The organism is Litchfieldella anticariensis FP35 = DSM 16096, assembly GCF_000409775.1.
Taxonomy (GTDB): Bacteria; Pseudomonadota; Gammaproteobacteria; order Pseudomonadales; family Halomonadaceae; genus Litchfieldella; species Litchfieldella anticariensis.
The window spans coordinates 860,677-962,763 of sequence record NZ_KE332377.1; the positions used below are offsets into that span (position 1 = coordinate 860,677).

At 57.6% G+C, this 102,087-nt stretch carries 107 protein-coding genes and 2 tRNA genes (1 of these 109 only partly in view); 46 read left to right on the top strand and 63 right to left on the bottom strand.

Features of this window, described 5'->3' with window-relative positions; translation table 11 throughout:
- The 6 genes in view from fliM to fliR are tightly spaced (at most 29 nt apart) and all read left to right on the top strand, a layout consistent with a single transcriptional unit that may run on beyond the window.
- Nucleotides 1-170, top strand: partial view of a flagellar motor switch protein FliM gene (gene fliM, locus L861_RS04000; RefSeq protein WP_016415272.1) — the final stretch only. 883 nt of this gene lie to the left of the window's left edge; the window shows 170 of its 1,053 coding nt (coding positions 884-1,053); its start codon lies off the left edge, out of view; the stop codon is at nt 168-170.
- Nucleotides 163-678 (top strand): flagellar motor switch protein FliN, encoded by a 516-nt coding sequence (fliN, locus tag L861_RS04005; RefSeq protein WP_016415273.1) that lies wholly within the window; start codon nt 163-165, stop codon nt 676-678. Before fliM ends, fliN begins: the two co-directional genes overlap by 8 nt.
- Nucleotides 675-1,133: a flagellar biosynthetic protein FliO gene (fliO, locus tag L861_RS04010; RefSeq protein WP_016415274.1), complete on the top strand. Its 459-nt coding sequence runs from the start codon at nt 675-677 to the stop codon at nt 1,131-1,133. Before fliN ends, fliO begins: the two co-directional genes overlap by 4 nt.
- A 29-nt stretch (nt 1,134-1,162) precedes the next feature.
- Nucleotides 1,163-1,885, top strand: a complete 723-nt coding sequence (gene fliP, locus L861_RS04015; protein ID WP_236617087.1) for a flagellar type III secretion system pore protein FliP — start codon at nt 1,163-1,165, stop codon at nt 1,883-1,885.
- 28 nt (nt 1,886-1,913) lie between these two features.
- Nucleotides 1,914-2,183, top strand: coding sequence for a flagellar biosynthesis protein FliQ (gene fliQ, locus L861_RS04020; protein WP_016415276.1), 270 nt, complete (start codon nt 1,914-1,916; stop codon nt 2,181-2,183).
- 13 nt (nt 2,184-2,196) lie between these two features.
- Nucleotides 2,197-2,991 (top strand): flagellar biosynthetic protein FliR, encoded by a 795-nt coding sequence (fliR, locus tag L861_RS04025; protein ID WP_016415277.1) that lies wholly within the window; start codon nt 2,197-2,199, stop codon nt 2,989-2,991.
- A gap of 66 nt (nt 2,992-3,057) precedes the next feature.
- On the opposite strand, the gene flgL is transcribed toward fliR, so the two are convergent.
- The 11 genes from flgL to flgB all read right to left on the bottom strand — a co-directional run bounded on the left by flgL (nt 3,058) and on the right by flgB (nt 13,472).
- On the bottom strand, nt 3,058-4,290 hold the full coding sequence (gene flgL / locus L861_RS04030) for a flagellar hook-associated protein FlgL (RefSeq protein WP_016415278.1): 1,233 nt from the start codon (nt 4,288-4,290) through the stop codon (nt 3,058-3,060).
- Between the two features lie 22 nt (nt 4,291-4,312).
- Complete coding sequence (gene flgK, locus L861_RS04035) at nt 4,313-5,950, bottom strand: flagellar hook-associated protein FlgK (protein ID WP_016415279.1); 1,638 nt, start codon at nt 5,948-5,950, stop codon at nt 4,313-4,315.
- Nucleotides 5,951-6,035: 85 nt separating this feature from the next.
- The gene (flgJ, locus tag L861_RS04040) at nt 6,036-7,133 is read right to left on the bottom strand and encodes a flagellar assembly peptidoglycan hydrolase FlgJ (protein WP_016415280.1); all 1,098 of its coding nucleotides are present in this window, start codon (nt 7,131-7,133) and stop codon (nt 6,036-6,038) included.
- Complete coding sequence (locus tag L861_RS04045) at nt 7,133-8,221, bottom strand: flagellar basal body P-ring protein FlgI (protein WP_174329827.1); 1,089 nt, start codon at nt 8,219-8,221, stop codon at nt 7,133-7,135. Before L861_RS04045 ends, flgJ begins: the two co-directional genes overlap by 1 nt.
- 80 nt (nt 8,222-8,301) lie before the next feature.
- Complete coding sequence (locus L861_RS04050) at nt 8,302-8,991, bottom strand: flagellar basal body L-ring protein FlgH (protein WP_016415282.1); 690 nt, start codon at nt 8,989-8,991, stop codon at nt 8,302-8,304.
- A 20-nt stretch (nt 8,992-9,011) separates the two neighbouring features.
- Nucleotides 9,012-9,794 (bottom strand): flagellar basal-body rod protein FlgG, encoded by a 783-nt coding sequence (flgG, locus tag L861_RS04055; protein WP_016415283.1) that lies wholly within the window; start codon nt 9,792-9,794, stop codon nt 9,012-9,014.
- A 29-nt stretch (nt 9,795-9,823) separates the two neighbouring features.
- Nucleotides 9,824-10,582 (bottom strand): flagellar basal body rod protein FlgF, encoded by a 759-nt coding sequence (locus tag L861_RS04060; protein WP_016415284.1) that lies wholly within the window; start codon nt 10,580-10,582, stop codon nt 9,824-9,826.
- 26 nt (nt 10,583-10,608) lie between these two features.
- Entirely contained in the window at nt 10,609-11,844 is a 1,236-nt protein-coding gene (gene flgE / locus L861_RS04065; RefSeq protein WP_016415285.1) for a flagellar hook protein FlgE, read from the bottom strand.
- A gap of 100 nt (nt 11,845-11,944) precedes the next feature.
- Complete coding sequence (gene flgD, locus L861_RS04070; RefSeq protein ID WP_016415286.1) at nt 11,945-12,628, bottom strand: flagellar hook assembly protein FlgD; 684 nt, start codon at nt 12,626-12,628, stop codon at nt 11,945-11,947.
- 5 nt (nt 12,629-12,633) lie between these two features.
- On the bottom strand, nt 12,634-13,041 hold the full coding sequence (flgC, locus tag L861_RS04075) for a flagellar basal body rod protein FlgC (RefSeq protein WP_016415287.1): 408 nt from the start codon (nt 13,039-13,041) through the stop codon (nt 12,634-12,636).
- A 17-nt stretch (nt 13,042-13,058) separates the two neighbouring features.
- Nucleotides 13,059-13,472: a flagellar basal body rod protein FlgB gene (gene flgB, locus L861_RS04080; protein ID WP_016415288.1), complete on the bottom strand. Its 414-nt coding sequence runs from the start codon at nt 13,470-13,472 to the stop codon at nt 13,059-13,061.
- A gap of 208 nt (nt 13,473-13,680) precedes the next feature.
- Here flgB and flgA point away from each other — a divergent pair, with 208 nt between their 5' ends.
- The 4 genes from flgA to L861_RS04100 all read left to right on the top strand — a co-directional run bounded on the left by flgA (nt 13,681) and on the right by L861_RS04100 (nt 16,888).
- Nucleotides 13,681-14,385, top strand: a complete 705-nt coding sequence (gene flgA, locus L861_RS04085) for a flagellar basal body P-ring formation chaperone FlgA (protein WP_016415289.1) — start codon at nt 13,681-13,683, stop codon at nt 14,383-14,385.
- Nucleotides 14,386-14,455: 70 nt separating this feature from the next.
- Nucleotides 14,456-14,755: a flagellar biosynthesis anti-sigma factor FlgM gene (gene flgM / locus L861_RS04090; protein WP_016415290.1), complete on the top strand. Its 300-nt coding sequence runs from the start codon at nt 14,456-14,458 to the stop codon at nt 14,753-14,755.
- The gene (locus L861_RS04095) at nt 14,752-15,204 is read left to right on the top strand and encodes a flagella synthesis protein FlgN (protein WP_016415291.1); all 453 of its coding nucleotides are present in this window, start codon (nt 14,752-14,754) and stop codon (nt 15,202-15,204) included. Before flgM ends, L861_RS04095 begins: the two co-directional genes overlap by 4 nt.
- Before the next feature lie 136 nt (nt 15,205-15,340).
- Nucleotides 15,341-16,888 (top strand): sensor domain-containing diguanylate cyclase, encoded by a 1,548-nt coding sequence (locus tag L861_RS04100; protein ID WP_021029100.1) that lies wholly within the window; start codon nt 15,341-15,343, stop codon nt 16,886-16,888.
- Between the two features lie 52 nt (nt 16,889-16,940).
- On the opposite strand, the gene L861_RS04105 is transcribed toward L861_RS04100, so the two are convergent.
- Both L861_RS04105 and L861_RS04110 read right to left on the bottom strand, forming a co-directional pair.
- Nucleotides 16,941-17,120, bottom strand: a complete 180-nt coding sequence (locus L861_RS04105) for a hypothetical protein (protein WP_016415293.1) — start codon at nt 17,118-17,120, stop codon at nt 16,941-16,943.
- An 85-nt stretch (nt 17,121-17,205) separates the two neighbouring features.
- Complete coding sequence (locus L861_RS04110) at nt 17,206-17,616, bottom strand: SRPBCC family protein (RefSeq protein ID WP_016415294.1); 411 nt, start codon at nt 17,614-17,616, stop codon at nt 17,206-17,208.
- A gap of 214 nt (nt 17,617-17,830) precedes the next feature.
- Between L861_RS04110 and queC the strand changes: the two genes are divergently transcribed.
- Genes queC through L861_RS04130 form a run of 4 tightly spaced genes read left to right on the top strand, consistent with a single transcriptional unit; the run spans nt 17,831 to nt 20,306 of the window.
- On the top strand, nt 17,831-18,520 hold the full coding sequence (gene queC, locus L861_RS04115; RefSeq protein ID WP_016415296.1) for a 7-cyano-7-deazaguanine synthase QueC: 690 nt from the start codon (nt 17,831-17,833) through the stop codon (nt 18,518-18,520).
- A gap of 3 nt (nt 18,521-18,523) precedes the next feature.
- A complete protein-coding gene (gene queE, locus L861_RS04120; RefSeq protein ID WP_016415297.1) occupies nt 18,524-19,171 on the top strand; it encodes a 7-carboxy-7-deazaguanine synthase in 648 nt (215 codons plus the stop codon).
- The gene (locus tag L861_RS04125) at nt 19,171-20,016 is read left to right on the top strand and encodes a 6-carboxytetrahydropterin synthase (protein ID WP_016415298.1); all 846 of its coding nucleotides are present in this window, start codon (nt 19,171-19,173) and stop codon (nt 20,014-20,016) included. The genes queE and L861_RS04125 overlap by 1 nt, the downstream gene beginning before the upstream one ends.
- On the top strand, nt 20,013-20,306 hold the full coding sequence (locus tag L861_RS04130) for a YkgJ family cysteine cluster protein (RefSeq protein WP_016415299.1): 294 nt from the start codon (nt 20,013-20,015) through the stop codon (nt 20,304-20,306). The genes L861_RS04125 and L861_RS04130 overlap by 4 nt, the downstream gene beginning before the upstream one ends.
- A gap of 75 nt (nt 20,307-20,381) precedes the next feature.
- On the opposite strand, the gene L861_RS04135 is transcribed toward L861_RS04130, so the two are convergent.
- The 3 genes from L861_RS04135 to L861_RS04145 form a co-directional block, all read right to left on the bottom strand.
- Nucleotides 20,382-24,275 (bottom strand): ATP-binding protein, encoded by a 3,894-nt coding sequence (locus tag L861_RS04135; RefSeq protein WP_016415300.1) that lies wholly within the window; start codon nt 24,273-24,275, stop codon nt 20,382-20,384.
- A 101-nt stretch (nt 24,276-24,376) separates the two neighbouring features.
- Nucleotides 24,377-25,015: a MiaE family protein gene (locus L861_RS04140; RefSeq protein WP_016415301.1), complete on the bottom strand. Its 639-nt coding sequence runs from the start codon at nt 25,013-25,015 to the stop codon at nt 24,377-24,379.
- A gap of 80 nt (nt 25,016-25,095) precedes the next feature.
- On the bottom strand, nt 25,096-25,536 hold the full coding sequence (locus L861_RS04145) for a DUF1289 domain-containing protein (protein ID WP_021029101.1): 441 nt from the start codon (nt 25,534-25,536) through the stop codon (nt 25,096-25,098).
- 268 nt (nt 25,537-25,804) lie between these two features.
- Here L861_RS04145 and acnB point away from each other — a divergent pair, with 268 nt between their 5' ends.
- The 4 genes from acnB to L861_RS04165 all read left to right on the top strand — a co-directional run bounded on the left by acnB (nt 25,805) and on the right by L861_RS04165 (nt 32,063).
- The gene (gene acnB, locus L861_RS04150) at nt 25,805-28,408 is read left to right on the top strand and encodes a bifunctional aconitate hydratase 2/2-methylisocitrate dehydratase (protein ID WP_027947441.1); all 2,604 of its coding nucleotides are present in this window, start codon (nt 25,805-25,807) and stop codon (nt 28,406-28,408) included.
- A 364-nt stretch (nt 28,409-28,772) separates the two neighbouring features.
- Nucleotides 28,773-29,375 (top strand): porin family protein, encoded by a 603-nt coding sequence (locus tag L861_RS04155; protein WP_016415305.1) that lies wholly within the window; start codon nt 28,773-28,775, stop codon nt 29,373-29,375.
- A gap of 153 nt (nt 29,376-29,528) precedes the next feature.
- Nucleotides 29,529-30,017: a ribonuclease E activity regulator RraA gene (rraA, locus tag L861_RS04160; protein ID WP_016415306.1), complete on the top strand. Its 489-nt coding sequence runs from the start codon at nt 29,529-29,531 to the stop codon at nt 30,015-30,017.
- Nucleotides 30,018-30,188: 171 nt separating this feature from the next.
- Entirely contained in the window at nt 30,189-32,063 is a 1,875-nt protein-coding gene (locus tag L861_RS04165) for a glycerophosphodiester phosphodiesterase family protein (RefSeq protein ID WP_016415307.1), read from the top strand.
- Between the two features lie 85 nt (nt 32,064-32,148).
- On the opposite strand, the gene ppsA is transcribed toward L861_RS04165, so the two are convergent.
- Nucleotides 32,149-34,521: a phosphoenolpyruvate synthase gene (gene ppsA, locus L861_RS04170; RefSeq protein ID WP_016415308.1), complete on the bottom strand. Its 2,373-nt coding sequence runs from the start codon at nt 34,519-34,521 to the stop codon at nt 32,149-32,151.
- A 225-nt stretch (nt 34,522-34,746) separates the two neighbouring features.
- Between ppsA and ppsR the strand changes: the two genes are divergently transcribed.
- Nucleotides 34,747-35,571, top strand: a complete 825-nt coding sequence (ppsR, locus tag L861_RS04175; protein WP_016415310.1) for a posphoenolpyruvate synthetase regulatory kinase/phosphorylase PpsR — start codon at nt 34,747-34,749, stop codon at nt 35,569-35,571.
- Nucleotides 35,572-35,590: 19 nt separating this feature from the next.
- Here ppsR and L861_RS04180 read toward each other — a convergent pair whose 3' ends face one another.
- The 5 genes from L861_RS04180 to L861_RS04200 all read right to left on the bottom strand — a co-directional run bounded on the left by L861_RS04180 (nt 35,591) and on the right by L861_RS04200 (nt 41,419).
- Nucleotides 35,591-36,796 carry a CaiB/BaiF CoA transferase family protein gene (locus L861_RS04180; RefSeq protein ID WP_016415311.1) on the bottom strand — a complete coding sequence of 402 codons (1,206 nt, stop codon included), beginning with the start codon at nt 36,794-36,796 and terminating at the stop codon, nt 35,591-35,593.
- A gap of 16 nt (nt 36,797-36,812) precedes the next feature.
- Entirely contained in the window at nt 36,813-37,997 is a 1,185-nt protein-coding gene (locus L861_RS04185) for an acyl-CoA dehydrogenase (RefSeq protein WP_016415312.1), read from the bottom strand.
- Nucleotides 37,998-38,152: 155 nt separating this feature from the next.
- On the bottom strand, nt 38,153-39,055 hold the full coding sequence (gene mmsB / locus L861_RS04190; RefSeq protein WP_016415313.1) for a 3-hydroxyisobutyrate dehydrogenase: 903 nt from the start codon (nt 39,053-39,055) through the stop codon (nt 38,153-38,155).
- Nucleotides 39,056-39,098: 43 nt separating this feature from the next.
- Nucleotides 39,099-40,217, bottom strand: coding sequence for an enoyl-CoA hydratase/isomerase family protein (locus L861_RS04195; protein WP_027947440.1), 1,119 nt, complete (start codon nt 40,215-40,217; stop codon nt 39,099-39,101).
- 35 nt (nt 40,218-40,252) lie between these two features.
- A complete protein-coding gene (locus L861_RS04200; protein ID WP_016415315.1) occupies nt 40,253-41,419 on the bottom strand; it encodes an acyl-CoA dehydrogenase family protein in 1,167 nt (388 codons plus the stop codon).
- Between the two features lie 200 nt (nt 41,420-41,619).
- Here L861_RS04200 and L861_RS04205 point away from each other — a divergent pair, with 200 nt between their 5' ends.
- Both L861_RS04205 and L861_RS04210 read left to right on the top strand, forming a co-directional pair.
- On the top strand, nt 41,620-42,072 hold the full coding sequence (locus L861_RS04205; RefSeq protein WP_016415316.1) for a MerR family transcriptional regulator: 453 nt from the start codon (nt 41,620-41,622) through the stop codon (nt 42,070-42,072).
- Between the two features lie 32 nt (nt 42,073-42,104).
- Complete coding sequence (locus tag L861_RS04210) at nt 42,105-43,823, top strand: AMP-binding protein (RefSeq protein ID WP_016415317.1); 1,719 nt, start codon at nt 42,105-42,107, stop codon at nt 43,821-43,823.
- 178 nt (nt 43,824-44,001) lie between these two features.
- Here L861_RS04210 and L861_RS04215 read toward each other — a convergent pair whose 3' ends face one another.
- The 5 genes from L861_RS04215 to L861_RS04235 form a co-directional block, all read right to left on the bottom strand.
- Nucleotides 44,002-44,733 (bottom strand): S-methyl-5'-thioinosine phosphorylase, encoded by a 732-nt coding sequence (locus tag L861_RS04215; RefSeq protein WP_016415318.1) that lies wholly within the window; start codon nt 44,731-44,733, stop codon nt 44,002-44,004.
- A gap of 41 nt (nt 44,734-44,774) precedes the next feature.
- Nucleotides 44,775-45,353: a hypoxanthine-guanine phosphoribosyltransferase gene (locus L861_RS04220; RefSeq protein WP_016415319.1), complete on the bottom strand. Its 579-nt coding sequence runs from the start codon at nt 45,351-45,353 to the stop codon at nt 44,775-44,777.
- Nucleotides 45,354-45,374: 21 nt separating this feature from the next.
- Entirely contained in the window at nt 45,375-46,400 is a 1,026-nt protein-coding gene (gene nagZ / locus L861_RS04225) for a beta-N-acetylhexosaminidase (protein WP_016415320.1), read from the bottom strand.
- 105 nt (nt 46,401-46,505) lie between these two features.
- On the bottom strand, nt 46,506-47,024 hold the full coding sequence (locus L861_RS04230) for a L,D-transpeptidase (protein ID WP_027947436.1): 519 nt from the start codon (nt 47,022-47,024) through the stop codon (nt 46,506-46,508).
- Nucleotides 47,025-47,028: 4 nt separating this feature from the next.
- Nucleotides 47,029-47,697 (bottom strand): TetR/AcrR family transcriptional regulator, encoded by a 669-nt coding sequence (locus L861_RS04235; RefSeq protein ID WP_016415322.1) that lies wholly within the window; start codon nt 47,695-47,697, stop codon nt 47,029-47,031.
- A 185-nt stretch (nt 47,698-47,882) separates the two neighbouring features.
- Here L861_RS04235 and lexA point away from each other — a divergent pair, with 185 nt between their 5' ends.
- Together lexA and dinB are read left to right on the top strand one after the other, a co-directional pair.
- On the top strand, nt 47,883-48,539 hold the full coding sequence (gene lexA, locus L861_RS04240) for a transcriptional repressor LexA (RefSeq protein ID WP_016415323.1): 657 nt from the start codon (nt 47,883-47,885) through the stop codon (nt 48,537-48,539).
- A gap of 21 nt (nt 48,540-48,560) precedes the next feature.
- The gene (dinB, locus tag L861_RS04245; RefSeq protein ID WP_016415324.1) at nt 48,561-49,613 is read left to right on the top strand and encodes a DNA polymerase IV; all 1,053 of its coding nucleotides are present in this window, start codon (nt 48,561-48,563) and stop codon (nt 49,611-49,613) included.
- Nucleotides 49,614-49,627: 14 nt separating this feature from the next.
- On the opposite strand, the gene L861_RS04250 is transcribed toward dinB, so the two are convergent.
- Both L861_RS04250 and purU read right to left on the bottom strand, forming a co-directional pair.
- A complete protein-coding gene (locus L861_RS04250) occupies nt 49,628-50,299 on the bottom strand; it encodes an energy-coupling factor ABC transporter permease (RefSeq protein ID WP_016415325.1) in 672 nt (223 codons plus the stop codon).
- Between the two features lie 32 nt (nt 50,300-50,331).
- The gene (gene purU, locus L861_RS04255) at nt 50,332-51,186 is read right to left on the bottom strand and encodes a formyltetrahydrofolate deformylase (protein ID WP_016415326.1); all 855 of its coding nucleotides are present in this window, start codon (nt 51,184-51,186) and stop codon (nt 50,332-50,334) included.
- Nucleotides 51,187-51,401: 215 nt separating this feature from the next.
- Here purU and L861_RS04260 point away from each other — a divergent pair, with 215 nt between their 5' ends.
- A complete protein-coding gene (locus L861_RS04260) occupies nt 51,402-52,982 on the top strand; it encodes a ribonuclease J (RefSeq protein ID WP_016415327.1) in 1,581 nt (526 codons plus the stop codon).
- Nucleotides 52,983-53,077: 95 nt separating this feature from the next.
- On the opposite strand, the gene L861_RS04265 is transcribed toward L861_RS04260, so the two are convergent.
- The 7 genes from L861_RS04265 to mobA all read right to left on the bottom strand — a co-directional run bounded on the left by L861_RS04265 (nt 53,078) and on the right by mobA (nt 58,385).
- Nucleotides 53,078-53,368, bottom strand: coding sequence for an H-NS family histone-like protein (locus L861_RS04265; RefSeq protein ID WP_016415328.1), 291 nt, complete (start codon nt 53,366-53,368; stop codon nt 53,078-53,080).
- Nucleotides 53,369-53,707: 339 nt separating this feature from the next.
- Nucleotides 53,708-54,700, bottom strand: a complete 993-nt coding sequence (gene moaA / locus L861_RS04270; protein ID WP_016415329.1) for a GTP 3',8-cyclase MoaA — start codon at nt 54,698-54,700, stop codon at nt 53,708-53,710.
- Nucleotides 54,697-55,149: a molybdopterin synthase catalytic subunit MoaE gene (gene moaE, locus L861_RS04275; RefSeq protein ID WP_016415330.1), complete on the bottom strand. Its 453-nt coding sequence runs from the start codon at nt 55,147-55,149 to the stop codon at nt 54,697-54,699. The genes moaA and moaE overlap by 4 nt, the downstream gene beginning before the upstream one ends.
- 2 nt (nt 55,150-55,151) lie before the next feature.
- On the bottom strand, nt 55,152-55,955 hold the full coding sequence (gene moaC, locus L861_RS04280) for a cyclic pyranopterin monophosphate synthase MoaC (RefSeq protein ID WP_016415331.1): 804 nt from the start codon (nt 55,953-55,955) through the stop codon (nt 55,152-55,154).
- Nucleotides 55,952-57,223, bottom strand: coding sequence for a molybdopterin molybdotransferase MoeA (gene moeA, locus L861_RS04285; RefSeq protein ID WP_016415332.1), 1,272 nt, complete (start codon nt 57,221-57,223; stop codon nt 55,952-55,954). Before moeA ends, moaC begins: the two co-directional genes overlap by 4 nt.
- The gene (mobB, locus tag L861_RS04290) at nt 57,220-57,801 is read right to left on the bottom strand and encodes a molybdopterin-guanine dinucleotide biosynthesis protein B (protein ID WP_016415333.1); all 582 of its coding nucleotides are present in this window, start codon (nt 57,799-57,801) and stop codon (nt 57,220-57,222) included. Before mobB ends, moeA begins: the two co-directional genes overlap by 4 nt.
- Nucleotides 57,798-58,385 carry a molybdenum cofactor guanylyltransferase MobA gene (gene mobA, locus L861_RS04295; protein WP_016415334.1) on the bottom strand — a complete coding sequence of 196 codons (588 nt, stop codon included), beginning with the start codon at nt 58,383-58,385 and terminating at the stop codon, nt 57,798-57,800. Before mobA ends, mobB begins: the two co-directional genes overlap by 4 nt.
- Nucleotides 58,386-58,644: 259 nt before the next feature.
- Between mobA and L861_RS04300 the strand changes: the two genes are divergently transcribed.
- Nucleotides 58,645-59,226, top strand: a complete 582-nt coding sequence (locus L861_RS04300) for a cupin domain-containing protein (RefSeq protein ID WP_016415336.1) — start codon at nt 58,645-58,647, stop codon at nt 59,224-59,226.
- Between the two features lie 95 nt (nt 59,227-59,321).
- Here L861_RS04300 and L861_RS04305 read toward each other — a convergent pair whose 3' ends face one another.
- The 7 genes from L861_RS04305 to L861_RS04335 form a co-directional block, all read right to left on the bottom strand.
- Nucleotides 59,322-60,563, bottom strand: coding sequence for a uracil-xanthine permease family protein (locus tag L861_RS04305; protein ID WP_016415337.1), 1,242 nt, complete (start codon nt 60,561-60,563; stop codon nt 59,322-59,324).
- A gap of 92 nt (nt 60,564-60,655) precedes the next feature.
- Nucleotides 60,656-61,285, bottom strand: a complete 630-nt coding sequence (gene upp / locus L861_RS04310) for a uracil phosphoribosyltransferase (RefSeq protein WP_016415338.1) — start codon at nt 61,283-61,285, stop codon at nt 60,656-60,658.
- Between the two features lie 128 nt (nt 61,286-61,413).
- Nucleotides 61,414-62,103, bottom strand: a complete 690-nt coding sequence (gene ung, locus L861_RS04315; RefSeq protein WP_016415340.1) for a uracil-DNA glycosylase — start codon at nt 62,101-62,103, stop codon at nt 61,414-61,416.
- Nucleotides 62,104-62,134: 31 nt separating this feature from the next.
- Nucleotides 62,135-62,626, bottom strand: a complete 492-nt coding sequence (gene gpt / locus L861_RS04320; RefSeq protein ID WP_016415341.1) for a xanthine phosphoribosyltransferase — start codon at nt 62,624-62,626, stop codon at nt 62,135-62,137.
- A gap of 36 nt (nt 62,627-62,662) precedes the next feature.
- Nucleotides 62,663-63,208: an adenine phosphoribosyltransferase gene (locus tag L861_RS04325; protein ID WP_016415342.1), complete on the bottom strand. Its 546-nt coding sequence runs from the start codon at nt 63,206-63,208 to the stop codon at nt 62,663-62,665.
- Nucleotides 63,209-63,216: 8 nt separating this feature from the next.
- A complete protein-coding gene (locus L861_RS04330) occupies nt 63,217-64,521 on the bottom strand; it encodes an NCS2 family permease (protein WP_016415343.1) in 1,305 nt (434 codons plus the stop codon).
- Nucleotides 64,522-64,767: 246 nt separating this feature from the next.
- Nucleotides 64,768-65,391, bottom strand: a complete 624-nt coding sequence (locus L861_RS04335; protein ID WP_016415344.1) for a riboflavin synthase — start codon at nt 65,389-65,391, stop codon at nt 64,768-64,770.
- Nucleotides 65,392-65,827: 436 nt separating this feature from the next.
- On the opposite strand from L861_RS04335, the gene L861_RS04340 reads away from it, so the two are divergent.
- The 4 genes from L861_RS04340 (at nt 65,828) to msrC (ending at nt 68,993) form a co-directional block, all read left to right on the top strand.
- Nucleotides 65,828-66,871: a methionine ABC transporter ATP-binding protein gene (locus tag L861_RS04340; RefSeq protein ID WP_016415345.1), complete on the top strand. Its 1,044-nt coding sequence runs from the start codon at nt 65,828-65,830 to the stop codon at nt 66,869-66,871.
- On the top strand, nt 66,852-67,505 hold the full coding sequence (locus L861_RS04345) for a methionine ABC transporter permease (protein WP_016415346.1): 654 nt from the start codon (nt 66,852-66,854) through the stop codon (nt 67,503-67,505). Before L861_RS04340 ends, L861_RS04345 begins: the two co-directional genes overlap by 20 nt.
- A gap of 122 nt (nt 67,506-67,627) precedes the next feature.
- Nucleotides 67,628-68,458 carry a MetQ/NlpA family ABC transporter substrate-binding protein gene (locus L861_RS04350; RefSeq protein WP_016415347.1) on the top strand — a complete coding sequence of 277 codons (831 nt, stop codon included), beginning with the start codon at nt 67,628-67,630 and terminating at the stop codon, nt 68,456-68,458.
- 70 nt (nt 68,459-68,528) lie between these two features.
- A complete protein-coding gene (gene msrC / locus L861_RS04355; RefSeq protein ID WP_016415348.1) occupies nt 68,529-68,993 on the top strand; it encodes a free L-methionine (R)-S-oxide reductase MsrC in 465 nt (154 codons plus the stop codon).
- 83 nt (nt 68,994-69,076) lie between these two features.
- Here the strand turns inward: msrC and L861_RS04360 are convergent.
- The 3 genes from L861_RS04360 to glpK form a co-directional block, all read right to left on the bottom strand.
- Nucleotides 69,077-69,153: transfer RNA gene (locus tag L861_RS04360), tRNA-Val, on the bottom strand.
- Between the two features lie 26 nt (nt 69,154-69,179).
- Nucleotides 69,180-69,256, bottom strand: a tRNA-Val gene (locus tag L861_RS04365).
- Between the two features lie 115 nt (nt 69,257-69,371).
- A complete protein-coding gene (glpK, locus tag L861_RS04370) occupies nt 69,372-70,853 on the bottom strand; it encodes a glycerol kinase GlpK (RefSeq protein WP_027947433.1) in 1,482 nt (493 codons plus the stop codon).
- A 226-nt stretch (nt 70,854-71,079) separates the two neighbouring features.
- Here glpK and L861_RS04375 point away from each other — a divergent pair, with 226 nt between their 5' ends.
- Both L861_RS04375 and glpD read left to right on the top strand, forming a co-directional pair.
- The gene (locus tag L861_RS04375) at nt 71,080-71,880 is read left to right on the top strand and encodes a DeoR/GlpR family transcriptional regulator (protein WP_016415350.1); all 801 of its coding nucleotides are present in this window, start codon (nt 71,080-71,082) and stop codon (nt 71,878-71,880) included.
- Between the two features lie 202 nt (nt 71,881-72,082).
- On the top strand, nt 72,083-73,588 hold the full coding sequence (gene glpD / locus L861_RS04380; protein WP_016415351.1) for a glycerol-3-phosphate dehydrogenase: 1,506 nt from the start codon (nt 72,083-72,085) through the stop codon (nt 73,586-73,588).
- Between the two features lie 34 nt (nt 73,589-73,622).
- Here glpD and L861_RS04385 read toward each other — a convergent pair whose 3' ends face one another.
- On the bottom strand, nt 73,623-75,002 hold the full coding sequence (locus L861_RS04385; protein ID WP_016415352.1) for a class II fumarate hydratase: 1,380 nt from the start codon (nt 75,000-75,002) through the stop codon (nt 73,623-73,625).
- Nucleotides 75,003-75,187: 185 nt separating this feature from the next.
- Here L861_RS04385 and L861_RS04390 point away from each other — a divergent pair, with 185 nt between their 5' ends.
- On the top strand, nt 75,188-75,556 hold the full coding sequence (locus L861_RS04390) for a phasin family protein (RefSeq protein ID WP_016415353.1): 369 nt from the start codon (nt 75,188-75,190) through the stop codon (nt 75,554-75,556).
- A 123-nt stretch (nt 75,557-75,679) separates the two neighbouring features.
- Here the strand turns inward: L861_RS04390 and L861_RS04395 are convergent, their stop codons facing one another.
- Nucleotides 75,680-76,363, bottom strand: coding sequence for a helix-turn-helix domain-containing protein (locus L861_RS04395; protein WP_021029103.1), 684 nt, complete (start codon nt 76,361-76,363; stop codon nt 75,680-75,682).
- A gap of 293 nt (nt 76,364-76,656) precedes the next feature.
- Here L861_RS04395 and L861_RS04400 point away from each other — a divergent pair, with 293 nt between their 5' ends.
- Nucleotides 76,657-77,235, top strand: a complete 579-nt coding sequence (locus tag L861_RS04400; protein WP_016415356.1) for a hypothetical protein — start codon at nt 76,657-76,659, stop codon at nt 77,233-77,235.
- A 97-nt stretch (nt 77,236-77,332) separates the two neighbouring features.
- On the opposite strand, the gene fnr is transcribed toward L861_RS04400, so the two are convergent.
- Nucleotides 77,333-78,088, bottom strand: a complete 756-nt coding sequence (gene fnr / locus L861_RS04405) for a fumarate/nitrate reduction transcriptional regulator Fnr (RefSeq protein WP_016415357.1) — start codon at nt 78,086-78,088, stop codon at nt 77,333-77,335.
- 271 nt (nt 78,089-78,359) lie between these two features.
- On the opposite strand from fnr, the gene L861_RS04410 reads away from it, so the two are divergent.
- From L861_RS04410 to ehuB, 4 genes are all read left to right on the top strand, one after another.
- Nucleotides 78,360-78,938 (top strand): NnrU family protein, encoded by a 579-nt coding sequence (locus L861_RS04410; protein WP_016415358.1) that lies wholly within the window; start codon nt 78,360-78,362, stop codon nt 78,936-78,938.
- A 66-nt stretch (nt 78,939-79,004) separates the two neighbouring features.
- Nucleotides 79,005-79,556, top strand: a complete 552-nt coding sequence (locus tag L861_RS04415; RefSeq protein ID WP_016415359.1) for a carboxypeptidase-like regulatory domain-containing protein — start codon at nt 79,005-79,007, stop codon at nt 79,554-79,556.
- Nucleotides 79,557-79,603: 47 nt separating this feature from the next.
- Nucleotides 79,604-80,029, top strand: a complete 426-nt coding sequence (locus L861_RS04420; protein WP_027947431.1) for a secondary thiamine-phosphate synthase enzyme YjbQ — start codon at nt 79,604-79,606, stop codon at nt 80,027-80,029.
- 135 nt (nt 80,030-80,164) lie between these two features.
- Nucleotides 80,165-81,031, top strand: coding sequence for an ectoine/hydroxyectoine ABC transporter substrate-binding protein EhuB (ehuB, locus tag L861_RS04425; protein ID WP_016415361.1), 867 nt, complete (start codon nt 80,165-80,167; stop codon nt 81,029-81,031).
- A 21-nt stretch (nt 81,032-81,052) separates the two neighbouring features.
- Here ehuB and hda read toward each other — a convergent pair whose 3' ends face one another.
- Complete coding sequence (hda, locus tag L861_RS04430; protein WP_016415362.1) at nt 81,053-81,754, bottom strand: DnaA regulatory inactivator Hda; 702 nt, start codon at nt 81,752-81,754, stop codon at nt 81,053-81,055.
- Nucleotides 81,751-82,827, bottom strand: a complete 1,077-nt coding sequence (locus L861_RS04435; RefSeq protein WP_016415363.1) for an AI-2E family transporter — start codon at nt 82,825-82,827, stop codon at nt 81,751-81,753. Before L861_RS04435 ends, hda begins: the two co-directional genes overlap by 4 nt.
- 139 nt (nt 82,828-82,966) lie before the next feature.
- Between L861_RS04435 and purM the strand changes: the two genes are divergently transcribed.
- Together purM and purN are read left to right on the top strand one after the other, a co-directional pair.
- On the top strand, nt 82,967-84,058 hold the full coding sequence (gene purM / locus L861_RS04440) for a phosphoribosylformylglycinamidine cyclo-ligase (protein ID WP_016415364.1): 1,092 nt from the start codon (nt 82,967-82,969) through the stop codon (nt 84,056-84,058).
- Nucleotides 84,055-84,801, top strand: a complete 747-nt coding sequence (gene purN / locus L861_RS04445; protein ID WP_016415365.1) for a phosphoribosylglycinamide formyltransferase — start codon at nt 84,055-84,057, stop codon at nt 84,799-84,801. The genes purM and purN overlap by 4 nt, the downstream gene beginning before the upstream one ends.
- 175 nt (nt 84,802-84,976) lie before the next feature.
- On the opposite strand, the gene dcd is transcribed toward purN, so the two are convergent.
- Complete coding sequence (gene dcd, locus L861_RS04450; protein ID WP_016415366.1) at nt 84,977-85,543, bottom strand: dCTP deaminase; 567 nt, start codon at nt 85,541-85,543, stop codon at nt 84,977-84,979.
- Nucleotides 85,544-85,670: 127 nt separating this feature from the next.
- Nucleotides 85,671-86,471, bottom strand: coding sequence for an iron-sulfur cluster carrier protein ApbC (gene apbC / locus L861_RS04455; protein ID WP_169513684.1), 801 nt, complete (start codon nt 86,469-86,471; stop codon nt 85,671-85,673).
- 201 nt (nt 86,472-86,672) lie between these two features.
- On the opposite strand from apbC, the gene L861_RS04460 reads away from it, so the two are divergent.
- The 3 genes from L861_RS04460 to L861_RS04470 are packed head-to-tail and all read left to right on the top strand — an operon-like array spanning nt 86,673 to nt 90,218.
- Nucleotides 86,673-87,317: a phosphoribosyltransferase gene (locus L861_RS04460; RefSeq protein ID WP_016415368.1), complete on the top strand. Its 645-nt coding sequence runs from the start codon at nt 86,673-86,675 to the stop codon at nt 87,315-87,317.
- A 56-nt stretch (nt 87,318-87,373) separates the two neighbouring features.
- Entirely contained in the window at nt 87,374-89,137 is a 1,764-nt protein-coding gene (locus L861_RS04465) for a chloride channel protein (protein ID WP_016415369.1), read from the top strand.
- Nucleotides 89,124-90,218 carry an extracellular solute-binding protein gene (locus L861_RS04470; protein ID WP_016415370.1) on the top strand — a complete coding sequence of 365 codons (1,095 nt, stop codon included), beginning with the start codon at nt 89,124-89,126 and terminating at the stop codon, nt 90,216-90,218. Before L861_RS04465 ends, L861_RS04470 begins: the two co-directional genes overlap by 14 nt.
- Before the next feature lie 6 nt (nt 90,219-90,224).
- Here the strand turns inward: L861_RS04470 and L861_RS04475 are convergent, their stop codons facing one another.
- Nucleotides 90,225-91,409 (bottom strand): M24 family metallopeptidase, encoded by a 1,185-nt coding sequence (locus L861_RS04475; protein ID WP_016415371.1) that lies wholly within the window; start codon nt 91,407-91,409, stop codon nt 90,225-90,227.
- 227 nt (nt 91,410-91,636) lie between these two features.
- Between L861_RS04475 and L861_RS04480 the strand changes: the two genes are divergently transcribed.
- Both L861_RS04480 and L861_RS04485 read left to right on the top strand, forming a co-directional pair.
- The gene (locus tag L861_RS04480) at nt 91,637-93,022 is read left to right on the top strand and encodes a glycine cleavage T C-terminal barrel domain-containing protein (protein WP_016415372.1); all 1,386 of its coding nucleotides are present in this window, start codon (nt 91,637-91,639) and stop codon (nt 93,020-93,022) included.
- Complete coding sequence (locus L861_RS04485) at nt 93,009-93,953, top strand: methylenetetrahydrofolate reductase (protein ID WP_016415373.1); 945 nt, start codon at nt 93,009-93,011, stop codon at nt 93,951-93,953. Before L861_RS04480 ends, L861_RS04485 begins: the two co-directional genes overlap by 14 nt.
- 13 nt (nt 93,954-93,966) lie before the next feature.
- On the opposite strand, the gene L861_RS04490 is transcribed toward L861_RS04485, so the two are convergent.
- From L861_RS04490 to L861_RS04500, 3 genes are all read right to left on the bottom strand, one after another.
- Nucleotides 93,967-94,530, bottom strand: coding sequence for a hypothetical protein (locus tag L861_RS04490; protein ID WP_016415374.1), 564 nt, complete (start codon nt 94,528-94,530; stop codon nt 93,967-93,969).
- Between the two features lie 83 nt (nt 94,531-94,613).
- Entirely contained in the window at nt 94,614-95,180 is a 567-nt protein-coding gene (locus L861_RS04495; protein ID WP_016415375.1) for a YqhA family protein, read from the bottom strand.
- A 57-nt stretch (nt 95,181-95,237) separates the two neighbouring features.
- Complete coding sequence (locus L861_RS04500) at nt 95,238-95,645, bottom strand: DCC1-like thiol-disulfide oxidoreductase family protein (RefSeq protein ID WP_016415376.1); 408 nt, start codon at nt 95,643-95,645, stop codon at nt 95,238-95,240.
- 99 nt (nt 95,646-95,744) lie between these two features.
- Between L861_RS04500 and L861_RS04505 the strand changes: the two genes are divergently transcribed.
- Nucleotides 95,745-96,659, top strand: coding sequence for a YihY/virulence factor BrkB family protein (locus L861_RS04505; protein ID WP_016415377.1), 915 nt, complete (start codon nt 95,745-95,747; stop codon nt 96,657-96,659).
- Between the two features lie 16 nt (nt 96,660-96,675).
- On the opposite strand, the gene L861_RS04510 is transcribed toward L861_RS04505, so the two are convergent.
- From L861_RS04510 to L861_RS04520, 3 genes are read right to left on the bottom strand one after another with little or no spacing between them, the layout of a single operon-like run.
- On the bottom strand, nt 96,676-96,894 hold the full coding sequence (locus L861_RS04510; protein ID WP_016415378.1) for a lipopolysaccharide assembly protein LapA domain-containing protein: 219 nt from the start codon (nt 96,892-96,894) through the stop codon (nt 96,676-96,678).
- Nucleotides 96,895-96,954: 60 nt separating this feature from the next.
- Nucleotides 96,955-97,548: an exopolysaccharide biosynthesis protein gene (locus tag L861_RS04515; protein ID WP_016415379.1), complete on the bottom strand. Its 594-nt coding sequence runs from the start codon at nt 97,546-97,548 to the stop codon at nt 96,955-96,957.
- A 6-nt stretch (nt 97,549-97,554) separates the two neighbouring features.
- Nucleotides 97,555-98,013: a tellurite resistance TerB family protein gene (locus tag L861_RS04520; RefSeq protein ID WP_016415380.1), complete on the bottom strand. Its 459-nt coding sequence runs from the start codon at nt 98,011-98,013 to the stop codon at nt 97,555-97,557.
- A gap of 187 nt (nt 98,014-98,200) precedes the next feature.
- On the opposite strand from L861_RS04520, the gene L861_RS04525 reads away from it, so the two are divergent.
- Nucleotides 98,201-99,028 (top strand): CmcJ/NvfI family oxidoreductase, encoded by an 828-nt coding sequence (locus L861_RS04525; protein WP_016415381.1) that lies wholly within the window; start codon nt 98,201-98,203, stop codon nt 99,026-99,028.
- Here L861_RS04525 and L861_RS04530 read toward each other — a convergent pair.
- The 3 genes from L861_RS04530 to L861_RS04540 form a co-directional block, all read right to left on the bottom strand.
- On the bottom strand, nt 99,025-99,558 hold the full coding sequence (locus L861_RS04530; protein ID WP_027947424.1) for a hypothetical protein: 534 nt from the start codon (nt 99,556-99,558) through the stop codon (nt 99,025-99,027). The two genes, L861_RS04525 and L861_RS04530, sit on opposite strands and share 4 nt — an antisense overlap.
- Nucleotides 99,559-99,834: 276 nt before the next feature.
- Nucleotides 99,835-100,833 carry a nucleoid-associated protein YejK gene (gene yejK, locus L861_RS04535; RefSeq protein ID WP_016415383.1) on the bottom strand — a complete coding sequence of 333 codons (999 nt, stop codon included), beginning with the start codon at nt 100,831-100,833 and terminating at the stop codon, nt 99,835-99,837.
- Between the two features lie 123 nt (nt 100,834-100,956).
- On the bottom strand, nt 100,957-101,955 hold the full coding sequence (locus tag L861_RS04540; RefSeq protein ID WP_016415384.1) for a hypothetical protein: 999 nt from the start codon (nt 101,953-101,955) through the stop codon (nt 100,957-100,959).
- Between the last annotated feature and the right edge of the window lie 132 nt (nt 101,956-102,087).

A 102,087-nucleotide genomic window follows, 5' to 3' on the forward strand; every position in this document is an offset into this window, starting at 1 on the left:
CCGCTAATGTCGACGGCGTGCCGGTAATGCGATGCGAATATGGCAGCCAGCAGGGACAGCGAGCACTGCGCGTCTCGGAACTGATAGAACATGCCACGATGAACAAGCCGGCCAAGGACACCTTTATCAAAGGATCAACGCCGCAAGCCAAGGAATCCGATAATGACTGATCCTAAGAACCCCGATCAGAAGCCCGAACCCAAAAAGGATATCGAGGACGACTGGGCAAGCGCCATGGCCGAACAGGACGTTGGTAGTGACGCTGCCGATGACGACGATCCCTGGGCAGCCGCTCTGGCGGAACAGGCGACCAGCGAAGGCGAAGATATCGATGACTCGAAGCCAACATCTTCGACTCAAACCGCTGGCGATAAGGTCTTCAAACCACTCGACAAAGAAGAGAAAAGTGGTGCCATGCGAGACCTGGAAATGGTCATGGATATCCCAGTCAAACTTACCGTGGAACTGGGACGTACCCGCATCACCATCAAGCAGTTGCTCGAGCTGGCCCAAGGCTCGGTCGTCGAATTGGAGGGCCTGGCCGGAGAACCCATGGACATCCTGATCAATGGCTATCTGATAGCCCAAGGTGAAGTCGTGGTGGTGGACGATAAATATGGAATCCGCATCACTGAAATCATCACTCCATCCGAGCGTGTACAGAAACTCAATCGATGAGCAACGCCACCCCGACAGCCAGCAGCGAGACCAGCGGCCTGGAGGCAATGACCAGTAGCAGCGATGCCCTGATGGGCATGGCTGCTCTTGGCAAGACCGCTGCGGCACTAGCTCTGGTCATTGCCATCATTGTGCTATGCAGCTATCTGGTCAAACGCTGGGGGCCAAGTCGACATCCGCATCGCCGCCGCTTGAAAGTGGTCGGTAGCACCGCCGTGGGCAACCGTGAGCGGGTGGTGATCGTAGAGGTGGAAGAGACTTGGCTAGTTCTCGGTGTAGGCGGTGGCCAAGTCAACAAACTGCATGAACTGGAAGCCCCGTTGGAGCGAGAGCCCCAGCCATCAGTGGTGCATTCAGAGACAGAAGGATTCGCTGCCCGTTTCGCACAGGCGTTAAGACATAATGTCGCGCATACCGTCAGTAACCGTAAGCAACCTCCCCGGGGGGAGTCGTGAGGGTATCGCACTTCTCTTGGTTCGCTTGCCTGGTACTGTTGCTGGCACTGGCGCTCCCGAACTTAGCGCTGGCCCAGGAAATCCCCGGCATTGTCAGTCGCCCTATGGCGGATGGGGGACAGCAGTGGTCTCTCAGCCTGCAGACCCTGTTACTGCTCAGTTCCATGGCTTTCCTGCCAGCACTGCTGCTGATGATGACCGGCTTCACTCGCATCATCATCGTACTCAGCCTGCTGCGTACCGCCATGGGCACTCAATCCGCGCCGCCCAACCAAGTGCTGCTGGGCCTGGCCCTGTTTCTGACATTCTTCGTAATGTCACCCGTTTTCTCTCAAGTCTACGAAGTCGCTTGGGTGCCACTCTCCAACGATGATGTCAATTTCGAACAATTCCTGGCGCTGGGCAGCCAACCGTTTCGGGAATTCATGTTGGCCCAGACCCGCGAACCCGATTTGGCATTGTTCGCCAGGCTTGCCGATGTCGGTACCATGCAGGGTCCGGAAGACGTACCCATGCGTGTGCTGATGCCAGCCTTTGTCACCAGCGAGTTGAAGACCGCGTTCCAGATCGGCTTCACCATCTTCATCCCTTTCCTGATCATTGATCTGGTGGTCGCGAGTGTACTGATGTCGTTGGGTATGATGATGGTACCACCGGCTACTATTTCCCTGCCCTTCAAGTTGATGCTGTTCGTGCTGGTCGATGGATGGCAACTGATCGTCGGCTCTCTGGCCGAGAGCTTCTACCTATGACCGGTTCCAAGCACCGGAGGACGTTTCCATGACTCCCGAAATGGTAATGGGTATGGCCTACCAAGGGATGCGTGTAACACTGTTTCTGGCTGGGCCGCTGCTGATCACCGCCCTGCTGATCGGCTTGCTCGTCAGCCTGTTTCAAGCCGCTACCCAGATCAACGAAATGACACTATCGTTCATTCCCAAGATTCTCGGTGTATTTACCGCCCTGGTACTGGCTGGTCCCTGGCTACTGAAACTGATCACCGATTTCACTCGTGAGCTGTTCACCAACATCCCCCTGATGTTGACCTAGACGAGCCCTATCGATGATCGAGGTCACCTTCGCTCAATTGCAGAGCTGGTTGATACTGTTCTTCTGGCCATTCGTGCGCATCACCGCTTTCATGATGGCCGCGCCATTGATGGGACATTCCAGTGTCCCTCGCCAGGCCAAGATCGGCCTGGCTGCCCTGCTGACGATAGTCATTGGCCCAAGCCTGCCTCCGCTACCCGACGCGCCGATGATCTCATGGGCCAGCCTTGGCATCATGATCGAGCAGATGCTGATAGGCGTCGCCATCGGTCTGACCATGCGAGTCATGTTTGCTGCCGTCCAGGCTGCCGGTGAGTTCATAGGTCTGCAAATGGGCTTGGCCTTTGCTACCTTCTTCTCACCTGATACCGGGGCCAATACCATGATTCTGTCCCGGTTGTTCTACATGATCACCTTATTGATGTTTCTGGCCTTCAACGGCCACTTGATCGTCGTCGAGATACTCGCCACCACGTTTTTCACCCTGCCTATTGGGATCGGTAGCTTCAATCCCGGTGCCTTTGGATTACTGGCACGTTTTGGCAGCACCATCTTCGTCTCTGGAATGTTGCTCGCCTTACCACTGGTGGGTGCCCTTCTGATCATCAACATGTCGCTGGGAATCCTCAACCGCTCTGCCCCACAGCTCACGGTATTCAATGTTGGCTTTCCGATGTCACTCACAGTCGGGATATTGTTGTTGATGGTATTGATGACCGATATCGGCCGTTTTCTGGAGCGATTATTTAGCGATAGTCTGCTCTTCCTGAGACAACTGCTCGAGACCATGGCCCCGTTGACGTCCTGACATGGCCCCTAATGCAACAGGCCGTTCCACGAAAGGAACGGCCTGTTTTACAGTAGCGGGGCTTCTTTACATGCGGTCGAAGAGCGACATTCCCCGGATATCGACGAAGGCTTTCTGAGCCGCCTGCAAGCCCACCTGACGCAAGCTATATTCGGAAATAGCCTGCGTATAGTCGAGATCGACCAGATCCGACATTGTTTGCTCGTAATTGAGCATGCGATTGTCGCCTACCGCATCCACTACATCCAACTCGTTGAGACGAGCGCCTACCGAAGCACGTACGGTCAGGACATTGTCGAGGCTGTTGTCCAACTCGCGCATGGAAGTGGAAAGTGCATTCTTCAAATCAGCCTTGAGCCCAGGATCACCATCCAACGGTGCCTCCAATACATCGATCGCGCGCTTGATAGTAGTGAACAGATCCTGGTTGGCATCGGCATGGTCGGCCGGGTTGACGTCAATACTGTCACCCACGTCAGGAGTGCCCGACAGCTTCATGGACAATCCACCAAAAACGATAGGATCACCGCTCGTATAAGTTCGCGTATCAGTCGCGATGGTATTGCCAGTGGAATCGATGGTCGCGATCTCGAACTCGTCGTCGGCCGTGAAGGTGATCGTATACTTGTTCTCGCCGTAACCAGCCACCGTGGAATCGACCCGTGTGGGACCGGAGAAGGTCACGTCGCCCGTACTGCCCACGGCGCGTTCGGCGATCGCCACATACCCCGTGCCACTGGGAATGGTCTGGAAGATCGCCTCGCCATTGTCGGCCACCGGCATTAGCCGTGAGGCATCGATACGCTGCTCACGGGTATTGTTATCGCCGACATAGGTCACACTGTCATCGGCGTTGCGTGCAAAAGGCGGCGCGTCATCCTGATACCCGCCGAACAGATAACGACCATTGCCGTCGGTGGCATTGGCCTGGCCGATCAGCGTCTCGTAGATACCGCGCAGCACGTTGGCTTCAGACTTGCGATCAGCATCGCTCAGGGTGTCGCTGGAATTCTTCACCAACAGCGTCTTGGCACTGGTAATGGCGTCACTGACACTATTGAGCACGCTCTCGGACTGGGAAAGCGAGTTGCGTGCCGTCACGCGGGCATCAGCATACTGCTGAGTGACGGCCTGTGATTGCGAAACGCCAACCGCCTGTGAGGCTGCCTGGGGATCGTCGGATGGATTGACTACCCGACGACCGGTAGCAATCTGCTGTCCAATCTTCATGAACTCGCCTTGCTGGCGGTTCATGCTCGAGACACTCTGCTCGAACATAGTCACGGTGCTGATGCGCATGTCATGTCACTCCTTGAACGAATCAGGCACGCAGGCCCAGGATGGTATCCAGAATTGACGAGCCGACATCGATCACCCGTGCATTGGCCTGGTAATACTGCTGGTAACGGATCAGGTTGGCAGCCTCTTCGTCCAGGTTGACACCGGACTCGGACTGCTGGACGGCACGCAACTGCTCGGTCAAACCTTCCTGTGCATCCAGGTTGACCTGAACGATATTGGTGCGGTTGCCCACATCACTGACCATCGTGGCATAGGACTGACTGAACGATGCCGTGCCTCCCACCAACAGTTCGTCCTGCAGGTCCTGAAGAGCCAAAGCATTGCGGTTGTCGCCAGAGCCTGCGGCTTCACCCGCAGCGATCTTGTCCAGATCGCTGATCAAGCTTTCCATTTCTCCCGCGGCTCGGCGTACCGGTTGCACTTCGAAACGATCGCCATTGGTAAGGTTGGCAGCATCATCAAAGCTGATGACAACTCCACCGAAGCTCAAGTCATTACCGACGAACGAGATATCGGCGGCATCCAATGCCTCGCCATTATCCTTGCGGATGACCTCGACGGTCGGCGGCGTCGTCGAGTCGTCGGTAACGCGAACCGCATAGTCCGTAGCGCGTAAATCGGCAATATCGTCGAACTGGGCGTCCACGACTTCCGCAGTGCCCGCGTTACGCGTATTGGCATAAGTCTGAGGGGTTCCAATGCCGAAGAAGTCCTCACCTGGATCGCCGTTGAGATCGATACCCTCGCCATGCTGCTCGTTGAAACCAAACGCCAGGGATACAGCTAATTGACCAATCTGGTTCTGAGTCTTGTCCAGGGTTTCGGAACGGAACGTCATCAAACCACCCAGAGTCCCCCCGGTAACGCTCTCTTCCTTCAGCTCTACCGTGTTACCACCCGAATCACGATAGCCCAGCACCATTCGCTGCGGATCGTTGGAGGATTCGATAGCCTCGAGCTGATAGTGGTTGGTGCCCGATACCAGCGGCTGACCATTAGGCAAGGAAATGTTGTAGGTCTTGCCATCCTGGACGGTCAGGCGCACATCGAGCCGCTCGCTGAGATCGGCAACGGCCTGATCGCGCTGATTGAGCAGGCTGTTAGGTGCCTCACCATTACGGGCACGCGCCAGTGCGATCTCGCGATTAAGCTTGGAGATCTGTTCGGTAACGTTGTTGATCTGGGTGACTTCGTCGCGGATCTGGCCGTTGATGCCCTCCTGCATGTCCTGCAGGTAAAGGTCGAAGGAGCGGAACTGAGCACTCAAGGTATCGGCCGCACCGATCACCCCCTGGCGCGCCGCGGGGTCTGAAGGCGTCCCGGCCAGCCCTTCCAGAGCCGAGAAAAAATCCTGCATCAGTGGAGCCAAGCCCGCCTCACGATCAGCCAGCAGATCATCGATCTGACTGATCTGAGTCTGGTAGGTCTGCAATGCGCTGGCCGTACTCGTCGCTGAATTGAGCTGACTAGCGACGTACTGATTGAACTGTCGTTGAATGTCATTGACCTCAACACCGCCTCCGGCACGCCCCTCGCCAAGGAGCGTCAATTCGCGGTTATAACCAGGCGTATAGACATTACTGATGTTGTTACTAGTGGTATTCAGGGCGTTCTGCGCCGCGTTGAGACCACTCAAACCGATGGAGAAGATGCTCATGATTCCTTTCCCTTAGGCCATTGTTCGTTATATCGGCCAAAGACGCGCGAGCTTTAGCCCTTGGCGTATCCAATATGTCGACACATCAGAAAATGCTGCCCGGTGTACGCCCGACAGCGAAATCACGCGGGATGACCCTCTCCCGATCCTGAGCCAGGGAGTGCTCTTCCAGAGGACCAAGCATGTCCATGATCGCCACCAGCTTGTCGGCATAGGCAGGGTCTGTTGCATAACCACCACGCTGCAATGCTTGTGCCGCTTGCTTGGCGTCGGGTGCAGTGACCACCTCGGCATAACGCGGGTTATCGCCGATCAATCGCGCGTAGTCGGTAAACGCCTCCTCGAATGAGTCATAGACCCGGAAGGTGTCGGTCATTCTGACACGCTTCCCATCAATGTATTCGTGAGTCATGACATCGGTGGTCTTCCCCTGCCACTGGCTACCGGCCTTGATGCCGAACAGGTTGTAACTATTGGCCCCTTGGGCCGTGGGAATTTCATGGCGGCCCCAACCGGTTTCCAATGCCGCTTGTGCCAGGATCAACTCGGCAGGCACACCAGTGGTACGACTGGCGACCTGGGCTGGCGCGGTCAACTTGTCGAGAAAATGCTGCACGTGTTCGGACCGGGTACTCTCGCCCGAAGTGACTTGCCCAACTTGCGCCTCATTGGTTGTCTCACCTGGCAATCTGGCATTGAGCTCATCCAGGAAATGGCTGGGTAACCCGGTATCAAGTTCTTCGCTAAAGCGATGCTCATCCGGAGCTAAGGACGCCTCGCCATCGACATTCAACCCTCCCGTCAACACACGAGGCGTGCCGCGAGGAATACCAGCAACCAACTCATCGAATTGCGACTGAGCGGAAGCCTGGTTTGGCACCATCCCGCGTCCCTCCAACTGATTGATCAGTTGTTCGGCCAAGCCAATACCTTGCCCCGCCATATGTTGTGACCACTGTTGATCGAGCAAAGAGGTGTAGAACTCGGTCTGTTGGCTGTTCATCAGGTCTGACTGGGGAGTAGCCTCACGCATGCTCTTGATCATCATCTGCAAGAACAGCGCCTCGAACTGACGAGCGGCTTCTTCGAGTCCAGCATTGGGATCCTGCCGGGCGCTATGCTTCAAGCGCTGAATTCCTTGCATGTCGAGGGCGAACTGGCCGCCGAGATCATTGACGCTCATCAGATGATCTCCAGGTCAGCACGCAGCGAGCCAGCGGCCTTCAGTGCCTCGAGGATCGACATCAAATCAGCCGGTGTGGCTCCCAGTGCATTGAGTGCATTGACCACGTCGACCAGATCGGCACGGCCCTCGACGAGCCGCAGCGCCCCCTCCTCCTGCTGAACGGAGATATCGGAATCCGGCACGACCACGGTCTCGCCCTCGCCGAACGGGGCTGGCTGGCTGACTTGGAAAGCAGTATCGATCACGATCGACAGATTGCCATGCGCCACCGCGGCGCGATGTAGGGTCACGGCGCTGTTGAGCACTACCGCCCCGGTACGCGAGTTGATCACGACCTTTGCGGAGGCTTCCATCGGTGTCACATCAAGATTTTCCACCCGAGCCATGAAGTTGACCCTATCATTGGCATTATCGGGACCCCGAAGTTGAATCGTGCGCCCATCCTGGGCGGCGGCTACCGACCATCCGAACTCATTGTTGATGGCAGACACCACACGCTGCGCGGTACCGAAATCCGCTTCTTTGAGTTGCAGATCAAGCACGCCACCGTTCGCCCCCAGATCCAGGGGCACCTCGCGCTCGACCATCGCTCCACCACTGATGCGGCCTCCCGCCTGCTGGTTGACCTGTACACTGCTGCCACCAGCCTCGGCACCGACACCTCCTACCAGAAGATTGCCCTGGGCGATGGCATAGGTATCTCCATCAGCGCCCTTCAGTGGCGTCATCAACAAAGTACCGCCACGCAAACTACGTGCATTGCCGACAGACGACACCACCACATCGAGGCGCTGGCCAGGCTGCGAGAAGGGAGGCAAGTCGGCGGTGACCATGACTGCTGCCACGTTACGCAACTGCATGTTGGTACCGGACGGGACAGTGATTCCCAGCTGTGACAGCATGTTGGTCAAGCTCTGACTAGTAAACGGAGCCTGCATGGTCTGGTCGCCGGTGCCATCGAGCCCTACCACCAGGCCATAACCTACCAACGCGTTGTCGCGCACCCCGGCGAAGGTCGCCAGATCACGCAGTCGCTCGGCCTGGACCGACGGGGCCAACCCCAGTCCTAGCAATATCGTCAGCATTGGCACGGCCAGCCGGCATATGGCGAGGCGACGAAAGACACTCATGAACGCTGTCCCCACTTGCATTTGTTTCAGGCCGCTCAGAACGGCGAGACATTCAGGAAGAAGCGTTGCAACCAACCCATGTGCTGCGCTTCGTTGATATAACCGTCACCAACGTACTCGATCCGGGCGTCAGCGACCTGAGTCGAAGCCACCGTATTCTGACTGGTGATGGTGCGTGGATTGACCACACCGGAGAACCGAATGAACTCAACCCCCTGATTGATGGCGATCTGCTTTTCACCACGTACACGCAGGTTGCCATTGTTCATCACTTCCAAAACCGAGACGGTGATCGTACCGGTAAAGGTATTGTTGGCTTCCGATTCCCCACCTCCGGTGAAATCGGTGTTACCGGAGATATCGAAGCCATATTCAGCCAGTTGCTCCAGTGCATCGGGCAACTCAATAAAGCTCAGGTCCGACTCCCCATTACGATTGGCGCTGCTCTCCGAGTTCTTGCTGGCACTGACTTCTTCGTCGAGCACGATGGTCAGGATATCGCCGACCATGCGCGGACGACGGTCCTCAAACAATGGCTGGTGGCCCCGCTGCACCTGATAGATGGAGCCATTGGCTAGAGGCGCGGGACGGTCAGGAATCTCTACCAACTCCTGCTCACCGACCACCGACGCGCGGGGCAGTTGGGCGCAACCGCCTATCGCCGCCAGGGCCAGACCCAGCGATACCAGGCAAACACTACGCAACAAGAAAGCCCATGAGGTCATCTTCCGCTCCCAAAATGGACTTACAGCTGAGCCAGCCGCGCCAACATCTCGTCACTGGTCTGCACGGCCTTGCTGTTGATCTCGTAGGCTCGCTGGGTCTGGATCATGCTGACCATTTCTTCCACCACATTGACGTTGGAGGTCTCGACATACCCTTGGAATAGCCGTCCCGCCCCATTAATGCCGGGTATGGTTTCATTTCGCGGACCAGATGAGGTGGTTTCCAGATACAGGTTGCCACCGATACTCTCCAACCCTGTGGGATTGACGAAGGTCGATATCGTGACCTGGCCCACTTCATTGCTCTGTGTGGAGCCTGGCTGGGTTACCGAAACGATCCCGTCCTCACCGATGGTCACCGACAGAGCGTTGTCGGGAAGAATGATGGCGGGTTCGAGTGGGTAACCGTTGGCTGTCACCATCTGGCCGTTCTCGTCGAGTTGGAAACTGCCGTCGCGGGTATAGGCAGTCGAACCATCAGGCATCAACACCTGAAAGAACCCCGCTCCGTTGATCGCCAGATCGCGTGAATTCTCGGTATTCTCCAACCCACCCTGGGTGTGTAGGCGTTCGGTGGCAACCGGCCGCACGCCGGTACCGACCTGCATGCCGGATGGAAGGGTGTTTTGCACATCGTTCTGGGCGCCTGGTTGGCGTAGATTCTGGTACAACAGGTCTTCAAACACTGCGCGAGAGCGCTTGAAGCCATTGGTGCCGACGTTAGCCAGGTTGTTGGCGATGACGTCCATCTGCACCTGCTGAGACTCGAGGCCAGTCTTGGCCGTCCACAGCGATTTGATCATGGGAAGGTTTCCTTTATCTCGGTCTCGGGTCAGCCTTGAAGTGAGAGAAGGCTGTTGGCTCGCTGGGCATTCTCGTCGGCACTGCCGATGACCTTCATCTGCATGTCGTAGCGACGCGCCGTATCGATCATCGCTACCATCGATTCGATGGCGCTCACGTTGCTTCCCTCCAGCGAACCGGAAACGACGCGCACGTCTTCATTGGCTTGAAGTGCCGGAATCTCGCCCTCCTCGTTGGGCAGAGGGCGAAACAAACCATCATCGCCACGAACCATGGTTCCAGGCTCTGGATCGACCAGCTTGAGGCGACCGATCGCCACCAGCGCATCAGGGTCCTCACCTGGACCGATCGCACTGATGGTCCCATCAGCACCGATCGAGAGCTGCGAGCCGAGGGGCACCACTATTGGCCCGTCTTCGCCGATCACCGGACGCCCCGCGCTCATCACTAAGCCATTGCCGTCGACCTGCAAATCACCACGCCGGGTATAGGCTTCACTACCATCCGTGCTCTGGACGGCTAGCCAGCCACTCCCTTCGATAGCCACGTCCAGCTCACGGCCGGTGGTACTAATGGGGCCTGGCGAGAAATCGGACCCTGGTGTGGTAGCTGCCACTGAAACCCGCGTCGGCAGCACACCATCACCCTGCACCGGTACCGCTCGCATGGCATGCAACTGCGCGCGAAAACCGGCCGTCGAGACATTCGACAAGTTGTTGTTGACCACCGCCTGCTGGTCGAGGCTCTGCTTGGCGCCGCTCATGGCGGTATAGAGGATTCGATCCATGGTTCACACTCCTGACTTAGCCACCATCAACGCAAATTGATGGCGGTCTGCAGGATTTCATCCTGCGTCTTGATAGTCTGGGAGTTGGCCTGGTAGGCACGCTGGGAGACGATCATGTCGACCAGTTGTCTCGCCATGTCGACGTTGGATGTTTCGATGGCACCCGACTCAACGGAACCCAGCAGGCCGGTACCCGGCGCCCCAACCAGTTCCTGACCGGACGCTGCGGTAGCGGTCCAGGCGTTGTCGCCGTTCGGCTTCAACCCTTCGGGGTTACGGAAGAAGGCCAGTGCAATCTGACCGGCAGGCTGCGACTGTTCGTTGGCATAGTTACGTACGATGGTGCCATCGTTTTCGATGGTGATACCCACCAACGCCCCTGAAGTAAAGCCATTCTGAGTCAAGGCACTGGTGGTGGATTCATTGCCGAATTGGGTAGAACCGGCCAGATCGAGTTCGAACTGCAAATCTTCAGGATCGCCGCCCAGTGCCGCGGAATTGAAGGCGATCTGTGGCATGGCACCTGCAAGCGGAGTAGCCAAAGTACCGTTCTGATTGAACGTCACGGTGAAGTCATTGGCATTGGTTTCGTCATAGGCACCATCCATTACCACCTTGGCATCCCACGTATTGGAGCCGGTCTTCTCGTAATAGACAGTGATATTGCGTGGATTACCCAGCGAATCGTAGGCAGTGAAGTTATTGGAATAATGGTAATCCAATGTTTGAGTGCCACCGCCCAGGTTATTGACATCGACTTGGCTCAGTTCATTGCCTATCACTTCGCGTGAATCAAGGTTGAGGGTCGTCGCCACGTCGGTAGTTGCGCTGGCTGGCATCTCATCAGCCGGAACGTTCAGCACTTGAGGCTGACCACCGACCTGTACTGCTCCGGCGGCGTTCAGGCCATAGCCCATAAGCCGCGCACCTTGGCTATTGACCAGAAAGCCATCGGGGGTTAGTGACAGTTGGCCATTACGCGAATAGACGATCTCGCCGCTCTGCTCGAAGCGGTAGAATCCTTGGCCGCTAATCGCCAGATCGAGCTCGCGATCGGTCGCCTCGATGTTACCTGCATTGAAATTCTGCAATGTAGCCGAAACACGCGTCCCCAAGCCGACCTTGGAGCTGGCAAAAACATCAGCAAACTGCGTGTTGGAGCTCTTGAAACCGACAGTTTGTGAGTTGGCAATATTGTTGCCCAATACGTCCAGTTTCGATGCCGCGGCATTCAAACCACTCAGTGCTTGTGAAAAACCCATTATCCTTCTCCCTGTGTACCGTTAGTACAATCTTGATCGCTGCTGCATTCTTGTTTGCCATCGTCTGCAGTTGCGCTTAGCTGACTAGGCATCTATGGCATTACATGCGAAGAATCTGTCGAATATCGGCCAAGCTGGCCTGCTCGCTGATGCCCCCTAGATCCAGACGCGGCGAACCATCATTGGCCGTGGAAACGCCGTTCACGATGGCATAGTTCAGTACTGTGCCAGCAACGGGCTCGTCATTGGCACTAGCCTCGATGCTGACGTGGTAGGCGCCTGACGGGGCCTGCGCACCACCCTCCAGCTTTCCATCCCATGTAAAGGACTGAACGCCCGCCTCGACCGCTCCCACTTCGTCGTAGGTACGCACCACCTGGCCCGTACTGTCACGAATGGTCACTACCACTTCGTCGGCGGAAGTCTCCAACTCGACACCAAAGGGAGTGACGCCTTCTTCACCGACCAACACGCGGTCACCTGGCACCAGCACGCTTTGGCCGATCAAGGCGGTCGCCTGCAGCTTATGACCGGCATCGATCTGTCCGGTAATACCTTCCAGCGTGGTGTTGAGTTCTTCGATGCCGCTGACGGTGTTGATCTGTGCCAGTTGCGAGGTCATCTCCGCGTTTTCCATTGGCTTGAGCGGATCCTGATTCTTCAACTGCGTGACCAGCAAGGTCATGAAGTTCTCGCGCAGGTCATCGGACTTACTAGCACTGCCTCCGGAAAGACCCGTGTTGTTCAATCTATTGATGACGCTTGTATCGATCGTCGTGGCCATGGCAATCAACCCTCACCCAATGTCAGTGTCTTGAGCATCAACTGCTTGCTGGTATTCATCACCTCGACATTGGCCTGGTAAGAACGCGATGCCGAAATCATGTTGACCATCTCCTGCACGGGTTCGACATTGGGCATGGTCACATACCCCTCATCGTTGGCCAGTGGGTGTTCAGGGCGATATTCCATCCTCATGGGGCTGGGATCCTCGACAACCTCGGTGACGCGCACACCACCAATGTCATAGCCACCTTGAGCCTGGGTCTCGAACATGACTTGCTTGGCACGATAAGGCTCGCCATCCGGGCCGGCTACGCTATCGGCATTGGCCAAGTTGCTGGCAGTAACGTTCATGCGCTGTGATTGAGCGCTCATGGCCGAACCGGAAATATCGAAAACGGAAAACATCGACATCGATTTGCTCCTGCGATTTATTCAGGCTGCATCGCCGTCTTCAGGCCTTGAATCCGGCTGTTGATCAGGGTCAGGGCCGCTTGATAACGCACGGCGTTGTCAGCGAACTGGGTACGTTCACGATCCATATCCACCGTGTTGCCATCGAGACTAGGTTGATCGGGCACGCGATACAGCAGATCCTTGGTCGGGGGCATCGTGGCACGAGCCTCGATATGGCGTGCCGACGTTGTCGCCAAGGATAATCCGGCTTCACTACTGCGACCGTTGTCCATCACCCGCGACAATTCCTTGGAAAAGTCGAAATCGCGCGCCTTGTAGTTGGGGGTGTCGGCATTGGCGATATTGCTGGCCAGCACCTCTTGCCTTTCGGCGCGCAGATTGAGGGCTTCCTGGTGAAAGCGCAGCGCCCCATCGATCTTGTCTATCATCCCGTTGCCTCCCTGTGTCACGTGGCCAACGCTCGCCACGGGCTATTGGGTCAGCCTGGAGAATAGACGACCTACTGTCATCGCAAAGGGGCAAACAGGACGCCATTTGCAGGTCATTTCCCGCTTTGGTTTTTCATCTCAACCACTAGAATCGACAGTCCTGATGTCATGCTCTGACCATTTCGCGCCATGCGCCCAGGGTGGTTCCATGCTGCAATTCCGTCTTCGTCGACACCTATCGGCCATTGCCCTCCTGGGCCTGCTGATATTGGCCTTGGCCACTCCTGCTCAAGCAGACAATGACGCCTTGCTCGTCGAGCGCGTGCATGCCTTCCTTTATGAGCAGGCCAGCGGTTTGGGGGACGAGGTGAGTGTAGAGGTGCATCCGCCCTCAGCACACTTGCCCACCTGCGAGAACCCGCAGCCTTTTCTGCCCCATGCCAACCGGCCTCTCATCGGTCGAGTCTCGGTCGGCGTGCGTTGTGGCGAACGAGGTCAGCAAGTGCGATACATGCAAGCTACCCTGGCCGTGGTCGGCGAGCAGGTGGTGGCCCAACGAGCCATTTCCCGAGGCACGGTAATAGAAGCCAGCATGCTCGCCTTGCGCCCAGCCGAGCTGAGCCGCTTGCCCCGCGGCACCATCACCGACATGGAAGAGGCGATCGGCATGCAGGCGAGCAGACCGATCGCAGAAGGCTCGACGCTAACCGAATACCAGTTGGAACCCGTTACGCTGGTCGAGCGCGGCGCTAACGTCAGAATTGAAGCCCGCGGCCAGGGCTTCGCCATTACTCGTGAGGGCGAAGCCTTGGATAATGGCGCCATGGGGAGCGAAGTCCGCGTGCGCCTGGACAATCGCGACATCCTGAGAGCGCACGTTACAGGACGTAATCGCCTCGAAGTCGATTTCTAGTCAACACGCATTCAAGTTTTCCACCCAGCGGTCGATAATGGGGGAAAGGCATGAGCAAGAGAGACACCTCGTGAAGATCGATACTTCCCATCCGCTGACACGCCCCAACCAAGGTGAGTCCAGCAACAAGGCTGCCAAAGCCGATCATGATGCTCCCTCTGCACAAGGGGCAACGCCTGCATCCGTCACTCATTTGAGCCAATCCGCCGGCAACAGCAATCAGGACATCGATAGCGCTCGAGTCGAGGAAATTCGTCAGGCCATCAGTGAAGGCCGACTGGAGATCCACGCCGAGCGTATTGCCGACGGTCTCATCGACAGTGTTCGAGACCTGCTTGGCAATGCACCTGACGACAAGGGCAACGCATGAGCCTTGGCCAACATCTCATTCGCCAACATCAATGCCTTGACGCCTTGGCTCAATTATTGAGCGATGAGCGTCAGGCATTGAGCGTGGGCCAGGTCGATGGTCAGCAGCTCAATGATATTGCTGGCCGCAAACAGGCTCTGCTCGATGAGTTGGATCGCCTGGAAGCACAGCGCCGCACGGCACAGCGCAAGCTGGGTTATCCCGAGGGACGCCTCGGCGCCGAACAGGCTGCCAAGGATGCCAATTGCCTCGAGGAATGGCTTGCCATGCGTGAGCGAGCCGAACATGTCCGCCAACTCAACGAACTGAACGGCTCGCTCGTCCAGATGCGTCTATCGCACAATCAACACACCCTCAATTTTCTGCACGAAGCAGCCGGCAAGTCACTCTACGGCCCGGATGGACAGTCGAATCGACGCGGCCTCTCCGGACTCAACTCTCGGGCCTAAGCTGAGCCTAAGAATCCCTTGACCTTTCCCCCTTCCTTCGTAGATAGTTCAGTAACAATTGCTGACAAATCATCAGCCCAGTGCATGGCCGAGCACCATCCGGAATGGCCTGCGGGTGTTACGGAGAGGTTCAGGGATGCCCATCGATCACTCCCTTGCAACAGCGACCCAGGCCAGCCTAACCCTCCCCTCCGACTTGAAGGCTCGCCTCATCTCCTGTCCCACATTACCGTCACTACCAGGCGTCGTGATGCAGGTAATAGCATTGGCCAGAATGCCAGAAACCAGCTTGCATGACTTGGCCCGTTATCTCGAACGAGACCCGGCCTTAACGACACGCTTGCTCTCCCTTGCCAATAGTGTTTTTCACTCACACACACAAGCGGCCGAAAACTGCCGCGAAGCCGTTTCACGCCTGGGGATCGATGCGACGCTCTCGGTGGCTCTGGGTTTTGGTCTGGCCAGGCAGTGCACACGGGGCGGCATGTCGGGCCTGAACGTTGAGCATTTATGGCAACGCGCCCTAGTTAGCGCACTCGCTAGTCATCGTCTGGCCATGCAGGTCGGACACGCAGAAGCCGGCAGCCTCTTCACCATTGCTCTGCTCCAAGACATTGGTATGCTGGCTCTCGATGTCGTGGCGCCAGAGCTCTACGGCGACATCCCGACGGACGCCGACGACCATGCGATCGTCATCGAAGGTGAACGACAACGATTAGGTTGCGACCATGCGCTGGTCGGTGCCTGGCTGGCCGGTCAGTGGGGGCTTTCGGAACGCCTTGTCGATGGCATTGCCAATAGTCATGCCACGCTCGAGGAAGGCCATGCCGAGTATCACTGTGTCATCGCCTCCAGCCTGATTGCCGATGCTTGGTTATCAGACAATCCCGCCATTCCCTTTGCCGACTTGGTCCCCACGTTGCTGCACCACTTCAATCTGGATACCGCAGAACTGAGCACTCTCATCGCCACCTTGCAGGATGAGCTTCCATCGCTTACCCAGTTGTTCGAGATCACTCAACCTCCGGGATTCGACGCCCAGCAGATTCTGCTGGAAGCCAAGCGACTGCTCCACACCCAGAACCAGCGACTCAGTGAGACACTGTTGAAGCAGCACCAGGAACTGGAATATCTGCGCAACCGTCACGAACTACTGGATTACCGTATTCGCTTCGACACTCTGACCGGACTCTACAACCGCGCTTACCTGGAAGAGCTACTCAACAAACATTTCCTGCTAGCCAAGCGTACGCATACTTCCCTCGCCGTAATCTTCATCGATCTCGACCATTTCAAGCAGCTCAATGATCGTTACGGCCACCGCCTCGGTGACGAAGTACTGGAAAATTTTGCCGGGTTGCTACGCGGCCTGCTCAATGAAAATGTTCTTGGGGGGCGTTACGGAGGAGAAGAGTTCCTACTGATTCTGCCCGCTGCATCCACGAGCCTGGCCAAACATATTGCTGAGACGATGTCCCAGCGCCTGGCCGAAACATCCTTGGCGCAGGTCGACGGCGAACCCATCCACGTTACCGCTTCAATCGGTATCGCGCATATGAGCAAGAATGAATTCGAGAATGCCCATGATCTCATTCATAGCGCCGACCAAGGTATGTATTTGGCCAAACGCCAGGGACGAGCACGCATTTCTCATTTCGATCCGACGGCCGAGAATGGCCAATGAGTGACCAGCCCCATACGCATCACACCCTATCCACTCGCGTTGCCGCTATCACTCAGGGCGCGGGGGCGGCATCATTTCTGTCCTCGTCACCCTTGGGTGTTTCGCCCTGAGGCTTGGTTATCGAAGAATAATGCACTTGCCGGTCGGATGCGGCCACCCGCCGGTCGATGAGATGCAGAATGCCAAGCTGAACGATCAAGAATACAAAGCAAAGCACGAGTCCCTTGAGCATGGCGAGATCTCGGGATGAGAAGCCAGCGGCTTCGATCCCTCGATATTACGCTCATCACCCGTGCGGGCAGTAGCAATTTTTACGCCTACAACTTCGCCTCAACCCTTTCCAAGATCTGCTGACTCACCTTGCTGACCAACGGTCGGGCAGCACGGTTGACGGCACGTTCCAACAGCCGATTGTTGATTCGGTACTCAATGGTCAACATCACTTCCGTACCCTCAGGGACCCGCGTCAGGCGATAACACCCTTGATTGCGCACCCCGTCCAGTGATTCCCAAGCGAGACGCTCAGGCGCCTGAGTCTCGGTAATCTCCACATCGAACGTCCAATCCATGCCTACCGCATGTACATGCCACCGATACCGCTTGTCCCCCAGGGGCTCGATCGCCTCAATCAGATCGGAGTAGTCGGCAAAGTCCTCGACTCGCTCCAACAGGGCGAACACGCGCTCTGGCGGGGCATGCAGAACCGCACTATGCTCGATAATCGCCATGTCGCCCCCTGTTCCATCACTGATTGATGACGAGGGTAACGGCCTCGGTCGCAAACCGCCACCTTCATCCCACTTCCTTTAAATCTCCGAACCCACCTGGCCACAGTCGTTCCAACTCGCTAGAATGATGCCCCGCCCGGACCGGATCCCGGGCGTCCACTGCCGACCATAGTCAGCGGTGGCCAAAAGAAATTCTCCGACAGGACCCTTCTTCATGCCCAACACCCTCTCCTTGTCAGGTTCACCCTCGCGTGCCGTAGTCATCTACTCAGGTGGCATGGACTCCTTTACCGTCCTGCACCGCGCGCGACGCGAAGGCTACGAAATCCACGCCCTGTCCTTCGATTATGGCCAGCGCCATGCCCGCGAGCTCGACGCCGCAACGTGGGTATGCCAGCAGCTGGGTATCGCTCATCAAGTCGTTGACATCCGTGCTATCCACGGCCTGATAGATAACTCAGCGCTAACCGATGCTAGCCGCGAGATGCCTGAAGGCAATTATGACAGCGATAACCTGGCTACCACCGTGGTGCCCAATCGCAACATGATCTTGCTGTCCTTGGCCATTGCACAAGCAGTCAATATCGGAGCTAACAAAGTCTTCTATGGTGCCCATGGTGGTGACCATGTGCTCTATCCAGACTGTCGTCCCCTCTTCGTCGAGAAAATGAATGCGGTAGCAGCCATTGCCAACTTCGAAGCGGTAGAAATCTGCGCCCCTTACCTGCATAGCAGCAAGCAGGCCATTCTCGCCGACGGCCTCGCCATGGGCCTCGATTATGCCGCTACCTGGACCTGCTACCGCGGCGAAGAATTGGCCTGCGGGCGATGCGGCAGCTGCCGTGAACGACTAGCTGCCTTCACCGACAATGGCGTCACTGACCCGTTAGCATACCGAGGGTAACTGATGTATAGCGTCAAGGAAGCCTTCTACACCCTGCAGGGGGAAGGTGCCCGCGCCGGCCGTGCCAGTGTGTTCTGTCGCTTCACCGGCTGCAACTTATGGTCAGGGCGAGAGGCCGATCGCGCCTCCAGCCCATGCCGTTTCTGCGACACTGATTTCGTGGGCACCGATGGTCAGCATGGTGGGCGCTTTCGCGATGCCACGAGCCTGGCCGATCATCTGGCGGCCTTGTGGCCGACGAATACAGTCGGCAAGGCCGCGCCCTATGTGGTTTTTACCGGCGGCGAGCCGCTGTTGCAGCTCGATGCGTCTCTGATTGAAGCCATGCATGCCAGAGACTTCGAGGTCGCCGTCGAAACCAATGGAACCATCGAGATACCGGCGGGTATTGACTGGCTTTGTGTCAGCCCCAAGGGGACGAGCCGAATGGTGGTTACCCGCGGTGACGAGCTCAAGCTGGTCTACCCGCAGCGGGATGCCCCTCCTGAGCGCTTTGCACATCTCGACTTCCAGTACTTCTACCTGCAGCCCATGGATCTCACCCCGTTGCACGGGGAAGGCGACACCATGGCTGAGGTGGTCGCCTACTGTCTCAGGACACCGCAGTGGCAGCTTTCACTGCAGACTCACAAGATCGTGGGAATCGACTGATGACCCTTTTCGTCAATGCCCTGACCCAGTTGGATGTTTCACTTTGGTGCCCCAAGCGCGGCCTGATCGGCGCCAGTTGGCATATCGACGCTGAACTCGATGGCGAGCTCGGTGAGGATGGCATGCTATTCGATTTCGGCGAGGTCAAGCCATGGATCAAGTCACGCCTGGATGCCGGCGCCGATCATACTCTGCTGATACCGACACGCGCACCTGGCATCACGGTCCATGAGTGCAACGAAGGACTATGCATTCGTGCCCAGTCCCCTTACCCCATGGAGGTGCGTGGGCCTCGCCAGGCCTTTACTCTGTTGCCATGGAGCGAGATCACCACGGAACGCCTTGGAACCCACTTCTCGCACGAGCTGATGCGCCGCCCTCCCGCGCGAGTGAGCGACATTCGCCTGACCCTACGCGAGGAAAATATCGACGGAGAGGCCTACTCCTACAGCCACGGTCTTAAACGTCATACAGGAAACTGTCAGCGCATTGCGCATGGCCATCGCTCACGCTTGCATATCTGGAAGAATGGCCAGCGCGATGCACAGCTCGAAGCCCAATGGGCGAAGTGGCTCGCCGACCGCTACCTGGTCGACGAAGAGGATCTTGTCGCCGACGCTAACGATGAGGTGTATGGCTCGCTGACGACCCGTTATCAAGCCCCGCAAGGTCGATTTTTCTTACGCCTACCATCAGAACGCTTTGCAGTACTACCCAGTCCCACGACGATTGAGCATATCGCTACCTGGCTAGCAGCAAAAATCGCCCACGACATCGGCCATCGCATACGAGTGCAAGCCTTCGAGGGGATCAACAAGGGAGCCATCGCCGAGGCGAGACCATGACCACTGAACTGATTGCCAGATCGATGGAACTTCCCGCTCAGAGCGGATGCCGCCCTGGGTGCGGTGCCTGTTGCGTCGCACCCTCGATCAGTTCACCAATCCCTGGCATGCCACACGGCAAACCAGCCGGAGTACGCTGCATCCAGCTCGACGGCGACAACCTGTGCCGCCTGTTCGGTGACTCTCGTCGCCCTCGGGTGTGCAAACGTTTCGATTACGACCCCGAGGTGTGCGGAGAAAGCCGCAACCAGGCGCTTATGAATCTCGCCGCCTGGGAGGCCGCCACTTGAGATATGGGAGGTTTGCCGATGACCCATAGTAGTAACCCGGCCATCGGCAACCCGTGGACGACGCTGATGTGTCGCTCAGGATTCAACGTCAGCGGGATATGGCAGTCGCTGATCCAGCAACGTTCTCCAGCGTACCAGTACAGGGGCATCGGTATGCGACACCTCTCCAAGCAGACGCCGGAACTCCTCGCGCATCGACTCGTCACGCGGTTCCACCAGCGTCAACCACAGCTCCAACGCATGTAGCTGCTGGTGCAGGTTCTCGTGCTCACGCGCTTGTATCAAAGCCTGCTCAGCGAGCAGTCTCACTGCCTCGGGAGGATGCCCCAGCCGCTGACGTACCTGCGCGAGTTGGATCGCCAACTCTGGCAGATACAACGAACCTCGCTCTTGGGCGACCAACAGGCACTGATCGAGGTAATCCTCCGCACGTTCAAATTCTCCTAGCGCCATACAAGCATCGGAGAACCAAAGTACTGGGCGTTGGTAGCGATCTCGCCCTGTCACTTCATCAAACTCTTCCATACTGGCCTGCAACTGCACCAGGCCTTCGCGATCACCGGTCAACGCTCTTTGCCACCCCAGCAAATTTCGAGCCGACATCTGCCACAGGGATAGGTCGGGTGTTCCCGTCAGGTCGAAAGCCCGCTGGGCGCGGGTTCCGGCAAGGTGCACGTGCCCCAACTGGCGGTAGACCGCGGCAGCGAACAACAGGGCCATAGCCAGTGAACCAGGGTGGTTGAAACGTTCCGCCAGACGGATGGCAGCCTCGGCCTGTCGTTCGGCACGCCGGTAGTCACCACGCAAGCACAGCGCCCAGCCTTGGAAACAAGCTGCTGCCACCTGGGGATGATCGGAAAATGGTAACCATTCGATCAACATCGGCTGGTTGAGAGGATCGATCTCTTCCAGATGATCGTAGGCCTGACGAATGCGACCGGCCCAATATTCGCAGTTGGCACGCGCGTAATCGGCCAAGCGCCGATAGCGTGGATCGTCAAGTCGCGCTGCCAGATCAGCCAATTTGGATGCCAACGAGAAGGCATCGGCATGGGCATCACGCTGGCTGCAACCTACCCACAACCCCCACTTGACCAGGAAGCGCTGCTCCAGATCGGCTTCTTCATCGCTGTCGCTACCTTCGCAGGCCAGCAGTTCACGTGCACGCACGAAACTTTCGTGAGCTGTCGGCGAGCCGTGTCCCTCCAAGGCAAAGGCCGCCTGACCGCGCACGGTCAGCAGACTGATTTCCCGTTCACCCTGCTCCTCGACATGGCGCAAACTCGCCAAGCCGAAATCGGCCATCTTCAGCGCCGTTCGATTGGCACACACTTTCAGCGCCTCGCGGGCAGCCAGTTCGAAGTAACGCGCGCCACGGGCATAGTGACCGCTACGGCGCAAATGGGTGGCAAAATCGCCAGGATGACGGCTGATCCACACCGGGAAGCGCTCTTCGATCAGGCTGACGACCTGACGATGGATTCTTACTCGTACATCCCGCGGACACGAAAGATACGCTGCTTCCTGCAGCAATTGATGGCTGAATTGATAATCGCACTCGCTACTGCCACCGCATGGCTCGATCACTTCCAACCGGCACATCTGATCGAGCGCCCGCTTGAGTCGAGCACTTTCCCAACCACTACACTCGGCCAGGAAATCGAGACGGAACTGTCGCCCAAGCACCGCAGCCACATGCGCCACCTCGCGATCACCATCGAGTTGGTCGATTCGACTGGCCAACAGCCCCAACAGACCACGCGGTAGCTCCTCGATATTCACGCTACGGCCTTCGCGACGATCCATGTCCAGTCGACGGCAAATTTCCTGCAAATACAACGGAACCCCATCGCAACGCTCAATCAACTGATTGCGCAGACGTGGACTCAAGTGAAGCCGATAACGCCTGGCTAGTTGCGACAGTAGCCTAGAGGATTGCGAACCATCCAGGCGTCCCAACGTTACTTGCTGATCCCAATGCAGCTTGGCCGGCAAGGACTCACGACCATGGTGACTGGCCACCAACAGCAACGGGCAGTTGATCGGCAAACGTGCTTGTAGGCCGGCCAATACCTTGAAAGAGGGCTCGTCGAGCCACTGCAGATCGTCGATCATCAACACCAAGGTCCGCTCAGCCGTCAGTGTTTCGATCAAGACATGCAGGAGCTTGACGACCAGTTCGACGGCTTCACCGCTTTGTGTCAGAGCAGAGACTTCCTCCGGCTCACGAATGCCCAGTGCTTCTTCCAGCAGTTGCCGACGTGAAGTTTCCATGGCCAGGGACGGATATGCATCGAGCAATTGCCCAAGCTTGTCAGCATCGAGATCATCCCCCACATGCCAGCGCAGCAGCGTCCGAGCCACGCCGTAAGGCACCTGTACCGACAAACGCGTCGTTGGCTGCCAGCAGATAGCGGCATCACGGCTTTGCTCAAGTTGCCGAAAACCCACCAACAGTGCCGACTTCCCCATGCCAGAGGCTCCGCGCACCAAGACGCTCTGACGCAAGCCAATACCCGCCCTGGCCAAAGCGTCGCGCAGCTTCCGCAGTGCCGATTCACGGCCGATCAAACTAGGAGGCAAGGCTTCGCGACCGCCTTCGTTGGTACCCAACACCAAGGCCCGCAAGCGTACACGCCCATCACTGGCAACCAGACGCGACGACAAACGCGGTTGCAAGTCCAGAGCTGGTGGCATGTGTTGGCTGGCCTCCTGGGAAATCACCAACTCGCTGCCTTCGGCCGCACTCATCAGATCCAAGGATCCCTGCGTCACTTGCCCCAGCGGGTCTACCAACTGGCGCTCAGGAAGATAGACCACTCGCCCACTATTGAGACCAGCCGCCAGTTCGAACTGTGGGATGTTCCCCTCACCGCTCCAATGCCGGACACATTCATCGGGTAAAGCGCGACGACAATGTTCATACAGTGCCACCAATTCGGCCAGTTGATGAGCCGGCCCGTGGGTGCCGAAACAAGCCAGTCCCAATCCTCCGGTTGCACCGGGCAACCAGAAGCCTCCCAGGTGGTGGCACTGTTGTTCGAGCCAGCGCATCAGCTCGATCTGCAAGGCCAGGCACGCTCGGGTCTCGGCGCGATCCTGCCACTCTCCCTTGAGGTGCAGCCGAATCGCCATCACCGAAAGCTGGCGTTGTTCGATTTCATCATCGCTCAGAGGAGCACTGTCCAGTGCCAGGGCACGAGAGAAAGCGCCTTGAGGTGAAAGTCCCTGCATATCGGTCTTGCCCTCGGACCAATAGCGCGCCAGCTGCAGAAATCCCGGCTCGGGCTGCTGACCGGACAAGGCTAGTAACTGGAGGTAGGCGTTGTATTGCTCATGTGCAGCGGCAGACTGGCCCTGTTCGGCGAGTTGCCGCACCAGACGTTCATGAAAAGGCCCGTAGCCGGAAAAGCGGCTGACTAGTGCGCGCAACAGTGTATCGGGCACATCTCCATGCTGTTCCAGAACGCTCTCGGCAAAGGCGATGACACGCTGGCGCCATTCGTTGCGGACACGCAGCAACCAACGCTGGAACTCGGCACAGGGCGATAACTGCAGTTCTTCGACCAAGTCGCCACGATAAAGAGTAAGGAGGCTCTCCAGCGTGGCGATGTCCGGCGAGCTCTCCAGCAGGGATTGCAGTTCATGAAGATCGAACCGCCAAGTCTCGGGAAGCTGAAAGGCAATGGTCTGGCGTGTTACCACTAGCACTTGATCAGCCTCATCACCCAATGATTGCCGCAAGCAATGCAAGGCATGGCGCAGATTGGTACGTCCGGACGACAACCCTTGGTCCGGCCACAGCAATTCAGCAAGCGTTGCACGGTTGACCGGCTGCTCATGCAACAACAGGTAGACCAACAGAGCCTTGACCTTGTCGTAACTGAACTGAGTCAGGCTATCCTCGCCAAGCGTCAGCGAAAAATGGCCAAATAGCGATAACTGGTCGTTGACAGACGGATCCCGCATCATTTGGTTCCTGCGTTATCTTATATTGGCGATGGTTTCGCTCGTCTCTACCGTGAAGTGGACAACCTTACCCTGCAAGCCATGAATCTTCATATCCGGCTTCATGCCACCATAGGCATGCCACTGTGAAAACGAAACGTCTCGTCCGGTGAAACGATCAACTCCCGCTCCCGATCGGCAAAGAACGCGATACGCGTGTCGATGTCACCCTCACCGTTTTCTCCTGCGTAGCGACGCGCCAATACCAAGTAATCCTCGTAATGACGCCCTTCCGACTTAACCAGACTGCGATAGAACTTGGCAAGCTCGGCATCGAGATGCGGTATCAAACATGCAAAACGCTCGCATGAGCGCGCCTCGATGAAGGCGCCGACAATCAGGATATCGACCAATCTCCATGGATCTTCAGTCCGCACGTGACGACGCAGCCCTTCGGCATAGCGCGACGCGCTCAAATGGCAATAAGTAATGCCACGCGCTTCCATGACCTTGATTACCTGCTCGAAATGCAACAACTCCTCTCGCGCCAACTGCGACATCTTGGTCAACAATAATGGACGATCCACATAGCGGTACATCAGACTCATGGCGGTGGAAGCCGCTTTCTTCTCGCACTGGGCATGGTCAATCAACAATAGCGACTGGTTACGTAGCGCTTCCTCCACCCACGCCGGAGGGGTGGGGCAAGTCAGAAAGCCCAGCAACGTTTCAGGCAACAATTCCTCTACCGTATCTTGCATCTTATCCCTGGACAGTGATTCAGCGTGACGCTGTATAACGGAAAAACAGTGCAAATGATCCAGCCTGCACAGTGAACGGCTCAACACAGCACATCATGTTGCTGCCGACGATAAGCCTCTCTTAGTAACGCCTCTGTCAATGCGACATGCAGCGTCTCCGGGGGTAGCCCCTCGCCCTCAAGGACTGGCTCTAGCCCGTAACGCGACAAGTCACGAATACGCTGCCGTCCGACACGCAGTAGTTCGACCGCCCGAGACAGCGCGGGCTGTTCGGCCCGGAAGCGAATACGATGGCGGCACATCTGGGCCTCCAAGGCTTGGGCATCGACGACACACAGAAAACGTCCAGCCACCTGTTCGCGCAAGGTATCGAGCGCCAGCATGCGCAACTCACGCTCCCGATCGGAAAAGCCGAACCATTCACGGATTTCACCATCGTGACGCTGGCAGCCACGACATACCCGATCCCCTACGGTTGTCGAACACATTCCCACACAGGGAGAGACGATACGTTGGCTCATGATCCCTCTCGTCGTTTGCCACCATCTTACCGCGCCAAGCGGCACTCAGCACGCCCATAGCGCCATGCGGTACACTTCGCCGACCAAAGTTCAAGGATTGTCGACAACATCTCGCTTAACATTGTCGACAGTTTCGCGTAGAATTCGCGACACCCAGTCACACGGTTACCATAAGCACCAAGGCGGCGTTTTCGACGACGTTGGTTGCAGATAACGCTCGTTACCACGATATCCGCCTTGGCATAGAAACTTGATGAGGGCCCCTATCGTGCTTGAAGCTTATCGCCAACATGTCGAGGAACGCGCTAATGAAGGCGTACCACCGAAACCGCTGAATGCCGAACAGGCCGCCCAACTGGTCGAACTGCTCAAGAATCCGCCGACTGGCGAAGAGAAGTTTCTCCTTGAACTGATTACCGATCGAGTCCCCCCGGGTGTGGATGAGGCCGCCTACGTCAAAGCCGGTTTCCTGACAGCCATCGCCAAGGGTGAAGCCCAGTCACCATTGATTGACAAGATCCATGCCGTCAAGCTGCTGGGGACCATGCAAGGCGGTTACAACATCGCCACCCTGGTCGAATTGCTCGATGATACCAACCTGGCCAAGGAGGCTGGCGAACAGCTCAAGCACACCCTGCTGATGTTCGATGCCTTCCACGACGTCGCTGAACGCGCCAAAGCCGGGAATGCCGTGGCCAAGGAAGTCCTGCAGTCGTGGGCCGAGGCCGAGTGGTTCTTGGCCAAGCCCAAGCTCGACGACAAGATTACCCTGACCGTGTTCAAGGTCCCGGGCGAGACCAATACCGACGATCTGTCACCGGCCCCCGATGCCTGGTCGCGTCCGGATATTCCCCTGCATGCCAACGCCATGCTCAAGAACGAGCGCGACGGTATCGAACCGGAAGTGTCCGGCACCAAGGGCCCGCTGGCCCAGATCGAAGCCGTCAAGGCCAAAGGCTACCCAGTCGCCTATGTCGGTGACGTCGTAGGCACCGGCTCCTCGCGCAAGTCCGCCACTAACTCCGTACTTTGGTTCTTTGGCGACGACATCCCCTACGTGCCCAACAAGCGGGCCGGCGGCTTCTGCTTCGGTGGCAAGATCGCACCGATCTTCTTCAATACCATGGAAGATGCTGGTGCCCTGCCTGTGGAAATGGACGTCTCCAAGATGGAGATGGGCGACGTCATCGACGTCTATCCCTATGAAGGCAAGGTCTGCAAGCACGACAGCGACGAGGTACTGACGACGTTCGAGCTCAAGACCCGCGTGATCCTCGACGAAGTCCGTGCCGGTGGCCGCATTCCACTGATCATCGGGCGCGGCCTGACTGACAAGGCGCGTGCCGAACTGGACCTGGGTCCGTCCGACGTATTCAAGACACCGGAGCAGCCGGCCGATACCGGAAAAGGCTACACTCTGGCCCAGAAGATGGTCGGCAAGGCCTGCAGTATGGAAGGTGTTCGTCCCGGCATGTACTGCGAGCCCAAGATGACCACCGTCGGCTCTCAGGACACCACAGGCCCGATGACCCGTGATGAGCTCAAGGATCTGGCGTGTCTCGGCTTCCAGGCCGACTTGGTGATGCAATCGTTCTGCCACACCAGCGCCTACCCGAAGCCGGTCGACGTGGAAACCCACCACACCCTGCCTGATTTCATCATGAACCGCGGCGGCGTCTCGCTGCGCCCGGGCGACGGCATCATCCACTCGTGGCTGAACCGTATGCTGCTGCCCGACACCGTAGGCACCGGTGGCGACTCACACACTCGCTTTCCGATGGGTATCTCGTTTCCGGCGGGCTCCGGCCTGGTGGCTTTTGCCGCCGCGACTGGCGTGATGCCTCTGGACATGCCGGAGTCGGTACTGGTGCGCTTCAAGGGCAAGCGTCAGCCTGGCGTCACCCTACGCGATCTGGTCCACGCCATTCCCTATTACGCCATTCAGCAGGGTCTGTTGACCGTCGAGAAATCTGGCAAGAAGAATGCCTTCTCTGGCCGCATCCTGGAAATCGAAGGACTCGAGGACCTCACCGTCGAACAGGCCTTCGAGCTTTCCGACGCTTCCGCCGAGCGTTCGGCAGCCGGTTGCACCATCACCCTCAGCGAAGAGAGCGTGACCGAATACCTGAAGTCCAACATCACACTGCTCCAGTGGATGATTTCCAACGGCTACGGTGACGAGCGCACCATCAGCCGTCGCATTGAAGCGATGGAGGCCTGGTTGGCAGACCCAAGCCTGATGCGTGCCGACAAGGACGCCGAGTACGCCGAGGTCATCGAGATCGATCTCGACGAGGTCAAGGAGCCCGTGCTCTGCGCTCCCAACGACCCGGACGATGCTCGCCTGCTTTCCCAAGTTGCCGGCGAAAAGATCGATGAAGTGTTCATCGGTTCATGCATGACCAACATTGGCCACTTCCGAGCCGCAGGTAAACTGCTCGAGAAGCAGCCGGCCGGCAGCCTGAAGACCCGCCTATGGTTGGCACCGCCGACCAAGATGGACCAACACCAGCTCACTGAGGAAGGCTACTACGGGATCTACGGTCGTGCCGGTGCACGCATGGAGATGCCGGGCTGCTCGCTGTGCATGGGTAACCAGGCCCGGGTAGCGGCGAAATCGACGGTGGTCTCCACCTCGACCCGCAACTTCCCCAACCGCTTGGGTGACGGTGCCAATGTCTACCTTGCCTCGGCGGAACTCGCCGCCGTCGCCGCAGTGGAAGGACGCCTGCCAACTGTGGAAGAATACCAAGGCTACATGGGACAGTTCGACGCGATGGCCGGTGAGATCTATCGTTATATGAACTTCCATGAAATCGAGGAGTATCAGAAAGCTGCCTCGAACGTGATTCCAGTCGCTCAACAGCCTTGAGCCACTGAATCATCCCTTTCGTCGCCGATGCTCGCAACATCGATGGCGCCCGCTACGGGGATTACGCCATAGCCGATGACCGAAGCGCCCCGCCCAGTGCGGGGCGCTTTATTTGCATTTCTTCACGTCTCCGCACAGCGACTTCATGTCTCCGTCGGCAGACACTTTTGTACCCTTCTTAACACGCTAAGCATTGAGGGATACACGAGCTACACCTAGAGTAATATGATCAGCATCATGCGAATGTTTAAGTTGGTGGCCGGACTGCCATCAATGCCATTGTGGTGGAATGTACGACGCTCTTGCTCAAGTTCCATCGATCGATGTGCCACATGCGTGACTGAGCTGCATCAAGGAGAGAGTCATGATTGTCAGAACCCTGTTTGTCGCTTCCCTGGCCTCGACATCCCTGCTTGTCGTATCCAGCGCCCTGGCTGATTCAAGCGAAGACCGGGGCCTGTATCTAGGAGTCGGTACCGGCTTCAGTTCGTTGGAAAACGATCGCGAGGATGTCGATGACTTCGTCGAGAGTGGTGGTCGCAATTACGAGCTTGATGACGACGACAATGTCTGGAAGGGCTTCGCTGGCTATCAATTCACCCCCTACTTCGCCACCGAGGCTTTTTATACCGACCTGGGCCGGACAGAGCTCAGAGGTAATGATATCGCCAATACCAACCTGGAGTCCGACGCCTATGGTGTCAGCGTGGTCGGTCAGCTTCCGTTCACCTCCTGGTTCACGGCCTTCGCCAAAGCTGGCATGGCCCACTGGAAAACCGATGTCGACGGTAATCTCGGTGATGCCAGTCTCGACCTGCAGGACAACGATGGAACTGACCCCGTCTATGGCGTCGGAGCACAGCTCAACTTCGATCCCTTGCTGATTCGCACTGAATACGAGCGCTACGACTTCGATAGCGACTATAAGATAGACACCTTCTCTGCTTCGGTGGGTTGGCGGTTCTGACCCCCTATACGTTTCCCAACCATCATGATGCCGGGCCTTGTCCCGGCATTTTGTTGTCTATCTTCCTGCACCCAAGGGAGGATTCTACTTTCCGTCGACTATGGCATGATTGTGGAAGCCTTTTCCAAGGATACTCAAGCAAGGAGATTCCACATGAGTCATATCGGTACCCCGGATATCTGCGACGCTTACCCTGACGTCGCCGTACTTGACCCGATCTTCGCCAACTTTGGCGGCCATGATACTTTCTATGGCCCGGTTCGTACCGTGAAATGCTTCGAAGACAACTCGCGCGTCAAAGAGGCAGTAGCAGAGCCTGGTAACGGTGCCGTCCTCGTTGTCGATGCTGGTGGCTCGAGCCGCTGCGCCATGCTCGGCGATATGCTGGCTGAGCAAGCTGCTGACAATGGCTGGGCTGGCGTAGTGATGTACGGCTGCGTACGCGATGTAGACGTGCTGGCTGAAACTGAACTCGGCATCCAGGCATTGGGGGCTCATCCACGCAAGAGCGAGAAACGCGGGGAAGGAATACGTGATGTGACGGTCACTTTTGCCGGAGTGACCATCACCCCGGGCCAATGGCTGTACGCCGATAACAATGGAATTCTGGTCGCCAGCGAACGTCTGGCACTGGAAGATTGAGCTACCTCAGACAAGAGCACCCGCCGCCGTGCTTTACCGCGCCGGGTGCTTGACCGGTATTTTCTCCACTTCAACGATGACGCAAGCCGTGCCCGTCAATCTGATATTGCTAATGACATCAGGCAATGCAAGGCTAAGCTCAAGGGAATCGTATTCGATTCGCGGAGTGTCATGCTGCACCTATCTCGGCTAGCCAGCGATGTGGGACGCTCGCTGCACGAACATGTGCGTCCACTACTGGCTTACCATTTGTTCTTCACCGTACTGGCCACGGCAGTGTTGATGCCTGCCGTAGCCTGGACTCTGAGGCGCCTGCTCGCACAGTTCGGTCATCCAATCATCACCAATGCCGAACTGTTCGATATTCTGTTATCGCCAGGCGGCATCTTGTGGCTTCTGGCTGCTATCGGCCTCTTTTTTCTGATCCTCTACCTGCAACAAGCTGGCATGATTCTGGTGGCAGTGCGCCCCCGTGACAATCACTATCACTTGGCTGGTGAAGCTCTCTGGGGAGCATTGCGGCGCTTCCCCGGACTTGCCGGCCTGGTAGTCATCCAAGTCGGTACTCATCTGCTACTGGCCCTTCCTCTGGCATTGACGGTGAGTTGGCTACACGGCGTTTTTCTCGGTGGCCTGGAACCCTATTACGTACAGCGAGTCCGGCCACCGGCACTATGGCTGTTTCTTGGTATCAGCCTGCCACTCGTGCTGACTTGGGTGTCTCTGGCCGCAACCCTCTATTTTCGTTGGATTCTGGCTCTGCCGGCACTAATGCTCGAGAACCTGTCTCCACGCGCCGCCCTGTCTCGAAGCCATCATCTCACCCGCGGCCGTCGGCGGCATATTGCGATCGCCGTCATCGCACTGCTGCTGCTGATCATTGCCCTGCCGATCCTCGCCACCTGGACTTTCGATAAGCTTGGCACACCGTTGTTGTCGTTGCTGCCGGAGCGTAATACGGTATTGATACCAGCGACGCTGACCTACCTTAGCGTCTATGTGCTGCTGACCCTTGCCATCACTTTCGTAGGGATTGCTGCCAACAGTCTCTTGGCGGCTTGTCTCTATCTGCGACTGGCCCATCGCGAGCCGCGCCCCCCGAAACCACCACCCCATGCCCATCCAGGACTCTTGGCGTGGGGAGTGGAGATTGTCGTGCTGGTCTTTGCCTTCAGCCAGGCCTGGTTCATCGTCAACAGCTTTGAATTGCAGGACGAGGTGAAAATCACCGCACACCGTGGAAGCTCTTTGGAGGCACCGGAAAACACCCTAGCCGCTATCAATCAGGCTATCTTTCATGGTGCCGATTACATTGAAGTCGATGCACGCCTGACGGCAGACAAAAAAGTGGTGCTCTACCATGACCGCAGTCTGCAGCGCCTGATTGGTGATCCACGTAACCTGCGTGACCTGACCATGGAAGAACTGCAAAGTATCGACGTGGGTAGCTGGTTCGGAGATGCCTTCATCGGTGAGCAGATACCTTCACTGCAGGATGCACTGACACGTACCCGCAACCATGGCTCGCTGATGATCGACTTGAAAACCGACCCAGGGCGGGAGCTGGAATTGCTGGACGCTGTGATCGATAGCCTTCATCGCGAAAATCAAGCACGACAGCAATGCCGTGAAGTGCGAAACACCCCCCACTCTTGTGGCAGTCCTGACGTTCGTGACGATGTCCTGATGGCAACCATGTCTCCCTCACTGATACGTGAGATCGAGGCTCGCGATCCCCGGCTGCGTACGACCTTGCTGGCACAATTCATTTTGCCCGGCACCTTGGACCGTACGACCTTTGATGCCCTGGGTCTTCGCCACAATCGCATCAGCGAAGCGGAGATCAAGGCCGCTCAACGATATGGCTATGAGTTGCACACTTGGACGGTCAACAATCGTAGTCGCATGTCACAGCTCATCGACATAGGGGTCGACAACATCATCACAGACCGTCCCGACCTGCTCGCCGAGCTGCTTGCCAAACGACGCCAACTCAGCGATGGCTCATTGTTGCTGGTCAAGCTGCGCAACTGGCTGCGCTCTTGAGATAAGCCATAACGACGCTCGGCTGGCCATATGGCCAGCCGAGCGTTACTGGGTCAGCGGATGAGGTTCTACCGCAGGAATGGCTTCAACCCAGGGTTTCCCCGGCCAGCATGAACCAGGTTTCCAGCACGGCATCCGGATTCAACGACACGGAATCGATGCCCTGTTCCATCAGCCACTTGGCCAGATCGGGGTGATCGGAAGGCCCTTGACCACAGATACCGACATACTTGCCTTGGGCCTTGCAGGCAGCGATCGCCATCGCCAGCAGCTTCTTCACTGCTGGATTCCGCTCGTCGAATAGATGAGCGACGATGCCAGAGTCACGATCTAGCCCCAAAGTGAGCTGGGTGAGATCATTGGAACCAATGGAGAAACCGTCGAAGTACTCGAGAAACTCCTCGGCTAGCAGCGCATTGGCCGGCAGCTCGCACATCATGATGATCTTGAGACCGTTCTCGCCACGTCCCAGGCCATTGGCCGCCAGCAACTCGACCACCGATTTGGCTTCTTCGGGTGTTCGCACGAAGGGCACCATGATCTCGACATTGTCGAGCCCCATCTCGTCGCGCACTCGCTTGATCGCCCGACACTCGAGTTCGAAACAATCCTGGAACGATTCGGAAATGTAGCGTGATGCGCCACGGAACCCCAGCATGGGATTCTCCTCACCGGGCTCGTAGAGCTTGCCACCGATCAGATTTTCGTACTCGTTGGACTTGAAGTCGGACAGGCGCACTATCGCGCGTTGTGGGTAGAAGGCCGCAGCCAGCGTCGAAATCCCCTCTACCAGTTTGTCGACATAGAACGTCACTGGATCGGCATATCCAGCGGTACGCAGGTCGATAGTCTGCTGTAGATCCAATGGCAGGGTGTCGTACTCGAGCAATGCCTTGGGATGCACACCGATCATGCGATTGATGATGAACTCCAGACGGGCCAGGCCGATACCAGCATTGGGCAAGCTGGCGAAGCTGAAAGCACGGTCGGGGTTGCCAACGTTCATCATGATCTTGAAAGGGATTTCGGGCATTGCATCGACACTAGTGGTCCTGCAGTCGAAATTCAGCAGCCCTTCGTAGACATGACCGGTATCGCCTTCGGCACAGGACACCGTCACCTCACGGCCGTCGGCCAGAATCGATGTCGCATCTCCGCATCCAACCACTGCGGGAATACCCAGTTCTCGGGCGATGATCGCCGCATGACAGGTCCGCCCACCACGATTCGTCACGATAGCCGAAGCCCGCTTCATGATCGGCTCCCAATCAGGGTCGGTCATGTCGGTAACCAGAATGTCACCGTCGAGCACTTTATCCATTTCATCAGGAGCAAGAATTACTTTGACCGCCCCTTGTCCGATACGCTGCCCGATAGCGCGACCACTCACCAAAGTACGTCCCTTCTCCTTGAGCTGGAAACGTTCGAGCTTTCCACCTTCCTGCTGAGAAACCACTGTCTCGGGACGCGCCTGGACGATATACAGCTTGCCGTCGTCGCCATCCAGCGCCCACTCGATGTCCATGGGTCGCCCATAGTGCTGCTCAATGATCACGGCCTGACGCGCCAGATCCATCACCTGACTATCGCTGATGCAGAACTGCCCCCGTTCGGCGAGCGGCACATCGACCGTAGCCACAGACTTGCCAGCGCTGGCGTCGTCGGTGTAGATCATCTTGATCAGCTTGGATCCCAGGTTACGGCGTAGTACCGCCGGACGGCCCGCAGCCAGTGTCGGCTTATGGACATAAAATTCATCGGGGTTGACCGCCCCTTGGACGACAGTCTCCCCCAATCCCCAAGAGGCAGTAACGAAGACGGCATCTCGATAGCCGGATTCAGTATCCAGGGTGAACATCACCCCGCTTGCTCCGGTTTCAGAGCGCACCATCTTCTGAACCCCGGCCGACAACGCCACATTCTCGTGCGCGTAGCCCCGATGCACCCGATACGAAATCGCCCTGTCATTGAACAGCGAGGCGAACACCTCATGTACGGCGCGCTTGATGTTGTCGAAACCTTCGATATTGAGGAAGGTCTCTTGCTGCCCGGCGAAGGAGGCATCCGGCAAATCCTCGGCAGTAGCCGAAGAGCGTACTGCTGCCTTGAGATTGGGGTGTTTCGTGGCCAACGTTTGGTAGGCGTCCCGGAGCTCTGCCTCGAAAGTAGGCGGCAGCGGGGTATCGATGACCCACTGGCGAATTTCTGCCCCGGTTCTGGACAGCGCCACGACATCGTCCACGTCCAAGGTAGCTAGCGCCGCATTGATACGTTCGTTGAGACCTTCATGCGCGAGGAATTCACGGTAGGCATGAGCCGTGGTGGCAAAGCCACCAGGGACGCTGACCCCAGCGTCCGCCAAATTGGAAATCATCTCACCTAGTGAGGCATTCTTGCCTCCGACTCGCTCGACATCATCCATACCGAGCTGATCGAACCACAGGATATAAGGCTCCACGAGACCCCCTTGTTCGCATTCGATGCCCGAATCCCGGACAGGACACCGTTTTCCGTTAATCGTCACCCTATCAAGCGGAGGTCATATTCGCCATTGGTCTAACAGCGAAGTCAGTGGAGAATTTTTACAACAATCGACGAAATCCCGGCATTCCTGTAGTCGGAGGCTTGCCCAAGTGACATCCAATGATGACAATCGACGAACATCCCTCCGATGAGATCCATCATGACGCGTACCGCCTTTTTCATTTCCGACGGCACCGGTATCACCGCCGAGACCTTGGGTCGCAGCCTGTTGGCGCAATTCGAGAATCTCGAAATCCGCATGGTCACCAAACCTTATATCGACAACATCGACAAGGCACAGTCACTCGCGGAAGTGATTCAAGCGACAGCGATACGTGATGGCGAGCAACCGATCATCATCGATACCATCGTCGATGAGAACGTACGCAAGATCATCTCCTCCGCCCCTGGTTTCAAAGTGGACATCTTTTCGACTTTCCTGGCCCCCCTGGAAGACGAGTTGGCCACCCACTCCACCTATACAGTGGGCCGGACACACTCCATCGGGCGTGACGATGTCTACATGAATCGTATCGATTCAGTGCACTTCGCACTCGACAATGATGACGGTGCCCGCACCCACCAATACGACAAGGCGGATATCATCCTGATCGGCGTCTCTCGCTGCGGCAAGACACCCACCTCGCTATATCTGGCACTGCAGTTCGGAATACGGGCCGCCAATTATCCTCTTACAGAGGATGACCAGGACGAAGACGGAACGCTCAAATTGCCTCGTGCCCTGATGCCTCATCGCCACAAGCTGTTCGGGCTGACCATCGACGTTCGGCGACTGGCGGCAATCCGCAGCGAGCGTCGTCCCAACAGCCGCTACTGCTCCATGGATCAGTGCATGCAGGAAATCCAGCAGGCAGAAGCCCTATATCGGCAGATGCATATTCCCTACATCGACACCACGCGCTTTTCCGTCGAGGAAATCTCCACGCGCATGATTGCCGAGGCAGGGCTTAACCGGCGCTTTTAACGTCGAATGAAAACTTTCCTTAGCTGATGATCCCTTCCTGCCTCAGACGAGCGATATCCTCATCCGACAAACCCATACCACGCAGTACACTGTCGCTGTCCTGCCCCAGTGATGGCGGCGGTGTTCGGCTGGTCTGGGATTGGCCGTCGAAGCGTAACGGGTTCGCCACCTGGGGAATCGACATGCCATCGCGCTCGAGGCTGGCAACCATGCCGCGATGGCGGATCTGGGGGTCACTCAAGGCTTCACTGACGCTATTGATCGGCCCAGCAGGAATACTTCGCACCTCGAAGTCGGCCAGCCAGTCATCACGATTACGGCGCAACAGGCATTCACTAATCAAGGGCACCAGCCGTTCGCGGTTGGTCACTCGCGCGCCGTTGGTAGCATAGCTTGGGTCAGCGGCCCATTCGGGATGACCGAGTAACTCGGCAAGCCGCGCAAACTGGCCATCGTTACCCACTGTCAGCACCAGGTAGCCATCGGCACAGGCAAACGCTTGATAGGGTACGATATTGGGGTGTGCATTACCGTGACGCTGCGGATCACGCCCCGACACCAAGGTATTCAGTGCTTGGTTGGCCAGAGTGGCTACCTGAACGTCGAGCAAAGCGACATCCACGTGTCGGCCGCGACCGGTCCGCTCGCGCTCGTCCAGCGCTGCCAGCACGCCGATGGTGGCATAAAGCCCGGTCATCACGTCGGTGATGGCAACGCCAGTCTTCATGGGCATGCCATCCGGCTCGCCAGTGACACTCATCAGCCCGCCCATGGCTTGAATCACGAAGTCGTAGCCGGCGCGATGGGCATAAGGTCCGTCCTGTCCGAATCCCGTGATCGAACAACCGATCAGCCGTGGGTTGCGTTTCGCCAAGCTGGCATAATCCAGCCCATAACGCTTGAGGCCACCGACCTTGAAGTTCTCGAGCAGGATATCCGCTACCTCAGCCAGACTTCTGACCAGTGCCTGGCCATCAGCGTGAGCGATGTCCACGGCCAGCGACTGCTTACCGCGATTGGCACACAGGTAATAAGCCGCCTCACGCGGATTCCCGGTAGCATCTTCCAGCCACGGCGGCCCCCAACCACGAGTATCGTCACCACTCACGGGACGCTCGATCTTGATGACGCGAGCTCCCAGGTCGGCGAGGAGTTGGCCGGCCCAGGGGCCAGCCAGAACCCGCGACATATCCAGGACAATGCGACCTTCCAACGGTCCCGACATGACAACTACCTCTTCATCACTCGGCCGTGAAGGCCTGGATTCCGGTCTGGGCGCGTCCCAGGATCAGGGCATGGATATCATGAGTGCCTTCATAGGTGTTGACCGCTTCGAGATTCATCACATGGCGGATTACGTGATATTCGTCAGCGATACCGTTGCCACCGTGCATGTCACGCGCTACACGCGCGATATCCAATGCCTTGCCGCAGTTGTTGCGCTTGATCAGTGAGATCGCTTCGGGAACCAGTTGCCCTTCGTCGATCATGCGCCCTACTCGCAGCGCCGCCTGGAGCCCCAAAGCGATTTCCGTCTGCATGTCAGCGAGTTTCTTCTGGATGAGCTGATTGGCGGCCAATGGGCGACCGAACTGCTTGCGGTCCAGGGTATATTGGCGAGCAGCATGCCAGCAGGCCTCTGCTGCCCCCATGCTGCCCCAGGCAATGCCGAAACGTGCTCGATTGAGGCACGAGAACGGCCCCTTGAGACCTTGAACGCCAGGCAGACACTGATCGTCACTGACTTCCACATCCTGCATGGCGATCTGCCCTGTGACAGAAGCACGCAGACTGAACTTGCCTTCTATCTTGGGCGCCGACAGCCCTGGCATGCCCTTCTCGAGGATGAAACCGCGCAACACGCCGTCCTGATCCTTGGCCCATATCACGAAGACATCGGCAATCGGGGAGTTGGTGATCCAGGTCTTGGTACCGTTGAGGCGCCACCCATCATTGGTTTTCACCGCCCGTGTGCTCATGCCGTTGGGATCCGAGCCGTGATCGGGCTCGGTGAGACCGAAGCACCCTACCCATTCGCCGCTGGCGAGCTTGGGCAGGTACTTTTCGCGTTGCGCTTCGCTACCGAAGGCATGAATGGGGTACATCACCAAGCTCGATTGCACGCTCATCGCACTGCGATAGCCGGAATCGACCCGCTCGACCTCACGCGCAATCAAGCCATAGCTGACATAGTTGAGACCGGCGCCGCCATAGCCATCAATGGTGGCCCCAAGCAAGCCCAACTCCCCCATCTCATTCATGATCTCTCGATCGAAGCGCTCGTAGCGATTGGCTTCGAGCACGCGCGGCATCAGCTTTTCCTGACAATAATCGTGGGCGGTCTGAAGCACCATGCGCTCGTCTTCGCCGAGCTGATCGATCAAGCGGAAAGGGTCGTCCCAAGTCATAGGAGTGATCTGGCTCATTATCGGGCTCCAAGGAGTGAAAAACAAAATTTCTACATTTTCGACAGATGTAGATCAAAATGTCCGTCTTGACTAGCCCAGCTCCTCTCTAAGCCCAACCTCTTGCTGGGCACTAGCAAGAGGTTGGGGCTCAGCAAGCAGATATCAGTCGAGACTCAGCTCTCCTCACCAGCACGATAGAGCCGTTGGATGCTGGAAAAATCCAGCCGTCCATTTCCTTGGGAGGCATGCAAGGCGTATAGATTGCGCGCTTGAGAGCCCATCGGTACCGTGGCTTTCGACTTCAGCGCCAACTCCCAGGCTAGGCCCAGGTCCTTGGCCATCAGGTCGGTGAGGAAGCCACCCTGATAATCATTGGATGCCGGTGCTTTCTCCATCACCCCTGGCCACGGGTTATAGACATTGAGTGCCCAGTTTCCGCCGCTGCTCTGCTTGATGATCTCGGAAAGCACCGCCGGATCGAGGCCATTCTTCACTCCCAAAGCCAACGCTTCAGCGGTACCGCTCATCAGGATCCCGAGCAGCATGTTGTTGCAGATCTTGGCGACCTGCCCGGCACCGATATCTCCAGCGTGGAAGACGTTCTTGCCCATGCCTTCCAGAACCGGTTTTGCTTCGGAGAAACCTTCGCTGGAGCCACCGACAATGAAGGTCAGGGTGCCCGCCTTGGCGCCACCGACACCTCCCGACACCGGGGCATCGAGGAAGGTCAGGCCGCGCGCGCTGGCTTGCTCACCCACACAGCGAGAATCGTCGGGCGCAATGGTCGAGGCATCGATGATCAATGGTTTGCCGTCCAGGCGCTCGAGCAACCCTGGAACGTCATCGCTGCCTAGATAAAGCTGTTTCACATGCTGACCGGCAGGCAGCATCGAGATCACCACCTCGGCTCCCGACACCGCCTCCTCAGCGCTAGCGGCACGACTGGCACCTTCGGCTTCCAGTGCCTGCATGGCACTCTCTACCAGGTCGAAGACACAAAGCCGGTGGCCGGCCTTGATCAGATTGGTGGCCATGGGACTTCCCATATTGCCCAGACCGATAAAGGCGATTTGCATGGCGTACTCCATCATCGTTGTTGTGGGTCTATCATCATCCTTTTCAGAGATCGCGTAGCGGATGTTCATCCGCCGGACATAAAGGCTCCAGCATGGCGTCGACATCGGTTTCGGGTACCGCTGAAACAGAGGTATGCGACCAGCGCGGCGCCTTGTCCTTGTCAATCAATAGCGCGCGTACCCCTTCGACCAAATCGCCTCGTCGACAGCACTGCACTGAAAGTGTCCACTCCTCGCGGAAAGCCTCAGCAAGGGAGCCATTACGGTGACGTTCGAGCATGCGCCATACTAGCTGCGCCGTCAGAGGGCATCCCACTTCGAGCCGTGCCCGATTGGCACTGAGCCAGTCGTCATCATGGGCGTCGTCAAGGATGCGTCGAGTTGCCGAAGCCGCATCGGCACATCCCAGCAACGCTTGGATATGATCCAGGTGCGGCCATACCTGGGCAGCGGGTAGGATGTCACGCCGCTCGAAGCGATTCAGCACATCATGCACGCCGGCGTGGAGAGCCTTGCAGCTCCGTGATCCGTAATCGGCTTCCTCCAGCGCACCCAATAATGCCTCACGACTGTCGCCAGGGATGGCTCGATCGGCCAAGCCCAGATCCAAGGCATCGCGGGCGTTGAGCTGCGCCCCGGTTAGCCCAAGATAGGCGCCGACGCCCGGTGGCATACGGTTAAGGAACCAACTCGCCCCAATATCCGGGTAAAGCCCGATAGTGATCTCAGGCATGGCGATACGCGTATTTTCGGTCGCCAGACGATAGCCGCCGCCAGCCATCAAACCGAGACCACCCCCCATTACGATACCGTTCCCCCACACCAACAAGGGTTTGGGGTAGCGATGGATACGGTAGTCAAGGCGATATTCGGCGGCAAAATAGGTTTCGGCATAGGCCACACCTTCCTTGGCATCGTCAGTCATGGCTCGGTACAAGGCGACCACGTCGCCGCCGGCGCAAAATGCCTTGTCACCCGCTCCATCCAGCCACACGGCGACCACATTGCGATCTGCCGCCCAAGCATCCAGCTTGGTAGTAAGTTGATGGATCATCTCCAGCGATAGTGCATTGAGTGACTTTGGCGCATTGAGCGTCGCCACCCCGATACGGCCGCCATCGCGAGTGGGAAATTCATCGAAGAGTACCGTCGGCCCCGACATTCCATTGCCCTCCAGTGGTAAGGTGGATGTTTCACTCATTGCAGCATCTCGATCATGCCATCGACGAACAATCGTCGAGCAACGATCACACGCATGATCTCGTTGGTCCCCTCTAGGATCTGATGCACTCGGGTATCTCGCACCAGTCGTTCGAGTGGGTATTCCTTGATATAACCGTAGCCGCCATGCAGTTGCAGGGCCTCGTTACACACCTGGAATCCGATATCAGTGGCCAGCCGCTTGGCCATCGCACAGTGAGCAGTGGCCTCAGGATCACCCTGATCAAGACGCCATGCGGCGTGACGAACCATCAGCCGCGCCGCGACGAGCTCACTGGCCATATCGGCCAGCTTGAACTGCAAGGCCTGAAAGCTGGCCAGTTCCTGGCCGAACTGCTTGCGCGATTGTAGATAGTCACGCGAAAGCGTCAGAGCCTGTTGAGCCGCCCCCAACGAGCAACTGGCGATATTCAAGCGGCCACCATCCAGCCCTTTCATGGCTAGCTTGAATCCCTCGCCTTCTTCCCCCAGGCGATGCCCTGCCGGCACCCTGACGTCATCGAAGCTGACCAGGCGTGTCGGTTGGCTCTTCCAGCCCATCTTGTCCTCGTTCTTGCCATATTCGATGCCGGGGCTATCGGCAGACACCAGGAACGTGGAGATACCTCCGGCTCCCGAATCCGCCCCGCCGGTACGTGCCATCACCACCAGCACATCGGTGGCACCAGCCCCGGAGATGAACATCTTGGACCCACTGAGCAGATAGTCGTCCCCCTGGCGCACGGCCTTGGTTCGCAAACTGGCGGCATCCGATCCCGAACCCGGTTCGGTCAGGCAGTAAGAGGCCAGCAACTCACCGCTGATCAGACGCGGCAGCCACTGTTCCCGCAAGGCCTCGCTACCCCACAGCGCAACCATCCAACTCGCCATGTTATGGATAGTCAGATAAGCGGTGGTCGAAATACAACCTTGGGCAAGTTGCTCGAAGATCAGTGAGGCATCCAGGCGCGACAGTCCCAGGCCACCATGCTCTTCAGGGATATAGATACCCAAGAAGCCCGCCTCCCCAGCGCGCTTGATGACATCCACGGGGAAGTGGGACTCGGCGTCCCAGCGGGCGGCGTTCTCGGCAAGCTCGGCATGCGCGAAATCTGCCGCCGCCTGCTGCAACGCTTTTTGATCGTCGGTAAGGGAAAAATCCATATCAGCGCCCTCTTTCGTCGGCGAACGATACTATCGCCGACACTTTTTGGATTGATTAGTCACGAAGTGACCAGATGCCACCAACCTAGCACTTGCTTGGTTTGGTGCAAGTCACCCCTTGGTCTACTAGCACTTTACGTAAACGTCAACTAGCTCTACGCTGGGTAAACATCGACGGGCCCGATCCAAGGAACAGCACCATGAACGATTCCCCCCAGGACAGCATGCTGTCCGATGCCCCATCACCGGAAAAGCAACGACGAACTTATTCGATCGGTGAGCTGGCTAGACTGTTCGAAGTCACACCGCGAACCATTCGCTTCTATGAGCAGGAAGGCCTGTTGGAGCCGGAACGTCGCGGTCAGACACGCATCTATCATGAAAAGGACCGCGTCAGGCTCAAACTCACCCTGCGTGGTAAGCGCCTGGGGTTCTCATTGGCGGAAATTCGCGAAGTCATCGAACTCTACGATGCCATGCCGGATGGCAATGCCAGACAGCTCCAGCGCTTGTTGGAAATCCTCGCCGAGAAGCGCGCCGATATGGAACGTCAGTTGGAAGATATTCGACTGATGCAGCGCGAACTCGACGATGTGGAAGCTCGCTGCCAGGAAGTATTGGATAACCTCCAACATCAAGGAAGTGCTAAGTAAATCGACTTATCGACAACAAGACGGGAAATCTCATGTCACGCCACGACACAATGCATGCCACTCATCACCGACTCTCTCGTCACAGCTATGTAAGCGGCATCAGCGATACACCTTTGAAGGGCCAGACCATCGGTGAATGTTTCGATGAAACCGTGGCACGCTTCCCCGAACGCGACGCCCTGCTTAGCCTTCATCAGAACCTGCGTTACAACTGGTATGAACTGCGGCAAGTCGTTGACACCACCGCCAGGGCATTGCTTGCGGTCGGCGTAAGCAAGGGTGATCGTGTGGGAATTTGGTCGCCCAATTGCGCTGAATGGGCCATTACTCAATTCGCTACTGCCAAGATCGGCGCGATCCTGGTCAACATCAACCCCAGCTACCGCAGCCATGAACTGGAATACGCGCTCAAGCAATCGGGAACCTCAACACTGATCCTGCAAGGCGCTTTCAAGAGCTCCGACTACGCAAGCATGATCGCTGAACTGGTTCCGGCGTTGAACACCGCATCGGACGCCAAACTCAGCAGCGAACGATTGCCGGCACTACAACGTGCGGTATGCCTCGACGAATCTCGTTGCCTGCCTGGCATGCTGAGCTGGAAGGCATTGCTCGGGCATGCTGATGAGGTATCGGCTGAGAGCCTCGCGGAAGTTCAAGCGTCTTTACAGTTCGACGATCCAATCAACATTCAGTACACCTCCGGCACTACCGGGGCCCCCAAAGGGGCAACTCTCTCGCACCATAATATCCTCAACAACGGTTTCTTCGTCGCCCGACGAATGGGATTTTCCGAACAGGACCGCCTGGTCATCCCGGTACCGCTCTACCACTGTTTCGGCATGGTGATGGGCAACCTGGGCTGCATGACCCATGGCGCGACGATGATCTATCCCGGTGATGGTTTCGACGCCGAAGCGACGCTGCGTGCCGTCGCCGAAGAAAAGGCCACCGCGCTTTACGGGGTGCCGACCATGTTCATCGCCGAACTGGAGCATCCACGTTTCACCGACTTCGATTTGTCGACGCTACGCACCGGCATCATGGCCGGCTCCATTTGCCCTATCGAGGTGATGCGCCAGGTCATCGACAAGATGCACATGGAAGGTGTCACTATCTGTTACGGCATGACCGAAACCAGCCCGGTGAGCTTTCAGACCCAGACCGACGCTCCGCTGGAAAAGCGTGTGACTACGGTAGGCACCATTCATCCTCACCTGGAGGTCAAACTGATCGATCCCTCCACCGGCGCCTTGGTACCACGGGGCGAACGCGGCGAGCTGTGCACACGTGGCTACAGCGTGATGCTCGGTTACTGGGAAAATGAAGAAGCTACCGCCAAAGCCATTGATCACACGGGTTGGATGCACACAGGTGACCTCGCCACCATGGATGAGGATGGCTACGTCGCCATCGTCGGCCGTATCAAGGATATGATCATCCGTGGCGGCGAGAACATCTATCCGCGCGAAATAGAGGACTTCCTATATACCCACCCAGCGATTTCGGACGTGCAGATAATTGGGGTTCCCGACGAGAAGTACGGCGAGGAAGTCATGGCCTGGGTCAAGTTGGTCGAGGGCGAAACCTTGGATGAAGAGAGCCTCAAGGCCTTCTGCCAAGGCAAGATTGCTCACTACAAGGTGCCGCGTTACGTGAAGTTCGTCGATACGTTCCCGATGACCGTCACCGGCAAGATCCAGAAGTTCAAGATGCGCGAGGAAGCCACCAGGGAATTGGGGCTCGACTGATTTCCCTGAAGCATCGATGTAGCTCGCGGCTTTACTGGGGCATGCTCCGCGAAGACGCTGTAAATCCATCCCTGGGCGCTCGGCTTTTTCATCCCTGAAAAAGACGCTTCGCTTGAGCATCCCCCCGCGCCGCTAGCCTCCTTGCCTTCAGTGCAACGTCAGGCACAGCGATGCCAGCTCATTCGGCAAGCAGCGACCGAATCACTCGTTTGACCCGTTCGATGCCGCTCTCCAGAGCCGCTTCGATCTCGGCCATGGTGATTTCGGTCTCGACTACGCCGGCAGCGGGATTGACTACCAGCGCCAGGCAAGCATAGGGAATCTCCAACTCGCGCGCCAAGGATGCTTCCGGCATGCCGGTCATGCCTACCAACCGGCAACCATCACGTGCCATGCGCGCAATTTCGGCGGCGGTTTCCAAGCGAGGCCCTTGGGTACAACCGTAGACTCCACCATCTTGCATGGACTCACCAGCCACCTCTCCCGCACGTAGCAGTGTATGACGCAACTCAGCGTCGTAGGGCCACGAAAAGTCGATATGCTGGAGAGGTTTGAAACGCCCATCGAAGTATGTCGACTCGCGACCGCAGGTATAGTCGATCAACTGATCCGGCACCACCAACGCTCCAGGCGACAACCCAGGGTCAATGCCGCCCACGGCATTGACACCGATGATACGTGATGCCCCCGCCTGCTTGAGCGCCCACAAATTGGCACGATAATTGACCCGATGTGGTGGCAGCTTGTGCGGGTGGCCATGACGAGGCAGAAAAAGAACATCCCGGTCGTTCAGCACTCCCTGGATCACACCGCTGGATGCCGCGCCCAGTGGTGTTTCGACGGCGTGACGCTGAATGATTTCCAAATCCGGCATCTCGGTCAGGCCGGTGCCGCCGACAATCGCCAGCATGGCGGTTCTCCCTTATTGCATGTCCTGTTCGAAGGCTGAAATCAAAGACCCTTGGGCGCAAAAATCCCTGGAGCATTGCGCCAGTAACCCTTGTAGTCCATGCCGAAACCGAACACATAGCGATCGGCCACTTCCAGGCTACAGTAATCCGCCTTGAGCCCGGGGACCGCCTTGCGGTCATGCTGCTTGTCCACCAGCACCGCCGTGGAAATGCTCGCCGCCCCCGCCTCACGACAGTAATCGAGGATGGCGGCAAGCGTCGCACCTTCATCGAGGATGTCATCGACGATCACCACATGGCGACCGGCCATGGGAATTTCCGGCGATACCCGCCAGAACAGCTCTCCGCCACGCAGGCCACCTCGATAACGCGTGGCATGCAAATAGTCCACTTCCAGCGGAAAACCAAGCCGTGTCAGGAGATGGCCGGTGGTGATCAAACCGCCATTCATCACGCAATAGAACGCCGGCAGCTTGTCACCCAGGTTGGCGGTGATCTCTTCCGCCATGCGGTCGAGTGCCCGTTCAACCTGTTCCTGGGAAATCAGACAATCGGCATGCTCCATGACATCACGCATGGTCGTCAGGGACTCGTGAAATTCGGTATTGGGGTTGGGCATGGAATCCATATCAACAACAAGTCAGGTAGTAGAAGGTGTATCGGCCAGCGCTTCCAGACGCGCATGTACGCGACGCCAACGCGACAGTGCCGGCAAGGTTTCGAGACTGGGGCGGGCACGGCCATAGCGCAGCTTGGCGTGACGTTTGCTGCCACGCCCCACGCAAGCCGTCACGGCAGCCTGGGCCGCCTCGCGGTCGTTGCATACCAGCACCATATCGCATCCGGCATTCAAAGCTGCCAAGGCTCGACTCCCCGCATCTCCGGCCACTGCGGCGCCGGCCATGGAAAGGTCGTCGGAAAAGATCGCGCCCTTGAAGCCCAGGTCCTCACGCAGGAACCCCAGCCAACTAGGAGAAAAGCCGGCGGGGCGCTCATCGAATGCGGGATAGACGACATGCGCCGGCATTATGCCATCCAATTGGGAAGCCAACTCGGCAAAGGGCACCAGGTCATGAGCCCGCAACGCTTCCAAGGAACGTTGGTCGACAGGAAGTTCGTAGTGAGAATCAGCGGCCACACCTCCATGCCCCGGGAAATGCTTGCCAACCGCTACCATGCCAGCCTCGTGAAGCCCATTGATGAAAGCACCGCCGAGCAAGGCCACGGCCTGAGGGTCACGGGAAAAACTGCGATCACCGATCACCGAGGAAATGCCATCGTCGACATCCAGCACTGGAGCGAAAGTGAGATCCAGCCCACAGGCAGCCATTTCCATGCCCAATAGCCAACCAGCATCCTGACAGCGCTGCAGAGCGGCCTGAGGATCCTCGTCATAACCACCGGACAAGCGCCGCATGGAAGGCAGACGTGTCACGCCCGTGCGCAAACGCTGTACCCGACCGCCTTCCTGGTCTATGGCCAGTAGCAGATCGGGACGCAGGCGACGCAAGGAAGCGCACAACGCCTGTACTTGTTGTGCATCTTCGATGTTACGGGCGAAGAGAATCACGCCGCCTACCTCTGGATGCTGGAGCAACTCACGCTCCGCACGCTTGAGGCTGGGCCCCTCCAGGTCGAGCATTACTGAGCCGAGAGGTTGGGTCATGGTCTGCTTCCTTGGCTTGAGAAGGTGGGGAATTCTAGACCAATGCCACGGTCAACGACAGACATGGGCTACAGTAACGTCTTATCAGCCTCTGTGGCACCGCTCTCACTCATGTATCCACACCGGCGTGCCAGGCACGGCGAATGTGGCAATTTCAAGCAGCGACTCGTCACGCATTCGGATACAACCATGTGAGGCAGCCACCCCCATGGGTTCGCTGGGTGGCGTGCCATGCAAATAAATATAGCGACGCTGGGAATCCCGGTCGCCCCCACGATTGAATCCCCGCTCGAGGCCACATAACCAAAGAATGCGGGTCAGTATCCAGTCGCGGCCAGGGGGCTCTGAGGCCAACGCCTCGTCGAAGATCTCGCCCGTAGGTCGCCGGCCTCGGAATACCGTTCCCGGCGCCAGACCATTACCGATCGACGCTCGCACATAATGCCAACCCAGGGGTGTCTGACCACTACCCTGTTGTTGGCCGGCCCCTGCCAGCCCACTGGAAATAGCGTGCGTTTTCCCGGCTTCTTCGCCTTGCCATACGACCAGATGCTGATGCCTCAGATCTACCTCCAGCCACAGCGCATCGCGTGGCGGCATATCGACAAGCAAAGGAGTGCGCACGATATCAACCCGCGGCCGGCAGCGCATCGCCTACCGGCTCCGGCAAGGGGGCATTCATGCCAGCCACTACCACCGGCCGCAACCGACGAATCAACTCCCGCACGCTGACATGCTCCCCATAATCCTTTTCGGCGATATCACGCAAGGCATCGAGCCCCGACAACGTGAAGATCACCGTTCCCAACATGAAGTGCAAACGCCAGAAACGCTCTGCATCGGGCAGGTCCGGCGTCGCTTGGCGTACCAATGCAGCGAAACGCGTGAAGACACTGCCATAATGCTCTTGGATATAACGACGTAGATGTCCCTGCGCCTGGCTGTATGCCAAGCCCAGCAACTTCATGAATACCTTGAGGCTGTTGCGTTCAGCGGGCACCTCGAGGACGCTGCGAGCCATGGTTTCGAGCAACTCCTCCAGTGGGATGACCTCCCCTTGGTACTTGGCTTCGAGCTCGTCGAGAGCGGCATGGAAACGCTCAGTGAATGGATCCAGATAGCGGGCAAACACGGCCTGAATCAGCGACTTCTTGGAGCCGAAATGATAATTCACCGCCGCCAGGTTGACCTTGGCCTTGCTGGTAATGTTGCGCAATGACGTCTCGGCAAAGCCGCGTTCGGCGAACAGTACCTCAGCGGTATCGAGAATTCGCGTCACGGTATCGGTCTGAGCCATAGGCTAGCCTCTCGAGTGGGACATAAACATTTGTTTTAAACATTATAGATGTTTACGTTGCATGACGGATCGTCGCAATGCAAGCCGTTTAAAACAATGCTCTAGAATATCAAACAGCTATTACTGGATGTAATCCCATGCTGTATACTTGAACAAATCCAACTCAATCCCGCTGTGGAGGTCCCATGACCCGCCCTCTCACACCGCGTCAGCAGAATGTCTACGACTTCATCGTCAAGACCATGCACGAGCTTGGCTATCCGCCAACCCGCGCCGAGATCGCCAGGGCACTGGGCTTTCGCTCCCCCAATGCCGCCGAGGAACACTTGCGCGCCCTCAGTAAAAAAGGCGTGATTCGCATGGTAGCCGGCACCTCCCGAGGCATCCGTCTGGCCAACCAGGAAGCGGAGAGCAGAGTCGATGAGGGCGATGGCCAGACCGCCAGCGGTCTACCCATCATTGGCGACGTTGCCGCAGGCAGTCCCATTCTGGCTGCCGAACATATCGACCGTTACTGCCCTATGCCACCAGACTTCTTCTCTCCCCGTGCTGACTACCTGCTACGTGTGCGCGGCTTATCGATGCAGGATGTCGGTATCCTCGAAGGTGACCTATTGGCCGTACATCGCACCAACCGTGTTCGCGATGGTCAAATCGTCGTTGCACGCCTGGAAGACGACGTCACCGTCAAGCGCTTCAAACGCCAAGGGCACAAGGTATGGCTAATCGCCGAGAATCCTGATTTCGCACCGATCGAAATCGACTTGCGCCATCAGGAACTGGAAATCGAAGGCATCGGTGTAGGCGTGATCCGCGGCGGTAACGGCCAGGCACTCCACTAGAGCTTTCTTTACTCGCCAGGCATGAAACCGAGAAAGATCCTGCATGCCGATTGCGACTGCTTCTACGCCGCGGTCGAGATGCGCGACAACCCCGCCTTACGTGAAGTACCGCTGGCTATCGGCGGTAGTGCCGAACGGCGTGGGGTCATCGCTACTTGCAACTATCCGGCACGCGCTTTCGGCGTGCGCTCGGCCATGCCCACCGCAAGGGCGTTACGCCTGTGTCCCGACCTGATTCTGCTACCGGGTGACTTCGAACGTTACCGGGCAGTCTCCCGAGAGATACAGACCATTTTTTCTGAACTCACGCCTCTGGTGGAGCCGCTATCGCTGGACGAAGCGTTTCTCGATGTCAGCGACGTCGAACGTTTTCACGGTAGCGCCACCTGGATGGCACGCTGGCTGAAGGAAGAAACCCTACGTCGAACCGGAATCACCATTTCGGTAGGCGCCGCCCCTTCCAAGTTCCTGGCCAAGATTGCCAGCGATTGGGACAAGCCTGATGGCCTATACGTGATCGCGCCCGAGCAAGTCGACGATTTCGTGCGTCATTTGCCAGTGAAACGTCTGCATGGCGTAGGCCCCGCCAATGCGGCCAAACTCGATGCCATGGGAGTAGAAACCTGCGAGGATCTGCGCCACTGGACCATGGATGCACTGGTCACCCGTTTCGGCAAGTTCGGCCAGCGTCTTCACGAGCTTGCCCGCGGTATCGACGAGCGCGAAGTCAAGGTCGAACGTGAACGCAAGTCGGTCAGTGTCGAAACCACCTTCGAGCGTGACCTTCCCGACCTCGCCACCTGCCAGGCAGCCCTATCGCCACTTGTCGAACGTCTCGATGAGCGTTTGCAGCGTCACGGCCAACCTCGGCTGGACAAGTTGTTCGTCAAGGTCCGCTTCGATGACTTCAGTCTCACCACCCTGGAGAGTGGAGGATATTCGATCAGTCACGAGAACTTCGCTGCCCTGCTCGCCCAGGCATGGCAACGTGCCAAGCGGCCGGTTCGTCTACTCGGCGTAGGGGTGCGCCTGGAACCACGCGATGCCAGGCGCCAACTAAGCTTGCCCCTATGATCAGGAAGCCCTGCTTACTTGGTATCGATGTAACGGTGGCGGTTGAAGGTAGCAACCCAGTGTGGGTGGTAAACCACCAGCAAGCTCAATAGCATGCCGGTGATAAAGGCCTCGGATGGCATCAGCAGCGGCAGGAAGAGCGCATACTCCTGAATGAAGAACCACACTTGGGAGTCTGCAGCCGCCAACCAGGCGACAATGATCATCGTCAGACCACTGGCCAAGGTGGCCAGTGCAGTACCGAAAAAGCCACACACGAAAACGAAGACTGGCAAGTTATCAGGCAGATAGCGGTCGACCAGGCGCCAGACCATTACCATCACCATTACTGGCACCACACCACTGATCAGCAGATTGACTCCCAGTAGTGGCCACGCGGTCCTGCCTATCACGACCATCGCCAGGTTAACCAACAAGTTGATCAGCAATGCCAACGGCGCCTTGAACACCAGCGTCAACAACGCCGTGAACATCAAATGTAGACTAAGCCAATCCACCGCCTGGGCGCGGAGCTGCCAGAACAACATGACCGTGATAGCGGCAGCCATCACACGATGCTGTAACCCACGATCGGCCACCAGAGAACGCCATGGTTTCTGACCTATCGCAAGCCCTAGCATGACCAGACTCAACAGTCCGCATAGCCCCAGCATCCAGGGCGCAAGCACGATGTCAACGAAGGTCATACCACACCTGAGAAGGGGTCATGTCATGCCACTCAGGCAAAGACCACGGTCTTGTTGCCGTGAATGAGGACGCGATCCTGCAAATGCCAGCGCAGACCGCGCGCCAATACCGTCTTTTCCACGTCACGACCAAAGCGCACCAAGTCATCTGCCGTGTGGCAATGGCTAACACGATGGATGTCCTGTTCGATGATCGGTCCAGCATCGAGTTCCTGAGTGACATAATGGCAAGTGGCCCCGATCAGCTTGACGCCACGCTCATATGCCTGATGGTAGGGCTTGGCACCGACGAAGGATGGTAGAAAGCTGTGATGGATGTTGATCACTCGTCCGGCATGACGTTCACAAAGCCCAGGGGGCAAGATTTGCATGTAACGTGCCAGCACAAGGGTGTCAGCCTCGACCTCTTCGACCAGTCGCTCCACTTGGGCGAATGCTGCGGACTTGTCATCAGCTTCTACCGGCACATGGTGATAGGGAATCCCATGCCACTCGACCAACGCCCGCATATCCTCGTGATTGGAAATCACACAGGGGATATCGCAATCGAGCTCTCCTGCCGTCCAGCGATATAACAGATCCACCAGACAGTGCGATTCCCTGGACACCATGAGTACCACCCGTGGCCGCTTCGCCGTATCGGTCAACGTCCATTCCATGGTGAAGTCTTCCGCGATGGGGGCAAAGGCACGGCGAAACGCATCGGCGTCCAGCCCCACAGAATCGGCAAGGATCTCATAGCGCATGAAAAACCGCCCAGTGGCCAGATCGGAATGCTGATTGGCCTCTGTGATCGAGCCGCCTTGACTAGCAATGAATCCTGACACGCGTGCCACGATACCTACACGATCGGGACAGGATACGAGCAGACGATAATAATGCGACATCGGCAAACCGCCATATGAAGTGGTGCAAGGCCCAATAGTGTAGCGAATTCAGCGGCATCCAGTCATGCGCGTTGTGACGCCTCCCTCCTATCCCGTATGATGGATTCATCGTTTACAGGCCTGTATCCATCATGCTGCAATCCCGAGTACAGATTCGCCCTCGCCGCCGCTCACCCTTGAGTTTTCTGCCCCTTGGCGGCTGCGGGGAAATAGGAATGAACCTCTCGCTATACGGGCAAGACGACCACTGGATCGCTGTCGATTGCGGCATGATGATTCGCCAGGACTTACCCGGGAGTCCCTTGCAGGTTCCTAACCTATCCACCCTCGAATCACTGCGGATCACACCGCGCGCATTGATCATTACCCATGGCCACGAAGATCATATCGGGGCTGCGGCCTGGCTTTGGCCACACTGGGGTTGCCCCATCCATGCTCCTCCACTAGCTGCCGGTTTGTTGCGCGCCAAGTTCCTCGAGCGCGGCCTGGTCACCGACGATATTCATGTCATCGAGCCCGGTGAAGCCATGGAAAGCGGTCCCTTCAGCCTGCGCTTCCTGTCTTTGACACATTCGATCCCCGAGAGCTGCGCCCTGCTGATCACCACTTCACAGTATCGGGTATTGCATACCGGGGACTGGAAGCTGGATCCAGAACCATTGATAGGCCCACCTACCGACGAAACGACATTTCGTGCCTTGGCACCGGTGGATCTACTCGTCGGCGATTCAACCAATGCTCCAGTTCCTGGCCATTCGCGCAGCGAAGGCGAGGTAGCCCGAGCACTGGAGCGAACGCTAGCCGATTGCCCTGGACGTGTCATCGTGACTTGTTTTGCCAGCAACCTGGCACGCGTCTTGGCCGCCGCACGAGCGGCAGCACGTTACGGGCGTCGGGTCAGCCTGATGGGACGTTCCATGGAGCGTATGGTGGGGATTGCCCGGGGGCTCGGTTATCTGGAGGATTTGCCACCGCTGGTGCCAGTACGCGACTTGGGTTATCTCCCCCCGGAAGAAGTACTGGTCATTGCCACCGGTAGCCAAGGGGAGCCCCGGGCAGCCCTCTCGAGACTGGCGCATGGCAACCACCCCCATTTCGAGCTGATGGCGGGCGATAGCGTGATTTTTTCTGCCAAGGCCATCCCCGGCAATGAACGCTTGATAGAACGTCTGCAGCGCTCGCTCGAACGTCTTGGCGTCACTCTCTACGACGAGCACAATCACCCCGAATTACACGCCTCAGGACATCCAGCACAGGAAGAGCTCCGCACCTTCTATGACTGGGTCAAGCCTCGCCATCTCTTACCGGTACATGGCGAATATCGCCACCAACGAGCCCACTGTGAACTAGCTGAGTCACGTGGCATTCATGCGCCATTGATACCGACCGATGGCGACTTGATCCGCTTTGATCAGGGGGGTCTGACCTGCGAATCCCGACATCCACAACCACCTTGCATCATCGAGCAGGATGCGGTGACTCCTTTACCGGCACTCGCCGGTAAGACAGAGCACAGCCATCCACGGCATGGCAGCCTCTTCCTAGCCCTGCCGGTCACTCCACTCGATCAAGGATGGGCACGTATCGGGCGTCTCCTTCTCGACTCCAGTGCTTCGACGACTCTGGATGAAGATGCCTTCGCTGACTGGCTGGATGAGCGATTGGCCAGGATGACAGCCGAAAGCCTTATGGAGTTGCGCAATCAACTACATCCTCCGCTGATACAATACCTGACACACCACCTGCGCCACATGCCGGAAGTACATCTGCAACTCCTGGCAGCCGAACCTCCGTGATGGTGGAGCCAGGAAACGAAACACTATGCAACGATTGGCAATGAAAAAAGCGGACCTATGTCCGCTTTTTTCATTGCACGATAACCAGACCCAGTTCAGGTCTTGCTGGCATTCTTCGGCGGCCTACCGCGGCGGCGCTTGGGCTGCTCGGAAACCAGGTCATCCAATGACAAACCGGCATCATTGATCGCTTCACGAATTTCCGCCAGCTTGCGTTCCTTTAGCGCCTCTTCTTCCTGGCGCTTCTTATCTTCGTCCTGCTTCTGTTCAATCACTTCGCCTATCACTTCTGCCAGCTTGTTCAACTGCTCCATACTAAGCTGACGTGCTGCTGCACGAGCGACATTCTTATTGCGGGCGATGCGTTCCAAGGTTTCGGAAGACATTGGCCTCCTCCATTCTGAGGGTAGAGAAAAGGGATTCCATGGTTTTATCGTAAAAAGTATATGCCTTTACGCCACCTTGGCAAGAAAATCCCGCCATTAACTTTTACCGCTTTGACGAACCATTGAAAGCAAAAAACGGAAATGCCCGGTTTACGGGAGTTGGCGTATCATCAAGTTGGAATATTTCTCGACCGACATCAAGAATGGGAACAAAGGAGGTGTCGTCGAAAAAACCTTTCGAAGGAGATGTGAGTAAGAGAGAAAGTAAGCACTAGGTATTCAGGCCAACTATCAATCTCGGGTTTGCTCCATCCAGGAGCAAACCCGAAGAGTAGACTTTCAACCACCCGTCATGTTCATGAACCGCACCACTTGGACATCACCATCGGTCGTGAAGTGGTGACGCTCAGGCTTGAGTGGCATGGCCCCAATGATCGCCGCCTTGAGTGCATCCATGTCACCTGGGTAACGACGCAATACCGCACGCAGATCTATCGAGTGCTCATTGCCCAGACACAGCAACAGACGCCCTTCCACCGTGACTCGGACACGATTGCAGGTCGAACAGAAGTTATGACTATGAGGTGAAATGAAGCCAATGCGGGTGTCGCTGTCGGGCATGCGAAAATAGCGTGACGGTCCGAGAGTGGTTTCCGTGGTCGGTGTCAACGCGTGTCGTTGCTCGATTATCGACTGAACCTGATCGCTGGAACAGTAGGTTTCAGCCCTCGAGTGATCGGAGACGTCGCCCAACGGCATCTCTTCGATGAAGCTGATATCCACTCCCTCATCTCGCGCGAACTCAACCAGATCAAGTACTTCATCGTCATTGCGATTCTTGAGAATGACCGCATTGAGCTTGATCCGCTCGAACCCAGCCTCACGTGCAGCGTGAATCCCGGCAATCACCTTGTCCAGCTTGCCCGTACGCGTGAGACGATGAAACTTGTCGGCATCCAATGAATCCAGGCTGATGTTGAGGCGTTTCAGACCACCTTCCCGCAAGGCTCGAGCATATTTGACCAAACCAGCTCCGTTGGTGGTCATGGCAAAATCCTTGAGGCCGGGCAACGAGCCAATCTCATCGACCAACTGCTCGATCCCACGCCGCACTAGTGGCTCGCCACCAGTCAAGCGTATCTTTTCTACGCCCAGCTCGGTAAAGGCACGGGCAACCATCGCCAACTCTTCCAACGTCAATATTTGTGCCCGAGGAAGAAATGTCATGTCTTCGCTCATGCAATAGACACAACGGAAATCACAGCGATCGGTGACTGAGATGCGTACATAACGCACCCGGCGATCGAAGTTGTCGATTAGCGTTGTTGTCATGGCTCCTCCCAACGCCTGGCATCTCGCTGATCGCTTGCCCGCTCGGCCACCCAATAGTGGCCCGAAGAGGTATGCTCCTTCTTCCAGAAAGGCGCACGCGTCTTGAGATAGTCCATGATGAAGTCGCAAGCCTCGAAGGCTTCTCGTCGATGTGCACTGGCAACCACTACCAGTACGATCGGATCTCCGGGTGTCAATCGACCGACACGATGGATGACACATACCCCCTGAAGTGGCCAGCGGCTTTCGGCTTCCTTGACGATATCAGTCAGTGCCGACTCAGTCATTCCTGGATAATGCTCCAATGTCAGCGCTTCCACCTCTGGACGCTCATTGAAGTCACGAACCAAGCCAGTAAAACTCACCACGGCGCCAATGTCGCTACGCCCTTGTATCAAGGCTCGTTGCTCACGTCCCGGATCGAAAGGCTCATGTTGCACGCGGATCATCTTCAACCTCCCGTGACCGGGGGAAAGAAGGCCACTTCATCGTCGGCAGTCAAGGGAGTGCTATCACCGCCCATGACCTGATTGACGGCGCACAGGATACGCGCGTCCTCGAGCCGGGCAAAGCGATCGTCCCTGGCCTTCAGCGCCGCTTTCAGGCCTGCGACATTCTGCTCTTCCAAGCTATCGAAGGGAACATCGAGATCGCTCACCCCCAAACGCTCCCGCAACTCGGCCAGGCATTTGACTCGCACGCACGGCAGGTCGGCACGCATTCCCACACTGACCTCACCACTGCGATATTCTCCGGTAACGATCGGCGCTTCACTTTCATCCGCTTCACGTCGATAATCACCCGATTTACCACCGGTCTTGGATTCGAGACGAATCGCACCGATCTGCATCCCCTTATCGACCGCCTTGCACATGTCATAGAGAGTGAGGCAGGCAACCGACACGGCAGTCAAAGCTTCCATTTCCACTCCCGTACGTCCGTTCAGACGGCAGGTTGCCGAGACTTCCACGCGGGACGCCTCTTCATCGAGATGGAAGTCGATCGCCACCTTGGAGAGTGCCAACGCATGGCATAACGGGATGAGTTCGTGAGTACGCTTAGCGGCCTGAATCCCAGCAATGCGAGCCGTCGCCAGCACATCGCCCTTGGGCAAGCCACCTTCCACCAGCAACGCCAAGGTTTCCGGTCGCATGGCGATATGTCCGCTGGCGATAGCCTCACGCTGGCTTTCGGATTTATCGGCGATGTCCACCATATGGGCTTCGCCGCGGACGTTGAGATGGGTCAAACTCATGTCAATTCACCAAAGGGTTGTACGATCACGGCCTCTCCCGGCTCCACGCCGACTCTCTCGGCCGCGATCTCGATCAAACAGTTTGCAGCGACCATCGACGACAGGATTCCCGAGCCTTGACGACCGGTGCTTCGCACCCAGAGCTGTCCTTTGTCATCAGCATGATAGACGCCGCGCAGGAAATCCACGCGACCACGCCGGCTCTTTAGTGACGCTTCAGCTAGAGCCGTCAAACGCCATGGAGACCAGTTCGCCTCCCCCTGTAGATGGCGAAGCATGGGTTGCACGAATTGCAAAAAAGTCACCATCACCGCCACTGGGTTACCGGGAAGCCCAAAGAATGGTATGCGGCGAGCGCCCAAGTGCCCGAAAGCCAGAGGCCTACCTGGACGTATGGCAATTCGCCAGAAACCGAGATCGCCACTATTGCTCAAGGCTGGCCGGATCCAATCGGCCTGCCCTACCGATACGCCGCCACTGGTAATCACCATATCAGCGTCGCTTGCGGCATGTTCGAGCACGGCCTGGATCCGATTCCGCTCGTCAGGAAGAATCCCCAGATCGAGGAGTTCGCAACCAAACTTCATCAACAGGCCACGCAGGGAAAAGCGATTGGCATCGAATATACCGGCCTCGCTCAAGGTCTCACCAGGAGCGGTGACCTCATCACCGGTAGAGAATACGGCAACACGAGGACGACGATGCACCTTCACCGTTGCCACCCCCAACGAAGCCAAAAGCCCCAAATGTTGAGGTCTCAGACGTGTACCGCGGGACAACGCCAGGCTTCCGCGGCAGATGTCCTCACCGGCCTGGCGCACGTTCTGGCCCAGGCGAACCGTTTCCGCCCGCTCGACCGTGATCCAGTCCCGTCCTTCCTGATGCATTTCCTGAAGCTGTTCGCGCATGATCACCGTATCGGTACCCGCTGGTAGCGGCGCTCCGGTGGTAATCGCCACAGCACACCCTGGGGCCACCTCGCCCCCCGAATAACGAGACCCAGCCAGCACTTCTCCCACCCGAAGCCAACGTTCGGGAAGCAATGAGGCATCCTGCGGCCAAGCCAAGGCGATACCATCCATCGCGGCATTGGTGTTCTGAGGTACATCGATCGTCGAATGAATGTCTTCTGCCAGAACCCGCTCCGGCAATGCCTCTAAACCAAGCGTTTCACTTCCCAGCATCGGAGGTGAAAACTCCCGCAATGCCGCCAGCGCTTCCTCCACCGACAGCATCCGCTCGCCGAGATCGAAACACGACAGACTCATGGAGCAATCTCCATCAGTCTCGGAAACCGCATCTGCGGCCAACGCCGGGGCCAATCAGCGATCCACTCGGTCAAAGCCTCGATATCGTCGAGGTCAAGTGATTCGACGTGAGGCGGCAACGCCAGCTCGCTGTTGCTGGCAACACCACGAATCCAAGGATCTTCCCAAGCCAACAACGGCTTCCCGAGCGACTCGCGGTGCAGTTCCAGCTTGGGCAGCGGCCAAGCCTTGAACCCTTCCACTAACACCAGATCCGGCGCGAGCGGCCGCAAGGCCTCTATCAGAGTCGCCAAGTCCGGCTCCTCTTGGTCGGGTGTCTCCATCATCAGTGCCATACGCGCCCGTGAGGCAACCAGCATCGGGGTAGCACCGGCCTGACGCAGACGGTAACTATCCTTACCCGGCTGGTCCACATCGAAGGCGTGATGGGCATGCTTGATCACCGCGACTTGCAGGTTCCGCTGCCGTAATCTCGGCAGCAGGCTTTCCAGCAGCGTCGTCTTGCCAGTCCCGCTCCAGGCGGCAATGCCCAACAGCGGTAAGGATTCGCTCTCGAGCTTTAGAGAAGGCTGCTTCATGACTTCAACCATCGTTCGAGCCGAGCCTTGTCCTGCTCGGTATTTAGGTTGGCAAACGCATGTGGGCAATCGCTGAAATCCACATGACACCACGCGTGGCGCGCGTACCAACGATCGATCTTGCGTTCACCGTCGGCCAGCGCTGCTCCCAGATCATCAACCAAATCGCGACGTATCATCGCCACCACGGGATGGGCTCGCTCGCCGTCATGGGCCACGGCGATATCGCATTCACCGCAGCCAGCTGCCAATCTCTCCACCAGATTGTCCGGTAACACCGGGCTATCGCAGGGGGCGACGATCACCCACGGCGTTCTGGCTTCCGACAATCCGCTCCAGATTCCCATCAAGGGCCCTTGATAACCGTCCTCGCGATCAGCGATCACCCGTGCCCCCAAACGACCGTAGGCTTCCAAGTGACGGTTGGCATTGACCAGCACCTCGGCAACAAAAGGACGTAGACGATCCAGAACATGGTCAATCAACATCCGACCGGCAAATGGCTCCAGCCCTTTGTCGCGACCGCCCATACGGCGCCCCTGCCCACCGGCAAGAATCAGGCCGCTTATCTGCTCCGGGTGCATGAGTGGCTCTCCGCAGAATATGGATATGATAATACGAGCATGACACCACATTTGTCCAAGCGGTCAAAAGCAGCATTGCCCTACCCCAAGCCTACCTCAGACGACGCCATGACTCACAGCGCCAAACGACTGAATCGAGACGAAAGTCATCTCGATAACGACAGATGGTGGTGGTTATGTTCAAGCTCATAAGCCGGTATGATGGTGTCAAGGATCTTCAACAAGAACGAATCTTCATTATGACTGACAAGGGCGGACAATGAGTGGATTCGACGTCGGTGCGCGTCTCAAGCAACTCCGAGTACAACGTGATCTCTCTCAACGCGAACTAGCCAAACGCGCCGGAGTCACCAACAGCACGATCTCGCTGATCGAGCAAAATAGCGTCAGTCCTTCGGTCAGCTCACTAAAGAAAATACTCGATGCCTTGCCGGTGACCATCAGCGAGTTCTTCGCCGGCGAGCAGCTATCACGCGAGCAAGTTTTCTATCGTGCCAGCGAACTCACTGAAATCGGTGATGGGATCCTCTCCTGGCGCCTGGTGGGCGCCCGACGACCCAACCGCCGCATGTCGATCCTTCACGAGCGCTACCCCCCCGGTGCCGACACGGGGGAGGACATGCTCGAGCATGATGGCGAAGAAGGTGGCGTCATCATCTCAGGCACTATCGAACTCACCGTAGGCGGCGACGTTCAGCTTTTGACTGCCGGTGACGCCTATTACTTCGACTCGCGTCTTCCGCATCGATTCCGTAATGTCAGCGACAGCGAATGCGTCATCGTCAGCGCCAACAACCCGCCCTCTTTCTCGGACGGCGGAAATGCTCAGCACCATGCATGAGAGCTGTAAGCCAGCAGCCTCCACTATCAATCGATCCGATATGAGAGATTTTCACTTACAGCTTATCGCTTTCGACTTACCGCTTCTTTTAACGGCTATTCGTCGGCCGGTGGAAGCACCCAGTTCAACACGATTCCCACTAACGCCGCCAGGCTGACGCCCTGAAGGACGAATTGACCACCACCGATCTGCATGCCGCCAATACCGAATACCAGAATGAGTGACACCACCACCAGATTGCGCGGGGCAGTCAAGGAGTGCCCAGCACGAACCAGTGTGTTCATGCCCACCACCGCAATCGAACCGAACAACAGCGTCATGATCCCTCCCATCACCGGGCCAGGAATCGTCTGCAGCAAAGCCCCAAGCTTGGCCACGAAGGCCAGGAGAATGGCAACGCAGGCAGCAACCACCATGATTTTAGGGTTGAAGGCACGGGTCAGGGTCACAGCGCCGGTGACTTCGGAATAGGTAGTATTGGGAGGACCACCAAACAGAGCCGCTATAGAAGTCGCCAAACCATCACCCAATAGGGTGCGATGCAAACCAGGTTTCTCCAGATAATTCTTTCGCGTCACAGAACCGATCGCCACCATATCACCGATATGCTCCACGGCCGGCGCGATGGCTACCGGGATCATGAACAGAATCGCCGCCCAGTGAAAAGTTGGTGTGGTGAAGTTAGGCAGTTCGAACCACCCTGCATCACGTATCGGGGCAAAGTCCACCACTCCCATGGCCAATGCCAGCAGATAGCCGGTGACGATCCCTCCCATGATGGGTACCAGGCGCAGCAGACCACGTCCGAACACCGCCAATACCAGGGTCACCAGCAGGCTGATCATCGACAGGATGATCGCCTGGCCGTAACCGATATGCTCGCTGGTCTCGCCAGTCGCCATACTGACTGCCACAGGAGCCAGCGCCAAGCCAATGACCATGATCACCGGCCCGACCACCACCGCCGGCAACAAACGGTTCAACCAGGCCGTCCCTTTGAGGCGTACGAACTGGGACATGACCACGTATACCAGGCCCGAGGCCATCAGCCCACCCAGCGTCGCAGAGACCCCAAAGTTTGCCACCGAGCCTTGTATAGGAGCGATGAAAGCAAACGACGATGCCAAGAACACTGGCACACTCTGACGCGTCACTGCGTGGAACACCAAGGTGCCAGCACCGGCAGTAAACAAGGCCACACTGGGATCGAGGCCAGTCAGCAGTGGTACCAAGACTAACGCGCCAAAGGCCACGAACAGCATTTGCGCCCCAGTCAGTAGCGTTCGCGGCCAGGAACTCACCGGTTCGGCTGCCGCTGCGGTCGTCGTATTGCTCATTTCGTTATTCTCCAGTCAACTCAATGACATCCTGCGCAAAAAAATGCCCTTGATAACATCCAAGGGCATCAATTCCTGTGGCCGTGCTTTCATCAACGGGTACCGAATATCTTATCCCCAGCGTCTCCGAGGCCAGGCACGATATAGCCGTTCTTGTCGAGGCGTTCGTCGATGGCCGCGGTATAGATCTCGACCTCGGGATAGGCATCCTGTACGCGCTTGATACCTTCGGGAGCGGCCACCAGTACGATCACTTTCATCTGCGGGCAACCCCGAGCCTTGAGCATGTCCAACGTTGCCACCATGGTACCTCCGGTGGCCAACATCGGGTCGATGACAATGGCCAAGCGCTCGTTGAGATCGTTGGTGAACTTTTCGAAATAGGGCACCGGCTCAAGGGTCTCTTCATCGCGATAAAGCCCTACCACACTGATGCGGGCACTGGGGATCAGATCGGTGACGCCATCGAGCATACCGAGCCCGGCACGCAGGATCGGTACAATCGTCACCTTCTTGCCCTTGAGCTGCTCCACCGGCACCTGGGCGCCATTCCAGCCCTCGATACTCGACGCTTCAACCTCGAGATCCTGAGTCGCTTCATAGGTCAGCAACTTGGCCACCTCACCGGCCAACTCACGAAAACTCTTGGTACTGATACCAGCAGCACGCATCAGCCCCAACTTGTGTTTGACCAGTGGGTGATTGATGGCATGAACGCTCATGGCGGATGGTCCTCGCTTCGATGGACGGGAAAGCTGCCTTTGCTTCGCCGGGATCACCAACGACAGCGCGCGACAAATTGCGCGCTATTTTAGCTTGATCGAGCGTTCAGGTTAAGGCCACTGTCAGATCAAACCGGCTCGGCCGGCAATTGCCAGTCGATGGTTCCCCGCCCTTGTTCAGTCAGAAACCCGTTGGCACTCGAAAAGTGGTGATTGCCGAAAAAGCCACGATGGGCCGACAGTGGAGAAGGATGTGGCGATTCCAGTATCAAGTGACGACGCCTATCCACCAGTGCCTTTTTCTGCCGAGCATGACTGCCCCACAACAGGAACACAGTGGGCAGTCCATGTTCACTGACAGCGGAAATGGCACGATCGGTAAAGGTTTCCCAGCCCTGGCCACGATGGGAACCGGCATTCCCCTGCTCCACTGTCAGTGAAGTGTTGAGCAACAACACACCCTGTCGAGCCCAACTTTCCAGGAATCCATGATTCACCGGTGTGAATCCCACATCCTGAGCCAATTCCTTGTAGATGTTCTGCAACGATGGCGGCGTCGGCACACTGGGACGCACCGAAAAGCACAACCCATGAGCCTGATTCGGACCGTGATAAGGATCCTGCCCCAGGATCACGACCCGCACCTGGTCGAGCGGCGTCAACTCGAAGGCGCGAAACCAGTTCGATGAGTGGGGATAGATAACCTTACGGGATGTCTTTTCCCGGGCAAGGAAGTCTCGCAACTGTTGCATGTAAGGGGCTTTGAACTCAGCCCCCAGATAGCGGTCCCAGCTCTCGGGGAGAGGAGATTCCGGCATCTTTCAACGTCCTTTTAGGATGAGTGTCTGACTACTCAGGCGCCTGACTGCGCACTTGGTCAACCAGCGGCTCCACATAGGAAACCCCCATGTCCCAAGGGAATTGAATCCAGCAATCCTGGGCCACCTCGGTCAGGCATTGATCGACCAACGGCCGTCCTTCAGGCTTGGCATACACGGTCACGAAATGCGCCTTGGGCAGCATGTCACGTACCGCTCGTGCGGTCTTGCCTGTATCCACCAGATCATCGACCAGCAGCCAACCATCGCCGTCATGATCGACTCCCTTCATCACGTCGAGCCCGCCTTGATCCATGTGGTCGTAACTCTTGATGCAGACGGTATCGATGAGTCGCACATTGAGTTCGCGGGCAATCAATGCGGCAGGGATCAAACCACCACGAGTGATGGCGACAATACCCTTGAAATCACGCTCCACCAGCTTGTGGCATAGCGCCCGAACATCGCGATGAAGTTGATCCCAGGACACGGTGAAGTGCTGCTGATAACGATTAGCGCTCATGGTAGCTATACCGATTACGAAAGAGGAAGACGAGGATCACTCGTCTTCGGTGAAGGAACACACTGAGAAAACGCCATAACCGGCATCCCGTATCTTCTGCGCCCCTCCCAGGTCAGGGAGATCGATGATGGTAGCCGTTTCCACCACATGACCTCCGCTGCGCGAAATCAACTTGGCCGCGGCCAGCATGGTACCCCCGGTAGCAATCAGGTCATCCATGATCAGAATGCGATCATTTTCGCGGAAAGCATCGGAGTGCAGCTCCACCTCAGCCTGCCCGTATTCCAAGGTATAAGTCTCGCTGATGGTCTTGAACGGCAACTTGCCCTTCTTGCGTACCGGAACGAAGCTGCAGCCCAGTTCATAAGCCACTGGAGCGCCGATGATAAATCCTCGGGCATCGATAGCGGCGATGGCATTCAGCTCCATCTCCTGATAGCGGTGCACGAAACTGTCGATCAATTTGCGGAATGCAGCACTGTTCTGCAGCAGCGGGGTAATATCGCGAAAATTGACCCCCGGCTGCGGCCAGTCGGGGACGGTGCGAATGACAGATTTGATGTACTCGCCATATATGCTCATCGAAGGCCTCAATCCAGGAACACGAATTTCAGAACGAAGACGATCGCCAATACTACCACCGCCGGATTGAGGTCGCTGAAACGACCCGACAGTGTCTTGATAGCAGCATAACTGATAAAACCCAGTGCAATCCCTTCGGCAATAGAGAATGTCAACGGCATCGCCAAGGCAGCGATCAAGACAGGGGCCGCATCGGTCACGTCATCCCAGTTGGCATGTGCCAGGCTACCAGCCATCAGCACCGCTACATAAAGCAGTGCCCCGGCCGTAGCGAAAACGGGGATCGAGCCAGCCAGTGGAGAAAAGAACAGGCTGATCAGGAACAGGATCGCCACCACCACCGCCGTCAAACCGGTTCGCCCTCCCGAGGCGATCCCGGAAGCACTTTCAATGTAACTGGTGGTGGTCGAAGTCCCCAACAGGGACCCCGCCATGGAAGCGGTGCTGTCGGCCATCAGAGCGTTCTTGAGTCGGGGAAGCTTGCCGTCCTTATCGAGCAGACCACCACGATGCGCCACACCGATCAAGGTGCCGGACGTATCGAATAGATCGACGAAAAGGAAGGCAAAGATCACGCTGAGCATGGCCAGATCCAATGCACCGGCCAAGTCCAGAGCCATGAAGGTGGGAGCAATGGAGGGAGGCATTGACAGGATACCGCCGTATTCATTGTGGCCAAGCAGTGTGGCCACCAGCGTCACGGCAAGAATGCCAATCATCACTGCCCCGGTGACGCGCAGATACGCCAATGCCGAAATGGCAAAGAAACCGACCAACGTATAGATCGCTGCCGGCTCGGTCAGGCTGCCCAACGAGACTAACGTCGCCGGGTTATCGATCACGATGCCAGCGTTCTGCAACGCGATCATGGCAAGAAACAACCCAATCCCTGCGGCAATGCCCAAACGCAGCGACTGTGGAATGGAATTGATGATCCACTCACGTATCTTGAAGATGCTCAGCAGAAAGAAGATCAAGCCAGAGAAGAACACTGCCCCGAGTGCCGCTTCCCAGGAATACCCCATGCCCATCACCACCCCGTAGGTGAAGAAGGCATTGAGTCCCATGCCTGGCGCCAAAGCGACCGGATAGTTGGCCCACAGCCCCATGATCAGACAGCCGATCGCCGCCGCCAGACAAGTAGCGACGAACACGGCACCGTAATCCATGCCGGTTTGGGAGAGAATGCTGGGGTTGACGAAAATGATATAGGCCATGGTCAGGAAGGTGGTGATCCCGGCGATGACCTCGGTACGAACGTTGGTATCGTGTTCGGCGAGCTTGAAATGATTGTCGAGTAGGCGGTTCAACATCGGCTCAGTCCTGCGCGCGTGGACGGATTGTCCTGGGTGCGAGAAAAGCCGCACATGGTACCCAAAGGCGTCACATGACGCGAGACGCTTTTTTGCCTCCATGGCGACCCGATCGATCGGTCTTACATCCAGCGATGCCCCGAGAGAATCGCTATATAAGCCCTACACATATAAGCAAGCAATGCGCCACATGCTATGCGGACCAACCAACGGAAACTTGACGGAACGGTCAGTAGCTTTCCATTGTCACGCTTGTCGACTTGCAAGCACTCGCTCGACCGTCTCGACAATGGCCTGAGTCTGAGGATCGATTTCGATGTTGACACGATCCCCCGGCCCCCGCTCGCCCAGCGTCGTACGCGAGAGCGTCTCGGGGATCAGATTGACACAAAAATGCGCAACCCCTCCCGCCCTTCTCACCTCGCCAATCGTGAGGCTGATACCATCCACGCCAACATACCCTTTGTCGAACAGGAAGCGTGCATACTCGGCAGGCAGTTCGAACCACAGGCGACGGTTATCCGGAGCCTCTTCGAGTTCCACCAGCTCAGCCAAGCAGATCACATGCCCTGACATGGCATGACCACCGATCTCGTCTCCGAAACGTGCCGCTCGCTCGATATTGACGCGGTCTCCCACCCGCAATGCCCCAAGATTGGTCAAACGCAGCGTCTCGCGCATCAAGTCGAAGCTGACATGATCACCGTCGATGGCCGTCACCGTCAGGCAAACGCCGTTATGCGCCACCGACGCGCCGACGACCAGCCCCTCCCGCAGCGACGCTGGCAATGCAACCACATGGGTACGAAATTCACTCTTCTCGACGACGGACACTAATGGTGCCGTGCCCTGGACGATACCTGTAAACATGCTCGACTCCCGAATTCATTCGCCCGGCCCGCGGCGCAAGACGACCAAGGTCGCCAGTCTAGGCAAGCCAGGACAGGTCGTCCACGGGGATTGTGCGTCCTGGCCATTTTTTACGCCAAGCGGCATCTCGGCAGTAATATTGCCTGATTATCAGCTCGATAGACCGAAACATGCACCACTATCGTTGACACCAAGCCACCTGACACCTACCATTTGCGCTCATTATTCAGGCGCCGATTTGTACCCGGATTGCGGGCGCCCTCGCCATCGTCGCGCGTTGCCTCGAGCGGCGGGAAGTGCAGCTAAAAGGGTGTGTCCAGCGTTGATGGCCACCCGCCAGGGTGGCCTTTTTTCTCCACCCTTCTGCTTTGCTTCCGACCGATTCTTCGGCCCTGCCCGCAACCGGCAACATCCGCCCAGCCGACCTGACAGGACCATGATCAGACTCACCAACGTCTCCAAAACCTATGGCAGCGGTTCAGGTGCCGTAAACGCACTGAAGAATATCGACCTGCACGTCCCACAGGGCAGCATCCATGGCGTGATAGGTCTTTCCGGTGCCGGAAAATCGACACTGATCCGCTGCGTCAACCTGCTCGAACGCCCGACGACTGGGAGCGTGGTCGTCGATGGGCAGGAACTCACCGCCTTGTCAGCCGCCCAGCTCAACCAGGCGCGGCATCAGATTGGCATGATCTTCCAGCACTTCAACCTGCTGTCATCACGTACGGTGTTCGCCAATATCGCCTTGCCGCTGGAACTGATGGGCATGGACAAGAGCGAGATACGGCATCGCGTCATCCCCCTGCTCGAGTTGACCGGACTGGAGGACAAGGCCGACAAGTATCCTGCGGAGCTCTCCGGCGGCCAGAAGCAGCGCGTGGCCATTGCCCGCGCGCTAGCCAGCCGTCCGAAGGTGTTGCTCTGCGATGAGGCCACCTCGGCACTAGACCCCCAGACCACCGGCTCGATCCTGGAACTGCTTCAGGACATCAATCGCAAGCTAGGTCTAACCATTTTGTTGATCACGCACGAAATGGAAGTGGTCAAGACCATCTGTCATCGAGTGGGGCTGATTTCTGCCGGCGAGTTGGTCGAGGAAGCCGATGTCGGTGACTTCTTCACCGCGCCACGTACCCGGTTGGGACGCGAATTTCTTAACGACTTTCTCGAACTCGAGCCGCCCAAGGCGCTGGTCGAACGCCTCGAGGAAATGCCTGGGGAGCATACCCACCCGGTGGTACGACTGGCCTTCACCGGCGATGCCGTTTCCACACCGCTGGTTTCGCGCCTGGCCCGCGAATGCGGGGTTGACGTCAGCATCCTGCAGGCCAAGGTCGAGTCGATCCAGGACCGGACCCTGGGACTGATGATCGCTGAACTGATAGGCGCTTCAGACAAGACCCGCGAGGCGCTTTCCTATCTCGAAAACCATGATCTGCATGTGGAGGTGCTCGGCCATGTCCAGCGCGATGCTTAACCTGGTTCTCAAGGCCACGCTCGACACACTTTACATGGTCGGCGTGTCGGGGTTGATCGCCGCACTACTCGGCGTCCCACTGGGTGTGATGCTTTTCGTCACCCGACCACGACAGATTCTCGCTCAGCCGCTTACCAACCAGGTGCTCGGCGTCATCACCAATGTCGGTCGCTCGGTGCCATTCATCATCCTGATGGTGGCGATCATCCCCTTCACGCGACTGGTCGCCGGCTCCTCGATCGGCACCAATGCCGCTATCGTGCCCTTGACCATTGCCGCCATCCCCTTCGTCGCTCGCCTGGTGGAAGGCGCCTTGAACGAGATTCCGCCCGGGCTGATCGAGGCGGCCCAATCGATGGGCGCCACTCCCTACCAGATCATCACCAAGGTACTACTGCCCGAGGCCAAGGGCGGGATCATCACCGGCTTGACCATCACCGTAGTCACCCTAATCAGCTACTCGGCCATGGCCGGCGCTGTGGGTGGTGGCGGACTCGGCGATCTGGGCATCCGCTACGGCTATAACCGCTTCGATCCCATGGTCATGCTGATCACCGTGGCGATCCTGGTGGTCATGGTCCAGGGCTTCCAGAGTCTGGGCGATCACTTGGTGCGCAAGGCCGATCACAAATAGACGTCGACATGACGCGATACTCAATCAGCAACACTTGAATCACGATGGCACTGCCCATACTGACCAGCGGCATCCATGCCATTATCCACTTCCCATAGGGAAGCGCTTAGGAGAACATCACGATGACAGACAAGCTGGCTCACCTTCTTCGTCCCGCTCGCCTGCTAGGTGCCGCCACCCTGCTCAGCGCCGTCGCGCTGGCGGGTTGCGGCAACGATGAGGCCAAGACGAACTCGATCAAGGTAGGCACCGTGGCCGGACCTGAAACCGAGGTGATGCAAGTGGCAGCACGCATCGCCAAGGAAGAGCACGACCTGGATGTCGAAATCGTCGAATTCACCGACTACGTCTCGCCCAATGCGGCCTTGGCCGATGGCAGCCTGGATGCCAACGCCTATCAGCATGAACCCTACATGCGCAGCATGGTCGAGGATCGCGGCTATGATTTCGCCATTGCCGGGCGTACTTTCGTCTATCCCATCGGCGCTTATTCCGAAAAGCACGACAGTATCGAAGATCTGCCGGAGCGAGCCATCATCGCTCTGCCCAACGACCCGTCCAACGAAGGGCGCGCACTGATCCTGATGCACAATAAGGGCATGATCGAACTCGACGACCCGACGAACCTGGAAGCCACGCCGATCAATGTGACCGAGAACCCGAAGAACTTTCGCTTCCGTGAGATCGAGGCCGCTCAACTGCCGCGCGTATTGCCTGATGTGGATATGGCCTTCATCAACAACACCTTCGCCCAACCGGCTGGCCTGAGCCTGGACGACGCTTTGATCAAGGAGGGCCCCGAGTCGCCCTACGTCAACCTGATCGCGGTGCGTGCCGGCGACGAGGATCGCGAGGCGATTCGCCAGTTGGTCGACTCCTACCAGCGTGAGGAAGTCGTTGCCAAGGCCGAGGAGTTGTTCAAGGGGGCGGCTATCCCAGGATGGCAAGGGTAACGCAAGCCAACCTTTCCATTGGCTTGACGGGCCGGCTCACAAGCCGGCCTTTTACTAGGTGGAGTATTCGATGTCCGATTACGCTTTTCTTGCCCGCCAACTCGAGGCCTTGCTGGATACCCGCGACGCGCTGACCAACATGGCCCAGACCTGCGCTTTCATCATGCAGGAAATATCCGAACTCAACTGGGCGGGCTTCTATCTCCAGCGCCAGCCCGAGACATTGATACTCGGCCCGTTCCAGGGCAAGCCCGCCTGCAACCCGATTCCTTTCAGCCAGGGGGTGTGCGGCGCCGCGGCACGTTCACGCCAGACCCAGCGCGTCGACGACGTGCATGCCGTGCCCGATCATATTACCTGTGATGCCGCCTCGCGCTCGGAACTGGTGGTACCGATCGTCGTGCAGGACCGCGTGTGGGGCGTGCTCGATCTGGACAGTCCGCTAAAGAGCCGCTTCAGTGCCGAGGATCAAGCCGGTATCGAAACACTGGTGACGGTATTCGCCACGCAGAGCGATTTGGCAAATTGGTCCTGATGAAATGCCAGTAAGGGAACCGCGGTCGTACCCCCCACAACAAAACACCCCGTAGCACAGGCTACGGGGTGTTTTCAGGAAGCTGGTAGGACCAAGCGGATTTGAACCGCTGACCTCCACGATGTCAACGTGGCGCTCTAACCAACTGAGCTATGGTCCTATGAATCGATGGATGCCAAGGGAGTTTGGTAGGACCAAGCGGATTTGAACCGCTGACCTCCACGATGTCAACGTGGCGCTCTAACCAACTGAGCTATGGTCCTACAGCTTGCCCGAAACTCAATGACTTGCCTCGGCAACGGATGCGTATTTTACGTATTCGCACCGTAAATGCAAGCCTTGATCATGCCTGGAAGATGTTCTTCCACTGGTTCCAGACTAGCATTTCACGCGATCGACAGCATCCAACCAGCCACGGTACAAACGCTCCCGTTCCTCGTCATCCATCTGAGGAGAGAACGTTCGCTCACAGCGCCACAACCCGGCAATCTCCTCGAGCCCCTCGTACCAACCAAGATGCAGCCCTGCCAAGTAGGCCGCCCCCAATGCCGTCGTCTCCAGAACGGTCGGACGATCCACGGAAACTCCCAGCATGTCGGCCAGGAATTGCATCAGCCAGTTATTGCGGACCATGCCGCCATCCACCCGTAATGTACCAGTGCTCGCCGCCATATCATCGTTCATGCAAACCTGCAGATCGCGGCTCTGATAGCATACCGCTTGCAGGCCCGCCGCGACGATTTCGGCAATGCCAGTATCGCGGGTGAGACCAAAGATCGCCCCACGAGCCTGTGGATCCCAATGTGGCGCACCCAACCCGGTAAAAGCCGGCACCAGATAGACGCTATGCCCACTCCGGGTCTGACGAGCCAGGGCTTCCGTCTCCGCGGCGTTGGCGAACAACTTCAAGCCATCGCGCAGCCACTGCACCGTGGCGCCTGCAACGAAAATGCTTCCTTCCATGGCATAGGTTGGCTTGCCGTTCAGACGATACCCCACCGTGGTCAGCAGACGATTGCGAGAGACTTCCGGCTTATCACCGGTATTGAGAATCATGAAACAACCGGTGCCATAGGTACTCTTGCCCATACCCGGTTCAAAGCAGGCCTGGCCGAACAACGCCGCCTGCTGATCGCCCGCCACCCCGGCAATGGGAATTTGACTACCCAGCAGTGACGCTTGGGCCACACCGAAGTCATCACTGGAATCCTTGACCTCGGGCAGCAAGCTGGCCGGAATGTCGAAGAACTCGAGCAACCCTTCATCCCACTGCTGAGTATGGATGTTGAACAACGCGGTACGCGAAGCGTTGGTGGCATCGGTTGCGTGCACGCGGCCGTCGGTCAGTCGCCAGATAAGAAAACTGTCCACGGTACCAAAGGCCAGTTCACCACGCTCGGCACGCTCACGGGCCCCCTCCACATGTTCCAGCAGCCATGCCAGCTTGGTTGCCGAGAAATATGGATCGATCAGCAGCCCCGTACGCTCCTGCACCATGGAAGTATGACCGGCATCACGCAGATGTTGGCAGGCATCAGCAGTACGTCGATCCTGCCACACAATGGCATTGTGTAGTGGTTCGCCGGTCTTTCGGTCCCAAAGCAGAGTGGTCTCACGTTGGTTGGTGATCCCGATACCGGCCACTTGTGAGACATCGATGCTTGCCCTGTCGATCACTTCACGACATGTGCTCAGTACCGACGTCCAAATGTCTTCCGGCTCATGCTCGACCCAGCCGTCTTGCGGGAAATGTTGCGGAAACTCTTGCTGCGCCACCTCGACCACATTGCCCTCGCGATCAAAAAGAATGGCACGGGAACTGGTCGTTCCCTGGTCGATGGCTAGCAGATAAGAAGCCATGGCGTATTCCTCGGACATCGTGGAGAACTCATTGTTATGTTCGCTTTCAAACAGAAAATATCGAATAATGTTCGAATCCGATGACTGGAGAGTAAACCAGCGCTCTGCATACCTCAAACGCCTGGCCATCATGGAATCCATAGACCTTGGTCGCATGCTTTGTTGGCTTATCTGACGCAACCCACGGAAAATACCGTAGAATCGGGGAGTATCACGAGGAGGGCTCATGACACAACAAGAACGCCAAGACGCTATCGTCGCTCTGGTCAAACGCCAGGGTTATGCGGCGATCGAACAACTGACCGAGCATTTCGCCGTCACCCCTCAGACCATCCGCCGCGATCTCAATGCCTTGGCCAACGAAGGACTGATTCGACGTGTACACGGCGGCGCCGGTCTCGAATCGAGCACAGTCAACACGGCTTACCAGACTCGCAAAACGCTCAACCTGGAAGCCAAGCGACGCATTGCCTCGCTGCTAGCGGCACAGATTCCCGACCATGCCTCACTGTTCATCAACATCGGCACCAGCAACGAAATCGTCGCCGAGGCGTTACGGGGTCACCACGGTCTGGAAGTCATTACCAATAACCTCAACGTAGCCGCCATTCTCCAGCATAACGAGGACTTCAACGTCATTATCGCCGGTGGCCAAGTACGTTCTCGCGATGGCGGCATCATCGGCGAAGCGACCATCGACTTCATCAACCAGTTCAAGGTCGATTTTGGCATCATCGGCATCAGTGGAATCGATGAGGATGGTTCACTGCTCGAATTCGATTATCAGGAAGTCCGTGTTGCCCAAGCTATCATTCATAACTCGCGCCAAGTCTTTCTGATCGCCGATCACTCCAAATTTCATCGCAATGCCGTGGTACGCCAAGGAAAAATCACCCAGATCGACGCCTTGTTCACCGACCGGCGTCCCCCCGAGTCGATCTGCCGGCTGTTGGAAAACCATGACGTAGCGCTGCATATCGCCGGACAGGAGACATCAGCTTACGCGCCTGCTGAAAGCACGATCTGACCTCCCTTTTCACGCCTTTTCCTACTTCGTCAGCTCACTCCCCTGGCGCTCATCACGTCGTGTCCGTGATGATGTCTCGCCTCTTGATGTTCGTTTTCGAATAGTCTACTTTCTAAAACGAACACAACCTCGGAAACGAGGTCATCTTCCCCGGCTTGAGTCATTCCAGCCGCAGGAGCGTTAGTCAGCAACGGAGTCAGCCATGGGTAAGTCTCAGCAACAGGAGCTTTTCGATATCTTCGTCGTCGGTGGTGGCATCAATGGGGTCGGTATCGCCAACGATGCTGCGGGCCGAGGTCTCAAGGTCGGGCTGTGCGAGCAAGCCGATCTTGCAAGTGCCACCTCATCGGCTAGCAGCAAGTTGATCCATGGCGGACTCCGTTATCTGGAGCATCACGAATTTCGTCTGGTGCGCGAAGCCTTGCGCGAACGTGAGGTGCTATTGAAGAAAGCGCCACACATCGTTTGGCCCTTGCGCTTCATCCTGCCTCACCAGCCCCACCTGCGACCGGCCTGGATGATTCGCGCCGGCTTGTTCCTCTACGATCATCTGGGTAAGCGAGACAGCCTGGCTGGCTCACGTCGCCTGCACTTCGATGCCGCGAGCGCTTTGAAGCCAGAGCTTACCCAAGGTTTCGAATACTCCGATTGTTGGGTAGACGACGCCCGTCTGGTGATCCTCAATGCTTTACAAGCCCGAGAGCAAGGCGCCAAAATCCTGGTCCGTACGCGCTGCATCGAGGCTCGCGAGGAAAACGGTCACTGGTTGCTGACCCTGGAAAACAGGGATACCGGCCGCCAATCCCAGCGACGCGCCAAGGTACTGGTCAACGCTGCCGGCCCTTGGGTGGAAAGTTTCATTCGCCGCGAAACCGATCGCCAGTCGCGCTATGGCATCCGTATGATCCAAGGCAGCCATATCGTCGTGCCGCGCCTCAATACCGACGAACGGGCCTACATCCTGCAGAACCGCGATGGGCGAATCGTCTTCGTGCTGCCCTATCAGCAGGACTTCAGTCTGATAGGCACCACCGATCGGCGCTACATCGGCGACCCCGCCCAGGTGACTGCCAGCGACGAAGAAGCCGATTACCTACTCGAGGTGGTCAATGCCCACTTCAAGCAGCAACTCGACCGCAATGACATCATCACGACGTTCAGCGGTGTACGCCCCTTGTGCGACGACGAATCCTCCGATCCCTCGGCCATGACTCGCGACTACACCCTGGACCTGGACAGCAAAGGAGCGCCCTTACTGTCGGTCTTCGGCGGCAAAATCACCACCTACCGCAAGCTTGCCGAGGCAGCATTGGCTATGCTGCGCCACAGACTCCCCACAATGGGCTCGCCCTGGACCGCCACAGTTCCCTTGCCGGGTGGAGACATCGGCAACCAACGGGATTTCACTGCACGCTTGGTGCGTGATTACCCCTTCCTGGGAGAAAGCCGTGCCCGGCGCTTCGCCGCCAGCTATGGCAGCCTATGTCTGAATTTCCTGCAGGAATGCCATAAACTGGAGGACTTGGGTGAAGACTTCGGTGCAGGCCTGACAGCCGCCGAGGTCGATTATCTCATCGATCACGAGTGGGCACGCGATACCGACGACGTATTATGGCGGCGCACCAAACTGGGACTACGCCTGGAAGCGCCTCAGCGTCAGCGCCTGAGCATGCACATCGCGGCGCATCGCCAGGCGCAAGCGGCCTGAGACACACCGCGGCGCTCTTCGGGCTTTTACCCTATCACTCTGGAATGCCTCCCTCCGTCAGCCTGGCGGGATCGAGCAAGCGTTCCAATTCCTCGCGACTGAGATCGGTCTGCTCTTCGGCGACTTCAATGATCGGCCGCCCGGCCTGATACGCCTGCTTGGCTATGGCCGCAGCGGCGTTATAACCGATCACCGAGTTCAGCGCTGTCACCAGGATCGGATTACGGGCCAAAGGCTCCCGAATGTTGTCTTCGCGTACCGTGAAGCTGGCAATGGCGCAATCGGCCAACAAACGGCTGGTATTGGTCATCAGAGTGATCGAGGTCAGCAAGTTGTTGGCAATCAGCGGCAGCATCACGTTCAGTTGGAAGTTGCCGCTCTGACCGGCCACTGTCACTGCACTGTCGAGCCCGATCACCTGGGCGGCAGCTTGGGCGGCTGACTCAGGAATCACCGGGTTGACCTTGCCCGGCATGATCGAGCTACCCGGCTGCAAGGCTTCCAATTCGATCTCGCCGAGTCCCGCCAAGGGACCGGAATTCATCCAGCGTAGATCGTTGGCGATCTTCATGACCGTGCAGGCATAAGTACGCAAATGGCCGGAAAGCTCCACGGCAGCATCCTGTGATGCCAGGCTCGCGAAAAAACTATCATTAGGAACGAGCCGCAGTCCGGTTTGTTCGCTCAACGCTTTCGCCATCCGCTCGGCGAATTCAGGGTGGGCATTGATGCCAGTTCCCACCGCTGTGCCGCCTTGCGCCAATCGCCCGAGGCGCTCTTGACCGCTTGTGAAACGCTCCATGGCTTGCGCCACCTGGCTCGACCATCCCCCCAACTCCTGACTCATGCGTACTGGCATGGCATCCATCAGGTGAGTGCGGCCGGTCTTGACCACCGCACTCACCTCGTCCGCCTTGGTATCGATGGTTACTCGCAGATGCTCTAGAGCAGGCAGTAGAGATTCCTTTACCGCCAATGCTGCCGACAAGTGGATCGCTGTAGGAATCACATCATTGCTCGACTGCCCCATATTGACGTGATCGTTGGGACTGACTTCAAGCCCGTCTTTCGACGCCAAGTGTGCAATCACCTCGTTGACGTTCATATTGGACGAGGTCCCCGAACCGGTCTGAAACACGTCGATGGGGAACTGATCGTCATGCGTCCCCTCGATGATGGCTTGTGCTCCAGCAATGATCGCCTCGGCGCGTTGGCTATCCAGCAGCCCAAGTTCGGCGTTGGACTGCGCGGCTGCCCATTTGATGCGTGCCACCGCATGGATGAAAGCACTAGGCATTGCCTGCCCGCTGACAGGAAAATTATTGACCGCCCGTTGAGTCTGTGCGCCATACAGGGCACTGGCAGGAACGTCCAACTCCCCCATGCTGTCGCGCTCGATCCGGGTATCACTCATGACCGCCTCCCATACTGATGCATTAACCCATTGTTCATACAAGGATTGCGCTGGAGTTGATGGCTTTCAAGGAATTTTCTTCGGAGTTGGCAAACCGCCATGTTGCAACGCAGCAAAAGCTTTGTTATTGTGCACTGCAACGAAGGTCAAATCCCTTCGTATCCTGATATCTACGGAGGTGTACCATGAGCAACGTCAACTTCGAGAAAGCCACTGAGCAATTCGAAACTTTCTTCTTTGGTCCGGCCCGCGCCTACGCGGCTCTGAGCCTCGATTACAGCGAAAAGCTGATCGGCGCCCAATTCGAAGCCACCAAGGCTTACACGGACGCCAGCCTGAAGCAGGTGCGCGCATTCTTCGACGTCAAGGACGCCGATGGCTTCCAAGCCTATGTCGAAGACCAGAAAAAGACCGCCAAGGACCTGAGCGAGCGCTTCAAGGGTGACGCCGAAAAAGTCGTGGCCCTGAACCAGGAATTCGTTCAGAAAGGTCAGAAGCTGGTCGAAGACAACGTCAAGACCGCTTCAAAGGCAGCGACCCAAGCGACCAAGTAACATCAGGCGCTCACAGGATAGGATCCCGTTCTGTGTAAACGCTGAATATCAAAAGCCGCTGGTCTTCGACCAGCGGCTTTTTGTCATGAAAGCGCATCATTGGCAATTCATCGACGCCGTCAACTAGGCTCCACTTCGCCGACCGCTGGCTTCAGCCAGCCGGACAAGCCCTTCCCAGTCGAGAATATGAAAGTCACGCCCACGGGATGTGAGTAGTTCCTGCCTATGGAAGCGTGCCAAGGTGCGACTGACGGTCTCCACTGTCAGCCCAAGATAGCTGCTGATATCGCTGCGCGACAGCGCCAACCGGAACCTCGAAGGCGAATATCCGCGACGTCGGAAGCGCTCCGATATGGCAACGAAGAAGTAGGCCAGGCGTGCTTCTGCGGTCCTGCGCAGCAACAGCCGCAACATCAGACGTTCATTGTGCACTTCCTGGCTAAGATTGCGGCACAACTGCTGACGCAACGCCGGGAGCTGTGCCCCTAATTCACTGAGGCGCTCCTGCGGCAACTCACTCACTGTGGTGGTCTCCAAGGCCAGGGCGGTCCCCGGATAGACATTCTGGCCGATGGCATCCAGCCCCACTAAATCCCCCGGCATCGCATAGGCCGTGACCAGAGACTCATCGGTATTGGTGGTCGAAACTTGCTTTAGGCTACCTGAACGTACCAGAAACAGGCCTGTGAACGACATTCCCTGCTTGAACAACGCATCACCTTTTCTCAGCAGCGTATACGTCTGAGTATCATGGAGTTCGGGAATGTCCTCCAGTGGCAGTCCCATAGGCAAATATAAGCAGCTCATATTTTTGTACGCTTCATCCCGACACGCCCCTACAACCGTTTTCTTGGAGCGCCGGCATTCACTGCGCGACGCTTGAATTGTCGCATTCTACGTGCATCATTAGTTTCGTAATTTGACGGCTGTCATATGAAGTGTCGGATTGCTACAAAAAAACCACACTTGCTTCCGCAGCATCTACTCCCAAGTTGATTCATGTCATGGCAGGCAGAGCCGCTCCCACCTAGATTGCATTCTGTTGATACCCCCCCGAATTGCCGGGCTACCGAACATGACTAACAACGGGACAACCAACCATGCTCGACTTGACAGCACTCACCTTCTTGCCACAGGAGCAGCTCTCCCTGGCCAGCGCACATGAGCGCCAGGAAATGCATCGCTATCGCCGGCTCGCCTTGAGCTTCCTGCCCAACGCCCCCCATATCAGCCGGCTGATGGTGGCGCTGGGCAAGGAATCCGAGCAACGCCTTGACGCCCTACGCTGTGTCGCCGAACAGCTGGACCTAAGTGCCTGTGTCGCCCCCATCGATGCAAAGGAAAAAATGTCCCTCACGACCGCCCAGCAGCACTTCTTCATCATTGATGATGTTATGGCAGGCGAGGTACTGGAAAAGGCTCTTGAGGCTGCTCAACACGCATGGTATTTCGCCGGGCGCCTGCTGGAGACCAACGCCACCCCGGAGTTGCACGGACCCTTTCTAGCCTTCGTCGATCAAAAATATGCAGAATGCCGCATCCTCAGTGAATGTCTCGAGCAGTGGGAGCCTAATTCACAACGAGCGCAGACCACGCCAGCCCACCACTGGGCAAAAGTGGCATGGCTGACCCTTGCGTCACACAGTCAACCCAGCATGGTGGCTCCCACACGGCGTTAGCCTGTCTTGGAAGGACACTCCTCGGTCCACCAACCTAAGCATTGCGCCAAATGTCCTCAGGCACTGACTCAGTGCCTCGAGGCAATGCCAGGCCTTTTCAGCCAGCCGCTCCCCGGCGCCCGCTAGCCTCGGTCAAACGACTAAGCCTCTCCAAGTCGAGAATGTGGAAATCGCGACCGTGGATATCGAGCAATCCCTGCTGTTGATATCGCGCCAAGACACGGCTGACAGTCTCCACCGTCAGCCCCAGGTAATTGCCAATCTCCCCTCGCGACATGGCCAAGCGGAAGCGATAAGGAGAGTAGCCTCGGCGCCGAAAGCGTTCGGACATGGCAAAGAAAAAGCATGCAAGACGCACATCGGCTGTTCTGCGCAGCAATAGGCGCAACATCAAACGCTCGTTGTGCACTTCCTGACTCAAGTTTCGATGGAAACGCCGTCTCAGTTCAGGAAGGCTTGCACAAAGATCATCGAGACGTTCGAACGGCAACTCGCAAACTGTCGTGGTTTCCAGTGCCACGGCACTACCTGGATAACTCTTCTCGCCAATGGCATCCAGGCCGACCATTTCACCCGGTAGGAAAAAGGAGGTAACCAGATATTCATCGGTTTCCGTGGTGGTGACCTGTTTGAGGCTACCGGAGCGTACCGCGAACAGGCTGGTAAAAGGCATGCCTTGAAGAAATAGCGCCTCGTTCTTTCTCAGCATGGCCAAGGGTTGGGCAATGTCATTGAGTTCAGCGATCTCCTCCAGAGAAAGTCCCTGGGGAAGACAGAGGGAGCTCAAGTGACAGGCCCGGCAATCGACATTTTGCTGGCTGGCAAAGCGCAATACATTGCTGGGACTCGTCATGATCAGCCTCTACGTTCACTGTGTCCCTTAGAGTATGGAAGAATTACGCTGGGACGACCGTGCGAGTCCGCCATTCTCGAGCCTGAAAACCTTGGTGCTTTGGTAGCCCCTGCTACGCTGTTTGATATTTTTCACGGTCGATATGTCTAAGCTTCTTTTCCCAGTAGTGGCGCTTGCTCACAGCCACCGAACCAATAAAATTCCGAAATAGGCTAGAATTGCTCTGCCAACCAACACGGCCATGGGCCGACTGACCAGGGATTCTCTTACCATGACGGTAATGCTTCTCGGCCTATTGCTATTTCTGGGAGCGCACTCCGTGCGTATCATCGCCGACGACTGGCGCCAAGCTCAGATCGAGCGCTTCGGCGCCCCTGCATGGAAAATCGCTTATTCGTTGATTTCTGTCATTGGTCTAGCCTTGGCCATCTGGGGATTTGCCATGTCACGAACAACTCCCATCATGATCTGGCAGCCCCCCATGTGGACCCAGTACCTGGTGGCATTGTTGATGATCCCCGCCTTCATTCTGCTGGTCTCCACGTATGGCCCGACGAGCCATATTCGTAGTGTCGTGGGGCATCCGATGATGATCAGCGTGAAGTTATGGGCGCTTGGCCACCTGCTGGTTAACGGACGCCTCGGCGATATCCTCTTCTTCGGCGCTTTCCTGGTCTGGTCCATAGCCGCCTTTCGTGCCGCCCGCAGGCGCAACCGTTTGGCCGGAAAGCCATTGGCCATCGGTCGTTTCCAGGGTGATGTCATCGCCGTCGTGGTTGGCCTGACCCTCTATTTCTTGTTCGCCTTTCATTTACACGTTCGGGTTACCGGAGTACCGGCACTAGGATGATGGGATCTCACGCTGCGCAAGGAATGCGATAGGATACAAGTGAGGATCATCACGCAAGAGGGAATCATGCGCCGCTACCTGACCCTACTGATAACCGGAGTCATACTCACCGGCTGCCAAGCCATGGGGCCTGGCGTGGACTCAACGCCACAACGGGTCGAGATCATCGAAAGAGGTGACGAACGAGGGGAGCAACCTTCGCCCTCGGGACGGATTGCCCGACAAGTCCCCTTCCCCGAGCAGGAATATGCCGCGCTGTCCAAACATGGCAATGCCACGATCAGCGGTCGCTTGTACTACACGGCGCCTAGCGGCGATCGGGTTTATGGGGTCAACGAGGTCGTTTCCATCGCTCCAGTGACCACCTATTCAGCCGAGGCCGCGGAAGCAGCCCTGGCAGGCAAGGCCATTGAGCCCGCCGACCCTCGTGCGCGAGAGTATACCCATCAGGCCCATACTGACGGCCAAGGGTATTTCACTGCCAACGGGCTGCCCGCCGGTGATTATTATGTCGCAGGCAGCGTCCGTCTACCCGGCGCCAATGGACGCAGCCCTATCATCATCCACCAAGTGCATGTCGGGGCAGGCCAGACGGCGCGCGTGACACTGAACCGATAAATGTCATGACCGTCGCCTTGCCGGCGGTTATTCTGGGAGGCCAATCGATGTGGGAGCAACGGCAGATACGCCTGACACCACGCTCGCGAGGATTCCATTTGATCACCGAGGAGATCGTCGATGCCTTGCCACGCCTGGCCGAAGTGAAAGTCGGCTTGCTGCATCTGCAACTCCTGCATACCTCGGCGTCATTGACCCTGAATGAAAACGCCGACCCGGATGTTCGCCACGACATGGACGCCTTCATTCGCCACCTGGTCCCTGGCGATCTGCCCTACTTTCGCCACACACTGGAAGGTCCAGACGACATGCCGGCCCACGTCGCCGCCAGCTTGTTCGGTACGCAGCTAACACTGGCAGTGAGAGAAGGCCACTTGGCACTGGGGACCTGGCAGGGAATCTGGTTGGGAGAACACCGTGACCACGGAGGCGAACGTCGCTTGATAGCCACCCTTAACGGAAGCCTCGACTGACAGGCTCCTCGTTGGCAAGCCTTTCACCGACAACCTATGTTTAGGCCATGGGAGGATCGTCATGGGCTCGATGGTCAAGCCTGCGCGCATGTTCATCACCCCCAGGGCCCACTAGGCAAGGGAGATTTTCAGGTGATGCCATATCACACCAAGAAAAGAACGGCGCAAGTATCAGGCACGATATTACTGTCCATTCTATGTAGCACGGCCGTCAACGCAGCGACACTGGAGGAAATTCGCGAGCAAGGCAGCATTCGCATTGCGGTAGCCGATGAACCCCCCTATGGCTATCTGAATGAAAACGGCGAAGCCAAGGGAGTGGGGCCGGATGTGGCCAAACCACTTATCGAAGCGTTGGAAATCGACTCGATCGAGTGGGTATCGACCACCTTCGGCGACCTGATCCCCGGGCTGCAGGAAGGACGTTTCGACATGGTCGCCGCGGAAATGGCTATCCTGCCCGAACGCTGCCAAAAAGTGATCTACTCCGAACCGACTACCTCCTATGGGGAAGGGTTGCTGGTAGCAGCAAGCAATCCACAGGAGATCCATTCCTACTCGGATTTCGCTGAGCGTGACGACATCAAAGTGGCGGTTCTCGGCGGCGCCGATCAACGTGAAATCCTTCAAGCATTGGGAGTCCCCGAGTCCCAAATGGTCATCATCGACAACAATGCGGATGCCGTCGAGGCCATTACCAGCGGACGTGCCGACGCCTATGCCGCCACCGGTCTGACGGTCAGCGATTTGGAAGGCCGAGACCCACAACTGGAAGTGACGAGCAATTTCGTCGACCCCGTCATCAATGGCGAAGAGGTTCGTAGTTGGGGAGGCTTCACCTTTCCCAAAGACGCTGAATCGCTGCGCGACGCGGTCAACCGGGAACTGGCTCGTTACAAGAATACCGAGGCTTGGGAGCAAACCCTGACAGCATACGGCTTTACGCAAGATGACCTGCTGAACTCCTTTAAGTACACCACCGAGCAGCTCTGCAATAAATGAGGGCAGCACTGAATCGCTGTCTTACCAATCAAGCGCTTGCTTGACAAAAGGAATTGTCAGCTTGCGCTTGGCGGAAAGTGAAGCACGATCCAGAATTTCCAGCGCTTCGAAGAGTTCACTCAACCGTCGTGATCCACGATGCAAAATATAGCGAGCCACTTCGTCAGGCAGTTGCATGCCACGGACTCGGGCACGTAGTTTGAGAGCCTCGACACGCCCCTCATCGTCCAACCGCTGGACATGGAACGTCATCCCCCACGTCAGCCGTGAAGCCAAGTCAGGAAGCCGTATGTCGAGCTGACGAGGGGCAGCACTGGCAACGATCACCAATCGCTTGTTGGCATCGCGCAAGCGATTGAAGCAATGGAATAACGCCTCCTCCCAACGCTTGCGCCCCATCACAAAATCGAGATCATCAATGGCTACCAGATCGAGACGCTCAATGTCTTCGAGCATATGCGGCGGGAAATGGCCAAGTTCCGACAGAGGGAGATAGAGAGCCCGCTTATCGCGAGCACTGGCTTCATGGCAAGCCGCTTGCAGCAAGTGACTACGTCCGACGCCTTCCCCACCCCACAGAAAAAGGAACGGCTCTCCCCCTTCGTCGAGCTGGGCCTGCAGCCTGTCCACCAGAATGGCATTGCCACTGGACAGATAGTTGGCGAAGGTTGCGTCGTCACGCAGGCCCACACCGAGCGGTAGCTGCGCAGGCCCGGGGCTCATGAGGACTCCTCGTCTCGGCTGCCTTCTTGGGCAGAATCATATAATGTGCTGTTTTTATAGCGATCCTTGAGTTCGCGTAATAATACCATGATCACTGCCGCCACCGGCAACGCCAGCAGAACACCGGTGAAGCCGAACAGGTTGCCCCCAGCCAGCACAGCGAAGATGACCGCCACTGGATGCAGGCCAATCTTGTCACCCAGCAACTTGGGCTGTAACACGACGCTTTCAGCCACTTGTCCAAGACTAAACACTGCCACGACACCCAACAGGAGCAGCCAACTGCCCTCCTGAAAGAATGCGACGATCAATGCCACGCTGATGCCGACGATGAACCCCAGGAAAGGCACGATACTGGCCAACCCCGACATCATGCCAATCAGCAACCCAAAGCGGACCCCCAACAGTGTCAGTCCCACGGCATAGATCACCCCGAGGCACAGCATGACCAGCAATTGGCCGCGCAGGAACGCCGACAGCACTTCATCGCAACGTAGTGCCAGCCGGGTTACATCGGGTTCCCACGGACGTGGCAGCAGATTACGGATATTCTCCATCAACCGATCCCAATCAAGCAGCAGATAGAACGCCACCACCGGTATCAACGAGACATAAGTGATCCAGCCAATGAAAGCCATGCTCGAGCGCCCGACCCGTGATAGAAGCTGTGCAGCGGTGCCGCCCGCCTGCTGCCAATGCTCTGCCAGCACCGTCTGGACACCACCTAGTTCAGGTGTCACATCATAGCCGGTCCACTCTCGTACTTGCGGTGCCAGCACCGTCTGTACCCACTCAAAGATAATCGGCACCACCTGGCCGAACTGACGCAACTGTTGAGCCAGCAATGGGATCAGGATCAGCAGCGCCACAGAGAGTATCAGCAGCAGTATCAGGAACACGCCGCTAACGGCCACCGGGCGTGACGCCCCCCAACTCTCGAAGCGATCGGCCAGTGGGTCACCCAGATAGGCGACGATCATGCCAGCAAAGAACGGCATCAACATCGACTCGAGCTGAAACAATAACCACAGCACTCCCGCACCGGTAGCCAGAATCCACCAGTGTCTACGCATCATGCCTCCTTGGACTCATTTTTTACTCCTCTTCCCTAGGCGATTCACGCCATGCATCGACGATGCGGGCGGCGCCATGTGATGTTACAATCGACGCTTTCGATCACCCCTTTCCCCGCCGCTTTCGACAGGACTCGTCATGACCCGCAGCACGTCCGATTCCTCCCAACCCACTTCCACCCCGAAAACCTCGCTCAGCTACAAGGATGCCGGCGTGGATATCGATGCCGGCAATGCACTGGTGGAACGCATCAAGGGTGTCGCCAAACGCACCACTCGCCCCGAGGTGTTGGGTGGCCTCGGCGGGTTCGGCGCGCTATGCCAGCTCCCCAGCGGTTACAAGGAGCCGGTACTGGTTTCCGGTACCGACGGTGTCGGCACCAAGCTGCGCCTGGCCATGGACCTTGGCAAGCATGACACCATTGGAATCGATCTGGTCGCCATGTGCGTCAACGATCTGGTCGTGGCCGGTGCCGAACCGTTGTTCTTTCTCGACTACTATGCCACGGGTAAGCTCGATGTGGACATCGCCGCCGACGTGGTAACCGGTATCGGCGAGGGCTGTTCCCAAGCGGGCTGTGCCTTGGTTGGCGGTGAAACCGCCGAAATGCCCGGCATGTATGAAGGCAGCGACTACGACCTGGCCGGTTTCTGTGTCGGCGTGGTCGAGAAATCCGAAATCCTCGATGGCTCTCGTGTCGGGGAAGGCGATGTGCTGTTGGGCCTGGCCTCATCCGGCCCGCACTCCAACGGCTACTCGCTGATTCGCAAGATTCTCGAGCTCAGTTCTGCGGACATCGACAGCGAACTCGGCGGTGTATCACTACGTGAAGCCCTGCTCGCCCCCACCCGCATCTATGTTAAACCGCTGTTATCACTGATCAAGGACAGCGGTATTGCCGTACATGCATTGTCACATATCACCGGAGGCGGTCTGCTGGAAAACATTCCTCGCGTATTGCCGAACGACCTCACTGCTCGCATCGATACCAATTCCTGGGTTCGCCCAGGGATATTCGACTGGCTCCAAGCTCAAGGAAACGTTGCCGAGCGTGAAATGTATCGCGTGCTCAACTGCGGCATCGGCATGGTGGTAGTGGTGCCAGCCAAGGATGCCGACGCCGCCCGAAACCATCTCGAGCAGCAGGGCGAAACCGTTTATCGTCTCGGAGACATCGTCACGCGCAGCGGCCAGGAAGAACAGGTACGCCTGGAGAGTCTCGAAGCATGAGTAACGATCAGTACAGTAGTGACACTCTCACCGACTTTACACCGGAGACCACCGAGCCCCGCCGTGTCGTGGTGCTGATCTCGGGCAACGGCAGCAACCTCCAAGCGTTGATCGACGCACAGTCACACGGTGAACTGGGTGGCGAGATCGTCGCCGTGATCTCCAACCAGCCCAATGCCTATGGCCTGAAGCGGGCACGTGATGCGGGCATCGACGCCGTGGTCCTGCCACACCGGGAATACGAAAGTCGGGAGGCTTTCGATGGCGCGTTAATCAAGGTCATTGAACGCCACGAGCCTGACCTGATCGTACTGGCCGGCTTCATGCGCATTCTCTCTCCGATCTTCGTCCAACGCTTCTACGGGCGGCTATTGAATATCCATCCCTCGCTATTACCGGCCTACCAAGGGCTCGATACCCATGCCCGAGTGTTAGCCGATGGGGCCAAGGAACATGGCGCCAGTGTGCATTTCGTTACCGAGGAACTCGACGGCGGTCCGGTGGTAATCCAAGCCGCACTGGAAATTACCGAAGACGATAGCGTGGAGACCCTCAAGAACAAGGTGCACTCTCGGGAGCACTTGATCTACCCCATCGCGGTGAAGTGGTTCCTCGAGGGCCGGCTACGACTCGGTGCGGAAGGCGCAACCTTCGATGGTGTCCCCCTGCCACCGCAGGGGATGCGCATGTCGCATGCCGATGCCGCAGAGGAACTGGACGAGGATATCGGCGAGGAATCCTGAACCCATCGTGCAGCAAAGCTGCCCTCCCACGAGGGCTGAAGCTTGCACGAACGAGGTGGGAGCGAAGCTCTGCTTCGCGATAAGAGGGTGGCTCACCTCCTATGCCGGCCTGACGGCCGGATCGCGCAGCAGAGCTGCGCTCCCACCAAATCCTGCCGTCGGGTGGCAGGGTGACTCACGCCCTGGGCAACGTCACTCCGCGTTGTCCCATATATTTCCCTCCACGGTCCTTGTAAGACGTCTCACAAACCTCGTCGGACTCCAGGAACAGCATTTGAGCCACGCCTTCGTTGGCATAGATCTTGGCCGGAAGGTTGGTGGTATTGGAAAACTCCAATGTCACGTGCCCTTCCCATTCCGGCTCCAGCGGCGTGACGTTAACGATGATGCCACAGCGCGCATAGGTCGACTTGCCCAGACAGATAGTCAACACATTACGCGGGATACGAAAATACTCGACGGTACGCGCCAAGGCGAAGGAGTTTGGCGGGATAACACAAATGTCGCCTTTGATATCGACAAAACTCTTCTCATCGAAGGCCTTGGGGTCGACCACCGCTGAATGGATATTGGTGAAGACCTTGAATTCGTCGGAGCAGCGCACGTCATAGCCATAGCTGGACGTCCCATAGGAAATCACCCTCTGCCCTTCTACATGACGGACCTGGTCGGGCTCGAAGGGCTCGATCATGCCCTGGCTGTCCGCCATGCGGCGAATCCATTTATCGGCTTTGATGCTCATGGGGCGTCCTTGAATACGGCGTAAAAATCACAAATGAGGGTTTGTCCGAAACGCTGGCGATTTTCAGACAAAACCTAGGGCCGTTATCATAACGGCCCCCATAAAGATTACAAAGCGACATGCAATATCAGTCACCGAAGGAGATGCTGGGCCCTTCCGCTTGCTGGCTTTCGACACCTTCGGCCACCGCTTGCGCTACGCGCTTGAACGTTTGCGCCACCTCGCCGTCAGGTTCGGCCACCACCGTCGGTTTACCACCATCGGACTGCTCGCGAATTGCCATGGTCAGTGGTAGCTGGCCAAGCAACCGGGTCTGGTACTGAGCGGCAATGCGTTCACCCCCACCCGCACCGAAGATCGGTTCGCTATGCCCGCAGTTCGAACAGATGTGCAGGCTCATGTTCTCGACCACTCCCAACACCGGAACATTGACCTTGCGGAACATCTCGATACCCTTGCGGGCATCCAGCAAAGCAATGTCCTGAGGAGTGGTGACGATCACCGCTCCCGATACCGGCACCTTCTGGGCCAGCGTCAACTGGATATCGCCGGTACCTGGTGGCATGTCGATGAATAGGTAGTCCACGTTATCCCAGGCAGTCTGATTCAGGAGTTGCTGGAAAGCCCCTGCCACCATTGGGCCACGCCATACCATGGGCTCGGTCACGTCGACCATGAACGCCATCGACATGGCCTGAATGCCATGAGCTTCGAGGGGTTTGAATGTATTCTCACCCGCCTGCTGGGGCCTTACACCCTCTCCGATGCCCAGCATCTGTGCCTGACTGGGACCATAGATATCGGCATCCAGCAGGCCCACACGATAACCTTCAGCGGCCATCGCCAACGCCAGGTTGGCAGTCACGGTCGACTTGCCGACCCCACCCTTGCCGGATGCCACGGCGACGATATGTTTCACACCCTCGATCACGATTCACTCCTGTCTCGGACTTCAAGAACTTCTAGAGACAGTATAACCCGCCCGCCCGGCCTATAACCAAGTACCATGGTCAGCTTTATATTATGTGAGTTGCTACTCTGAATAATACCTGACCGTTCATGAGAACGAGCTTGACTTGTGTTGTGTCTCATCCTTAGCACTTCCAAGCAGAAAGGCAGGTGATAGCCCATGAGCAATAGTTTTCGTGATCGTAAGGACGCCGGCCAAGCACTGGCCGAAGCCCTGTCCCATTACCGTGAAACGCCAGATTTGCTGGTTCTCGGTCTACCACGCGGCGGTGTACCGGTCGCCTGGGAGGTAGCCCAGGCACTGGACGCCGAACTCGATGTATTGGTGGTGCGCAAGCTAGGGGTGCCCTGGCAGCCCGAGGTCGCCATGGGCGCTATTGCCGGTAACGGCGTGCGCGTCATGCATGACGACATGGTGCGTTCGCTGAATATCTCCCCAGACGATATCGAAGCGATCGCACGCGATGAAACGACCGAACTGGAACGTCGTGAAACCACCTATCGCGGCCACCGTCCCCCCTTACGTATCGAGGGACGCACTGTAATCGTGGTCGATGACGGCCTGGCAACCGGCGCCACCATGCAGGCCGCCGTGAAGGCATTGCGAGCCCAGTCACCAGAGCGCATCGTCGTCGCGGTGCCGGTCTCACCTCCCGATACCGCCGAGGATATGGAGCAACTCGCCGACGAGGTGGTATGCCTGATGCGTCCACCGGGTTTCGGGGCGGTAGGCCAATGGTACCAACGCTTCGACCAAACCAGTGACGAAGAGGTGCAGGCACTGCTTGGAACCTCGAAAAGCTAGTCTCCCGCGCCAACCGGCAGCTTGCCCTGAATGGCCATCATGCCTACACCTTGAAAATGGACACCATTCAAACAGACAAGGTGCCGTCTCAGGGACCACTGGGAGTCATCAAGTTTCTGGGGCTGGTACTGTTCGGGGGGCTCATTGGCGTCATTGCCGCATTCGCAGCGGTGGGATTCGTTGCTGCCGTGCTCTGGCTCAACGATAGCCTACTGATCTCGCCGCGCAGTCGCATGATGTTTGCCCACCCCGGCATCCTCATTGCCGCCACTATCGCCGTGCCTGCTATTGGCGGCTTGTTGGTGGGGCTTGTGCACCACCAGATTGCCGAGCGTCGCCCACATACCCCTGCCGATGTCATCGCCGCCGTCCAGACTCGGCGCGGCCAATTGCCGGCCAGAGCGGGAGCCTTGTCAGCACTGAGTGGCTTGCTGTCACTGGGTGCGGGAGCATCAGTGGGTCAGTATGGGCCATTGGTGCATATGGGAGCGACACTGGGGTCTCTGGGCGCTCGTCTGCTGCGGCTGGGTCGCTCGGATGACAACATCACTATCGCCTGTGGCGTCGCCGCAGCAATCGCCACGGCCTTCAATGCCCCCTTGGCGGGAATCGTCTTCGCCCATGAAGTGGTATTGCGTCATTATGCCTTGCGGGCTTTTGCTCCCGTCGCTGCGGCGGCCACCATTGGCTACGTGATTGCCACCGGTGTATTGGAACGTGGCGCCTTATTCCACGTCACAGACACGACGGTACCTCAACCGTGGGAATTTGCTGCCTTCATCGCCATTGGTGGACTGGGTGCCTTGGTGGCCGGTTCCTACATGCATGCCATCCTTGGCGTCGGTCGCCTGGCCGAGCGTCTGCCGATTTCTCCCCTGCTACGGCCCGCCTTGGCCGGTGCCCTGCTCGGCCTGACCGCACTGTGGGTGCCAGATATTCTGGGCATGGGTCAGGAAACCTTGCGCTTCGCCACCATCGCTGGCGCCTTCGGCGGCATTGAACTGATCGTCGTGCTCTTGCTCAAGCTGGGCGCGACTGCATTATGTCTCGGCATGGGCTTCGGTGGCGGTGTCTTCAGCCCGGCATTGGTCATCGGTACGCTATTCGGTGCGTTGTGTGGCACTGTCCTGGGCAAGTTGACGGGCACTCCGCCGGACACCTTCGTGTTCTACGCCGTGTGCGGCATGGTCGCCGTCACTGCACCAGTGATCGGTGCACCCTTGACCAGCCTGCTGATCGTCTTCGAGTTGACCGGTAGCTATGTGCTGACCATTGCCGCACTGGCCAGTGTGACGCTGGCCAGCCCTATTGCCGCTCAGCTCTTCGGGCGATCGCTGTTCGACATCCAGTTGAGCATTCGCGGCCTGGACTTATCGGCCGGACGTGGGCAAGCCGTGCTGAGTGAAGCCCCGGTGCGCCGCTACCTGAATCAGGATTGCGTTACGCTTTCCCCCGACACTGATATCGCAGCAGCGGTAGCCACCCTCAGTCATGCCGGACGTGGCGAGGCCCATCTCGTCGACCCACAGGGTCGTTACCACGGCAGCGTCTCCCTGGCCGACTTGGAAGCCGCCCGCGAAGATGGACATGCCGAGCGCTCAATCGCGAAGTACACGATCGCAAATCGACCGGTATTAGGCCCAAGCACCTCGATCTGGGAGGCCATGGCACGCATGCAGGACTTCACCGGCGAGGCAATGGCGGTGGTCGACGATAAAGAGCAGAGCACCTTTTTGGGAGTCATTTACGAGGCGAGCATTGCCCGCGCCTATCTGAAACACAGTGACGAGTTGAGACGAGAAGAACATGGCTCTGGCTGAACGACACGTTGCCATGGTATTGGCTTGGCTGCTTACTGGCCTAGCGATTCCCGCCGCAGGCCAAGAACCAGCCTCCTTGACCGTATTGAGTTGGGGCGGCGCCTACGAACGGGCGCAGCAACAGGCACTGTTCGCTCCCTTCAGTCAAACCACGGGCACGGCCATACGCGTGGAGAGCTACAATGGCGGACTCACCGGCTTACGCCAGGCTATCGAAGACGGTAATGTTCCCTGGGACGTCATCGACATGACACGTAACGACGCCATGGCCGCCTGCGAAGAAGGGTTACTGGAACCGCTATCTCCGGAAGTGGTCGCTGCCGCCCCGGACGGCACGCCACCGGAACAGGACTTCATTGCCAATGCCTTTGGCCAGTGCAGCATCACACATACCGTTTTCGCTACTGTCGTCGCCTTTCGGCGCGATGCCTTTCCCGGCCAGCGCCCGACGTCGATTGCCGATCTTTTCGACCAACAAAGCTTTCCCGGGCCGCGCGCCCTGCAGCGTACACCAGCCGTCAATCTCGAGTGGGCTCTGCTTTCCTATGGCGTTCCCCGCGAGGAGCTCTACGGGCTGCTCAGCACTCAACGAGGCTTGCGCCTGGCATTGAACCGGCTAGACAGTCTCGAAGACATTCACTGGTGGGAAGCCGGCGATGTCCCGGCCAAATTACTGGCCAGCGGTGAGGTGGTGATGGCCTCGGGGTACAACGGTCGCTTCTTCGATGCCATCGTCAACCGCGACCTGCCCATTCAAATTCTCTGGGACGGCCAAGTCCAGGAATACGAGACCTGGGTCATACCACAAGGTACCCGTCACCCCGAGCTGGCCAAACAATTCATCCGTTTCGCCACCACCACGGAGCAGCTTACCGAACTCGCCAATCGCATCCCGTATGGGCCGGCACGACACTCCGCCGCCATGCAGGTCTCCACCCATCCCGACAATGGTCGGGACATGCGCCTGCATATCCCGACCCATCCACTCAATGCCGAACGCGCCGTGATCAAGGACGATGACTGGTACGCGCATACGCATCACCGGGTCGAAGAACGCTTCCAGGAGTGGCTATCGCGCTAGATGTCATCAACTACTGCTCAATACCCACGGGTTGGCGGTGATCGGTTCGCCACCATGCTCGGTGACACGCACGGTATCGCTACAACCAATGCCCCACTGGCTGGGCAGGCGCAAGCACAGTGGTAAGTGAAACACCATACCGACCTCGAAACGCCGCATCTGCCCTCTTGCGATGAAACCCGTCCCCTCGACCCAGGAAGGTGGGAACTGCGCCCCGACGGTATAACCGAACACGCCAGAAAAGAAGACCTCCGACGCCATCGGCACCAGCACCTGTTCGCCAGCGCACGCGGCATCGTCGAAGCGCTGTCCTGGCCGCATCGCCTGGAGCAAGGTCGTATAGAGACGCTGACAAACATCGAACATGGCTTCCATCTTCGCCGTGGGGCGTCCTGCAACCACCGTGCGCATCATGGGGGCGGTATAACGCTTCCAAGCACTCCCGAATTCGAGAAACACGGGGTCACCCTCGGCAACCGGATGGCGCTGATGGTTGGTATGGATGATGCTGCTACGCCGCCCAACGGTCACGATCGGTTGCATGCTCATGAATTCGCTGCCCGCTTCAAGCATGGCTTGCGCACCAGTGGCAGCGATCTCACTGTCGGTGATGCCTGGCCGAACCGCCTGCACCGCGGCCTCGATTCCCAGCCCAGTGATCCGAGCACTCTCTGCCAGGCAACCGAGTTCAGCATCGCTCTTGACGATCCGCACACTATCCAGCAGAGGCCCTGCATCGATGAACCGATAACCTGGCAAGTGCTCGGTGAGGCCAGTCATCACGCCATAACGCAACGAACCATGCCAGCAATCGATCCCGATACGCGTGCCAGCCTCGGCCAACACCTCGGCCAAGGGTATCAACACCTCTTCGACTCCTTCCCAGCGATAACCGAGCACCTCCTCGACATGCGTACAAGCCACCGCGGGTCCGGTTTCGATGGAAGGCACCTGCAGCACCAGGCGTCGTGGTGTGAAGATCAGTGCCGTATGTACCGAGACCTCGAAGGTGTTGTAACCAGTCAAATAATAAATATCGGACGGATCGGTAAGCAGCAGGGCATCCAACGACTCGGCGCGCATCAATTCGACAAGCGCCTCGTGGCGGCGCTGGAATTCCGCCTCAGGAAATGGGCATTCACTGCCAGCCGAGGTAGCCTGCAAAATGGCGCGATAGTCGTGATGATTCATGGAACCTCCATAGAATGGGTGCTGTTTCCCCAATATAGCCACCTTCGACGAGGCGGCATGCCCGGTTCCCAGCCTTTATTGCTCCCCCTTTGCGCCCTATCCAGCCCCATCTGTCGCTTTCTGAACATTCACGCCATACATGGCGTCGCAAACAGCATGGAGCACACAGGCGTTCACTTCCACACTGCAAGCGAGATTGGAAATCGCTGAGCAGGAGGACCGCCACCATGAGCTCCCAGCACTCCACTTCCTCTAACCGCGACAGTGTCATCCCGATGCCTGGTACCGATGCCATCGTGAAAGACTTCAGCACCCATCAATGCCCAACGGTCGATCAGCAGGACCGCCGTGTTCCTGTCAATCTGCGCCAGTCAGGCCCCACACCCGTCGAAATGCTGATCTCCACCCGGGTGCGCAAGTCACCTTTCTGGCACCTGTCGCACCAAGCGGGCTGCTGGCGGGCCACTGTCTATAACCGGATCTATCATCCGCGCGGCTACGTGAGGCCCGAAGACGGTGGAGCCATGGTCGAATACGACTCCCTGGTTCACGATGTCACCATGTGGAATGTGGCAGTGGAGCGCCAGATCCAGGTCAAGGGCCCGGATGCTCTTGCCTTTGTCGACCATGTCATCACACGCAATGCCTCGGCGATTGCACCAATGCGTGGCAAGTACGTGATCCTGTGCAACGAGGAAGGCGGCATCATCAACGACCCAGTGTTACTGCGTGTCGCCGAGGACGAGTTCTGGTTCTCGATCTCCGACAGCGATCTCGAACTGTGGCTCAAGGGCGTCAATGTCGGCCTGCGCTACAACGTCACTATCGGCGAAATCGACGTCGCTCCGGTGCAGATCCAAGGGCCCAAATCCGAGGCTCTGATGGTCGACCTGGTCGGCGATGAGGTACGGCATATCCCGTACTATGGGCTAATGGAAGCAAAAATCGGTGACCGCGATGTGATCATCTCCCAAACCGGCTTCACCGGCGAGAAGGGCTACGAGATTTATCTCAAGAATGCCACTCTCAACCCTGACGACATGTGGAACACGGTGTTGGCTGCTGGTGAAAAGCACAATCTACGGGTCATCGCCCCGGCCCATCACCGGCGCATCGCGGCCGGAATCCTGTCCTGGGGCCAGGACCTGGACCAGGAAACTCTGCCCTTCCAGTGCAACCTGGGCTACCAGATCCCGCGCCAGAAGGATGCCGACTACATTGGTCGCGCGGCGCTGGAGCGGGTGCGCGCCGAACTCGATCAAGGCCGCTATCCCTTCCGCAACATCCTGGTCGGAATGGTGCTCGGCGGCAAACCGATCGACGATTACGCACCCGACTTCTGGCTGATTTCCGATGAAAATGGGGGCGATCCGGTGGGTTATGTGACGTCGCCCTGGTACTCCCCAGAACTCGGCACCAATATCGCTATGGGGTATGTGCCAGTGGAACTCCAGGCGATAGGAACGCCACTCAAGGTCTGGCTACCGGAGCCTTACGCCGAAACGCCAGGGGTACCGGTCGACGCCGCCGTGGTCGAGATGCCGTTCCGTGCCTCGGTCAATCCCAATGCTCGTGAAATCGCCAAGGCCAGGGGGTTGGATGCCTCAAGCTGAACGCGCCGCCGGGGGAGCACTCGAAGCGAAGAGTGGCGGGTTTGCTGCGGACTCTCTCGAGCGACGAATACAGGGGTTGTGCCATGGCTGGTCATTGGAGGTCACGCCGAAGACCGCCATTCACCTTGCCAAGGCGGAGCCGCCACCCGCTGCCGGCAGCCAGGTCTATATCACCCACCTGCCCGGTCAGCCGTTCGAGGATGTGATCGCTACGGCGGCCTGGTTAAGAGCACGGGGTTACGACCCCGTGCCTCACCTGGTAGCCCGCAGCGTGCCGGATCGTGCAACACTCATCGACTGGCTCGACCACCTGACGCAAGAGGCCGGTGTGGATGCCGTGCTACTGATCGCCGGCAGCATGGCTACCCATCTTGGTCCCTATCCCGACACTCTGACTCTGCTCGAAGATGTCTGCCTGGCTGAGCACGGCATCCGCCGGCTGGCAGTCGCCGGTCACCCGGAAGGCCACCCTCATGCCGATGATGAAGCCCTCGACCAGGCGCTGGCGACCAAACTGGCTCACGCAGAACGCGATGGGCTCGAGATATGGTTGGTCACCCAATTTCTGTTCGATGCGCAGCCACTGCTCGGCTGGCGCCAACGGCTGGTGGCTCAGGGCCTGGAGATTCCCATTCGGGTCGGGCTGCCTGGCCCGGCAAGCTTGGCCACCCTATGGAAGTACGCCATGTCGTGTGGCATCGGCGCCTCGGTAGCCGCACTGCAGAAGCAGGGCAGTCGCATGTTGCAGTTGGCACGCCCCAAACCGCCATCTCGTCAGGTATTGGGCCTGGCCAGACATGCCACCTCGAACCTTGCCCTGCATTTCTATCCATTCGGTGGTATCGACAAGACACTAGCCTGGAGCCAAGCCCTGGAAGCGGGGCGCTTTCGGCTTGATGCACGACAGCACGAGATCATCGTGGACGACTGACTGACGAAGGGGCCTAGCGAGCGGCCCCCTCTTCCGTCATTGTTTCAATGCGCCAGTCCGACAGCCAGGGAGTCCCTGCTACTTCGAATCCCAACCTCTCCAGCCACTGGGCAGTGACCAGATTCGATTGATGTCCCAACCAATAGGCACGAGGATAAGGCACGAACTCCAAGTCATAACGTGGATGATGGTACGCTCGCTCGCTGCCGGCGTCGAAGATGCGATCAAGATGACGCTGCAACGCCTCCACCTGAGTCGCTTCCGCCTGCAATGGGAAAACTTCCTCGACACCTTCCGGCGCCACTCGGGAAGGGAAAGGCGCAATCGCCGCATCGGGAAAAATACGCCGCCCTAGCGCCCCGCGGGTAGGCCATAGCATCGCCGACATCCCCGCCAAGGCACCACGTCGCCCCATCACGTACCAACCCCACTCGCCATAAGCATAACGCACCACACCCTGCTCACGCGGCAACACCAGGCTGGAATGGCGTCCATGATCAACCAGGTAGAAATCGACCGGGTCGTTCAAGTCCGACGGTGGGGTTAGGCGGCCGGCACAGCCGGCGAGCAGAAGCATAAAGGGGCAGCAGTACCAGCAATGGGCCAGGCATGATGGTCCTCTGCATCCGGCCGTTCACGAGGGTTGAGGAAGTCTTCGTTTCATTCATCGGCCCGGTGCGCCAGGTTCATGAGATATAGCGCAGCGGCCAGGGCCAGCACGGAAAGCGCCAGATAAATGGCATCCAACGGGCTGGAGAACTGAATATCGACTACCGCCCGGAAGAATTCGATGATCACGGCCAGGATAACGACCCTGGCGATCTTGTCCTTGAGCTGATCGAGTGACCGCACATTGAAGGGATGAACAGGGTCTCTCTCCTCGGCCTTCTCGATGCGCGATACGAAAAGCTTGTACACTCCCAACCCGAAGATCATCAGCACAATGGCGATCAAGTAGATATCCACCGCTACGACGACGTCGGTGACCACGGTGTCATGAATGTCTTCGCTGCTTCCCACGATGTAATACCCCCAGGCGTCGATGACCACCTCGAGGATGTCAAGGCTAGCGATGATGAAGAGCACCAATGCGCCAAGCAAGCTGGGCACCACCGCCAGCAGCACCAGCAGTCGCGAATTCCACAAGAACCGTTCAAAGCCTTGCTCCAGCTTGCTGTGCTTCGGTGATGGTGAACCGGCAGCATCCTGCTTACGATCATCTTGCATCTCGTCCTCGCCGAATATCAGTGGGTCACATTCCGCATGCCATGGATACTTCGTTGCTCAAAAACGTTCGTTATCCTGAAATGCCAGGTTATTCACCTTCGTCTTGCCCAACAGCTTTAGCAGAAAATTCCGGCAAGCGCGTAATACGGGATACCAAAACCTCGCCCGTTTGGCTGAGCGAAAAAACCAGTAATTCAGGCGATTGAAAATACCGGAGCGGCTACTCAGCAGAGCCAGCATATGGATGGCGTCGTCACCGTAGTACAGCCGACCGTCCATTTTCAGCACCATGCCCTGATCGATGTCGAGACCAGCTTCGGTGATTTCCTCCATGATCGCGGTATCCTGTCGGGCATCGACCAGCGTGAGCGAGCCTACCGACTCGCGCAGGCGTACCAAGCGACAGTAGTGGTCGCAGAAGGGGCACTGCTCGTCGTAGACCAGCACAATCTCTTTTCTGGACATTGGCCATTAGCTCCAAGGCGGTGCATTCGATTCGACATGGTAACGCTGATAGGTAGGGGCTTATCATCAAGACTCCCCAGGATGGCGCGAGGAACCTTCATGAATAGGCACGGGCATGCCGCCACCACTCAGACAGGACGTGTTCTCCACTTCGCGCTACGTGTACTGGGGGCATTCTTGCGCAATCGTGGCATGCTGTTGGCCGGCGGGATAGGCTATAACATACTGCTATCGATCGTCCCGCTATTCGCCTTGATCTGCGTATTCCTGACCCATGTGGTCGACGAGGGTCAATTGCTCGAGGTGATGGCCATCCAGGCCCGACATCTCGCACCAGCGCATGCCGACCTGTTGCTGGATGCCGTTCGTACCGTGCTGAAATCGCGCGACGTGATCGGCTTGGTGGGTACCTTGGTATTGCTGGTCTTCAGTTCCTTCGCTTTTCGCATGCTCGAAGATGCCATGGCGATCATTTTCCATCTGCCCGATGACCCGGCCAAGCGCAGCATCTGGGTGTCGGCGCTCCTGCCTTATGCTTTCATGCTGGTGTTGGGCACGGGCTTACTGGCCCTGACACTGCTGGTGTCGCTGGCTGACGCGCTCAACGCACTGACCATCGTCATCACCGGTCGCAGTCTGCCCTTTGCCGGTGCTTCCACGGCACTGCTCAACCTGTTCAGCTTCATCGGCATGTTCGTGCTGTTCAGCGCTATCTACAAGGTACTGCCAGTGGTCAAGATCTCTCTGCGTCGCGCGCTGATCGGCGGCTTCGTGGCAGCTCTCATGTGGGAAGGAATCAGGCTATTGTTGGTGGGCTATTTTGCGCATATCTCTCTCGTCAACGCTGTCTACGGTTCGCTGGCCACCATCATCATCGTGCTGCTGAGCCTGGAAATTGGCGCCATCATCTTGTTGTTGGGCGCCCAGGTAATCGCTGAACTGGAGCGTAATGCGCGGGCAGGTCTCCCCTGGTACATCGACCCACGGCGCCAGGCCATTACCCATGTAGAGTGATATATGCCGCGCGAGATCAACGGGAAGAACTCTGCCGCTGTAGCCGCCGGATCAGCGCCATCATTCCCTTACCACTGACCATACCCAACACATAAACCACCACCAACAGCAATGCCAACGGCAGAGATAGGCTCCAGCCCAGGAAGTTGACCTCCACGACGCGGATGTTCTGCACGAACAGAATAACCATGATGACGATGATGGCGACCTTCAACCCCAGATAGACCTTGTCCATCGTTCCTCCCCTTATTCCGTTTCCCCCTTATTCGTCACACCCGAACACGACCGAGACTTTTCAGAACAATCTGAAGGCCACTATGGCAAAGGTTGCATAGGTCACCACCAAGGCCAGCGAGGCCATCAAACCGTCCTTGGCAATCAAAGCCAAACCGAAACCTGTCAGCGCCAAGCCAGCCCCATTGGCCGTAAACGGCACTACCTCCATGGGTGGCATGGCCAAGGCAATCAAGACACAGGAGACCGCAATAAGTGATACCCCCACCTCGCTCATCAATAGAGGGAACCTGGGTTGCAGCAGACGATCGATATAGTGCGCCGGCTTACGCAGCCAATGGATGGCCTTATCCAAGGATTGACCTGAAATAGAGCGAGCAAGCAGCCACTCGGGTAACCAGAAGTGTTCGCGACGCAACAGCAACTGCACGGCCACCAGCAAGACCATGCAGGCCATCAGGGTAGGAACGCCCGGAATATCGCCAATGATAGGGGCCAACGTCACCACCCCCGCCACCAATAAAAGCGGCCCAAACGACCGGCGCCCAACGGCATCGAGCAGATCGCCCAGCGAGACACGACGTCCATTATGCTCGATACGATCGAGACACTCGAGAAGCTGGCCCAGGTTGACAGGCTGCCGCTCCTCTCTCACGACACGTCACCCCCCTGACTGCGACTGGACATGCAACTTGGTCCGAATGAAGTCACTGTGACTGACATACAGCAAGTCGGCCAAACGCCGGATACGGTGTTCCTCCAGAGGGTCAAGTTGGCCATCGGCATAGGCCAAGGACCACATCAGACGCACCAGCTCGACGCGATCGTCATAACCGTAATGGTCTTTGATCAGGGTAACGAACTGGTAGTGATCGACAGCTTCTTCGACTTCCCGTGCTGCTAGATCCATCAACTCCTGAACGGCATCATCATCCAGCTGGTAACGCCGCGACAGCATCTTCTTGAACGCCGCCAATTCCTCCTCTTCCGTATGATAGTCGGCACGAATCACCTCGCAGAGCAGGGCTGCAGTCGCCAACTCCAGTGTCAGCTTGCGCTCCGCACCGGCACCAGGATTAGCCAGCGTCTGATTGAAGAATTGCTGTATGGCATCGAGCATCGACCATGATCTCCTTATATATTCTCTCGTTTCCGACAGCGCCTATCGCGTAGCGGTTCACCACCATATGACACCCGGGAGCGCATATTGCATCAATTATGGAGGGAACACCCTGGAAAGTGGCAGGTCCTGATCATATACCTTGAATAGACAGGAAAATCGGCGATCAATCCTCTGGAGGCGAGACATGAACGCAAGCCAGACACCGGCCCAACCGTCCAGCGTTACCGCAACGCTTACCTTCATGGCCAAGGGAGATACCAAACCCTACGTGCATACCGAAGCCTTGACCGGTGCCAGTGAACCGCATTATTTCGCAGAGATGGAGCAGCGCCAGGTCGAGGTACACGACGGACGCCCACTGGCAAGCCGCCTATCGCTGGAAGAGCAGGGCTTCGAATTGCACGAACGCCCCACCTCTGTCATCGACCTTTATGACGATGACGCCGTCACACGCGACTATTACGCAGAAGTCGAGGCGCTGATCAAGGAAGCGACCGGCGCCACACGCGTGGTGATCTTCGATCATACCCGGCGTACCGATGCCGAGCAGCGCGATATCCGTGGCCCGGCCAGTCGAGCGCACAACGACTACACCGAAACATCCGGGCCACAGCGCATCCGTGATGTATTGGGTGAGCAGGAAGCCGAGGCACTGAAGAACGTCCCGGTGGCCCAGATCAACCTGTGGCGCCCGATACACGGGCCGGTAACACGTTCCCCACTAGCCGTGCTGGATGCTGCCACGCTTGCACCTGGCGACCTGATCGCTACCGATCTCGTCTATCCAAACCGCGTTGGGGAGATCTATCACCTTGCCTACAATCCCAGCCATCGCTGGTACTACATACCAGGGATGCGCCACGAAGAGGCCTTGTTGATCAAGGGTTATGACGCACGTCGTGACGGCCGGGCACGCTTCACGCCGCATACCGCCTTTCAGGACCCGAACACACCGCGCGACGCTCCCCCTCGCGAGAGCATCGAAGTACGCACCCTGGCCTTTTTCGACTAGGTACCCGTTCCCCAGTGATGCTGGCGCTCCTCACTGGTCACCTTGTCGATAACCACTTCGGGATGATGACGGTGGATTGCCGAATAGATCTCGCGCTCACGATCGTTGGGCACGTCCACCATCATCAGGAAGGCCCCGTTATTGATCTCGCGCTCGTACTTGTCCACCTTCACATCGTGCACCGACACCCCGATCATGGTGCTCGTCCAGACACCAAACAGTCCGCCGAATATCCCCATACCGATGGTCAGAGCCACAATGCCTACACCAGCGGTTTCTCCCAGGATGAAGAAGACGAGAATGCCCAACACCCCGCCGAGGGGAACCCCATATTTGAGTCCACGCATCGCGGCATTGACGACATCCGAGGTCTGCCGCAGGGTGGCATTGTTGACGCCCCGTTCTTCCAGATGCTTCCAATCCCTACCCATGACATGAACTTCTTCCTTGGTCAGTTCCAAGTCACTCAGTTCATGGGCAATGTTGACCGTCGTATCCAGATCAGGGGTCAGGAAATACAAGCGTTGCATGTGACGCCCTCCCATACCGAAGCGGGGGGCATTCATTTACGTGGCAAGGCTACCGGGCCAATTATCCTGTCGAACGCTTTCCCTTCTTCTCTCCAAGCCTTGCGACGTCATGATGTCCCAAACCGCTTGACGTGTGGCCAGCCATGACAAGCCGGCCCAAGAAGGTATTACTTATCAAAGTTGTCGATATTCTCTCTGACAGCAAGTATCAATTAACATTTCGATATACCTGCGTCACGGGTAAGCCGTTATCGAATATCGGATGACTGCCCTCAATTAGCCTTGGCGTCGTTTGATTTGATCGCGAAGCTGCGTCGGGACTTTCTTGATGATCAGACGATCACGCTCCTCGTCATACTCGACGCCCGAGCCCAGCAGATGTGAATCGAAACTGATCGAAACACCGCCGGCACGGCCAGCAAAGCGGCGAAACTGGCTGAGAGTCCGCTTGTCAGGAGGAATTTCGGCGGAAAGACCGTAATCCTGGTGGCGAATATAGTCGTAGAAGGCCTTCGGCTGTTGTTCATCGACCAGTTCGGATAGCTCATCCAAGGTAATAGGCTCACCACGGCGAGCCTGGTCGCTGGCGTAATCGATCAGCGCATCGGTTTTCTCACGAGTCTGTTCCTCGGCGAGATCCTCGCTTTCGACATAATCACTGAAGGCCTTCAACAAGGTCCGCGTTTCACTCGTCGCATCGACCCCTTCCTGGCATCCCAGCCATTCACCGAAGCGCTCGGCAAGCTGTTTGCCACCACGATCCTTGATGAAAGAAAGGTACTGTTGAGAGAGCGTGTCGCTTTGCCATTGCGTCAGATTGAGGCGCGCCGCCAACGTCAGTTGGCTAAGATTCAACTGTGGCGCCGCGACCGCCTCCAGCGCTTCGCTGATGCCGACCCCTTCCCGCTGGTGCAACAGCGCCATGCCCAGATACTGGATATCACCTTGTTGGTAATGAGCGATCAGCAGGTATCCACCCACCGATAGCTGGTCATCGATCATGGCCGTAAAGCCTTCCGCCACTTGGTGCGAAAAGGTCAGGAAGTCGCTTTCGTTCTCTATATAAGCCGTGACCCATCCTGCAAACGGGCCAGCCTCGGTATCCGCGAAATGTCCCCAAGCCTTGGGCTTGGTGTTGTAGCGGTCATTGACGGCAGTCAGCAAGCTGCCCATGGCCTCCGAATCAGTGGGCTCGGCCTCGGCCAGTTGCAAGGTAGCCGGCTGTTCGTCGGAAGGCTTGTCGATACGGTGAACGATGCTATGAAGAATCGGCATGAACGCCTCTTGGCTCGAACGGAATAATGGCAACGGGGCCGCGAGGCGTCATGGTAACGGATTTTTCGTGCCCAAGGCGGGCATGATAACCTTCAAACCTGAATCCAATAGGCAGAAGCATTTTCACCTTCGATAGAAGGCATTGAGTTTGTCCTGATGGGCACTGACGTAAGTCGCGTAGGTTTCATCATCCATGTCGTGCCAGAAGCGCGGGTCGCGGCCAGTGCGCTCGTCGTGCTCGCGGGTGGTGGGGTCGCGCGGGCGGTCCGACTCGAACCCCGGGATATCCGGCAGCGGCTGCGAGATGTCCATATAGCGCTGCAGCATGTCCCAGGCGGCGCGCTGCTCCACATGACTGGTGGTGGAGCCGAACATGCCCGCCAACGACACATGCGCCTCCTCGGCGTAGTGCACCAGGCTCAGGTAGTACTGCGGCGAGCCCTGGGGGCTAGGAGTACTCTGCAAATAACAGTCGAACTCGTGGAAGGGCAGCCGGTACCTCACCTGCGGAGCGAGTCTCGTCTCGCGGGACTCGGTGTAGACGATTACCTCGCCAGTGCGGCGGTTCAACTCCCAGCTAAAGCAGGGGCGGACGCGGGCAGCGAAGTTGGGATCCAGTTTGCGTAGTAAAGCCCCCCCACCCCACATCCCTAGCGGTACTGCATACATGAAGCCATAAGTTAGCCCCAGCGTTATCAATTCATCCTTGGGGGGTAATCCTTTAAAGGCAACCAAAAGGATGATCGACAAAATGGTAGTAACAAACAACACAAGAAAGAAAACAACCGCCCCCATAGCTTCGAGCGCCCCAGCGGGTTCCCCTGGCCGCATATGACGCAAGCACTCCTCGTCCCAGCGGTCCAACAAGTCGTGGCGGTACTTGGGATCCTCGTACTTCGCCATCTCGGGATCGGCTTCCAACGCGCGCAGTTGCTTGGGTGTGTTGTTTTGCCAGCCGTGCATCGGGCTCATGTCCACGCTGGGGTGGCGATGCGGCAATCGCTCACCACTGGCGGCGAACAGCTTGAACTTGCGCGAGTGGCGGCACTCGCGCGGGGGGCGCTGTTGAGTCCTGGCCGAGGTATGCGCCTCGGCGGCATACTCCACTGCAACGTCAGTCATGGCTGTCATCCGGGTGGGAGGCTTCGCTGGCCCAGTAGGCTTGCTCGCGGCGTTCGGGATCCGGGCACCGGCGGTCGTCGGGATCGAGGCTCGCCGGGTCGACCAGCGGCGCCGGGGCCGGCAGAACGCTCG

Coding starts and splice junctions, on each gene's coding strand:
- fliN (WP_016415273.1), top strand. CDS start 163: ATGACTGATCCTAAGAACCCCGATCAGAAGCCCGAACCCAAAAAGGAT.
- fliO (WP_016415274.1), top strand. CDS start 675: ATGAGCAACGCCACCCCGACAGCCAGCAGCGAGACCAGCGGCCTGGAG.
- fliQ (WP_016415276.1), top strand. CDS start 1,914: ATGACTCCCGAAATGGTAATGGGTATGGCCTACCAAGGGATGCGTGTA.
- fliR (WP_016415277.1), top strand. CDS start 2,197: ATGATCGAGGTCACCTTCGCTCAATTGCAGAGCTGGTTGATACTGTTC.
- flgL (WP_016415278.1), bottom strand. CDS start 4,290: ATGCGCATCAGCACCGTGACTATGTTCGAGCAGAGTGTCTCGAGCATG.
- flgK (WP_016415279.1), bottom strand. CDS start 5,950: ATGAGCATCTTCTCCATCGGTTTGAGTGGTCTCAACGCGGCGCAGAAC.
- flgJ (WP_016415280.1), bottom strand. CDS start 7,133: ATGAGCGTCAATGATCTCGGCGGCCAGTTCGCCCTCGACATGCAAGGA.
- L861_RS04045 (WP_174329827.1), bottom strand. CDS start 8,221: ATGCTGACGATATTGCTAGGACTGGGGTTGGCCCCGTCGGTCCAGGCC.
- L861_RS04050 (WP_016415282.1), bottom strand. CDS start 8,991: ATGACCTCATGGGCTTTCTTGTTGCGTAGTGTTTGCCTGGTATCGCTG.
- flgG (WP_016415283.1), bottom strand. CDS start 9,794: ATGATCAAATCGCTGTGGACGGCCAAGACTGGCCTCGAGTCTCAGCAG.
- L861_RS04060 (WP_016415284.1), bottom strand. CDS start 10,582: ATGGATCGAATCCTCTATACCGCCATGAGCGGCGCCAAGCAGAGCCTC.
- flgE (WP_016415285.1), bottom strand. CDS start 11,844: ATGGGTTTTTCACAAGCACTGAGTGGTTTGAATGCCGCGGCATCGAAA.
- flgD (WP_016415286.1), bottom strand. CDS start 12,628: ATGGCCACGACGATCGATACAAGCGTCATCAATAGATTGAACAACACG.
- flgC (WP_016415287.1), bottom strand. CDS start 13,041: ATGTCGATGTTTTCCGTTTTCGATATTTCCGGTTCGGCCATGAGCGCT.
- flgB (WP_016415288.1), bottom strand. CDS start 13,472: ATGATAGACAAGATCGATGGGGCGCTGCGCTTTCACCAGGAAGCCCTC.
- flgA (WP_016415289.1), top strand. CDS start 13,681: ATGCTGCAATTCCGTCTTCGTCGACACCTATCGGCCATTGCCCTCCTG.
- L861_RS04095 (WP_016415291.1), top strand. CDS start 14,752: ATGAGCCTTGGCCAACATCTCATTCGCCAACATCAATGCCTTGACGCC.
- L861_RS04100 (WP_021029100.1), top strand. CDS start 15,341: ATGCCCATCGATCACTCCCTTGCAACAGCGACCCAGGCCAGCCTAACC.
- L861_RS04105 (WP_016415293.1), bottom strand. CDS start 17,120: ATGCTCAAGGGACTCGTGCTTTGCTTTGTATTCTTGATCGTTCAGCTT.
- L861_RS04110 (WP_016415294.1), bottom strand. CDS start 17,616: ATGGCGATTATCGAGCATAGTGCGGTTCTGCATGCCCCGCCAGAGCGC.
- queC (WP_016415296.1), top strand. CDS start 17,831: ATGCCCAACACCCTCTCCTTGTCAGGTTCACCCTCGCGTGCCGTAGTC.
- queE (WP_016415297.1), top strand. CDS start 18,524: ATGTATAGCGTCAAGGAAGCCTTCTACACCCTGCAGGGGGAAGGTGCC.
- L861_RS04125 (WP_016415298.1), top strand. CDS start 19,171: ATGACCCTTTTCGTCAATGCCCTGACCCAGTTGGATGTTTCACTTTGG.
- L861_RS04130 (WP_016415299.1), top strand. CDS start 20,013: ATGACCACTGAACTGATTGCCAGATCGATGGAACTTCCCGCTCAGAGC.
- L861_RS04135 (WP_016415300.1), bottom strand. CDS start 24,275: ATGCGGGATCCGTCTGTCAACGACCAGTTATCGCTATTTGGCCATTTT.
- L861_RS04140 (WP_016415301.1), bottom strand. CDS start 25,015: ATGCAAGATACGGTAGAGGAATTGTTGCCTGAAACGTTGCTGGGCTTT.
- L861_RS04145 (WP_021029101.1), bottom strand. CDS start 25,536: ATGAGCCAACGTATCGTCTCTCCCTGTGTGGGAATGTGTTCGACAACC.
- L861_RS04155 (WP_016415305.1), top strand. CDS start 28,773: ATGATTGTCAGAACCCTGTTTGTCGCTTCCCTGGCCTCGACATCCCTG.
- rraA (WP_016415306.1), top strand. CDS start 29,529: ATGAGTCATATCGGTACCCCGGATATCTGCGACGCTTACCCTGACGTC.
- L861_RS04165 (WP_016415307.1), top strand. CDS start 30,189: ATGCTGCACCTATCTCGGCTAGCCAGCGATGTGGGACGCTCGCTGCAC.
- ppsR (WP_016415310.1), top strand. CDS start 34,747: ATGACGCGTACCGCCTTTTTCATTTCCGACGGCACCGGTATCACCGCC.
- L861_RS04180 (WP_016415311.1), bottom strand. CDS start 36,796: ATGTCGGGACCGTTGGAAGGTCGCATTGTCCTGGATATGTCGCGGGTT.
- L861_RS04185 (WP_016415312.1), bottom strand. CDS start 37,997: ATGAGCCAGATCACTCCTATGACTTGGGACGACCCTTTCCGCTTGATC.
- mmsB (WP_016415313.1), bottom strand. CDS start 39,055: ATGCAAATCGCCTTTATCGGTCTGGGCAATATGGGAAGTCCCATGGCC.
- L861_RS04195 (WP_027947440.1), bottom strand. CDS start 40,217: ATGTCGGGGCCGACGGTACTCTTCGATGAATTTCCCACTCGCGATGGC.
- L861_RS04200 (WP_016415315.1), bottom strand. CDS start 41,419: ATGGATTTTTCCCTTACCGACGATCAAAAAGCGTTGCAGCAGGCGGCG.
- L861_RS04205 (WP_016415316.1), top strand. CDS start 41,620: ATGAACGATTCCCCCCAGGACAGCATGCTGTCCGATGCCCCATCACCG.
- L861_RS04210 (WP_016415317.1), top strand. CDS start 42,105: ATGTCACGCCACGACACAATGCATGCCACTCATCACCGACTCTCTCGT.
- L861_RS04215 (WP_016415318.1), bottom strand. CDS start 44,733: ATGCTGGCGATTGTCGGCGGCACCGGCCTGACCGAGATGCCGGATTTG.
- L861_RS04220 (WP_016415319.1), bottom strand. CDS start 45,353: ATGCCCAACCCCAATACCGAATTTCACGAGTCCCTGACGACCATGCGT.
- nagZ (WP_016415320.1), bottom strand. CDS start 46,400: ATGACCCAACCTCTCGGCTCAGTAATGCTCGACCTGGAGGGGCCCAGC.
- L861_RS04235 (WP_016415322.1), bottom strand. CDS start 47,697: ATGGCTCAGACCGATACCGTGACGCGAATTCTCGATACCGCTGAGGTA.
- lexA (WP_016415323.1), top strand. CDS start 47,883: ATGACCCGCCCTCTCACACCGCGTCAGCAGAATGTCTACGACTTCATC.
- dinB (WP_016415324.1), top strand. CDS start 48,561: ATGAAACCGAGAAAGATCCTGCATGCCGATTGCGACTGCTTCTACGCC.
- L861_RS04250 (WP_016415325.1), bottom strand. CDS start 50,299: ATGACCTTCGTTGACATCGTGCTTGCGCCCTGGATGCTGGGGCTATGC.
- purU (WP_016415326.1), bottom strand. CDS start 51,186: ATGTCGCATTATTATCGTCTGCTCGTATCCTGTCCCGATCGTGTAGGT.
- L861_RS04260 (WP_016415327.1), top strand. CDS start 51,402: ATGAACCTCTCGCTATACGGGCAAGACGACCACTGGATCGCTGTCGAT.
- L861_RS04265 (WP_016415328.1), bottom strand. CDS start 53,368: ATGTCTTCCGAAACCTTGGAACGCATCGCCCGCAATAAGAATGTCGCT.
- moaA (WP_016415329.1), bottom strand. CDS start 54,700: ATGACAACAACGCTAATCGACAACTTCGATCGCCGGGTGCGTTATGTA.
- moaE (WP_016415330.1), bottom strand. CDS start 55,149: ATGATCCGCGTGCAACATGAGCCTTTCGATCCGGGACGTGAGCAACGA.
- moaC (WP_016415331.1), bottom strand. CDS start 55,955: ATGAGTTTGACCCATCTCAACGTCCGCGGCGAAGCCCATATGGTGGAC.
- moeA (WP_016415332.1), bottom strand. CDS start 57,223: ATGAGTCTGTCGTGTTTCGATCTCGGCGAGCGGATGCTGTCGGTGGAG.
- mobB (WP_016415333.1), bottom strand. CDS start 57,801: ATGAAGCAGCCTTCTCTAAAGCTCGAGAGCGAATCCTTACCGCTGTTG.
- mobA (WP_016415334.1), bottom strand. CDS start 58,385: ATGCACCCGGAGCAGATAAGCGGCCTGATTCTTGCCGGTGGGCAGGGG.
- L861_RS04300 (WP_016415336.1), top strand. CDS start 58,645: ATGAGTGGATTCGACGTCGGTGCGCGTCTCAAGCAACTCCGAGTACAA.
- L861_RS04305 (WP_016415337.1), bottom strand. CDS start 60,563: ATGAGCAATACGACGACCGCAGCGGCAGCCGAACCGGTGAGTTCCTGG.
- upp (WP_016415338.1), bottom strand. CDS start 61,285: ATGAGCGTTCATGCCATCAATCACCCACTGGTCAAACACAAGTTGGGG.
- ung (WP_016415340.1), bottom strand. CDS start 62,103: ATGCCGGAATCTCCTCTCCCCGAGAGCTGGGACCGCTATCTGGGGGCT.
- gpt (WP_016415341.1), bottom strand. CDS start 62,626: ATGAGCGCTAATCGTTATCAGCAGCACTTCACCGTGTCCTGGGATCAA.
- L861_RS04325 (WP_016415342.1), bottom strand. CDS start 63,208: ATGAGCATATATGGCGAGTACATCAAATCTGTCATTCGCACCGTCCCC.
- L861_RS04330 (WP_016415343.1), bottom strand. CDS start 64,521: ATGTTGAACCGCCTACTCGACAATCATTTCAAGCTCGCCGAACACGAT.
- L861_RS04335 (WP_016415344.1), bottom strand. CDS start 65,391: ATGTTTACAGGTATCGTCCAGGGCACGGCACCATTAGTGTCCGTCGTC.
- L861_RS04340 (WP_016415345.1), top strand. CDS start 65,828: ATGATCAGACTCACCAACGTCTCCAAAACCTATGGCAGCGGTTCAGGT.
- L861_RS04345 (WP_016415346.1), top strand. CDS start 66,852: ATGTCCAGCGCGATGCTTAACCTGGTTCTCAAGGCCACGCTCGACACA.
- L861_RS04350 (WP_016415347.1), top strand. CDS start 67,628: ATGACAGACAAGCTGGCTCACCTTCTTCGTCCCGCTCGCCTGCTAGGT.
- msrC (WP_016415348.1), top strand. CDS start 68,529: ATGTCCGATTACGCTTTTCTTGCCCGCCAACTCGAGGCCTTGCTGGAT.
- glpK (WP_027947433.1), bottom strand. CDS start 70,853: ATGGCTTCTTATCTGCTAGCCATCGACCAGGGAACGACCAGTTCCCGT.
- L861_RS04375 (WP_016415350.1), top strand. CDS start 71,080: ATGACACAACAAGAACGCCAAGACGCTATCGTCGCTCTGGTCAAACGC.
- glpD (WP_016415351.1), top strand. CDS start 72,083: ATGGGTAAGTCTCAGCAACAGGAGCTTTTCGATATCTTCGTCGTCGGT.
- L861_RS04385 (WP_016415352.1), bottom strand. CDS start 75,002: ATGAGTGATACCCGGATCGAGCGCGACAGCATGGGGGAGTTGGACGTT.
- L861_RS04390 (WP_016415353.1), top strand. CDS start 75,188: ATGAGCAACGTCAACTTCGAGAAAGCCACTGAGCAATTCGAAACTTTC.
- L861_RS04395 (WP_021029103.1), bottom strand. CDS start 76,363: ATGAGCTGCTTATATTTGCCTATGGGACTGCCACTGGAGGACATTCCC.
- L861_RS04400 (WP_016415356.1), top strand. CDS start 76,657: ATGCTCGACTTGACAGCACTCACCTTCTTGCCACAGGAGCAGCTCTCC.
- fnr (WP_016415357.1), bottom strand. CDS start 78,088: ATGACGAGTCCCAGCAATGTATTGCGCTTTGCCAGCCAGCAAAATGTC.
- L861_RS04410 (WP_016415358.1), top strand. CDS start 78,360: ATGACGGTAATGCTTCTCGGCCTATTGCTATTTCTGGGAGCGCACTCC.
- L861_RS04415 (WP_016415359.1), top strand. CDS start 79,005: ATGCGCCGCTACCTGACCCTACTGATAACCGGAGTCATACTCACCGGC.
- L861_RS04420 (WP_027947431.1), top strand. CDS start 79,604: ATGTGGGAGCAACGGCAGATACGCCTGACACCACGCTCGCGAGGATTC.
- ehuB (WP_016415361.1), top strand. CDS start 80,165: ATGCCATATCACACCAAGAAAAGAACGGCGCAAGTATCAGGCACGATA.
- hda (WP_016415362.1), bottom strand. CDS start 81,754: ATGAGCCCCGGGCCTGCGCAGCTACCGCTCGGTGTGGGCCTGCGTGAC.
- L861_RS04435 (WP_016415363.1), bottom strand. CDS start 82,827: ATGCGTAGACACTGGTGGATTCTGGCTACCGGTGCGGGAGTGCTGTGG.
- purM (WP_016415364.1), top strand. CDS start 82,967: ATGACCCGCAGCACGTCCGATTCCTCCCAACCCACTTCCACCCCGAAA.
- purN (WP_016415365.1), top strand. CDS start 84,055: ATGAGTAACGATCAGTACAGTAGTGACACTCTCACCGACTTTACACCG.
- dcd (WP_016415366.1), bottom strand. CDS start 85,543: ATGAGCATCAAAGCCGATAAATGGATTCGCCGCATGGCGGACAGCCAG.
- L861_RS04460 (WP_016415368.1), top strand. CDS start 86,673: ATGAGCAATAGTTTTCGTGATCGTAAGGACGCCGGCCAAGCACTGGCC.
- L861_RS04465 (WP_016415369.1), top strand. CDS start 87,374: ATGGACACCATTCAAACAGACAAGGTGCCGTCTCAGGGACCACTGGGA.
- L861_RS04470 (WP_016415370.1), top strand. CDS start 89,124: ATGGCTCTGGCTGAACGACACGTTGCCATGGTATTGGCTTGGCTGCTT.
- L861_RS04475 (WP_016415371.1), bottom strand. CDS start 91,409: ATGAATCATCACGACTATCGCGCCATTTTGCAGGCTACCTCGGCTGGC.
- L861_RS04480 (WP_016415372.1), top strand. CDS start 91,637: ATGAGCTCCCAGCACTCCACTTCCTCTAACCGCGACAGTGTCATCCCG.
- L861_RS04485 (WP_016415373.1), top strand. CDS start 93,009: ATGCCTCAAGCTGAACGCGCCGCCGGGGGAGCACTCGAAGCGAAGAGT.
- L861_RS04490 (WP_016415374.1), bottom strand. CDS start 94,530: ATGCTTCTGCTCGCCGGCTGTGCCGGCCGCCTAACCCCACCGTCGGAC.
- L861_RS04495 (WP_016415375.1), bottom strand. CDS start 95,180: ATGCAAGATGATCGTAAGCAGGATGCTGCCGGTTCACCATCACCGAAG.
- L861_RS04500 (WP_016415376.1), bottom strand. CDS start 95,645: ATGTCCAGAAAAGAGATTGTGCTGGTCTACGACGAGCAGTGCCCCTTC.
- L861_RS04505 (WP_016415377.1), top strand. CDS start 95,745: ATGAATAGGCACGGGCATGCCGCCACCACTCAGACAGGACGTGTTCTC.
- L861_RS04510 (WP_016415378.1), bottom strand. CDS start 96,894: ATGGACAAGGTCTATCTGGGGTTGAAGGTCGCCATCATCGTCATCATG.
- L861_RS04520 (WP_016415380.1), bottom strand. CDS start 98,013: ATGCTCGATGCCATACAGCAATTCTTCAATCAGACGCTGGCTAATCCT.
- L861_RS04525 (WP_016415381.1), top strand. CDS start 98,201: ATGAACGCAAGCCAGACACCGGCCCAACCGTCCAGCGTTACCGCAACG.
- L861_RS04530 (WP_027947424.1), bottom strand. CDS start 99,558: ATGCAACGCTTGTATTTCCTGACCCCTGATCTGGATACGACGGTCAAC.
- yejK (WP_016415383.1), bottom strand. CDS start 100,833: ATGCCGATTCTTCATAGCATCGTTCACCGTATCGACAAGCCTTCCGAC.
- L861_RS04540 (WP_016415384.1), bottom strand. CDS start 101,955: ATGACTGACGTTGCAGTGGAGTATGCCGCCGAGGCGCATACCTCGGCC.